This window comes from Paenalkalicoccus suaedae, assembly GCF_006965545.2.
Lineage (GTDB): Bacteria > Bacillota > Bacilli > Bacillales > Salisediminibacteriaceae > Paenalkalicoccus > Paenalkalicoccus suaedae.
This window is the reverse complement of sequence record NZ_CP041372.2, coordinates 2189207-2299000: the sequence shown is the minus strand read 5'-3', so window position 1 is coordinate 2299000 and position 109794 is coordinate 2189207. Positions and strand designations below refer to the sequence as shown.

General features: G+C 42.4%; 156 protein-coding genes, 1 tRNA gene, 1 pseudogene and 1 riboswitch (2 of these 159 only partly in view). Of the genes and pseudogenes, 127 read left to right on the top strand and 31 right to left on the bottom strand.

Annotation, left to right across the window (positions count from 1 at the left end):
- The 21 genes in view from FLK61_RS12340 to FLK61_RS12245 are tightly spaced (at most 60 nt apart) and all read left to right on the top strand, a layout consistent with a single transcriptional unit that may run on beyond the window.
- Positions 1-325 carry the end of a capsid protein gene (locus FLK61_RS12340; protein WP_176009698.1) on the top strand. Its footprint begins 584 nt before the window's first position, so only the last 325 of its 909 coding nucleotides appear in the window; its start codon lies off the left edge, out of view; the stop codon is at positions 323-325.
- 45 nt (positions 326-370) lie between these two features.
- Positions 371-688, top strand: a complete 318-nt coding sequence (locus FLK61_RS12335; protein ID WP_176009697.1) for a hypothetical protein — start codon at positions 371-373, stop codon at positions 686-688.
- Between the two features lie 12 nt (positions 689-700).
- The gene (locus FLK61_RS12330; RefSeq protein ID WP_176009735.1) at positions 701-1126 is read left to right on the top strand and encodes a head-tail connector protein; all 426 of its coding nucleotides are present in this window, start codon (positions 701-703) and stop codon (positions 1124-1126) included.
- Positions 1077-1409, top strand: coding sequence for a putative minor capsid protein (locus tag FLK61_RS12325; protein ID WP_176009695.1), 333 nt, complete (start codon positions 1077-1079; stop codon positions 1407-1409). Before FLK61_RS12330 ends, FLK61_RS12325 begins: the two co-directional genes overlap by 50 nt.
- On the top strand, positions 1409-1756 hold the full coding sequence (locus FLK61_RS12320; RefSeq protein WP_176009694.1) for a minor capsid protein: 348 nt from the start codon (positions 1409-1411) through the stop codon (positions 1754-1756). Before FLK61_RS12325 ends, FLK61_RS12320 begins: the two co-directional genes overlap by 1 nt.
- A gap of 10 nt (positions 1757-1766) precedes the next feature.
- On the top strand, positions 1767-2156 hold the full coding sequence (locus FLK61_RS12315) for a minor capsid protein (protein ID WP_176009693.1): 390 nt from the start codon (positions 1767-1769) through the stop codon (positions 2154-2156).
- Positions 2157-2603 carry a phage tail tube protein gene (locus FLK61_RS12310; protein ID WP_176009692.1) on the top strand — a complete coding sequence of 149 codons (447 nt, stop codon included), beginning with the start codon at positions 2157-2159 and terminating at the stop codon, positions 2601-2603. It abuts the gene before it with no gap.
- Positions 2604-2663: 60 nt separating this feature from the next.
- Entirely contained in the window at positions 2664-3053 is a 390-nt protein-coding gene (locus tag FLK61_RS12305; protein ID WP_176009734.1) for a hypothetical protein, read from the top strand.
- Complete coding sequence (locus tag FLK61_RS12300) at positions 3050-3661, top strand: Gp15 family bacteriophage protein (RefSeq protein ID WP_176009690.1); 612 nt, start codon at positions 3050-3052, stop codon at positions 3659-3661. Before FLK61_RS12305 ends, FLK61_RS12300 begins: the two co-directional genes overlap by 4 nt.
- A gap of 19 nt (positions 3662-3680) precedes the next feature.
- Complete coding sequence (locus FLK61_RS12295; protein WP_176009689.1) at positions 3681-6758, top strand: phage tail tape measure protein; 3078 nt, start codon at positions 3681-3683, stop codon at positions 6756-6758.
- Positions 6759-7613: a phage distal tail protein gene (locus tag FLK61_RS12290; RefSeq protein WP_176009688.1), complete on the top strand. Its 855-nt coding sequence runs from the start codon at positions 6759-6761 to the stop codon at positions 7611-7613. It begins immediately after the preceding gene.
- A gap of 12 nt (positions 7614-7625) precedes the next feature.
- Complete coding sequence (locus tag FLK61_RS12285; protein WP_176009687.1) at positions 7626-8774, top strand: hypothetical protein; 1149 nt, start codon at positions 7626-7628, stop codon at positions 8772-8774.
- Positions 8764-9249 carry a hypothetical protein gene (locus FLK61_RS12280; RefSeq protein ID WP_176008307.1) on the top strand — a complete coding sequence of 162 codons (486 nt, stop codon included), beginning with the start codon at positions 8764-8766 and terminating at the stop codon, positions 9247-9249. The genes FLK61_RS12285 and FLK61_RS12280 overlap by 11 nt, the downstream gene beginning before the upstream one ends.
- A gap of 12 nt (positions 9250-9261) precedes the next feature.
- Positions 9262-9591 (top strand): hypothetical protein, encoded by a 330-nt coding sequence (locus FLK61_RS12275; protein ID WP_176008308.1) that lies wholly within the window; start codon positions 9262-9264, stop codon positions 9589-9591.
- Between the two features lie 10 nt (positions 9592-9601).
- The gene (locus FLK61_RS12270; RefSeq protein ID WP_176008309.1) at positions 9602-9757 is read left to right on the top strand and encodes a hypothetical protein; all 156 of its coding nucleotides are present in this window, start codon (positions 9602-9604) and stop codon (positions 9755-9757) included.
- 41 nt (positions 9758-9798) lie between these two features.
- Complete coding sequence (locus FLK61_RS20230) at positions 9799-9930, top strand: hypothetical protein (protein ID WP_283811847.1); 132 nt, start codon at positions 9799-9801, stop codon at positions 9928-9930.
- Positions 9931-9985: 55 nt separating this feature from the next.
- Complete coding sequence (locus FLK61_RS20225) at positions 9986-10594, top strand: collagen-like protein (protein ID WP_176009733.1); 609 nt, start codon at positions 9986-9988, stop codon at positions 10592-10594.
- A 5-nt stretch (positions 10595-10599) separates the two neighbouring features.
- Positions 10600-11754, top strand: coding sequence for a siphovirus ReqiPepy6 Gp37-like family protein (locus FLK61_RS12260; RefSeq protein ID WP_176009685.1), 1155 nt, complete (start codon positions 10600-10602; stop codon positions 11752-11754).
- Positions 11755-11810: 56 nt separating this feature from the next.
- Entirely contained in the window at positions 11811-12242 is a 432-nt protein-coding gene (locus FLK61_RS12255; protein WP_176009732.1) for a hypothetical protein, read from the top strand.
- Position 12243: 1 nt separating this feature from the next.
- Entirely contained in the window at positions 12244-12477 is a 234-nt protein-coding gene (locus FLK61_RS12250) for a phage holin (protein ID WP_176009683.1), read from the top strand.
- The gene (locus FLK61_RS12245) at positions 12478-13128 is read left to right on the top strand and encodes a peptidoglycan recognition protein family protein (protein ID WP_176009682.1); all 651 of its coding nucleotides are present in this window, start codon (positions 12478-12480) and stop codon (positions 13126-13128) included.
- A 21-nt stretch (positions 13129-13149) separates the two neighbouring features.
- Here the strand turns inward: FLK61_RS12245 and FLK61_RS12240 are convergent, their stop codons facing one another.
- The 5 genes from FLK61_RS12240 to FLK61_RS12220 form a co-directional block, all read right to left on the bottom strand.
- Positions 13150-13410 (bottom strand): hypothetical protein, encoded by a 261-nt coding sequence (locus FLK61_RS12240; protein ID WP_176009681.1) that lies wholly within the window; start codon positions 13408-13410, stop codon positions 13150-13152.
- Positions 13411-13663: 253 nt separating this feature from the next.
- Positions 13664-14878 carry a tyrosine-type recombinase/integrase gene (locus FLK61_RS12235; protein ID WP_176009731.1) on the bottom strand — a complete coding sequence of 405 codons (1215 nt, stop codon included), beginning with the start codon at positions 14876-14878 and terminating at the stop codon, positions 13664-13666.
- Positions 14879-14934: 56 nt separating this feature from the next.
- A complete protein-coding gene (locus FLK61_RS12230) occupies positions 14935-15414 on the bottom strand; it encodes an ImmA/IrrE family metallo-endopeptidase (RefSeq protein WP_176009730.1) in 480 nt (159 codons plus the stop codon).
- A gap of 70 nt (positions 15415-15484) precedes the next feature.
- Entirely contained in the window at positions 15485-16090 is a 606-nt protein-coding gene (locus FLK61_RS12225) for a DUF4352 domain-containing protein (RefSeq protein WP_176009729.1), read from the bottom strand.
- A 96-nt stretch (positions 16091-16186) separates the two neighbouring features.
- Positions 16187-16564, bottom strand: a complete 378-nt coding sequence (locus FLK61_RS12220; RefSeq protein ID WP_176009728.1) for a helix-turn-helix domain-containing protein — start codon at positions 16562-16564, stop codon at positions 16187-16189.
- Positions 16565-16729: 165 nt separating this feature from the next.
- Between FLK61_RS12220 and FLK61_RS12215 the strand changes: the two genes are divergently transcribed.
- The 58 genes from FLK61_RS12215 (at position 16730) to FLK61_RS11950 (ending at position 49895) form a co-directional block, all read left to right on the top strand.
- Positions 16730-16966 carry a helix-turn-helix domain-containing protein gene (locus tag FLK61_RS12215; RefSeq protein WP_249777590.1) on the top strand — a complete coding sequence of 79 codons (237 nt, stop codon included), beginning with the start codon at positions 16730-16732 and terminating at the stop codon, positions 16964-16966.
- Positions 16966-17739: a phage antirepressor gene (locus FLK61_RS12210; protein ID WP_176009727.1), complete on the top strand. Its 774-nt coding sequence runs from the start codon at positions 16966-16968 to the stop codon at positions 17737-17739. Before FLK61_RS12215 ends, FLK61_RS12210 begins: the two co-directional genes overlap by 1 nt.
- Entirely contained in the window at positions 17740-17946 is a 207-nt protein-coding gene (locus FLK61_RS12205) for a hypothetical protein (RefSeq protein WP_176009726.1), read from the top strand.
- Between the two features lie 150 nt (positions 17947-18096).
- Positions 18097-18411, top strand: a complete 315-nt coding sequence (locus FLK61_RS12200) for a hypothetical protein (protein WP_176009725.1) — start codon at positions 18097-18099, stop codon at positions 18409-18411.
- A 100-nt stretch (positions 18412-18511) separates the two neighbouring features.
- Positions 18512-18790, top strand: a complete 279-nt coding sequence (locus FLK61_RS12195) for a helix-turn-helix domain-containing protein (protein WP_176009724.1) — start codon at positions 18512-18514, stop codon at positions 18788-18790.
- The gene (locus FLK61_RS12190; RefSeq protein WP_176009723.1) at positions 18778-18945 is read left to right on the top strand and encodes a hypothetical protein; all 168 of its coding nucleotides are present in this window, start codon (positions 18778-18780) and stop codon (positions 18943-18945) included. The genes FLK61_RS12195 and FLK61_RS12190 overlap by 13 nt, the downstream gene beginning before the upstream one ends.
- Positions 18942-19064 (top strand): hypothetical protein, encoded by a 123-nt coding sequence (locus FLK61_RS20220; RefSeq protein WP_283811849.1) that lies wholly within the window; start codon positions 18942-18944, stop codon positions 19062-19064. Before FLK61_RS12190 ends, FLK61_RS20220 begins: the two co-directional genes overlap by 4 nt.
- 13 nt (positions 19065-19077) lie before the next feature.
- Positions 19078-19245, top strand: coding sequence for a hypothetical protein (locus tag FLK61_RS12185; RefSeq protein ID WP_176009722.1), 168 nt, complete (start codon positions 19078-19080; stop codon positions 19243-19245).
- 99 nt (positions 19246-19344) lie between these two features.
- Positions 19345-21357: an AAA family ATPase gene (locus FLK61_RS12180; RefSeq protein ID WP_176009721.1), complete on the top strand. Its 2013-nt coding sequence runs from the start codon at positions 19345-19347 to the stop codon at positions 21355-21357.
- Between the two features lies 1 nt (position 21358).
- Positions 21359-22522, top strand: coding sequence for a hypothetical protein (locus tag FLK61_RS12175; RefSeq protein WP_176009720.1), 1164 nt, complete (start codon positions 21359-21361; stop codon positions 22520-22522).
- On the top strand, positions 22522-23223 hold the full coding sequence (locus tag FLK61_RS12170) for an MBL fold metallo-hydrolase (protein ID WP_176011232.1): 702 nt from the start codon (positions 22522-22524) through the stop codon (positions 23221-23223). Before FLK61_RS12175 ends, FLK61_RS12170 begins: the two co-directional genes overlap by 1 nt.
- Positions 23224-23391: 168 nt before the next feature.
- Positions 23392-23793, top strand: coding sequence for a YopX family protein (locus FLK61_RS12165; RefSeq protein WP_176009719.1), 402 nt, complete (start codon positions 23392-23394; stop codon positions 23791-23793).
- Between the two features lie 159 nt (positions 23794-23952).
- Positions 23953-24798, top strand: coding sequence for a DnaD domain-containing protein (locus tag FLK61_RS12160; RefSeq protein ID WP_176009718.1), 846 nt, complete (start codon positions 23953-23955; stop codon positions 24796-24798).
- Positions 24767-25537 carry an ATP-binding protein gene (locus FLK61_RS12155; RefSeq protein WP_176009717.1) on the top strand — a complete coding sequence of 257 codons (771 nt, stop codon included), beginning with the start codon at positions 24767-24769 and terminating at the stop codon, positions 25535-25537. The genes FLK61_RS12160 and FLK61_RS12155 overlap by 32 nt, the downstream gene beginning before the upstream one ends.
- A gap of 12 nt (positions 25538-25549) precedes the next feature.
- On the top strand, positions 25550-25837 hold the full coding sequence (locus FLK61_RS12150) for a hypothetical protein (RefSeq protein WP_176009716.1): 288 nt from the start codon (positions 25550-25552) through the stop codon (positions 25835-25837).
- Positions 25838-25853: 16 nt separating this feature from the next.
- Positions 25854-26162, top strand: a complete 309-nt coding sequence (locus tag FLK61_RS12145; RefSeq protein WP_176009715.1) for a hypothetical protein — start codon at positions 25854-25856, stop codon at positions 26160-26162.
- A complete protein-coding gene (locus FLK61_RS12140; RefSeq protein ID WP_176009714.1) occupies positions 26159-26521 on the top strand; it encodes a hypothetical protein in 363 nt (120 codons plus the stop codon). Before FLK61_RS12145 ends, FLK61_RS12140 begins: the two co-directional genes overlap by 4 nt.
- Before the next feature lies 1 nt (position 26522).
- Entirely contained in the window at positions 26523-26765 is a 243-nt protein-coding gene (locus FLK61_RS12135; RefSeq protein ID WP_217706289.1) for a hypothetical protein, read from the top strand.
- Complete coding sequence (locus tag FLK61_RS20345; protein ID WP_217706288.1) at positions 26740-26880, top strand: hypothetical protein; 141 nt, start codon at positions 26740-26742, stop codon at positions 26878-26880. The genes FLK61_RS12135 and FLK61_RS20345 overlap by 26 nt, the downstream gene beginning before the upstream one ends.
- A gap of 164 nt (positions 26881-27044) precedes the next feature.
- The gene (locus tag FLK61_RS12130; RefSeq protein ID WP_176009713.1) at positions 27045-27212 is read left to right on the top strand and encodes a hypothetical protein; all 168 of its coding nucleotides are present in this window, start codon (positions 27045-27047) and stop codon (positions 27210-27212) included.
- Positions 27205-27510: a hypothetical protein gene (locus FLK61_RS12125; protein ID WP_176009712.1), complete on the top strand. Its 306-nt coding sequence runs from the start codon at positions 27205-27207 to the stop codon at positions 27508-27510. The genes FLK61_RS12130 and FLK61_RS12125 overlap by 8 nt, the downstream gene beginning before the upstream one ends.
- Positions 27491-27655: a hypothetical protein gene (locus FLK61_RS12120; RefSeq protein ID WP_176009711.1), complete on the top strand. Its 165-nt coding sequence runs from the start codon at positions 27491-27493 to the stop codon at positions 27653-27655. Before FLK61_RS12125 ends, FLK61_RS12120 begins: the two co-directional genes overlap by 20 nt.
- Positions 27655-28293, top strand: coding sequence for a dUTP diphosphatase (locus tag FLK61_RS12115; protein WP_176009710.1), 639 nt, complete (start codon positions 27655-27657; stop codon positions 28291-28293). Before FLK61_RS12120 ends, FLK61_RS12115 begins: the two co-directional genes overlap by 1 nt.
- On the top strand, positions 28283-28633 hold the full coding sequence (locus FLK61_RS12110) for a DUF1064 domain-containing protein (protein WP_249777589.1): 351 nt from the start codon (positions 28283-28285) through the stop codon (positions 28631-28633). Before FLK61_RS12115 ends, FLK61_RS12110 begins: the two co-directional genes overlap by 11 nt.
- A 112-nt stretch (positions 28634-28745) precedes the next feature.
- The gene (locus FLK61_RS12105; protein WP_176009709.1) at positions 28746-28943 is read left to right on the top strand and encodes a hypothetical protein; all 198 of its coding nucleotides are present in this window, start codon (positions 28746-28748) and stop codon (positions 28941-28943) included.
- A 13-nt stretch (positions 28944-28956) separates the two neighbouring features.
- Positions 28957-29169 carry a hypothetical protein gene (locus FLK61_RS12100; protein WP_176009708.1) on the top strand — a complete coding sequence of 71 codons (213 nt, stop codon included), beginning with the start codon at positions 28957-28959 and terminating at the stop codon, positions 29167-29169.
- A 36-nt stretch (positions 29170-29205) separates the two neighbouring features.
- Positions 29206-29520 (top strand): hypothetical protein, encoded by a 315-nt coding sequence (locus FLK61_RS12095; RefSeq protein WP_176009707.1) that lies wholly within the window; start codon positions 29206-29208, stop codon positions 29518-29520.
- Between the two features lie 40 nt (positions 29521-29560).
- Positions 29561-29884, top strand: coding sequence for a hypothetical protein (locus FLK61_RS12090; protein ID WP_176009706.1), 324 nt, complete (start codon positions 29561-29563; stop codon positions 29882-29884).
- A 42-nt stretch (positions 29885-29926) separates the two neighbouring features.
- Entirely contained in the window at positions 29927-30097 is a 171-nt protein-coding gene (locus tag FLK61_RS12085; protein ID WP_176009705.1) for a hypothetical protein, read from the top strand.
- Between the two features lie 182 nt (positions 30098-30279).
- The gene (locus tag FLK61_RS12080; RefSeq protein WP_176009704.1) at positions 30280-30699 is read left to right on the top strand and encodes a DUF722 domain-containing protein; all 420 of its coding nucleotides are present in this window, start codon (positions 30280-30282) and stop codon (positions 30697-30699) included.
- Between the two features lie 230 nt (positions 30700-30929).
- Entirely contained in the window at positions 30930-31433 is a 504-nt protein-coding gene (locus FLK61_RS12075) for a terminase small subunit (protein ID WP_249777588.1), read from the top strand.
- Entirely contained in the window at positions 31423-32730 is a 1308-nt protein-coding gene (locus FLK61_RS12070; RefSeq protein WP_176009703.1) for a PBSX family phage terminase large subunit, read from the top strand. Before FLK61_RS12075 ends, FLK61_RS12070 begins: the two co-directional genes overlap by 11 nt.
- 57 nt (positions 32731-32787) lie before the next feature.
- Positions 32788-34224, top strand: coding sequence for a phage portal protein (locus tag FLK61_RS12065; protein ID WP_249777587.1), 1437 nt, complete (start codon positions 32788-32790; stop codon positions 34222-34224).
- A 5-nt stretch (positions 34225-34229) separates the two neighbouring features.
- Entirely contained in the window at positions 34230-35351 is a 1122-nt protein-coding gene (locus FLK61_RS12060; protein ID WP_176009701.1) for a phage minor capsid protein, read from the top strand.
- 2 nt (positions 35352-35353) lie between these two features.
- Positions 35354-35545, top strand: a complete 192-nt coding sequence (locus FLK61_RS12055; RefSeq protein ID WP_176009700.1) for a hypothetical protein — start codon at positions 35354-35356, stop codon at positions 35543-35545.
- Positions 35538-36146 carry a hypothetical protein gene (locus FLK61_RS12050; protein WP_176009699.1) on the top strand — a complete coding sequence of 203 codons (609 nt, stop codon included), beginning with the start codon at positions 35538-35540 and terminating at the stop codon, positions 36144-36146. The genes FLK61_RS12055 and FLK61_RS12050 overlap by 8 nt, the downstream gene beginning before the upstream one ends.
- Positions 36147-36187: 41 nt before the next feature.
- The gene (locus FLK61_RS12045) at positions 36188-37096 is read left to right on the top strand and encodes a capsid protein (RefSeq protein ID WP_176009698.1); all 909 of its coding nucleotides are present in this window, start codon (positions 36188-36190) and stop codon (positions 37094-37096) included.
- Positions 37097-37141: 45 nt separating this feature from the next.
- Positions 37142-37459: a hypothetical protein gene (locus FLK61_RS12040; RefSeq protein ID WP_176009697.1), complete on the top strand. Its 318-nt coding sequence runs from the start codon at positions 37142-37144 to the stop codon at positions 37457-37459.
- Between the two features lie 12 nt (positions 37460-37471).
- Positions 37472-37795, top strand: a complete 324-nt coding sequence (locus tag FLK61_RS12035; RefSeq protein WP_176009696.1) for a head-tail connector protein — start codon at positions 37472-37474, stop codon at positions 37793-37795.
- 51 nt (positions 37796-37846) lie between these two features.
- Positions 37847-38179: a putative minor capsid protein gene (locus tag FLK61_RS12030; protein ID WP_176009695.1), complete on the top strand. Its 333-nt coding sequence runs from the start codon at positions 37847-37849 to the stop codon at positions 38177-38179.
- Complete coding sequence (locus FLK61_RS12025; protein ID WP_176009694.1) at positions 38179-38526, top strand: minor capsid protein; 348 nt, start codon at positions 38179-38181, stop codon at positions 38524-38526. The genes FLK61_RS12030 and FLK61_RS12025 overlap by 1 nt, the downstream gene beginning before the upstream one ends.
- 10 nt (positions 38527-38536) lie before the next feature.
- Positions 38537-38926 carry a minor capsid protein gene (locus FLK61_RS12020; RefSeq protein ID WP_176009693.1) on the top strand — a complete coding sequence of 130 codons (390 nt, stop codon included), beginning with the start codon at positions 38537-38539 and terminating at the stop codon, positions 38924-38926.
- The gene (locus tag FLK61_RS12015) at positions 38927-39373 is read left to right on the top strand and encodes a phage tail tube protein (RefSeq protein ID WP_176009692.1); all 447 of its coding nucleotides are present in this window, start codon (positions 38927-38929) and stop codon (positions 39371-39373) included.
- Positions 39374-39433: 60 nt separating this feature from the next.
- The gene (locus tag FLK61_RS12010; RefSeq protein ID WP_176009691.1) at positions 39434-39832 is read left to right on the top strand and encodes a hypothetical protein; all 399 of its coding nucleotides are present in this window, start codon (positions 39434-39436) and stop codon (positions 39830-39832) included.
- Positions 39819-40430, top strand: coding sequence for a Gp15 family bacteriophage protein (locus FLK61_RS12005; protein WP_176009690.1), 612 nt, complete (start codon positions 39819-39821; stop codon positions 40428-40430). The genes FLK61_RS12010 and FLK61_RS12005 overlap by 14 nt, the downstream gene beginning before the upstream one ends.
- 19 nt (positions 40431-40449) lie before the next feature.
- Positions 40450-43527 carry a phage tail tape measure protein gene (locus tag FLK61_RS12000; protein ID WP_176009689.1) on the top strand — a complete coding sequence of 1026 codons (3078 nt, stop codon included), beginning with the start codon at positions 40450-40452 and terminating at the stop codon, positions 43525-43527.
- Complete coding sequence (locus FLK61_RS11995; protein ID WP_176009688.1) at positions 43528-44382, top strand: phage distal tail protein; 855 nt, start codon at positions 43528-43530, stop codon at positions 44380-44382.
- Positions 44383-44394: 12 nt separating this feature from the next.
- The gene (locus FLK61_RS11990) at positions 44395-45543 is read left to right on the top strand and encodes a hypothetical protein (RefSeq protein WP_176009687.1); all 1149 of its coding nucleotides are present in this window, start codon (positions 44395-44397) and stop codon (positions 45541-45543) included.
- Entirely contained in the window at positions 45533-46012 is a 480-nt protein-coding gene (locus tag FLK61_RS11985; RefSeq protein WP_176009686.1) for a hypothetical protein, read from the top strand. Before FLK61_RS11990 ends, FLK61_RS11985 begins: the two co-directional genes overlap by 11 nt.
- 20 nt (positions 46013-46032) lie before the next feature.
- Positions 46033-46362 (top strand): hypothetical protein, encoded by a 330-nt coding sequence (locus FLK61_RS11980; protein WP_176008308.1) that lies wholly within the window; start codon positions 46033-46035, stop codon positions 46360-46362.
- 10 nt (positions 46363-46372) lie between these two features.
- The gene (locus FLK61_RS20215; RefSeq protein WP_283811848.1) at positions 46373-46504 is read left to right on the top strand and encodes a hypothetical protein; all 132 of its coding nucleotides are present in this window, start codon (positions 46373-46375) and stop codon (positions 46502-46504) included.
- Between the two features lie 64 nt (positions 46505-46568).
- Positions 46569-46700, top strand: coding sequence for a hypothetical protein (locus FLK61_RS20210; protein WP_283811847.1), 132 nt, complete (start codon positions 46569-46571; stop codon positions 46698-46700).
- A gap of 55 nt (positions 46701-46755) precedes the next feature.
- A complete protein-coding gene (locus tag FLK61_RS20070) occupies positions 46756-47079 on the top strand; it encodes a hypothetical protein (protein ID WP_176007610.1) in 324 nt (107 codons plus the stop codon).
- Positions 47080-47093: 14 nt separating this feature from the next.
- Positions 47094-47363 carry a hypothetical protein gene (locus FLK61_RS11970; protein WP_176007609.1) on the top strand — a complete coding sequence of 90 codons (270 nt, stop codon included), beginning with the start codon at positions 47094-47096 and terminating at the stop codon, positions 47361-47363.
- Between the two features lie 5 nt (positions 47364-47368).
- On the top strand, positions 47369-48523 hold the full coding sequence (locus FLK61_RS11965) for a siphovirus ReqiPepy6 Gp37-like family protein (protein WP_176009685.1): 1155 nt from the start codon (positions 47369-47371) through the stop codon (positions 48521-48523).
- A gap of 56 nt (positions 48524-48579) precedes the next feature.
- Positions 48580-48837 carry a hypothetical protein gene (locus tag FLK61_RS11960; RefSeq protein WP_176009684.1) on the top strand — a complete coding sequence of 86 codons (258 nt, stop codon included), beginning with the start codon at positions 48580-48582 and terminating at the stop codon, positions 48835-48837.
- Positions 48838-49010: 173 nt separating this feature from the next.
- Entirely contained in the window at positions 49011-49244 is a 234-nt protein-coding gene (locus FLK61_RS11955) for a phage holin (protein ID WP_176009683.1), read from the top strand.
- Entirely contained in the window at positions 49245-49895 is a 651-nt protein-coding gene (locus FLK61_RS11950) for a peptidoglycan recognition protein family protein (RefSeq protein ID WP_176009682.1), read from the top strand. It begins immediately after the preceding gene.
- Positions 49896-49916: 21 nt separating this feature from the next.
- On the opposite strand, the gene FLK61_RS11945 is transcribed toward FLK61_RS11950, so the two are convergent.
- Positions 49917-50177, bottom strand: a complete 261-nt coding sequence (locus FLK61_RS11945) for a hypothetical protein (RefSeq protein WP_176009681.1) — start codon at positions 50175-50177, stop codon at positions 49917-49919.
- A 274-nt stretch (positions 50178-50451) separates the two neighbouring features.
- Here FLK61_RS11945 and FLK61_RS11940 point away from each other — a divergent pair, with 274 nt between their 5' ends.
- Together FLK61_RS11940 and FLK61_RS11935 are read left to right on the top strand one after the other, a co-directional pair.
- A complete protein-coding gene (locus tag FLK61_RS11940) occupies positions 50452-50532 on the top strand; it encodes a YjcZ family sporulation protein (protein ID WP_176011230.1) in 81 nt (26 codons plus the stop codon).
- 99 nt (positions 50533-50631) lie between these two features.
- Positions 50632-50940 (top strand): hypothetical protein, encoded by a 309-nt coding sequence (locus FLK61_RS11935; protein WP_176009680.1) that lies wholly within the window; start codon positions 50632-50634, stop codon positions 50938-50940.
- Between the two features lie 72 nt (positions 50941-51012).
- On the opposite strand, the gene FLK61_RS11930 is transcribed toward FLK61_RS11935, so the two are convergent.
- Positions 51013-52371 carry an MFS transporter gene (locus FLK61_RS11930; RefSeq protein WP_176009679.1) on the bottom strand — a complete coding sequence of 453 codons (1359 nt, stop codon included), beginning with the start codon at positions 52369-52371 and terminating at the stop codon, positions 51013-51015.
- A 211-nt stretch (positions 52372-52582) separates the two neighbouring features.
- Between FLK61_RS11930 and FLK61_RS11925 the strand changes: the two genes are divergently transcribed.
- Together FLK61_RS11925 and FLK61_RS11920 are read left to right on the top strand one after the other, a co-directional pair.
- The gene (locus FLK61_RS11925; RefSeq protein WP_176009678.1) at positions 52583-53134 is read left to right on the top strand and encodes an NADPH-dependent FMN reductase; all 552 of its coding nucleotides are present in this window, start codon (positions 52583-52585) and stop codon (positions 53132-53134) included.
- A 116-nt stretch (positions 53135-53250) separates the two neighbouring features.
- Positions 53251-53502: a hypothetical protein gene (locus tag FLK61_RS11920; protein WP_176009677.1), complete on the top strand. Its 252-nt coding sequence runs from the start codon at positions 53251-53253 to the stop codon at positions 53500-53502.
- Here the strand turns inward: FLK61_RS11920 and FLK61_RS11915 are convergent.
- A complete protein-coding gene (locus FLK61_RS11915; protein ID WP_176009676.1) occupies positions 53497-53637 on the bottom strand; it encodes a hypothetical protein in 141 nt (46 codons plus the stop codon). The genes FLK61_RS11920 and FLK61_RS11915 overlap by 6 nt on opposite strands.
- Positions 53638-53704: 67 nt before the next feature.
- Here FLK61_RS11915 and FLK61_RS11910 point away from each other — a divergent pair, with 67 nt between their 5' ends.
- The 7 genes from FLK61_RS11910 to FLK61_RS11885 all read left to right on the top strand — a co-directional run bounded on the left by FLK61_RS11910 (position 53705) and on the right by FLK61_RS11885 (position 58656).
- Positions 53705-53962: a hypothetical protein gene (locus FLK61_RS11910; protein WP_176009675.1), complete on the top strand. Its 258-nt coding sequence runs from the start codon at positions 53705-53707 to the stop codon at positions 53960-53962.
- Between the two features lie 11 nt (positions 53963-53973).
- Positions 53974-54096: a hypothetical protein gene (locus tag FLK61_RS20205; RefSeq protein WP_283811845.1), complete on the top strand. Its 123-nt coding sequence runs from the start codon at positions 53974-53976 to the stop codon at positions 54094-54096.
- 102 nt (positions 54097-54198) lie between these two features.
- Positions 54199-54498, top strand: a complete 300-nt coding sequence (locus tag FLK61_RS11905) for a hypothetical protein (RefSeq protein ID WP_176009674.1) — start codon at positions 54199-54201, stop codon at positions 54496-54498.
- 5 nt (positions 54499-54503) lie between these two features.
- Positions 54504-55541, top strand: coding sequence for a phosphate/phosphite/phosphonate ABC transporter substrate-binding protein (gene phnD, locus FLK61_RS11900; RefSeq protein WP_176009673.1), 1038 nt, complete (start codon positions 54504-54506; stop codon positions 55539-55541).
- 9 nt (positions 55542-55550) lie between these two features.
- The gene (phnE, locus tag FLK61_RS11895; RefSeq protein WP_176009672.1) at positions 55551-56312 is read left to right on the top strand and encodes a phosphonate ABC transporter, permease protein PhnE; all 762 of its coding nucleotides are present in this window, start codon (positions 55551-55553) and stop codon (positions 56310-56312) included.
- Positions 56312-57055: a phosphonate ABC transporter ATP-binding protein gene (phnC, locus tag FLK61_RS11890; protein WP_176009671.1), complete on the top strand. Its 744-nt coding sequence runs from the start codon at positions 56312-56314 to the stop codon at positions 57053-57055. The genes phnE and phnC overlap by 1 nt, the downstream gene beginning before the upstream one ends.
- 95 nt (positions 57056-57150) lie before the next feature.
- Complete coding sequence (locus FLK61_RS11885) at positions 57151-58656, top strand: HD-GYP domain-containing protein (RefSeq protein ID WP_176009670.1); 1506 nt, start codon at positions 57151-57153, stop codon at positions 58654-58656.
- Between the two features lie 21 nt (positions 58657-58677).
- Here FLK61_RS11885 and FLK61_RS11880 read toward each other — a convergent pair whose 3' ends face one another.
- A complete protein-coding gene (locus tag FLK61_RS11880; protein ID WP_176009669.1) occupies positions 58678-59550 on the bottom strand; it encodes a M14 family metallopeptidase in 873 nt (290 codons plus the stop codon).
- A 128-nt stretch (positions 59551-59678) separates the two neighbouring features.
- Between FLK61_RS11880 and FLK61_RS11875 the strand changes: the two genes are divergently transcribed.
- The 5 genes from FLK61_RS11875 to FLK61_RS11855 all read left to right on the top strand — a co-directional run bounded on the left by FLK61_RS11875 (position 59679) and on the right by FLK61_RS11855 (position 64884).
- Entirely contained in the window at positions 59679-60053 is a 375-nt protein-coding gene (locus FLK61_RS11875; protein ID WP_430708751.1) for a GntR family transcriptional regulator, read from the top strand.
- Positions 60050-60949 carry an ATP-binding cassette domain-containing protein gene (locus FLK61_RS11870; protein WP_176009667.1) on the top strand — a complete coding sequence of 300 codons (900 nt, stop codon included), beginning with the start codon at positions 60050-60052 and terminating at the stop codon, positions 60947-60949. Before FLK61_RS11875 ends, FLK61_RS11870 begins: the two co-directional genes overlap by 4 nt.
- Positions 60921-61649, top strand: coding sequence for a hypothetical protein (locus tag FLK61_RS11865; protein ID WP_176009666.1), 729 nt, complete (start codon positions 60921-60923; stop codon positions 61647-61649). The genes FLK61_RS11870 and FLK61_RS11865 overlap by 29 nt, the downstream gene beginning before the upstream one ends.
- A gap of 1 nt (position 61650) precedes the next feature.
- Positions 61651-62373 carry a hypothetical protein gene (locus FLK61_RS11860; RefSeq protein WP_176009665.1) on the top strand — a complete coding sequence of 241 codons (723 nt, stop codon included), beginning with the start codon at positions 61651-61653 and terminating at the stop codon, positions 62371-62373.
- Positions 62374-62586: 213 nt separating this feature from the next.
- On the top strand, positions 62587-64884 hold the full coding sequence (locus FLK61_RS11855; protein WP_176009664.1) for an EAL domain-containing protein: 2298 nt from the start codon (positions 62587-62589) through the stop codon (positions 64882-64884).
- A 37-nt stretch (positions 64885-64921) separates the two neighbouring features.
- Here FLK61_RS11855 and FLK61_RS11850 read toward each other — a convergent pair whose 3' ends face one another.
- Entirely contained in the window at positions 64922-65263 is a 342-nt protein-coding gene (locus FLK61_RS11850) for a DUF4870 domain-containing protein (RefSeq protein ID WP_176009663.1), read from the bottom strand.
- 23 nt (positions 65264-65286) lie between these two features.
- Positions 65287-66213, bottom strand: coding sequence for an EamA family transporter RarD (gene rarD, locus FLK61_RS11845; RefSeq protein ID WP_176009662.1), 927 nt, complete (start codon positions 66211-66213; stop codon positions 65287-65289).
- A 206-nt stretch (positions 66214-66419) separates the two neighbouring features.
- On the opposite strand from rarD, the gene FLK61_RS11840 reads away from it, so the two are divergent.
- The 19 genes and pseudogenes from FLK61_RS11840 to FLK61_RS11750 all read left to right on the top strand — a co-directional run bounded on the left by FLK61_RS11840 (position 66420) and on the right by FLK61_RS11750 (position 83023).
- A complete protein-coding gene (locus tag FLK61_RS11840; protein ID WP_176009661.1) occupies positions 66420-67397 on the top strand; it encodes a zinc-binding dehydrogenase in 978 nt (325 codons plus the stop codon).
- Between the two features lie 107 nt (positions 67398-67504).
- The gene (locus tag FLK61_RS11835) at positions 67505-68761 is read left to right on the top strand and encodes a SulP family inorganic anion transporter (RefSeq protein ID WP_176009660.1); all 1257 of its coding nucleotides are present in this window, start codon (positions 67505-67507) and stop codon (positions 68759-68761) included.
- 57 nt (positions 68762-68818) lie between these two features.
- Entirely contained in the window at positions 68819-69211 is a 393-nt protein-coding gene (locus FLK61_RS11830) for a DUF302 domain-containing protein (RefSeq protein WP_176011229.1), read from the top strand.
- Positions 69212-69216: 5 nt separating this feature from the next.
- The gene (locus FLK61_RS11825) at positions 69217-69477 is read left to right on the top strand and encodes a metal-sensitive transcriptional regulator (protein ID WP_176009659.1); all 261 of its coding nucleotides are present in this window, start codon (positions 69217-69219) and stop codon (positions 69475-69477) included.
- A gap of 81 nt (positions 69478-69558) precedes the next feature.
- Positions 69559-70038, top strand: a complete 480-nt coding sequence (locus FLK61_RS11820) for a DsrE/DsrF/DrsH-like family protein (protein WP_176009658.1) — start codon at positions 69559-69561, stop codon at positions 70036-70038.
- 25 nt (positions 70039-70063) lie between these two features.
- Complete coding sequence (locus tag FLK61_RS11815) at positions 70064-70618, top strand: sulfurtransferase TusA family protein (protein ID WP_176009657.1); 555 nt, start codon at positions 70064-70066, stop codon at positions 70616-70618.
- A 71-nt stretch (positions 70619-70689) separates the two neighbouring features.
- Positions 70690-70917: a sulfurtransferase TusA family protein gene (locus tag FLK61_RS11810; RefSeq protein ID WP_176009656.1), complete on the top strand. Its 228-nt coding sequence runs from the start codon at positions 70690-70692 to the stop codon at positions 70915-70917.
- Between the two features lie 164 nt (positions 70918-71081).
- On the top strand, positions 71082-71663 hold the full coding sequence (locus FLK61_RS11805) for a histidine phosphatase family protein (protein WP_176009655.1): 582 nt from the start codon (positions 71082-71084) through the stop codon (positions 71661-71663).
- 61 nt (positions 71664-71724) lie between these two features.
- Positions 71725-71940: a hypothetical protein gene (locus FLK61_RS11800; RefSeq protein WP_176009654.1), complete on the top strand. Its 216-nt coding sequence runs from the start codon at positions 71725-71727 to the stop codon at positions 71938-71940.
- A gap of 91 nt (positions 71941-72031) precedes the next feature.
- A riboswitch (PreQ1 riboswitch) is annotated at positions 72032-72076 on the top strand.
- Between the two features lie 120 nt (positions 72077-72196).
- Positions 72197-72859, top strand: a complete 663-nt coding sequence (gene queC, locus FLK61_RS11795) for a 7-cyano-7-deazaguanine synthase QueC (protein WP_176009653.1) — start codon at positions 72197-72199, stop codon at positions 72857-72859.
- A 22-nt stretch (positions 72860-72881) separates the two neighbouring features.
- Entirely contained in the window at positions 72882-73355 is a 474-nt protein-coding gene (queD, locus tag FLK61_RS11790; RefSeq protein WP_176009652.1) for a 6-carboxytetrahydropterin synthase QueD, read from the top strand.
- Complete coding sequence (queE, locus tag FLK61_RS11785) at positions 73355-74089, top strand: 7-carboxy-7-deazaguanine synthase QueE (protein ID WP_176009651.1); 735 nt, start codon at positions 73355-73357, stop codon at positions 74087-74089. The genes queD and queE overlap by 1 nt, the downstream gene beginning before the upstream one ends.
- Before the next feature lie 107 nt (positions 74090-74196).
- Positions 74197-75174, top strand: coding sequence for an oxygen-dependent tRNA uridine(34) hydroxylase TrhO (gene trhO, locus FLK61_RS11780; protein ID WP_176009650.1), 978 nt, complete (start codon positions 74197-74199; stop codon positions 75172-75174).
- Between the two features lie 285 nt (positions 75175-75459).
- The gene (locus FLK61_RS11775) at positions 75460-76020 is read left to right on the top strand and encodes a DUF2179 domain-containing protein (protein WP_176009649.1); all 561 of its coding nucleotides are present in this window, start codon (positions 75460-75462) and stop codon (positions 76018-76020) included.
- A 117-nt stretch (positions 76021-76137) separates the two neighbouring features.
- A protein-coding gene (locus FLK61_RS11770; RefSeq protein ID WP_176009648.1) for an IS3 family transposase occupies positions 76138-77297 on the top strand; the annotation gives its coding sequence in 2 pieces (ribosomal slippage) (positions 76138-76411 and positions 76411-77297; 1161 coding nt in all).
- Between the two features lie 325 nt (positions 77298-77622).
- Entirely contained in the window at positions 77623-77817 is a 195-nt protein-coding gene (locus tag FLK61_RS11765; protein ID WP_176009647.1) for a hypothetical protein, read from the top strand.
- Between the two features lie 485 nt (positions 77818-78302).
- Positions 78303-79937: a glutathione ABC transporter substrate-binding protein gene (locus FLK61_RS11760; RefSeq protein ID WP_176009646.1), complete on the top strand. Its 1635-nt coding sequence runs from the start codon at positions 78303-78305 to the stop codon at positions 79935-79937.
- 181 nt (positions 79938-80118) lie between these two features.
- A pseudogene (locus tag FLK61_RS11755) lies at positions 80119-80691 on the top strand (peptide-methionine (S)-S-oxide reductase MsrA); the annotation flags it as partial.
- A gap of 103 nt (positions 80692-80794) precedes the next feature.
- Positions 80795-83023 carry a DMT family transporter gene (locus FLK61_RS11750; RefSeq protein ID WP_176009644.1) on the top strand — a complete coding sequence of 743 codons (2229 nt, stop codon included), beginning with the start codon at positions 80795-80797 and terminating at the stop codon, positions 83021-83023.
- Positions 83024-83081: 58 nt separating this feature from the next.
- On the opposite strand, the gene FLK61_RS11745 is transcribed toward FLK61_RS11750, so the two are convergent.
- Positions 83082-83777, bottom strand: a complete 696-nt coding sequence (locus FLK61_RS11745) for a hypothetical protein (protein WP_176009643.1) — start codon at positions 83775-83777, stop codon at positions 83082-83084.
- Positions 83778-83796: 19 nt separating this feature from the next.
- Positions 83797-84285: a DUF456 domain-containing protein gene (locus FLK61_RS11740; protein ID WP_176009642.1), complete on the bottom strand. Its 489-nt coding sequence runs from the start codon at positions 84283-84285 to the stop codon at positions 83797-83799.
- Positions 84286-84419: 134 nt separating this feature from the next.
- Between FLK61_RS11740 and FLK61_RS11735 the strand changes: the two genes are divergently transcribed.
- Positions 84420-85424 (top strand): zinc-binding dehydrogenase, encoded by a 1005-nt coding sequence (locus FLK61_RS11735; protein WP_176011228.1) that lies wholly within the window; start codon positions 84420-84422, stop codon positions 85422-85424.
- A 57-nt stretch (positions 85425-85481) separates the two neighbouring features.
- Here the strand turns inward: FLK61_RS11735 and FLK61_RS11730 are convergent, their stop codons facing one another.
- The 5 genes from FLK61_RS11730 to FLK61_RS11710 form a co-directional block, all read right to left on the bottom strand.
- Positions 85482-85934 (bottom strand): hypothetical protein, encoded by a 453-nt coding sequence (locus tag FLK61_RS11730; protein ID WP_176009641.1) that lies wholly within the window; start codon positions 85932-85934, stop codon positions 85482-85484.
- A 133-nt stretch (positions 85935-86067) separates the two neighbouring features.
- Complete coding sequence (locus FLK61_RS11725) at positions 86068-86250, bottom strand: hypothetical protein (protein WP_347338960.1); 183 nt, start codon at positions 86248-86250, stop codon at positions 86068-86070.
- Positions 86251-86520: 270 nt separating this feature from the next.
- Positions 86521-87462: an acetamidase/formamidase family protein gene (locus FLK61_RS11720; protein WP_176009640.1), complete on the bottom strand. Its 942-nt coding sequence runs from the start codon at positions 87460-87462 to the stop codon at positions 86521-86523.
- A gap of 27 nt (positions 87463-87489) precedes the next feature.
- Positions 87490-87816 carry a YolD-like family protein gene (locus tag FLK61_RS11715; protein ID WP_176009639.1) on the bottom strand — a complete coding sequence of 109 codons (327 nt, stop codon included), beginning with the start codon at positions 87814-87816 and terminating at the stop codon, positions 87490-87492.
- Positions 87813-89048 carry a DNA polymerase IV gene (locus FLK61_RS11710; protein ID WP_249777737.1) on the bottom strand — a complete coding sequence of 412 codons (1236 nt, stop codon included), beginning with the start codon at positions 89046-89048 and terminating at the stop codon, positions 87813-87815. Before FLK61_RS11710 ends, FLK61_RS11715 begins: the two co-directional genes overlap by 4 nt.
- Positions 89049-89220: 172 nt before the next feature.
- On the opposite strand from FLK61_RS11710, the gene FLK61_RS11705 reads away from it, so the two are divergent.
- The 3 genes from FLK61_RS11705 (at position 89221) to FLK61_RS11695 (ending at position 92675) form a co-directional block, all read left to right on the top strand.
- Positions 89221-91242: a putative bifunctional diguanylate cyclase/phosphodiesterase gene (locus tag FLK61_RS11705; protein WP_176009637.1), complete on the top strand. Its 2022-nt coding sequence runs from the start codon at positions 89221-89223 to the stop codon at positions 91240-91242.
- A gap of 129 nt (positions 91243-91371) precedes the next feature.
- Positions 91372-92289: an aldo/keto reductase gene (locus tag FLK61_RS11700; RefSeq protein WP_176009636.1), complete on the top strand. Its 918-nt coding sequence runs from the start codon at positions 91372-91374 to the stop codon at positions 92287-92289.
- Positions 92290-92474: 185 nt separating this feature from the next.
- Entirely contained in the window at positions 92475-92675 is a 201-nt protein-coding gene (locus FLK61_RS11695) for a cold-shock protein (RefSeq protein ID WP_176009635.1), read from the top strand.
- A 67-nt stretch (positions 92676-92742) separates the two neighbouring features.
- Here the strand turns inward: FLK61_RS11695 and FLK61_RS11690 are convergent, their stop codons facing one another.
- Complete coding sequence (locus tag FLK61_RS11690) at positions 92743-93780, bottom strand: C45 family autoproteolytic acyltransferase/hydrolase (RefSeq protein WP_347338959.1); 1038 nt, start codon at positions 93778-93780, stop codon at positions 92743-92745.
- A gap of 140 nt (positions 93781-93920) precedes the next feature.
- Between FLK61_RS11690 and FLK61_RS11685 the strand changes: the two genes are divergently transcribed.
- On the top strand, positions 93921-95483 hold the full coding sequence (locus tag FLK61_RS11685) for a sensor domain-containing diguanylate cyclase (protein ID WP_176009634.1): 1563 nt from the start codon (positions 93921-93923) through the stop codon (positions 95481-95483).
- A 455-nt stretch (positions 95484-95938) separates the two neighbouring features.
- Here FLK61_RS11685 and FLK61_RS11680 read toward each other — a convergent pair whose 3' ends face one another.
- The 4 genes from FLK61_RS11680 to FLK61_RS11665 form a co-directional block, all read right to left on the bottom strand.
- Entirely contained in the window at positions 95939-96082 is a 144-nt protein-coding gene (locus tag FLK61_RS11680; protein WP_176009633.1) for a hypothetical protein, read from the bottom strand.
- Positions 96083-96197: 115 nt separating this feature from the next.
- A tRNA-Val gene (locus tag FLK61_RS11675) sits at positions 96198-96272 on the bottom strand.
- A gap of 140 nt (positions 96273-96412) precedes the next feature.
- Positions 96413-96589, bottom strand: a complete 177-nt coding sequence (locus FLK61_RS11670; RefSeq protein ID WP_176009632.1) for a hypothetical protein — start codon at positions 96587-96589, stop codon at positions 96413-96415.
- Positions 96590-96703: 114 nt separating this feature from the next.
- Positions 96704-97264: a phosphatidylglycerophosphatase A family protein gene (locus tag FLK61_RS11665; protein WP_176009631.1), complete on the bottom strand. Its 561-nt coding sequence runs from the start codon at positions 97262-97264 to the stop codon at positions 96704-96706.
- A gap of 182 nt (positions 97265-97446) precedes the next feature.
- On the opposite strand from FLK61_RS11665, the gene FLK61_RS11660 reads away from it, so the two are divergent.
- The gene (locus FLK61_RS11660; protein WP_176009630.1) at positions 97447-97965 is read left to right on the top strand and encodes a YjcG family protein; all 519 of its coding nucleotides are present in this window, start codon (positions 97447-97449) and stop codon (positions 97963-97965) included.
- On the top strand, positions 97962-98393 hold the full coding sequence (locus FLK61_RS11655) for a GNAT family N-acetyltransferase (RefSeq protein ID WP_176009629.1): 432 nt from the start codon (positions 97962-97964) through the stop codon (positions 98391-98393). The genes FLK61_RS11660 and FLK61_RS11655 overlap by 4 nt, the downstream gene beginning before the upstream one ends.
- Positions 98394-98505: 112 nt before the next feature.
- Here the strand turns inward: FLK61_RS11655 and nfsA are convergent, their stop codons facing one another.
- The 4 genes from nfsA to FLK61_RS11635 form a co-directional block, all read right to left on the bottom strand.
- A complete protein-coding gene (nfsA, locus tag FLK61_RS11650; RefSeq protein WP_176009628.1) occupies positions 98506-99252 on the bottom strand; it encodes an oxygen-insensitive NADPH nitroreductase in 747 nt (248 codons plus the stop codon).
- A gap of 38 nt (positions 99253-99290) precedes the next feature.
- Positions 99291-99557: a YppG family protein gene (locus FLK61_RS11645; protein WP_176009627.1), complete on the bottom strand. Its 267-nt coding sequence runs from the start codon at positions 99555-99557 to the stop codon at positions 99291-99293.
- A gap of 1 nt (position 99558) precedes the next feature.
- On the bottom strand, positions 99559-99939 hold the full coding sequence (locus FLK61_RS11640) for an Hsp20/alpha crystallin family protein (protein WP_176009626.1): 381 nt from the start codon (positions 99937-99939) through the stop codon (positions 99559-99561).
- 280 nt (positions 99940-100219) lie between these two features.
- Positions 100220-100867: an ATP-binding cassette domain-containing protein gene (locus FLK61_RS11635; protein WP_176009625.1), complete on the bottom strand. Its 648-nt coding sequence runs from the start codon at positions 100865-100867 to the stop codon at positions 100220-100222.
- 188 nt (positions 100868-101055) lie between these two features.
- Here FLK61_RS11635 and FLK61_RS11630 point away from each other — a divergent pair, with 188 nt between their 5' ends.
- From FLK61_RS11630 to FLK61_RS11610, 5 genes are all read left to right on the top strand, one after another.
- Entirely contained in the window at positions 101056-102168 is a 1113-nt protein-coding gene (locus tag FLK61_RS11630; protein ID WP_176009624.1) for a mechanosensitive ion channel family protein, read from the top strand.
- 14 nt (positions 102169-102182) lie between these two features.
- Positions 102183-103232, top strand: coding sequence for an HD-GYP domain-containing protein (locus tag FLK61_RS11625; RefSeq protein WP_176009623.1), 1050 nt, complete (start codon positions 102183-102185; stop codon positions 103230-103232).
- Between the two features lie 69 nt (positions 103233-103301).
- Positions 103302-104021: a 2,3,4,5-tetrahydropyridine-2,6-dicarboxylate N-acetyltransferase gene (gene dapD / locus FLK61_RS11620; protein ID WP_176009622.1), complete on the top strand. Its 720-nt coding sequence runs from the start codon at positions 103302-103304 to the stop codon at positions 104019-104021.
- Entirely contained in the window at positions 104014-105153 is a 1140-nt protein-coding gene (locus tag FLK61_RS11615) for an N-acetyldiaminopimelate deacetylase (RefSeq protein ID WP_176009621.1), read from the top strand. The genes dapD and FLK61_RS11615 overlap by 8 nt, the downstream gene beginning before the upstream one ends.
- A gap of 26 nt (positions 105154-105179) precedes the next feature.
- Positions 105180-105392: a hypothetical protein gene (locus FLK61_RS11610; RefSeq protein WP_176009620.1), complete on the top strand. Its 213-nt coding sequence runs from the start codon at positions 105180-105182 to the stop codon at positions 105390-105392.
- A gap of 224 nt (positions 105393-105616) precedes the next feature.
- Here the strand turns inward: FLK61_RS11610 and FLK61_RS11605 are convergent, their stop codons facing one another.
- Complete coding sequence (locus FLK61_RS11605; RefSeq protein ID WP_176009619.1) at positions 105617-106453, bottom strand: mechanosensitive ion channel family protein; 837 nt, start codon at positions 106451-106453, stop codon at positions 105617-105619.
- 127 nt (positions 106454-106580) lie between these two features.
- Between FLK61_RS11605 and FLK61_RS11600 the strand changes: the two genes are divergently transcribed.
- Entirely contained in the window at positions 106581-107246 is a 666-nt protein-coding gene (locus tag FLK61_RS11600; RefSeq protein ID WP_176009618.1) for a potassium channel family protein, read from the top strand.
- Positions 107247-107291: 45 nt separating this feature from the next.
- Here the strand turns inward: FLK61_RS11600 and rnjA are convergent, their stop codons facing one another.
- The 3 genes from rnjA to def form a co-directional block, all read right to left on the bottom strand.
- A complete protein-coding gene (gene rnjA, locus FLK61_RS11595; RefSeq protein WP_176009617.1) occupies positions 107292-108956 on the bottom strand; it encodes a ribonuclease J1 in 1665 nt (554 codons plus the stop codon).
- Positions 108956-109171, bottom strand: coding sequence for a DNA-dependent RNA polymerase subunit epsilon (locus tag FLK61_RS11590; protein WP_176009616.1), 216 nt, complete (start codon positions 109169-109171; stop codon positions 108956-108958). The genes rnjA and FLK61_RS11590 overlap by 1 nt, the downstream gene beginning before the upstream one ends.
- 417 nt (positions 109172-109588) lie before the next feature.
- Positions 109589-109794: the end of a peptide deformylase gene (def, locus tag FLK61_RS11585; protein ID WP_176009615.1), read on the bottom strand. The gene runs 373 nt beyond the window's last position; the window shows 206 of its 579 coding nt (coding positions 374-579); its start codon lies beyond the right edge, outside the window; its stop codon occupies positions 109589-109591.

The window sequence follows — 109794 nt, the reverse complement described above, 5'->3', positions numbered from 1 at the left end:
TAACGGAGCTATTAACCGTTCTGTTCGTTCCCTTGATGATGTACAACTTAAGCGCGTACCGTCCAGCCGCATGAAGACGGTCTATGACTTTACAGTTGGCGCTGTTGCGGACGATGAAGCAGATCAGATCAACATGATCCTAGTGCATCCACGAGCTGTACTGTCTCCTATGAAATATGAGCAGGTGTTGCTAGGTGAACCTTCCGCGCTTTCTAAAGGGAAGCGAACGTACTACGAGCGCTCTTACTGGGATGTATTTGTGTTTGAGCGCAAGGCACCAGCTGTAGCTTTTCACACAACACCATCTGCAGAAGAAGAGGAATAAGAGGGCGCATATCGCGCTCTCTATTAATTTGAGGAGGTATCACACATGGCTAAAGTAAAAAAGGGCAATAAAGTCTTGCACGTAGACGATAAAGCAGTAGGTAGCTACTTAAAACAAGGTTTTGATCTGATTGGCGATAAAGGTGAAGTCGTTAAGCGTGCTACTGGCGGTAAATCCATTTCGGCTGCGGAGTATAACAAGGTCGTTGAGGAAAATGAGCGACTAAAGAAGCAGAATAGCCCGAATGCAGACCTCGAAAAAGAGAATGATGCTCTTAAGAAGCAAATCACAAAGCTACAAAAGGAAAAAACTGACGCTGAGGCTAAAGCAAAGGCAGCAGAGGAAGCTAAGACAGACAAATAGGAGGTGTAGGCAATGCCTTACATCGACGCAGATTACTACAACGATGAGTTTATGGGTACGCCGGTAGATGAGGCTGACCTACCGCGATTTATCCGACGTGCCAGTGACACGATCGACATGGTGACAAGGTATAAGATCAAAGACTTTGACACCCTAACAGACTTGCAAAAATCGCTTGTTAAAAAGGCGGTTGCGTCACAGGTAGAGTATATCGAGATAGCAGGGGGCGTAGAGGAGTTACTTGGTGACAATCTGCAATCCGTTACGGTAGGTAAGTTCTCGGCAGGTAAAGGGCAAGCATCACAAAATAATGGGGTGCAACTTGCACCGGAGGTGATCCGATATCTCGGGCCGACAGGTCTGTTGTACGCAGGAGGAGTGAGGGCATATGGCGCGACCGATTCCGAAGCGATTACTCCCCCATACTATTGGGTATAAAAAGTATCTTGGTAAAGGCAGAGAGGGCATTGAGTATGCGGAGGAGCAAGAGATCAAGCACGTCCGCATGGAGCCCTCATCCTCTTTAACTCGTGATAATAACGGTCAAGAGGTGCTTAAGCGCTCAACACTCTTTATCGATGCTCGTAACTCCGATCCAGTAATCAAGATGAGTGAGCAAGACATCGTGGTCTTTGACGAAGACGAGTACATCGTAAACAAGGTTGATTCGTTATACGCTAGGTCGTCCAATGTCCATCACTATGAAAATGAGATGATCTGATGAAAGCGCGAGTGGATTTTAACGCAGCAAAAATAAAGGCTAAGGCGTCAGGTGCAAAGAAACAAGCCCAAATGGTACTAGATAACGAGGTTGTTAAAGGCGGTAATAAGTTTATCCCATTCGATCGAGGTGATCTAGCGCAATCAGGGATACGAATGACGAACCCCGGATCTGGCAAGGTGACGTGGCAAATGCCTTATGCTAGGAAACTTTACTACAATCCGCAGTTTAACTTTAGCAAGGATAAAAATTCTCAAGCTGGTGGATTGTGGTTTGAACGCGCAAAGTCGCAAGAGTTACCTGCTTGGTTACGTATCACAGAGGCGGCATTCAAAAAATTCTTTTAGGAGGTGACGCATGGATTTCTTAGACCGAGTCATTGATGCGATGGAGGCTGATTTAACGCTGTTTGACATCGTAAGGATTGGCAACTTAGATCCTGACAACAGCATTGCAATCAGGCAATTTCCGACGTCACCCGGCACAAGGTTTTTTGATAACAGCCGTGATGATACGTTTGGGATTCAGGTACTCGTAAAGCACGCTAACGGTACCACAGCACGAAACACTATACAGTCGATAACAGATTACTTAGAGTCGTTAACCGGTGTCACATCGGATGACGGCTCTTTTCTATTGGTCAATATCGAGTGTAGCACCCTCCCCAACTGGGTGGAGGAGACAGACCGCAATCAACAAATATACACGGCGCTCTTTGAAGCGACCATCTATAGGGAGGCGACATAAATGGCATTTGAATTAAACTACAAAAATCAATTTAAGCTCGATGTAACACCAGATGCTGAAGAACCATCTTTCGAGACTCTAGCTGCCGGTATCTCATCTGTAGAGCCTGCAAACAACGAGGAGCTTGATCAGACAGCTTACTTCGACGGAGAAGGCTTTTCCGAGACGGATGTAATTGGCGCTCAGCTCGTATTATCCGTATCTGGACATCGTAAAGTTGGCGATGCTGCTCAAGACTACATTTTTTCCAAGTATCTTGAGGTTGGTGACGCACGACGAACGCGATTCGAGTGGGAAACACCATCGGGCGAGTTGTTCGAGGGCAATGTAACTATCGCTAACATCGAAGGTCCAGGCGGCGAGGCTCGTGCCAAAGGTGAGTTTAGCTTCGAGATCCATTTCAACGGTAAACCAGAATACACACCAGCACCAGAACCAACACCTTAAGACGAGAGAGGGCATCGCTCTCTCTTTTTTATTTATAACCTACTTTAGGAGTGATCGGACATGGCTTTCAAAATTGACATAAAACGCGACGTGGAGAAATTTGAGATCGGTTCAAAAACATTTGAGTTAGAGCTACAGAACGAAAAGCTAGTTAAGTACAACGCAAAGATCAATGAAGTGGTATCCAAATCCGAGGAAGCACGAGGAAAAGAGGACGATCTAGAACTGGTTGACGCCCTCAGAGAAGTTGAAGAAGCTACAAAAGATTTGATCGGCATTTTCTTCGGTAATGGCGCCTATGACGAGATTTTCGAGGAAGTCAATCGATCATCTTATGTTATGTCTAAGGTCATCGAGCAGATTGTAGAGGCTGTGCAAATCATTGTGACTCGTGAGCAAGAGAAGAACCGCGAAAACAAGAAACAAGCCTACTACAAGAAGAAAAAATGAAGCCGTTTAGCTTAACACAACGTTTCGATGATGAGCTTGAGCTTGATGGTGTGACGTACAAGTTAGATCTCGCGTTTGATAACGTCCTACGTATTTTCGAGCTATTTGGCGACGAGGAATTTCACCCGATCGAGCGAATTGCCCTTGCTTGCGAACTTTTCATAGGTGAGAACCAACTGGACTTGGAGACGAAAGACAAAGTCGTCTACCACGTCTTTTTGGACTTTCTTGATATCGACATCAGGGAAAAGAGCGATCCAAACGTCAATACAGAGAAGTTTTACGACCTATACGAGGACGCAGAGCGCATCTATGCCTCATTTATCAAGGAGTACGACATCGATCTCTTTGAGCAACATGGCAAGCTCCACTTTATTAAGTTTCGCGCGTTATTGTCTATGGCCATTGATCGCGACTTTAAAGAGGTTGTCGGGATAAGGGCGCAAAAAGTACCTGCTCCAACCAAGTACAACAAAGAGGATCGAGAACACACGCTTAAGCTCAAGCGCATCTACAAGCTAAAAGGTATCGAGGATCCCGACTTGATCGAGCAGCGTGTCGAAAACGGTTGGAACAAGCTGGCTAACTTCTTCCGTCCTAGCAAATAGGTAAGGGGGTGACGACAACATGGCTGATGGGAAAATCGTCATTGACACCGAGATAGACCAGTCGGGGATAGATCAAGGTATTAACCAGGCTCAATCTAAGCTAGAAGGTTTAGGTGGCAAACTGATGGGCGCCGGCACAAAGCTTACGAAGGGGCTAACGCTACCAATCGTCGGAGCAGGTATTGCCACTGCTAAATTCGCAATCGATCAAGAGACAGCGTTTGCAAAGGTACAAACATTATTAAGTGGATCTAGCGCAGATTACGAAAAGTACAAAAATGATATACGTACCGCGTCTAGTGACATGGGCGTATCGTTTGGTGAGTATAGTGAGGCTGTTTATCAATCGATCTCGGCAGGTGTCGATCAAGGTAAAGCGATTGAGTTTACAACCACAGCTGCCAAACTTGCTAAGGGTGGATTCACACAAACGGCAACGGCGGTAGATTTACTCACAACAGCAATCAACGCTTATGGGTTAGAAAGTAAAGACGCAGATAGATTAAGCGACATGCTTATCAATACTCAAAACATGGGTAAGACAACGGTTGATGAACTATCTGCATCGATGGGTAAAGTTATCCCTATCGCAAACGCCAACAACGTATCATTCGAGCAATTAGCAACTGGTTACGCTGTATTAACAAAGAACGGTCTTGCGACAGCCGAAGCAGGAACGTATATGAGCTCCATGCTCGGAGAATTAGGGTCTGCCGGATCAAAGACAGATAAAATCTTACGTGAAAAGACGGGTAAATCCTTTGCTCAGTTACAAGAAGAGGGTATGACGGTAGCTGACGTGCTCCAGATCATCGCAGGTGAAGCAGAAGCCAATGACCTAGCATTATCAGATATGTTTGGATCAAAAGAGGCAGGTATCGCGGCTATGTCCTTGCTATCTGGTGAGGGAAAAGACTTTGCGGACATCCTAGACTCTATGGGAGAATCGGCAGGTGCAACAGACGCCGCATTTGAAACAATGAACGAAACAACCGGAGCTAAAATGGCTCGGGCTTTTGTGCGTTTGCAGAATGCGGCCGCGCAGTTCGGAGATATCTTTTTACCGATTATTGCGGCAGTTGCCGACAAAGTAGCAGAATTTGCGCTAAGAGTGGCGGAATTGTTGCCTGAGTTTCAAAACATCGTCGTTATAGCAGGTCTTGTATTAGGGGCACTTGGACCTCTACTCATACTCTTTGGATTGATGATCACAGCAGTAGGCAAGATTATCGGCGTATTCGGTAGCTTAATACCAATCTTCGCCAAGATCGGAAAAGGTTTTGCACTCATAAAAACGTTTATATTGGCTTTATTAAGTCCGATCGGGTTGATTGTTGCTGCTATCGTAGGTTTTATTGCCGTGTTTGTGTATCTGTATAAAACAAACGAAGAATTTAGAGATAAGGTTAATGCTATCTGGGAGGCTATTGTCTCCGTCATAAAAACAGCCGTCCAGGGCATTGTAGATTTTGCTATGCAGGTGTGGGGCATGTTAGTCGAGTTTTGGATCACGCACCAAGATCAGATCATGGAAGCGACTCGCAACGTTTGGGAATTTATCAAAACGTTTGTTGCTGGTGCTGTCGATGTCATAGCAGCAGTATTTAGTGCGATTTGGCCTGTTATCCAATTTATTGTGATCTCGGTATGGAATAACATTAAAGGGGCGATCGAGGGCGCCTTAACGTTTATCCAAGGTCTGATCCAAGTGTTTACCGGACTGTTTACTGGTGACTTCAGTTTGATGTGGGAAGGAATTAAGAATGTCTTTACAGGGGCGATACAGTTCTTGTGGAACGCGTTCAACTTACTCCTATATGGTCGCTTAATCAAAGCTGGTATGGCGCTATTCACTGGACTACGAAGCATTGTATCTGCCGGTTGGTCAAGTATTCAAGGTCTATTTACTGGAGCACTAAATGCAATACGAGGCGTTGTGACGAATGTCATGAACGCTATTCGTGGTGTCATTCAAAACATTATGAATGGTGTGCGTACGATCTTCACAAACATTCTTAACGTCATTCGTAACCTTGTAACTTCGGTATTCAATGGTATACGAACGACAATAACAACCGTGATGAACGCCATACGTACCGTTATATCCACAATATGGAACGGTATCATGAGCTTTTTAAACGGCATCTTTACATCAATGCGAACAAGCGTGACAAACACGTTTAGTGCTGTGCGTACTACAATCACCACGATCATGAACGCGATTAGAAGTCTTATGCAAACGGTATGGACAGCGATACAGACAGTTATCACTACCGTTTTAAATGCAATTAGAACCGTAGTTACTACAGTATTTAATACGATTCGAACGACGATCACAACCGTACTAAACACCATTCGTACCACGGTGCAAACGATCTTTAACGCGATATCAAGCACCTTTAGTAGCGTGCTCAATACGGTGTCTAACACAGTACGAACAAACTTTAATACGATGCAAAATATCGTTACTACCATCTTAAATGCGATACGTACAGTCGTGAACACGGTGCTTAATACTATCAGTAGTTTATTTACATCAGTAACAGGAGCTATCCGTAATACGGTCTCAAGCGTGTTTAATGCCTTGAGTGGTATTGTCTCGAGCGCGATGAATGGCGTGCGTAATGCGGTTAGTTCTGGATTGACAGGAGCATTGAATGTGGTTAAGAACATGGGAGAGTCATTTAGAGCCGCAGGTAGAGGACTAATTGAAATGATGGCAGCAGGTATTAAGGCTGCTGTAGGGGTAGTTACTAGCGCCATTGGTGATGTCGTCGGCAAGGTTCGAGACTTCCTTCCATTCTCTCCGGCTAAAGTTGGTCCTTTGAGCGACTTAGACAAGCTAGACTTCGCAGGACCTATCATGGACAGTATCAAAAAAGGTGAGGTATCTGTCGAGGCAGCTATGAGTAATTTGCTTACAACTGACATGATGCGCAGTCTAAATGGCACGCAAGGTATGGGTGGTAACAACGATTACTCTCGTAGCATTACGAATCAAACGACAATCAACAACAATAGCATGTCCGAGCGTGAGCTACAGCGCATCTTAAACAGACGCGATCGAGAGCTATCATTACGACTAGGAGGGTTGTAGGTGGAGACAATCACATATCGTAACAGCCAGGGCGCGGTAATTGACTTTACTGGGCCTATTTATCGTCTTATCGCCATTGACGGCTTAGGTGGTGTCGATGCAGATGTCCAAACCGAGTCAGCACCCTTTTTAGATGGATCGGTACTACTCGATGTGCTGTTGCAAGAGCGAGATATCGCATTGACGCTACGAGTTAAAGGCTCTAGCTATCGCGATATTGTTGCTAATCGCAATAGGCTAGGGGCGATCATGAACCCTAAGCTTGGGCTAGGTACATTACGAGTACAAAAAGATGATTACGTGCGCGAAATTGCGTGCGTATCATCTGCTGTGCCTATGTTTGCATCCGGTCTATCTAATCAGAATCAAAGCTTTCAATCGGCTATCGTCAATCTATTGGCACCTGATCCGTACTTTAATAGCGAAAACATCGAAGAACAGCCTGCTATCTTGCCTCTATTCGAATTTCCGTTTGAAGGTGAGGTTGAGATGGGAGAGCAACAAGAACGGCGCATCATCAACAACGATAGCGACGCACCAGCACCTGTCATGATCGAGTTTTTCGGTCCTGCCGTCAATCCGACGATCACAAACCTCACAACAGGAGAGTTTATCAGAGTCAGGCGGACGCTAGAGGAGGGTGACGAGCTTTACATCGATACGAACCCTAACACTCGTGAGGTCAGTTTAATCCTCTCAGACGGTACAAGAGAGGACGTCACAGCGTGGATTGATCTTGCAAGCACCTTTTTTAGTTTGGGGATCGGTGAAAACGACATTGAATATAGCGCAGATGATGGCATTGATATGGCTGTCGTCAACATCTTCTACAAAAAGCGCTACACCACAGCATAAAGGAGGTACAGCATGGCAGAGATATTCAAGTTTTTTAACAGTAACCCAGCAATTGATGATCGTCGCTTTGTGCAGGCGGCTGATTTTGCTAATTATTTTTCGCAAGTGCTCTCAACCGGTATTATTTCGATCGATAACGAGGCAGGCTTACGAGTAACGGCAGATGGTACAAACATGCAAACGACGGTCGATGTTGGTGGTGCTCTCATGGAGGGTTACCAATACACCAACACGACACCACTACAACTCACACACGACTTACCAGAGGCTGATACCGACCGTATTGATCGTGTTGTCCTACGTCTCGATAAATCGGCTCAGAATCGTTTTATACGAGCTTTTATTGTTAAAGGAGAGCCGTCGGCAACTCCCGAACCACCTGAATTAACACGCACTAGCTTGGTTTATGAGCTATCACTTGCGCAGGTGTACCTAACAGCTAACACATCCACTATTCCTGCTACAGACGTGACGGACGAGAGATTAGATGAGGAGCTTTGCGGTATCGTATCGTCACTTATAACTATCCCGACAAGTCAGTTTTTACAGGAATGGGAAACGTATTTTACTGGTTTGCAAGCGAGCTTAGATGGTGCTACTGATGAATACGAACAAGAAATAGAAGATGCTAGAGCTCAATTACAACAAGATCTACTAGATTTTGAACAGGAGTTTAGAGATTGGTTTGACCAACAGCAGACTGAGGGATTTGTGCTGGCTTCCGAAAAGGGACAACCAGGCGGCGTTGAAACGTACGATGATGCTATTGCGCATAAGGAAGAATTTACGCAACACGAAGGTAAGACTGTCACCGAAGCGCATGAACCTCTATTTGGCGCATACCGAGAAGAAATATCCACCGTATCAGGCACTGGAACAGTTACACTAAACGCTGATAACTCCCCTGCATATCGTTTAACGATGGCAGGCACAACAACACTCAATCTATCTACTACAAGTAGCGAGGTTGTCTCCCTATCCGTGTTTTTAGAGCAAGGGGGCACAGCCCATCCTATTACGTTTAGTTCTGCAATCAAATGGCGTGGTGGTGAGATCCCTGATGTGTCCGAGCCTAACTTTACGTATGCGCTAACGTTTATCACATACAACGGAGGCACAACGTGGCTAGGCTTCTTAGCAGGTGATTTCGATGTTAGCTGATAAATTGCGCTATGCAGGTGGAGGGATACCAAGAGAGTTGTATCTTTATGAATTATTTAATAATAACGCTCCATTCATACAAGGATTCGCAGAAGGTGCAGGAAGTCTAAGTTTTCCACTGAACGGAAGAATGCTTATTAATGCGAGAAGATTAGATATTAGCGCAACTAGAACAGCAGTTACAGAAGTAGCATTTGACTTGTCTCCATATTCTAAAGCGTATATAGATTGGGAAAATCAAACTTCTGGTGGATTAAGAACGACTGGTTTTGTCATTATGAACCAGAGAGATGTTAACCCAAGAACAACTAATTTAGCAGAAGTTTTACAAACAGGAAACTTTGCTAGAAGAACGGATGAAATTGATATATCAAGTTTTAACGGTGAGTTTTTTATAGCTGTATATGCCAGAAACACATCAGGGACAGATATTTCTTACACTACTTCGGTATTTAATCTATGGCTAGAGAAATAGGAGGTGAGCGCCTTGTACGCACATATTAAGAACGGTGAGATTGATCGATTCGCCAGTTTACCTAAAGTTTTACGGTTAGAGGACGGTCAGACGATCAGTGGATTTAACTTACTGCCACATGAAGTGCATAAATCCCACGGTTGGCTTCCTGTCGAGGAAGTCGTTGAGGAGTATGATACGGATACTCACTACGCAACGAATCCTCAAACGGAGGTACAAGAGAATAAGGTGGTACGTACGTGGGAAGTCGCGCAAATCCCTCAAGATGATCAAGAAGGAAACTATTCAGATTACCTAGTAGACATTGATTTTAGACTTTCAATGGTCGAGCTAGGACTATAAGGAGGTCACTATGTCATTAACATATAGAGGCTGTAAATCAATGATAGATAGACGCTCATACGCATCAGTGGAGGACATGCAGCAGAAGCTAGACATCTTTTTGCTTAATAGTCGTATTAGCCAAGATGAGTACAACGAGCTGACAGAGTCGCTCAACAACGCATAAGACGCCTTATGCGCAACAACTAAAACGAGGAGGACGACAAAATGAAATGGTATCTCATGCAATTACTACCACTTAAGTATCACACAATCTATGAGGAAAAGGGACAGAAACACTATGTTCAGTGGCGCATGTGGTTCGGTCGCCAGTTTGCAATTAATGATCGCGTTATCTAAATGTCGAGAGCCCTCATTTGAGGGCTCTTTTTTATTACAAAAAGGTGGGTGAGGCATGCGTAAAATCTACTTTGATCAAATGACCGGGTCAGTCATCATGACGATAAACAACAATGATAGCGTGGAGACAGACCGAGAGCGACATCCTATTTTAACCAATGCCGGTGTCGTGTTTGCTCACGGTAATGTAAATTTAATGCATATTACTCCGATGCTCAAACGAGAGCACATGCAAGAGCAAAGACGTGGTCCTAAAGGTGATAAAGGGGATAAGGGTTCACAAGGTCCGCAAGGTCCACAGGGAGAACGTGGCGATAAAGGTGAGCAGGGTCCTAGAGGAGATAGAGGTAATAAAGGAGACGCCGCCAATATTGGGCTAGATGAAGGGTATAAATTGCACTTATATGAGGCTGTAACGGACTCTAACGGGATCGTTAATGTGCCATTTGGTCAAACGTTTACCTCCATTATTAATATCCAAGCAACGCCAGTTAAAAGGTCGCCCAATTCACCTGAGATGGTGTTTGTCTCTGTCATCGAGCAATACGCCACTCGTTGTGTGCTACGAGCCTCGACAGGCATAACAGGTAGTTTATTAGGTATAACCACGACATTACGTTCGGCGGCGTCCGTTAATATCTATGTATTAGTGATAGCGAGGTGAGCACGATGCGCAAGCCAATACGAGTTATCGACCAGTCATTTTTATTTTTAGGTGACGTGGATCTATATGAGTCATTAAAGCTCACAAGGCGCTTTTATACAGCTGGTGAGTTAGAGGTAAAAATTAATCGTCACAAAAAAGGTGCGGATCTACTCAAGATGGATCGCATCGTCTTTATCCAAAACCAACTCCATAAAGCGTATCTAATCCGTAGTGTCGAGAGCGAGCTAGATCAAGCAGGTAAAATCACCGAAAACATCATTGTCCGAGCGCAGCATGTGCTTGGTTTTTTGTCGCGTGTGCTTACGTTGCCACCTACCGGGCGCTCTTACGATTATGTTAACAGTAACGCCGAGACGATTATCAAGACGTACATCGACAACAACGTGATTAACTCGCCTATTGAGGCTAATAACAATCCCATCTTACAACTAGCTCCTGACGAGGGGAGAGGTACACAGACGATCTACCAAACACGTTTTAAAAACTTGTTAGACGAGTGCGCGGACATTGCTGATTTTGGTGGAATTGGAATGAGAGCATCGGTTAATTTTGACGCTGAAAAGGTTATTTTAGACGTCGCTGAGGGTGTCGACCGCACCGCAGACCAAGATGAGGTAAAGCCTGTTATCTTTTCTCCTGATCCTACCTATCGCAGTTTAAAGGCGGCCAACTACTTTGAAAGCAACTGGAACTTTCGTAACGTTGCAATCGTTGCAGGGCAGGGTGAGGGCATTGATCGTACGATCGTCGAGGTGGACCAATCGGAAGGTGGCGAACGTTACGAGGTCTTTGTCGATGCGCGAGACGTGGAAGAAGAGGACGAGGACGGTGAGCCAATACCTGAGCAAGATATCATTGATACACTAGTCGCGCGAGGTGAGCAAGCTCTTAATGACTTACGGCAAGAGGTTTATTTTGAGGGCGAAGCATTGCGCAAAAGCTCTTTTGTCTATGAGGTCGATTACGACTTAGGTGATATTGTGACAATACAGGTTAAGGAATGGGGCATCTCGTTTAATGACCGCATTGTGGAGTGTGTCGAAACCTACTCGCAAAGTGGGTTTGATCTTGATTTAAAGTTTGGCAAGACAATCCAAACAACAGCAGAAACGATAAAAAAGCTAATCAATCGCAGTACAGTTGAGGCGAGGACGTAACTCTCCATTCGAGGGCTCTTTTACTGTTACAAATAGAGAGAATTTAGGGGGAAATCATGAGTAGCGAGGAGCAAAAGCAAATGAGAGGAGATACCGAATTAACATATAAGATGATTGATGAGATGTCGGGCATTCGGGCCGATATCAGAGAGCTCATGACTACTATGAGTCATTTTGACAAAAAAATAGACCGTGTATATGACGATATACGAGATACAAAAACACTAGCCTCCGAGGCATCCAGTCAAGCAGAGTCGGCAGAAAACCAAGCACGAAAGGCTTTGGAAAAGATAGAGGAGCAATCTGTTCATATTGAGCGATTGTACACAAGAGACCGAGAAAACAAAACTGAAATCAACGACAGGATAGACGAACAGAAAAAAGAACAAGTGATACACCGCAGATGGTTAATTGGCTTAATTGCAACAGGTGTGACAGCATTCGCAGGTTTTATCCTAACGATCATTCTAGCATTAGCAGGAGGCTAACATGAAGATAAATTGGAAAGTACGATTTAAGAACCCTTATTTTTTGGCAGCGATAGCAGGTTTAATTGCAATGATATTAGGAGACTTCGGACTATCAACAGAGGCGTACTGGCGCTATGTGGAGTACCTCAGTTATATTGCCGTGACACTTGGGGTCATAAACGATCCAGTCGTGAGGGGTATTGGCGACAGCAAACGAGCCCTTAACTACAAAGAGCCAAGGGAGGATAAATAGATGAATATCGTTGATAGAGGGTTTAAGATCGGCAACGTAGCTGCCATGACACCATCAGCCGTAAGAGGCGTCATTATACACCACTTTGGCGCTCCCTTTAGCTATACCATTGAGAACGCTCAACGTGACCATAGTGATGTGCGCCGCAACAGCGCTGGCATAAGCTCTGGTATTGGTTATAATGGTTTAGTTGATACAGATGGGACAAAGGTGCAAGGGAGAATGTTTAGGCAAGGGGCGCACGCTAGAGGATATAACGGCAATCACTTTGGTATCGCAACACCCGGCAACTTTAATAGCGCGAAGCCAAGCGATGTTGTGCTCGAGAGTATGGCAGAGTTTACAGCGTGGGTATTAAAGCAAGCTAACCTACCAGTAAACGCTACAACGGTACGAGGTCACAGGGATGTCGGTTCAACCGACTGCCCAGGTCGCAACTTTGACATGGTAGATTTTCGCAGACGAGTACAAAAATATATGGGGGTGACTAATGTGAGTGCAAAACCAAATAACGAACCATCAGCGTGGGCTAAAGCGACATGGGAAAAAGCAACGAAGGCAGGCATTGTAGACGGAAACAGACCGCAAGAGCCTGTAACTCGTCAAGAAATGGCTGCTATGTTTGATCGAGCAGGGTTATTGGACAAATAAAAAAGAGGGGCGTTATGCCCCTTACATATTCTTATTAAGCTCATTAAATTCACTATCCCATCGAGCTCGTTTCTCGTGACGATACTCTACAGGAAGACTCGCCACCTGAGCCTCATAGTCCACTTCTATCTCACCGATAGTCTCCAATGACTTAAGCACCTTAATAAGGTCGCTCTTATCCTTACCTGTAAACAGCCCAAGCTCTTTATAATTAGCCTTTCTATCCTTTTGCTGATGTAAGTGCTTGATGATTTGTAATACTTTACGCTCTGCATCCGTCATATCCATCACCTCATGACAATAAGATTATCACATAATTATCACAGAAAAAAATAAGCAGATAGATGCGAGTGTATATTATATAGAAGAAACACGTCATAAACACCTTAAAATAGGCGTAGGTGATATTGTGGATAAGTCTGTGTATATCGGCAAAGAATCGGATTAATGATGTAAGAGCAAGCAAAAACCCCTTGATACATAAGGGGTTTGGAGCTATTAGGTCGCTATCCAATCAGTAAATATCACGGAAATATCACATAATATCTGATTTCAACTGGGAAAGGGCGTCTAGATGGAGTGATCTCACTTTATCCGAGGCGTCCTTTTTCATCTTCTTCGTGACATGTGTGTATATCTTCATCGTGGTCTCCATTTTCTCGTGGCCGACCCTCTCCATGATCGTTGCGATATCCACACCTGCCTCCGTTAGCATGCTGATATGGGTGTGACGCAGGATGTGAGGAGTAGCGTGTTTTGTGATGCTGGACTTCTTGATTAGTCGTTTCATACGCAACACAAGGTTTCCTTGCAAATATGGATAGCCGTCTTCTCGGCAAAAGACAAAGTTAGCGTCGTGATAGTCGTCTGTAAAGTGCATATACTTCATCTTTTGCTTTTGCTGGTCACGCTTAAGAGTAGAGAGCAATGACATGATCTCGGACTCTACTTGTATCGTCCTTACGGATCCACTTGTTTTAGGGGTCTCTAATACATAGATCTTCATATTGTTTCGCTCGCTAAAAATGGACTTCGTCACACGGATCGTATTCGCAGTAAAGTCCACGTCACTCCACTTTAACGCACATAACTCTCCAGTTCTCAGTCCCGTAAAGGCTAGGAGGTAAAACCTCTCTAAATCAAGGTTCAAGCCATCATGTCTTACAACCTCCAAAAACTCGCTAAGCTCATCTGTTTCTAGGTAGGCCTCATCGATATCATCGTTTTCTAAATCCTCTACAGTCTTACGGATCTTGGGCATCTTTATATCATCCGTAGGCTTTTTCTTGATTAGACCATCATTCTTGGCGAACTTAAATACCATGTTTGCTGTGATGTGTACGCCTTGGATTGTATTAAGTGCATAGTCCTTTGCTAATTTGTTAATCAGCGACTGATAACTAGCATGTGAGATCGAGCCAATAGCTTGAGAGCCTATCCGTTTAAATAGGATGTTCAATTCGTCCTCTCTTATTCGTATGGTCCCACGCTTCACGCCTGTCATGGCATAATTCTTTATCCACTCATCGGCTACCTCTTTAAAAGAGATCTTGCGTCCGATCTCCGTCCGATCCTCACCAGATAGTTTTAAGGCAGCTAGTGCATCAAGTACCTTTTGTTTCGCTTTAGTTTTCCCTTTGTCACGCCTCACAACCTGGCGCCTCTTGCCTGTAACCGGATCAGGAGGACCCTCGCCAGTACACTGCCAACGTTCTTCGCCGGACTTCGTCGTTATCTTGCGAATATACATAAATATCACCTCTTTATCACATACTACCGAAATATCACATATAAATATTTTCGAAATTAGAAAGTTACCCGTGCATATTGTTGTTGCTTTTGCTTGATGAACGTGAGCTTGTCCTCGACGTAGTGATGAGGGACCACGAAATCATCCGATAACGTATTAATGATGTCACAGTCATTTAGATCATATTGGCGCATCATCGGATAGGGCATAGCTGCGTAAAATTCAAAGTGACGTGCATCCCACTCCAAGTAGTTGCGTAGTTCGGGTGCTAAGTAATTAAATCCATCTGCCGATCGTAAGAGGTGTCCTAACTCGTGCATAAACTCCATCCTGCGCTGTTTACGGTCTACCCGACTATCTAATAGGATCGCCTTAAATCTCCCGTCACGGGCAAAGTGAGACGGTCTGTCTATATGTTTAATGTAGATGCGCAACTGCTTAGCGATCCACTCTTCGTTTATATCCTGCGCTCGGTATATACCCAAACGCTTATACATTTTAAATACATAGTCCTCTCTGTGCGTATGCGTGTACATTTTACCACCCTTTCAAGAACGTATGTTCGATTAAATGGTTAAAAGAAAAGCCCTTACGTGGGCTCCTCTATTATTCTACGCCTTCGATCGTCCAGATCGCTTGGCCTGATGTAAATGGGTTCTCGAAAATAAATTCGTATGTTTCTGATGCGTTCACGTCGAATGCTACTTCTCCGCGATTATCGCGTCCTGGTCCGATCTCTCCATCGAGTGATCCAGCCGCCTCAAGCATGATCGTTGGATCGTGTGTAAAGCTCTCGTCGTCTTGTACGCTCATTTGAAGGAACGTAGAAACGTTTGCTGCTTCGTCAGTCGTGTTAGCAATCGTCATATCTAAAACAAGGAAATGATCGTTAGATGGCTCTTCGAAATCTCCGCCTTGTGATGTATATGCATCGTTTAGTGTGATTTCTAAGCCGTCAAAGTTCATTGTATCTCCGACTGTAACTGTTTCTTCAACTACTTCTTCCTCTTCTGGCTCATTTGCCGGCTCGTTAGCTGGTTCCTCTTCATTAGAAGGCTCCTCGTTCACTTCGCCGTTTGTTGCTGTTTCGTTTACGTTTTCTGCAGCATTAACTTCATTTTCTGTTTCCACCTGTGAAACGTTTGACTCTCCACAAGCTACGAGTACAGTCGCCAGTGTAATAGCGCCTAACCCAAGTGACAATTTCTTCATAGTAAAACAACCCCTTTTTATAAATTACAAGCTAATGATAGCACAAATACCCAGTTATGGGTAAACAAAATAGGAAAATGTTTGCACAAATTCCTATCAATCGTCGCCGTTCTGCATTTGTCGACGCTTGGCTACGAGAAACTCAATGTGCTTTCTCATATCTTCTACGTCTTCCTCAGTCAAAAGTTCCCAATCTTTTATGTTATAGAAGCCAATGTCTATGCCTTGGTCAGATGCTTCTCTTACTAGTAGTTCGACGTTGGACAGTTTGGGTGGGTATTCCTCGTTTAATAAATAATCCATTGTTACGTCAAATAATGAAGAGATAGCTTGCAATTTATCAAAGTCAGGCTCGCGTTGACCTGTTTCGTATTTAGCTACAGTAGAGTAACTAATCCCAAGCTTATTGCCTAAATCTTCTCTAGACATTTTCTCTCGCTTTCTTAATTGAGTAAGTCGTTTACCGAAGCTCATAAGCATTACCTCTACTTTTTATATTGTTGTTTACAAGAATTATTTTACACTATATGTCCAACTATAAAAATATTTTGGACGAAATGTATAAAAACACTTGCAATTGGACGAAACGTCTAGTAAAGTAATAATCAAATAGGACGAAACGTCCAACGGAGGTGAGAGATGATGAGAGTCAAGTTACGACGTAAGCGCATCGAAAGTGGTCATAAGAACGTGAGAAACTTTGTTAAGGGCATCGGTATCTCCGAATCTTATTACTATAAGATCGAGCAAGGTATCCGCACTCCAGATATTGAGCTAGGTAAAAAAATTGCGGACAAGCTAGACAGCACCGTTGATGATATTTTTTTTGATGACGACTTGGACGAAACGTCCAGATTAAAACAGGAGGCGATCTAATGTCTGATCTAATTACATTTCAGTTTTCAGGTATTGATTTTAAAGCTTACACAGAAAATGGTGATATTTTCTTCTTATTATCTGAGGTTTGCGAAATCTTAGAAGTAAATCACAGAGTCGTAAAGCAAAGGATTTCCGATGACGTATGTTCAACATACCCCATCATCGATCGACTAGGAAGAGAGCAGTACGTTACTACTATTAATGAAGATGGTTTGTATGATGTCATTTTGGATTCTCGCAAGCCAATAGCAAAACAATTTCGAAAGTGGATCACATCGGAAGTCATTCCTTCTATTAGAAAGCACGGAGGTTATCTAACTCCACAAACAATAGAAGATGCCTTGTTGAATCCAGATACCTTGATCAATCTTGCTACTCAGCTAAAGACAGAACGAGCAGAAAAAGAGCAGTTATTAAAGAAACAGAAGAAAGACGAACCATTTACTAACTTTGGTAAAGCAGTATCCAACACAGACGCAGCTATCAATCTAGGAGCCTACGCAAAGCTCATTTATGACAAACACGGTGTCAATATCGGTCGCAATAAGTTGATAGCGTGGATGCGAGATAAAGGATACCTCATCAAATCGGGTCGAGAGAAGAACAACGCAAAGCAACAATATATCGAACAAGGCTTATTCAAACTTTCTCCCTCACTGATTCAACGCACTCAAGGTGATTACGAAAGAATGACCACACTGATCACCGGTAAGGGACAAGTTAAGTTTCTTCCTATCTTGTTGAAAGAGTTTAAGCAGGAGGTGCGTTAAGTGAACCTCAAAGAACGCAACAAATTACTAAATCTTCTTGAAACAATCGATCATGCGCACCAGTCAGAGGAGACAGTTTACGAGTTTGAGATAGTCGATCACAAAGGCACTCGAACTGAATACGGAGATAGAGAGTATTACCTTGAGTTCATTCTCGATATCACATACGAAGCACTGCATGAATTAGTAGATGAGGAAGAGTTTTGAGTTGCCCAAGATGCAACTGGAAACCGCAAGAGTGGCACGAGAATTGCCGCATTTGTAATTATCCTTTACGGGATTTTGGGAGATACAAACACGGCTTGCTCATGATAAAAGGAGGCGCGTCAGAGCGCAAGAGAGAGGAGGTAAAGCGAGATGCAGATCGGATTAAGCGAGGATGAGATCAAGCTAATTGCTGGTGAGGTTTCCAAACAACTAGCCCCACTCATTGTAGAGGAGATTAAGCGATCAAACGGTGTGAAGCATCTTATGAGCATTCCGGAGTTTATCGAGTACGTCGATATCTCACGGGCAAAGTGTTCACAGCTTATCAATCAAGCAGGATTTTACCCAGTAACGAGGGAGTTGGGTCGCCCTAAGATTGTGATGCCACTATTTTTTCAATGGTTGGAAGAAAACGCTGATCGTCGTAAAGAGTTTTCTACGAAACATGTCTTTAAAGCAATGTAATCAACCTGGGAGGAGGTCTTAAGTAAATCTTACTACGAAAGTGGTGGCATTTCTTTTCTCTTCTCGAAAAATTTCGTTTATCGAAAGGGAGTGCATGTAGATGGAACTAGATTTTGGCAAGGTGATGAGACAAGCGAGGGAGCGTGCCGGATTTTCGCAGGAACGAATGGCACACGATATGTATACCTCAATATCCGCAGTCAGCAAGATGGAGACAGGCAAGCAACGAATCGAATTGAGCATGTTTACAAACTGGATGCGTCACACAAACGCACAGGACTTAATGATAGCCGCGATGGTAGGCATGGATGTAACAACGATCCAACCGGTACTTGAGGCACTAACACGAATTGTAGGAGGGTTTATATGCGTCTTGTAAGAGTTTACGTAGAGATTAACGGAAAGTGTGAGGAACTAGATTTGGAGATTAATAGCTCGGCAGAAATCAGACCGGCTGTTAACCAGGCAGTGTTGGACAAGATCGGCAACATCGATCATCAGGTCATTGGCTTTGAGAGGGCGGTGTATCAATGACGGATGAGCAGGAAGAAATCATCTTACACTTGCTCGATGTGGTCACAGCAAAAGGTATTGTGTGGGTAGCGATCATCATTCCCCTATATATGATGTTCAGTTTTCTTAAGACATTTTAAGGAGGTGAGACACATGACAGGTACAGAGCTGGTTGGGCTTATAGACGATGCGATAAGAGAGGCAAAGATTGCTGCTAGCAAGACGGAAAACGTTATCCAAGAATTAGAAAGACTTAAGGAGTATGCAGGTGAAGTCGAGTATCGCGAAAGCGAACTATACCAAAAAAGATCCGCCCAGTAATTACACTACTGAACGGATCAAGGGATTGTTGCCTCTAAAGATATAGTCCTCTTTAGTATAGCACAACCCGAAAAATTAAACAAGTGGAGGGTTTATCCAATGAAGAAAATCAAATTAATCACAATGAAACTACGCAACTTTAAGGGCATTAAGCTCTTTGAACTACACGCCGACGGCGACAATGCTCGTATCTTTGGTGACAATGCGACAGGGAAGACAACACTCTTTGATGCAGCTATGTGGCTCCTGCTTGATAAGGACGCCAACAACCGCGCAGACTTCCAAATCAAGACGGTCGATGCCGACGGTAATGTGATCCACGGCTTGGAGCATGAGGTACTCGCATCATTTACCGTCGACAACAAGCCTCTTACACTCCAAAAAATCTATAAGGAAAAGTGGACGAAGAAGCGCGGCGCCGCAACATCCGAATTTACTGGACACACGACAGACTATCTCGTTAATGAAGTACCAGTCAAAAAAGGAGACTATCAATCCAAAGTGGCTGAGCTTATCGATGAGGAAACATTTAAGCTCCTGACCAATCCAGCCTACTTTAACGAACACCTTAAGCGTGAGCAACGCCGTGACATCCTCCTAGAGGTGTGTGGTGACGTATCGAATGAAGACGTACTAAACAGCAATGACAAGCTAAAAAAGCTGTCAGGACGCCTAGCAGAGCACACAATCGACGAGATCAAAGCGATCGTCAAGAGCAAGAAAAAGAAGATCAACGACGAGCTTGAGGCGATCCCGGTACGTATTGACGAAATCGATCGCACCTTGCCTGACATCGCAGGTCTTAAGCGAGAAAAGATCAAGGATGATATTGACGTTGTAGATGCCAAGATCGAGGCGCTAGATGATGAGGTCACACAGGTTCGAAACGGTAACGCAATTGCAAGCTATCAAAACGAGATCACGGAGTTGAAAGGCCAACTAACAAATTTAAAGTATGAGCACGGAGACAAAGAGCGTGCTGCTACATCGGATTTAAAGAAAGAGCTTAACGACAAAAAGGACAGGCTGTCTGATCTCCAAGCGCAACATAGTCGTTTAGTTCGCGAAATGGAATCGCTCGGAAATGATCGTAATTGGTCAAATCAAGAGCTCCAAAAGCTTCGTAACAAGTTTAGTGAGATCAACTCACAAGAGTATAAAGAAGAGTTTCATCATACTGGCGAGGATACATGTCCAACATGTGCGCAAGCATTGCCGGCCGACCAAGTCAAAGAAGCTCACGAGAAGGCAAAAGAAGACTACAACAAGCGAAAGCAAGCCTTTAACGCTAGTAAGTCTCAGCAACTTGAGGACATCAATGCACGAGGCAAAAGACTAAAAGTAGATTACCAAACACTTGAGCAACGTTACAAGGATGCGGACGATGCCGCCAAAGAAGTCGAGCAAAAGATCGGCGAGGTAGCAAACGATGTTGACGAGCTAAAGGCGCAACTTAAAGACAAGGAATCAAACCTCACGCCGTTTGAAGAAACGGAAGCATACAAGGAAAAGATGACCGAAATCAACGAGACGGAATTTACGTTAAACATGAACAAAGAGAAAGCAAATGAACAGATCGTAAAGCTTAAAGAGAATCGCCAGGAGCTTATCACAAAGCGTGACGCATTACGTGAGCAACTAGATATGTTAGATCAGCATGAGCGCGCACAGGAACGCCGTGACGAGCTTGCAGACCGTGAACGAACACTAGCATCCGAATACGAAAAACTAGAGCAAGAGGTGTATCTAGCGGACGAGTTTATCAAGGCAAAGGTTGCGCTCCTAGAGGATAAGATCAACAGCAAGTTTAAGATGGCGAACTTTAAGCTCTTCGAAACGCAGATTAATGAGGGAGTCAAAGAAACGTGTGAGACAACGTACAATGGCGTCCCTTACAGCAAGGGCTTAAACAATGCAGCACGAATCAACGTGGGCCTAGACATCATCGACACACTAGCCGAGCACTACCAAGTGTCTGCACCAATCTTTGTTGATAACGCGGAGGCAGTTACAAAGCTAATCGACATCGATGCACAACTCATTAGCCTAGTCGTGTCCGAGCAAGACAAAGAGCTACGAGTAGAAACACCAATCAAACAGGAGGCGGTATAGAATGGGAGACTTTTCAACTGGATTAGCAAAGGTAAGTAGCACGTACGCACCGATGATTGAGCGTCAATTAACAAGCAATGGTGTAAATATGGACGACTACTCAAAATCATGTGTCGTCAATGCTATTGCAGCTATTAACAACGTACTTGATACCAAAGGAATCAAATGGAACGACGCTGACCTAGATCAAAACAACCTAACGGACATTCTCTTGAAAGTGTCTGCTTTAAAGCTTAATGCATCATCTGATCCACGCGAGGTGTACTTTCAAACACGTAACGTCAAAGTGAAGGTTCCAGGGCAAAAGGACGCATGGAAGAAGCAAATCGAAATGGGGATTGAGGGCGATGGCAATGATGCCATCCTCTCTCGATTCGGTCGAGATGTGAAGCAAGTAGCACAAGTATGGCTGGTTCGTGAAGGTGATGCCTTTACCTATCCAACTTATACAGGGCTTGAGTTATCTCCACCATCTTGGTCGCCTACAGGCAAGGGCAAGGTGCTACGTGTTGTTTATCCGATCATCAAGACAAACGACGTCGTGGAATACCATATCGGAGAACGCGAGGACGTCGTTCGTAACCTAATCGCTCACATTAAAAACAACCTTATGAATGAAACGTTTGGGATTGCGAAAAGTCGATTCGATGCCAGCCCTAAGCAAAAGCAGGAAATTGACGCAAAGAAAAACGAGATCATGAACAAGGTAAAGGAAATGAGCTTAGATGACGCGCTAGATAGTGAAGATATTCAGCAATATATCAGCCCGGCATGGAAGGATCCACAAAGCCGTGAGTCTATGATCATCCGTAAAATGCGAAACAACGTTGTAAAGAAAATCCCCAAAGACTTTGCTACGTCATTTGCATCTATCCAGTACGAACGAGCTACGACAGACGAGTACACGAAACAAGTACAAGAAGACATCAGCCGCAATGCTAATCAAGCGTTTATTGACATTCCTCATAGTGAAGTAGATGACGATCCTACTCCAGATCCAGAACCAGAAGTGAAACCGCAAGCAGATCCACCTAAGCAAACGGAAACGATCGACGTGGACACTGGAGAAATATTCGATGCTCCGCAAAAAGATAGCAAGCATCAAGATATATACGATGACTTCGACAAAGCGCAGAACTCCGATCAACCTGGTCTAGGATTTTAATCATGATCATCAAGACATTAGCGACAGGATCAACAGGTAACTGCTATTACATCAGTGATGGCATTACCTCCATCCTGATCGAGGCAGGCATTCCGTTTAAGAAGATACAGCGCAAGCTAGATTTTGAGACTAGCAGTCTTGCAGGCTGCTTAATCTCACACGAGCATTTAGATCACTGTAAGGCGATTGAAGACGTCGCCAAGGCAGGCATCGACATTTACCTATCCCTTGGCACCAAAGAAGCGTTAGGAGCTACTGGACACCGCCTGAAAACGATCGAAGCAAAGCAACCCTTTACCCTTGGCACACTTACGATCATGCCATTCGAGGTCGAACACGACGTATCGGAGCCACTAGGCTTCTTGATCGCATCGAAGAATGGTGACAAGCTGCTGTTTGCATCTGACACGTACTTTGTTCGATACAGATTTAAAGGCTTAACACACATCATGGTGGAGTGTAATTACTCGGAGGACATCTTAGATCGAAACATCTCAACTGGACGTACGCACAAGGCACAGAAAAAGCGCTTGCTACGCTCACACTTTAGCTTAGACAACGTGAAGGAGTTTTTACTCGCCAACGATTTATCGAAGGTACAGGAGATATGGCTCCTACACCTAAGTGACAGCAACAGCGACGAGGAACGCTTTAAACGTGAGGTGCAAGAGGTCACTGGCAAGGTGGTGTACGTACCTTGATGTACAAGATCCCCATCCCACAACCCATCATCAACATTGCATCGACAAGCGAAAACAAAAAGGCAGTCTACGAGGCGTTTGTAAAAGCGTACTTGAGACGTAATCACAGCGACATGGTACTGGTCGAGATTAAGCAAAGAAACGCTATTTGTGAGAGGAGAGAGGGCAATGAGAGAGCATAAATATCGCTTTTGGAAAGATAACACAAAAGAAATGCTAGATCTAAAACAAGTATTAAGATATTTGGTCGATATCGTGACAGTTTTTGAAGGTAAGTATGACAACTTTAAACCATTACAATACACAGGATTAAAAGACAAGAACGGCGTGGAGATTTACGAGGCAGATGTTGTAACATTCAACGACTTTGATTCATTGCGAACAGGAGGTCTAACAAGCGACTGCATTATTACAGGAAAAGTCGTATTTGCATACGGTATGTGGATCGTAAAAAGCAATGATAATGAACACGATTTGTACCAAGCTCTAATTAATGACGAGGAGTTTGAAGTCATCGGAAACATCTACGAGAATCCAGAACTACTATTACTGGAACAGTCCAATGGCTAACAACCGCAAACGAGGCAGAAAAGGCGTGCTGCTGTACAGACGTGAGGGAGATCACAAAGTTTGGCTGTATGAGCAACTTCGTAAGGACGAGCTAAACGCAAGGCGTCGGCAAGGCTGGCGAGAGGTTAAGTAAGTAACAGCAACGAGGGGATGAGCAATATGGCGAAATTTAGAAAGGTACACACCGACTTTTGGAACGATGTCCGAGTCGTAGAGGAGATGACACCCGAGGATAAATACTTCTTTCTTTATCTGCTGACGAATCCGAAAACAACGCAGATTGGTATTTATCAGATCACAAAGAAGCAAATAGCCTTTGACACTGGATATTCAATGGAGAGTGTCAATGCCCTTTTAGATCGTTTTACTCGCCACCATAATTTAGTGATTTATAACGAGGAAACGAGAGAGCTTGCTATCAAAAATTGGGGCAAATACAACCTTGATCGTGGAGGTAAGCCAGTAATCGACTGTGTGAACTCGGAATTGAAAGAGGTCAAGGACAAATCTCTCATTCCGATCATCGCAGAAAACGTAGAACGCAGAGATATCAAGGCTTTGTACGATACGTACCACGAGTCGTCCACGAGTCGTACCACGATAAGGGGACAAGAAGAAGAAAAAGAAGAAGAAAAAGAAGAAGAAAAAGAAGAAGAAAAAGAAGAAGAAAAAGAGGCAGTGTCGAGCATCGTAAATTTTTGGGATGATAACGACTTTGGATACAACAACGTACATGGAAAAAACCAGTTGTTGTCGTGGTTGGATGACTCTAGATTTAAGAATCCATCTGAAATGATTCTTGAAGCCATGAAAATAGCATGCTCGAATAACAAACGTTACTTGAAATACGTCGAGGGCATCCTCAAGAACTGGAACAACGAATCCTTGCTAACTCTCGAAGAGGTCAAGGCGAATGACAGGAAGGGGGCACATCATGGACAGCCTAAGCCAAGTTACGCAGGATATGACTTTGATGCAGCGCAAACAGATGACCTCCCTTTCTGACGAGAGGTGTCCTAACTGTAAGAAATACATGCACTACCGCGATGACAGCGTCTTTTGCTTCTACTGCGAAGAGATAGCGCTAGAGGACAAACGACTAGAGGAAGAGGCTAAGAACATGATCCACCGTCGCAAGCTACTAGAGTCCTCACGCATGTTTGACGATGCGAGCTTGATAAACGATCGGCTTAAGGTGGCGACATTCGATAACTACCATCCCGAAGAAGACGACTTGAAGAAAGCCAAACGCCACTGTGAACGTTACGCCGAAAACTTTAGCTTTGATAACCCTGTGAATCTGCTGCTAATGGGTAGCTACGGTACTGGCAAGAGTCATCTAGCCGTATCGATCGTGAAAGAGCTCGTGGATAAACGAATTAACTCGATCTTTATATCGGTGCCAATGCTGATGACCAAGATCAAGAGTACGTTCAATCGCAACAGCGACGTCACCGAGCTTAGTATCTTACGCACGATCCAAGAGGTGGATTGTCTTGTTTTAGATGACATTGGCGCTGAGCAGACTAAGAAAGCAAAAGATGACGAGGTAACGTGGGCTGTGTCGAAGCTTTGGGAGATCATTGATGGTCGCGCAGGTAAGCATACAATTTACACGACGAACTATGATCCCGAAGGACTGGGCAAAATTTTAGGCGCTCGAAACTTTAGCAGAATGATGGAGGGCATCTATCCAATCAAGATGTACGGCAAGGACTACAGGCTTAAGGCGTTTGAAAAATAAGGAGGATTGACCTTGAAAACAGGAGTGGCAATAACCAATACAGCTATTTTTGATGAAACACAGATCAGAGAAGGAAACATCATCGAGGTTGCTGTTGTCCATAACATGTCAGGAAGCACGATGGTTACGAGCAAGTATCTCATTCTAAATGTGAATGAAAAAGAATTGCTTGTCATGGGGATTAAATCAAAACGTGGTGATACAGAGTTCGAACACAGCAAAATCAAGATTAATCAGCTTTATAACCATCAAGCTGTTTATAGGTTAAAGATTACGAGCATCCAAACAGGATTGATCTAAACGAGGAGGAATGACAATGAACTTTGCACACGACTTACGCACGGCTAGGGATACATTTCTTCAAGAACAAGCGAGAGAAGTAGTTGAACAAAAACAGATGGAACTGATATTTACAGCTAAAAAAGGTTTTACGCAACAAAAATTTACTATTTCAGAAGACCTAGAATACATGAGGTCACAAGATTTTGCCAACATCGTAGAAACGTTTTTAGATGGCGTCAAGGTGCGGTATGAAGTGAGAGAGGAAGAGATAGGCGCTTTCTTTAGGATCACTAAACCACAGCATTACCTCGTATTCGACTGGTCGGAGGAGGACAAATCATGACACTACAAGTTGGGGATTGGGCGCTAGTAGAAGGTTTAGGAATGGTACGAGTTTTAAATATATATCCATCAATAGCAGAGAAATCATTGCATGTGACTGGAGAGAAGGAAGTGTTTAAATCAACACACATTGCTAATGTGCATGCACCTAACATCGGCTGTGATGTGAATGTGGATTATGGAGACCTAAAACCAATTAAAAAAAATTCAGAATTAATACAGGTTGGAAATTTTTATCATCATCCCACAAAAGGAAAAGTAAAAGTGGTAAGGGTTGTTGCTGATGTAGATGTGCTTTCTGATGGCACTTTTTGGAGCGTAGACGCAGACAGTTTGAAGCCAATTGAGGAGGGCGAGTAACATGAATCAAAACATCGAGCTAATTGCAAAGGTATGTCACAGCGTCAACAAGGCATATTGCGAGAGTATCAACGACTTTTCACAGGTGGATTGGGAGGATGCTCCAGAATGGCAAGTTGATTCTGCTATCAACGGTGTGAAGTATCACCTAGAAAACGACGTAACGCCCGAGCAGTCACATGAGAGTTGGTTAAAGCAGAAAACTAGAAGAGGGTTGGGTGTATGGCAAAGAGAAGGACGCTGAGCTTAAAACACATCCATGCATTATGCGATATGACGAGCTGCCGAAGCGACAGCAAGCAAAAGACAAGCTATTTAAGTCAGTCGTAGATAGCTTTAAAGGTCAGCAACATGTGTAACTGCAACGGAGAAGGCAGACGCTACGAGGTTGACGGGTCGGTCATGATCGTCGCCCCTTGCCCTGACTGTCCGCCAGACGTGAGAGAGGCACGGAAACAACGGTCAAAGGCACGCATTGAGAGGTTGCTCCAGGAGGCACGAGCAAAAATGAGGAGGGAGTCACATGTATCTTAGCAAGATGGTCGAGCATAAACAGATCGTCGATGAGTTGCATTCAAAGGGATTCTACTACAGCGAAAATGGGAGATCGCTAGAGTCGCTTAAACTGTCAGAGCTTAAGAGAGAGCAGGTACGACTACCAGAGTTACGTGAGGTGGCTGAGAATGCTTGAAGAGGCGAACATCGCAAGTATCGAGCGTAAGCACATGATTAGAGAGTTTGGCACAACGGAATTACTCTTCGATGGGATGGATTTAGCGTTCAGTGTGTCAGAATTAGCCGAGATTCGTCAATTATGGGTTGAGGGTTATACTACCATTCAAATCGCAAAACGTTTGAACAGGGACAAAAATGAGGTGTTTCTCGCGGTATTTCACTTGTCGTTTAAAAACAGGAAAGATCGCAAGGACAACATCGTGATGAGAGTGCCGCAACTGAGAGGTGATGACGATGCCGGTGCTACGGGATAAAGGAGATCGTTACAGACCAGTCGTAACCGTCGCTAAAGCTAAAAAGGGAGTACCTACGGTCGTGGAGATCAGTGGGCAGCGCTATACATTAACGCATCCAGATCACAAGAGGGGTGCGCAGGAGATTAAGAGGAGGGCGAAGTAGTGAATCTAACACCATTGTTTGAGGTACAACGGAAGCTAGATGACAAGATCGTGCAGGAGAAAGGCTTAGAGGGGCAAGATCTTTTGCCTGAGAAGGTACTGGCATTACTTGTGGAGCTTGGTGAATTAGCTAATGAGTGGAGAGGTTTTAAGTTTTGGTCGGAGGGTCGGGAAGCTAGAACAGAATACGTTTGTAAGTTCTGTGAAGGTAGTGAGTTAGTATCGACAACAGCAGAATTTGGAAACGAAGAACAGGGTTTTGATCTTTATGAAGTAGATGTCAGTTGTCCAGTTTGTGATGATGTTAATACAGATAAAAACCCACTCCTTGAGGAGTACGTTGACTGCTTGCATTTCATCTTGTCAATCGGTAATGACTTACAGATAACAGATTATGAAGTTTGGACGCATGCTGATACACACTACGTTAGACACCAATTCACAGAGGTTTTCGACTCGGTCACCACATTGAATCTGTTAATCAATCTAAACGATAAGAACATTCAAGTTGTTTACGAGGTTTTAGTAGCTAGATTCCTAGCTCTTGGAGAAATGCTCGGCTTCACATGGAAGCAGATCACCCAAGCCTACATGGAAAAGAATCGCGTGAACCACGAAAGGCAAGCTAATGGCTACTAAAGGCTACCGCAAATACAACGCTAAGAAGATCACCATCGGCGACATTGAGTTCGACAGCCAGACAGAGGCGCTCTACTATCAGGAGCTACGCAGAAACAAGCTAGTAAGCAAAATAGACCTACAGCCTGTCTATCAGATTATCAACCCGTACAAGGTCACCTGTAAGCGCTGTGGGGGTAATGGATCGACACTTAACACGAAGACAAGCAATTACAACAAATGTCGACTGTGTCAAGGTGCAGGAACACGGAGCAAACCAGGATCTATCTACACCGCAGATTTTAAAGTGACGTATGTGGATGGTCATGAGGAAGTGATCGACGTCAAAGGGGGCCAGTAAGTAAGGACTTCCCTCTACGCAAAAAGTTGTTCGAGCTGAATACTGGCATGGAGCTAATCATTGTCCGCATGGATAAGCACAAGGGATGGATACGAAAATAGGAGGGCTTGCTATGAAACAAGTTAGAGTCATCAAATGCATGTCGCCACACGCCTCAGATTGTATCGTTTATCAGGCTGATCCAGAGGAGCTACAGAAGCGATATCCTCGCCGAGTGCGACCGCCTGACGAGCAGGAGGAGATTGACGCAAAGATGATGCAGCTAAAGATCAGTTATGAGTTGAGTGATAAGAGTCGGTATCGGTATTAGAGGGAGGTAGGTCATGGATAGAGGCGAAACGCTCGAACGACTTCGCGAGGAATATAAATCTATTTACGACGTCGCCTTAAATTTAGCTAAAGGTGGATACTTTGGACAAGTCACAATAGCGTCGTTAGAGGTAGAGGAAAAGAACGAACGGCATCCCATGAGAAAGAAGCAATTACAAAAACAGATTCAGAAAATGAAGTTAGAAAAGCGTAAAAACAAACGTTAGTGCGCATAATCGACATTTAGCGAAGGAGAGATAGTCATGAAAAGTTTTAACTGTGAGGTAGAACGCATCGATGAATTTATTGTAAGCGTAGACGAGTCTTTATTCACCGAAGAGTATATGGAGGCTTTTAGATCAGTGTATTTCGATTATTACACTATTGAGGAACATGTAGAGCACATTGCCAATATGCGTGCTAGATTCGGAAGACGACATATTGAAGGCTATGGCATCCCTCTAGAAAACGGAAAAGTACCGTATTGGGCTAAGAACCCAGAGGAAGTAAATCATCACATCAACATCGTTGTTGTTGCTGAAGATCATCATTGTGAAGTGGACATTACAGAAAAGTAATATTAAGACATATTATACGAAATTAAAAGGAGAGATAAATATGGAGGATGCTACAGAATATATCAAGATAAATTATCAGACTACAGAAAATAGATGTGGCTGCTGTAATCAGTTTTTAGAAAAACCTATAGTGGAGGATAAAACTTTCGAATTTAATAAGAAAGTATTGCTTGATTGGGAGGACTGGAAAAACCTTGAGTATCAGCATGATTTTGAGTACCAAATTGAATATCACATTCTTGAAGTTCTTAATGACTACACTAACTTGGACAATAAAAAGTTTTACATTCCTGAAGAAGAAACTAGTAAGCTCAGAAACTATATCTTAGAAGCGCTTAATATAAACTACCCCGATAAAATTTAACACACATTAACCCCATTATGTGCAGTAAAGGGAGGTGAGGCAGTGGATCAAATCGCAGAATACATTGACCGAGTGTTAGAAGCGAAAGCTATCGATCTATTAATTGAGCACTCTGATTTAGATGGTGATGTACTATCTTGGCTAAAGTCTTGCGGTGATAGACAGCAAAAAGTATCAATGTTAATAAAGCCAGAGATCAGGGCTATGTATTGAAAACAACTATGGAAACGGAGTTAGACTTAAACGGCACTGACATTAAAGTGATTAACACTCACAAAGTCATGCTCAAAAAAGACGGCAAACTCTTGGGCACTCTTTAAACACAAAAAACCGCCCCTCTCAGGACGGTCCACCTACCGTTATTCTAGCACAAAACACTCTGGGAGGGGTTAAGTATGACAAAGATTAAAGCAAAGAGATCCACATTTAGGCACGTTGAGGGCGAGTGGAGCGATTACTATAAGACAATCCAAGAGATCAGAGACCTACGAGAAGAAATCGAGACCCCTTACCAAGAGATTGACACAAATACAGGTGGCGGACGATCAGGCTTTATCTCTGCGCCAACAGAGAGGACAGCTATTAACCTGATCGCCAGCCGTAAGCTACAGCACCGAGAAAAGATTGTTGCAGCTATAGAGGAAGTGTACAACGCCTTGCCAAAGGACCACAAGAAGCTTGTGCAAGTCAAATATTGGGGGCGTGAGAACCTTAATTGGGATGGTGTCGCTAACAGGTGTCACGTAAGTAGGAGACAGGCGATCGTATGGCGTAATCAGATCATCCAGGCGACGATTGAGGTGTTAGGTTGGTAAAGACTGCACTTTTTGCTCGTTAATCTGTTGTAATATAGTACCATGGAAGGCTGGTCGGCTAGGTATGTACCTATCTCGTTAGACCAACCGAATAAGGCAAGACCGAAAGCCATCTACGACATCGTGGGTGGCTTTTTACGTTGCTATCAGGGCACATTGATTGAGACACATAGAGCTCAGCCCTGATAGGAGGGTAAAACAAATAGATAAGGAGTTGAAGGTGAGATGTAATGATAAAACTGAGGGAAAAACAGAAACGTTTTGCTGAAAAGTACATCGAGCTTGGTAATGCTACGCAGGCTGCTATTGAGGCTGGTTACAGCAAGAAGACAGCGAAAGAGACTGGATATGAGAACCTCACCAAACCTCACATTAAGGCTTACATCGACACTCGACTCGCAGAACTGGACGAAAAAAGAGTCATGAAAGCAGATGAAGCGCTTGAGTTACTCACAAAAATAGCAAGAGGCGAGCTGAGTGATTCGGTCGTAGTGAGTGGAGGTTGGGGGTACGAGGTAATTAACAAACCGCCAGATATAAACCAACGTAAGGACGCTGCTAAAGAGCTTCTCAAACGCTACCCGATGAATAAGATGGACGAGCTAAAAGAACGCCTGTTAGAAGCTCAAATAACGAAGACTGAGGCAGAAACCAAGAACGAAGAAGCAGGGACACGAACGATCATCATTAACGATAAGGATGCGATGAGGAGGGCGATGGAAGATGATAGCTGAGCGAACAATTAATATTATGGAGCTCATGAATCGCAACTTCTACTCGTTCTGGCTAAATGATCGACCGAACAGCATTTTGTCTGGTGGGCGTTCAAGCATGAAATCATCTGTCATCTCGTTAAAGCTCGTGACGGACTTCTTGGGCGATGACCAAGGCAATGTTGTTTGCTTGCGTAAGGTTGCGAAGTACTTGAGTGGATCCGTGTACGAACAAATAAAGTGGGCGATTTATATGTTGGGCGTCGAACATGAGTTTTTCTTCGGGCGCTCGCCTTTGGTCATTAAACACAAGCCCACAGGCACAGGGTTTTACTTTCACGGGGTTGATGATCCACTAAAGCTAAAGTCTATGAATATCGCAAAAGGCTACTATATGGCGTTGTGGTACGAAGAGTTAGCAGAGTTTTCGGGCGTTGAGGATATTGACGTAGTCGAAGATACGTTCATCCGTCAGGATCTAGGCGATGGTAAGCAAGTTAAGATTTATTACAGCTACAATCCACCAAGAAACCCTTATTCGTGGGTGAATCAGTGGAAGGATAGCAAAGTAAACGATCCTAGTTACTTTTTGCACCATTCAACCTACATGGATGATGAGAAAGGCTTTTTATCAAGTCAGTTGCTCCGTAAGATCGAAACCTACAAGGGTAATGATTATGATTACTGGCGATGGATGTACTCGGGAGAAGTCATAGGCCTTGGTGATACGGTCTACAACATGGCTCACTTTCATGAAATTGATGAGTTACCTAAAAACGATGATATTATCATGGTCGACTTAGCGATTGATACAGGACACCAAGTGTCTGCGACAACGTATCTGGCGCTAGGTTTAACGAAGAGGCGTAATGTCGTCTTGTTGGACACTTACTACTACTCGCCAGCTAACAAGGTCGAGAAAAAGGCTCCTAGTGAGTTTAGTAATGACCTAGCTGAGTTCACGAAGAAAATACGAGAAACGTACCGTAAACCGATTGACCAGCAAACGATCGATTCGGCTGAGGGTGCGCTTAGAAACCAGTATTTTAAGGATTATGGCGTTCGGTTACATCCAGTAGCGAAGAAAAAGAAAGTAACAATGATCGAAAACGTACAAGACCTACTTGCGCAAGGTCGTTTTTTTATGCTAAATACGAGCAACAATCAAATAGTTAAAACGGAGCACGAACGATACCAGTGGGATGCAGATACCTTGCAGAGTGACGATCCCAAAGTTATCAAAGAGGACGATCACACTTGTGACGCTTTGCAATATTACGTGATGGATAACTTACGTAAGTTAGGACTTAAATTTTAAGGCGGTGAGACTATGTTTGCAAACGTCGTATCAAAGATAAGGGGGTGGCTGCACAAGATGAAGCTCATTAAAAGCGTACAAAAGATCACGAAGCGTGAGGACGTTGTCGCAACAGAAAAGTTTTACGATCACATAGACGTATGGCGTCAGCTCTACCAAGGGCATTACAGCGAATGGCACGATGTTCGATACCATACGCTCAACGGGGAGCAAAAACGTAAAATGAAGACGCTCAACCTGCCTAAAGTGCTCTCACAGGAGATGGCGACGCTCGTATTTAACGAAAAGTGCGATATTAGCATTGATACTGGTGAGGGTGCGTTTGCGGACAGTGTGAAAGACGTCTTAGAGGCAAACGGTTTCGACAAACACTATCAAAACTACCTCGAATACATGTTTGCGATGGGTGGCATGGTCACAAAAGTGTATGTCGAGGACAAGGAGATCAAGATTAGCTATGTATCTGCTGAGTGCTTTGTGCCGATCACTTACAACGGTCGTACCGTCACAGAGGGCGCCTTTTTAACCGTTACCACTCATAAAGACTACAAATTTACGCTTGTGGAGTCTCACTTATGGATTGATGGTAACTATACGATCCGTAATGAGCTGTATAGAGACGCTAAAGGCAGTAAGGACTTAGGAACACTCGTACCATTATCAACGCTCTACGAGGATTTAGAGGACGAGGTCGTTATAAAGGACATGAGCCGTCCGATGTTTGTCTACACGAAGCCCAACATCGCCAATAACATCGAGATCGACAGCAACATGGGTATCTCGCTATTTGCCAATGCGTTAGACACGATCCATACGATCGACGACCTAGTCGACTCGTTTTACCGCGAGTTCAAGCTTGGTAAAAAGAAGATTATCGTAGGAGCTCAAGCGATCAAACACCATATAGATGCAGACGGTGATAGCAGACAGTACTTTGACACCGACAATGAGGTGTACGAGGCGTTTAACTTTGGTGATGCATCCGAAGACATGATAAAAGAGATCAATTTTGATTTGCGAGTAAACGAGCACATCGAGGCGATCAACGCGCAACTAGAGATCTTATGCTTGCAGACTGGTTTTAGTCCTGGGACGTTTACGTTTGAAGCTACTGGACTTAAGACGGCTACGGAGGTCATCAGCGAAAACAGCAAGACCTATAAGACACGTTCTAGCCACATCACACTGATTGAGGAGGGCATAAAGGAGCTCATCGCAACGATCAAAGATGTGGCTGCTTTGTATAACATCTTTACTGGACCAGACAAATACGAGGTTAAGGTAAACTTCGACGACTCTATCGCAGAGGACCGATCAACAAATGCCAGCTACTGGACGTCACTCGTAGGATCTGGACTAGCATCGAAGCTCCAAGCGATCCAAAAGGTGCAAAAGGTCACCGAAGAAGAAGCGATAGTGATCTTGGAGCAAATTGCGAAAGAGCAGAACGCAATGCAAGATGCTGAGGTTTTTAATAACGAGGACTTGGAGTGATCTAAATGGCACTCACACCGCAACAGCTACAAAACAGCGCGAAGCCAGTAACAGACATCTACAGTGGCATTGAGCTTGCAATCATGATTAACATTGCAGAGCGTTTAGGTTCTACGATCGAGGAACTACAGGACAATCCTGCGTTGTGGCAGTCTAACCGATTCGGTGAGCTTGCGGAGTTTTACCAACGACAGCGACGGTTTATCATCGCCCAAGCGCCAAAAGCTGAGAGAGAGCTTCGGCAGACGTTAAGCAAGACGGCGCTAGATCATATTGAGATAGGCGAAAAGGCGTTGCAGGAGGCATTTGACAAAGGGATTGTGCCAGTGTCGCCAGAGAGGCTCCGAGACGATCCGCAAATGCTCTCTATCTTGTCTAGTTACCAGCAACGAGCACGAAGTGACCTCAACATGATTAACACGTCCGTTTTAAACGGCTCACAGCAGGTATACCGCAACATAATCAGCGAGACGACCTCTAGGGTGCTGACAGGACAAATGACAGCAGATAGAGCGATACGATCGACGCTGTCCAAGTGGTCGGACAAAGGTATACCAACCCTGACTAGATCAGATGGTGCCACGCTATCAGCCGAGGGCTATGTAAGCATGATCGTCCGGTCCGTTACAAACGACGTTACAAACGATATGCAAATGACGCGTATCCAACAGTACGGCAACGACCTCATCGAGGTGTCGAGTCACATAGGAGCAAGACCACGGTGCGCACCTTTCCAAGGGCGCATTTTTTCGTTGTCTGGAAATAGCAATCGTTACCCTGCATGGTCCTCTACCAGCTACGGAGAGGCGGCAGGGTTGTTAGGCGTTAATTGTGGCCATCAAATCTATCCGTTTTTTGAGGGATTGAGCGTTGCGCCAGAGCCACCAAAACAAACAGCCGAGCAAAACGCAGAGGCCTACAAAGAGAGTCAACGTCAACGCCAGCTAGAGCGTGACATACGCAAAGCTAAGAACCGTCAAGACATCTTGGCCGCATCTGGTGACGTGGTAGGCGCAGAGCAAGCAAGAAAGCTTATCAGACAGAGACAGGGACGTATGCGTGGCTTTATTGATGAGTCGGGGCGCACGAGACGCTACGGCAGAGAACAAATCCAAAGGAGTGTTTAACCATGCTTCAAATTCAAGTGAAAGTCGCTGACATGGAGCCTGTTAAAGAGATTATGCATCAACTTAGCGACCTGATAGAGCAAATAGAAATTTCGGAGTTTAAGGATGAAAACGGAAACCAGTTAAAAACGAACTTTCATTATCAAAAAATCATTGAAGGTATCAAAGAGTTGGAGGGACTAGCAGATGAATAAAACACTATTTTTACCACTCAACCTACAGTATTTCGCTGAGGAACCAGCAGCCGAACCACAAGCTCCGGGCGCGGGCGAACCAACCCCGGAGCAACCAACGCAAGAGGATCAGAGCCAGTCGCAAGAGCCAACGGAGAAAGGGGGTGAACTAAGCGCTGACGAGGCTAAGAAGATGGCAGAGGCGGAGTTTTTGAAGAGTTTAGGGGTTGATAACTTCGACACGCTCAAAAACACGCTAGCCAAGCACAAAGAGTGGGAGGAAAGCCAGAAAACGGAGTCTGAGAAGCTCAACGACAAGCTAAAAACGTTTGAGTCACAGCTAACAGAGAAGGACCAGACGTTGACAGACTTGCAGGCGGAGAATGCAGCTATTCGTAGTGGAATCACAGACGACAAGAACTTAAAAGCCGTTATGACACTCGCTAAATCGATGGTATCGGACGAGTTAGATATCGCCGGTGCAATCAAGCAAGTCGTAGAGGACTACCCACACTTTGCCGGATCGTCAGCAGAGGAAGAGAAGAAGCCGACGTTTGTTCAAGGTAAGCATAGTAAGCAACAGCTGACCGATGAAGAGAAATTCATGCAGGCATTTAAGTAATTCGCACTTATACCACATTTAATTATTAGGAGGAATAACACATGGCAGAATTAAATTATGCTGAACTGTATCAAAAAACGCTCGAACAGAAATTTAGTAAGGAACTTATGTTTGTGGAGCTTTACAACTCTCCAAACAACTCTCGTATCCGTTTTACTAACGCAAAGACAATTCAAATTCCACGCATTGATGTAACAGGTATGACCGATACGAACCGTGACGCGATTACAGGATTCACACGTAAGGTTGACAACGATTGGGAGACAAAGACACTAGATCACGACCGTGAGTTTAGCACATTTATTGACCCAATGGACGTTGATGAGACAAACGATGCTGTAACAATCGCAAACACAACTCGTGTATTTAACGAGGAGCAAAAGATCCCTGAGATGGACAAGTACATGGCATCCAAGTTATATGCGGAGGCTACTGGCTTCGGTGTGACGCCAGTAACTACTGCTTTATCGGAGGCTAATGCTCTACAAATCTTTGATCAGATGATGGAGGATATGGATGAGGCAGAGGTACCTGCTGAGGGTCGTATCTTGTATGTTACTCCTGTCACGTACACAATCCTTAAAAACGCTGAAAAGCTTGAGCGCACTATCCAAGTGCAAGCCAATAACGGAGCTATTAACCGTTCTGTTCGTTCCCTTGATGATGTACAACTTAAGCGCGTACCGTCCAGCCGCATGAAGACGGTCTATGACTTTACAGTTGGCGCTGTTGCGGACGATGAAGCAGATCAGATCAACATGATCCTAGTGCATCCACGAGCTGTACTGTCTCCTATGAAATATGAGCAGGTGTTGCTAGGTGAACCTTCCGCGCTTTCTAAAGGGAAGCGAACGTACTACGAGCGCTCTTACTGGGATGTATTTGTGTTTGAGCGCAAGGCACCAGCTGTAGCTTTTCACACAACACCATCTGCAGAAGAAGAGGAATAAGAGGGCGCATATCGCGCTCTCTATTAATTTGAGGAGGTATCACACATGGCTAAAGTAAAAAAGGGCAATAAAGTCTTGCACGTAGACGATAAAGCAGTAGGTAGCTACTTAAAACAAGGTTTTGATCTGATTGGCGATAAAGGTGAAGTCGTTAAGCGTGCTACTGGCGGTAAATCCATTTCGGCTGCGGAGTATAACAAGGTCGTTGAGGAAAATGAGCGACTAAAGAAGCAGAATAGCCCGAATGCAGACCTCGAAAAAGAGAATGATGCTCTTAAGAAGCAAATCACAAAGCTACAAAAGGAAAAAACTGACGCTGAGGCTAAAGCAAAGGCAGCAGAGGAAGCTAAGACAGACAAATAGGAGGTGTAGGCAATGCCTTACATCGACGCAGATTACTACAACGATGAGTTTATGGGTACGCCGGTAGATGAGGCTGACCTACCGCGATTTATCCGACGTGCCAGTGACACGATCGACATGGTGACAAGGTATAAGATCAAAGACTTTGACACCCTAACAGACTTGCAAAAATCGCTTGTTAAAAAGGCGGTTGCGTCACAGGTAGAGTATATCGAGATAGCAGGGGGCGTAGAGGAGTTACTTGGTGACAATCTGCAATCCGTTACGGTAGGTAAGTTCTCGGCAGGTAAAGGGCAAGCATCACAAAATATGGGGTGCAACTTGCACCGGAGGTGATCCGATATCTCGGGCCGACAGGTCTGTTGTACGCAGGAGGAGTGAGGGCATATGGCGCGACCGATTCCGAAGCGATTACTCCCCCATACTATTGGGTATAAAAAGTATCTTGGTAAAGGCAGAGAGGGCATTGAGTATGCGGAGGAGCAAGAGATCAAGCACGTCCGCATGGAGCCCTCATCCTCTTTAACTCGTGATAATAACGGTCAAGAGGTGCTTAAGCGCTCAACACTCTTTATCGATGCTCGTAACTCCGATCCAGTAATCAAGATGAGTGAGCAAGACATCGTGGTCTTTGACGAAGACGAGTACATCGTAAACAAGGTTGATTCGTTATACGCTAGGTCGTCCAATGTCCATCACTATGAAAATGAGATGATCTGATGAAAGCGCGAGTGGATTTTAACGCAGCAAAAATAAAGGCTAAGGCGTCAGGTGCAAAGAAACAAGCCCAAATGGTACTAGATAACGAGGTTGTTAAAGGCGGTAATAAGTTTATCCCATTCGATCGAGGTGATCTAGCGCAATCAGGGATACGAATGACGAACCCCGGATCTGGCAAGGTGACGTGGCAAATGCCTTATGCTAGGAAACTTTACTACAATCCGCAGTTTAACTTTAGCAAGGATAAAAATTCTCAAGCTGGTGGATTGTGGTTTGAACGCGCAAAGTCGCAAGAGTTACCTGCTTGGTTACGTATCACAGAGGCGGCATTCAAAAAATTCTTTTAGGAGGTGACGCATGGATTTCTTAGACCGAGTCATTGATGCGATGGAGGCTGATTTAACGCTGTTTGACATCGTAAGGATTGGCAACTTAGATCCTGACAACAGCATTGCAATCAGGCAATTTCCGACGTCACCCGGCACAAGGTTTTTTGATAACAGCCGTGATGATACGTTTGGGATTCAGGTACTCGTAAAGCACGCTAACGGTACCACAGCACGAAACACTATACAGTCGATAACAGATTACTTAGAGTCGTTAACCGGTGTCACATCGGATGACGGCTCTTTTCTATTGGTCAATATCGAGTGTAGCACCCTCCCCAACTGGGTGGAGGAGACAGACCGCAATCAACAAATATACACGGCGCTCTTTGAAGCGACCATCTATAGGGAGGCGACATAAATGGCATTTGAATTAAACTACAAAAATCAATTTAAGCTCGATGTAACACCAGATGCTGAAGAACCATCTTTCGAGACTCTAGCTGCCGGTATCTCATCTGTAGAGCCTGCAAACAACGAGGAGCTTGATCAGACAGCTTACTTCGACGGAGAAGGCTTTTCCGAGACGGATGTAATTGGCGCTCAGCTCGTATTATCCGTATCTGGACATCGTAAAGTTGGCGATGCTGCTCAAGACTACATTTTTTCCAAGTATCTTGAGGTTGGTGACGCACGACGAACGCGATTCGAGTGGGAAACACCATCGGGCGAGTTGTTCGAGGGCAATGTAACTATCGCTAACATCGAAGGTCCAGGCGGCGAGGCTCGTGCCAAAGGTGAGTTTAGCTTCGAGATCCATTTCAACGGTAAACCAGAATACACACCAGCACCAGAACCAACACCTTAAGACGAGAGAGGGCATCGCTCTCTCTTTTTTATTTATAACCTACTTTAGGAGTGATCGGACATGGCTTTCAAAATTGACATAAAACGCGACGTGGAGAAATTTGAGATCGGTTCAAAAACATTTGAGTTAGAGCTACAGAACGAAAAGCTAGTTAAGTACAACGCAAAGATCAATGAAGTGGTATCCAAATCCGAGGAAGCACGAGGAAAAGAGGACGATCTAGAACTGGTTGACGCCCTCAGAGAAGTTGAAGAAGCTACAAAAGATTTGATCGGCATTTTCTTCGGTAATGGCGCCTATGACGAGATTTTCGAGGAAGTCAATCGATCATCTTATGTTATGTCTAAGGTCATCGAGCAGATTGTAGAGGCTGTGCAAATCATTGTGACTCGTGAGCAAGAGAAGAACCGCGAAAACAAGAAACAAGCCTACTACAAGAAGAAAAATGAAGCCGTTTAGCTTAACACAACGTTTCGATGATGAGCTTGAGCTTGATGGTGTGACGTACAAGTTAGATCTCGCGTTTGATAACGTCCTACGTATTTTCGAGCTATTTGGCGACGAGGAATTTCACCCGATCGAGCGAATTGCCCTTGCTTGCGAACTTTTCATAGGTGAGAACCAACTGGACTTGGAGACGAAAGACAAAGTCGTCTACCACGTCTTTTTGGACTTTCTTGATATCGACATCAGGGAAAAGAGCGATCCAAACGTCAATACAGAGAAGTTTTACGACCTATACGAGGACGCAGAGCGCATCTATGCCTCATTTATCAAGGAGTACGACATCGATCTCTTTGAGCAACATGGCAAGCTCCACTTTATTAAGTTTCGCGCGTTATTGTCTATGGCCATTGATCGCGACTTTAAAGAGGTTGTCGGGATAAGGGCGCAAAAAGTACCTGCTCCAACCAAGTACAACAAAGAGGATCGAGAACACACGCTTAAGCTCAAGCGCATCTACAAGCTAAAAGGTATCGAGGATCCCGACTTGATCGAGCAGCGTGTCGAAAACGGTTGGAACAAGCTGGCTAACTTCTTCCGTCCTAGCAAATAGGTAAGGGGGTGACGACAACATGGCTGATGGGAAAATCGTCATTGACACCGAGATAGACCAGTCGGGGATAGATCAAGGTATTAACCAGGCTCAATCTAAGCTAGAAGGTTTAGGTGGCAAACTGATGGGCGCCGGCACAAAGCTTACGAAGGGGCTAACGCTACCAATCGTCGGAGCAGGTATTGCCACTGCTAAATTCGCAATCGATCAAGAGACAGCGTTTGCAAAGGTACAAACATTATTAAGTGGATCTAGCGCAGATTACGAAAAGTACAAAAATGATATACGTACCGCGTCTAGTGACATGGGCGTATCGTTTGGTGAGTATAGTGAGGCTGTTTATCAATCGATCTCGGCAGGTGTCGATCAAGGTAAAGCGATTGAGTTTACAACCACAGCTGCCAAACTTGCTAAGGGTGGATTCACACAAACGGCAACGGCGGTAGATTTACTCACAACAGCAATCAACGCTTATGGGTTAGAAAGTAAAGACGCAGATAGATTAAGCGACATGCTTATCAATACTCAAAACATGGGTAAGACAACGGTTGATGAACTATCTGCATCGATGGGTAAAGTTATCCCTATCGCAAACGCCAACAACGTATCATTCGAGCAATTAGCAACTGGTTACGCTGTATTAACAAAGAACGGTCTTGCGACAGCCGAAGCAGGAACGTATATGAGCTCCATGCTCGGAGAATTAGGGTCTGCCGGATCAAAGACAGATAAAATCTTACGTGAAAAGACGGGTAAATCCTTTGCTCAGTTACAAGAAGAGGGTATGACGGTAGCTGACGTGCTCCAGATCATCGCAGGTGAAGCAGAAGCCAATGACCTAGCATTATCAGATATGTTTGGATCAAAAGAGGCAGGTATCGCGGCTATGTCCTTGCTATCTGGTGAGGGAAAAGACTTTGCGGACATCCTAGACTCTATGGGAGAATCGGCAGGTGCAACAGACGCCGCATTTGAAACAATGAACGAAACAACCGGAGCTAAAATGGCTCGGGCTTTTGTGCGTTTGCAGAATGCGGCCGCGCAGTTCGGAGATATCTTTTTACCGATTATTGCGGCAGTTGCCGACAAAGTAGCAGAATTTGCGCTAAGAGTGGCGGAATTGTTGCCTGAGTTTCAAAACATCGTCGTTATAGCAGGTCTTGTATTAGGGGCACTTGGACCTCTACTCATACTCTTTGGATTGATGATCACAGCAGTAGGCAAGATTATCGGCGTATTCGGTAGCTTAATACCAATCTTCGCCAAGATCGGAAAAGGTTTTGCACTCATAAAAACGTTTATATTGGCTTTATTAAGTCCGATCGGGTTGATTGTTGCTGCTATCGTAGGTTTTATTGCCGTGTTTGTGTATCTGTATAAAACAAACGAAGAATTTAGAGATAAGGTTAATGCTATCTGGGAGGCTATTGTCTCCGTCATAAAAACAGCCGTCCAGGGCATTGTAGATTTTGCTATGCAGGTGTGGGGCATGTTAGTCGAGTTTTGGATCACGCACCAAGATCAGATCATGGAAGCGACTCGCAACGTTTGGGAATTTATCAAAACGTTTGTTGCTGGTGCTGTCGATGTCATAGCAGCAGTATTTAGTGCGATTTGGCCTGTTATCCAATTTATTGTGATCTCGGTATGGAATAACATTAAAGGGGCGATCGAGGGCGCCTTAACGTTTATCCAAGGTCTGATCCAAGTGTTTACCGGACTGTTTACTGGTGACTTCAGTTTGATGTGGGAAGGAATTAAGAATGTCTTTACAGGGGCGATACAGTTCTTGTGGAACGCGTTCAACTTACTCCTATATGGTCGCTTAATCAAAGCTGGTATGGCGCTATTCACTGGACTACGAAGCATTGTATCTGCCGGTTGGTCAAGTATTCAAGGTCTATTTACTGGAGCACTAAATGCAATACGAGGCGTTGTGACGAATGTCATGAACGCTATTCGTGGTGTCATTCAAAACATTATGAATGGTGTGCGTACGATCTTCACAAACATTCTTAACGTCATTCGTAACCTTGTAACTTCGGTATTCAATGGTATACGAACGACAATAACAACCGTGATGAACGCCATACGTACCGTTATATCCACAATATGGAACGGTATCATGAGCTTTTTAAACGGCATCTTTACATCAATGCGAACAAGCGTGACAAACACGTTTAGTGCTGTGCGTACTACAATCACCACGATCATGAACGCGATTAGAAGTCTTATGCAAACGGTATGGACAGCGATACAGACAGTTATCACTACCGTTTTAAATGCAATTAGAACCGTAGTTACTACAGTATTTAATACGATTCGAACGACGATCACAACCGTACTAAACACCATTCGTACCACGGTGCAAACGATCTTTAACGCGATATCAAGCACCTTTAGTAGCGTGCTCAATACGGTGTCTAACACAGTACGAACAAACTTTAATACGATGCAAAATATCGTTACTACCATCTTAAATGCGATACGTACAGTCGTGAACACGGTGCTTAATACTATCAGTAGTTTATTTACATCAGTAACAGGAGCTATCCGTAATACGGTCTCAAGCGTGTTTAATGCCTTGAGTGGTATTGTCTCGAGCGCGATGAATGGCGTGCGTAATGCGGTTAGTTCTGGATTGACAGGAGCATTGAATGTGGTTAAGAACATGGGAGAGTCATTTAGAGCCGCAGGTAGAGGACTAATTGAAATGATGGCAGCAGGTATTAAGGCTGCTGTAGGGGTAGTTACTAGCGCCATTGGTGATGTCGTCGGCAAGGTTCGAGACTTCCTTCCATTCTCTCCGGCTAAAGTTGGTCCTTTGAGCGACTTAGACAAGCTAGACTTCGCAGGACCTATCATGGACAGTATCAAAAAAGGTGAGGTATCTGTCGAGGCAGCTATGAGTAATTTGCTTACAACTGACATGATGCGCAGTCTAAATGGCACGCAAGGTATGGGTGGTAACAACGATTACTCTCGTAGCATTACGAATCAAACGACAATCAACAACAATAGCATGTCCGAGCGTGAGCTACAGCGCATCTTAAACAGACGCGATCGAGAGCTATCATTACGACTAGGAGGGTTGTAGGTGGAGACAATCACATATCGTAACAGCCAGGGCGCGGTAATTGACTTTACTGGGCCTATTTATCGTCTTATCGCCATTGACGGCTTAGGTGGTGTCGATGCAGATGTCCAAACCGAGTCAGCACCCTTTTTAGATGGATCGGTACTACTCGATGTGCTGTTGCAAGAGCGAGATATCGCATTGACGCTACGAGTTAAAGGCTCTAGCTATCGCGATATTGTTGCTAATCGCAATAGGCTAGGGGCGATCATGAACCCTAAGCTTGGGCTAGGTACATTACGAGTACAAAAAGATGATTACGTGCGCGAAATTGCGTGCGTATCATCTGCTGTGCCTATGTTTGCATCCGGTCTATCTAATCAGAATCAAAGCTTTCAATCGGCTATCGTCAATCTATTGGCACCTGATCCGTACTTTAATAGCGAAAACATCGAAGAACAGCCTGCTATCTTGCCTCTATTCGAATTTCCGTTTGAAGGTGAGGTTGAGATGGGAGAGCAACAAGAACGGCGCATCATCAACAACGATAGCGACGCACCAGCACCTGTCATGATCGAGTTTTTCGGTCCTGCCGTCAATCCGACGATCACAAACCTCACAACAGGAGAGTTTATCAGAGTCAGGCGGACGCTAGAGGAGGGTGACGAGCTTTACATCGATACGAACCCTAACACTCGTGAGGTCAGTTTAATCCTCTCAGACGGTACAAGAGAGGACGTCACAGCGTGGATTGATCTTGCAAGCACCTTTTTTAGTTTGGGGATCGGTGAAAACGACATTGAATATAGCGCAGATGATGGCATTGATATGGCTGTCGTCAACATCTTCTACAAAAAGCGCTACACCACAGCATAAAGGAGGTACAGCATGGCAGAGATATTCAAGTTTTTTAACAGTAACCCAGCAATTGATGATCGTCGCTTTGTGCAGGCGGCTGATTTTGCTAATTATTTTTCGCAAGTGCTCTCAACCGGTATTATTTCGATCGATAACGAGGCAGGCTTACGAGTAACGGCAGATGGTACAAACATGCAAACGACGGTCGATGTTGGTGGTGCTCTCATGGAGGGTTACCAATACACCAACACGACACCACTACAACTCACACACGACTTACCAGAGGCTGATACCGACCGTATTGATCGTGTTGTCCTACGTCTCGATAAATCGGCTCAGAATCGTTTTATACGAGCTTTTATTGTTAAAGGAGAGCCGTCGGCAACTCCCGAACCACCTGAATTAACACGCACTAGCTTGGTTTATGAGCTATCACTTGCGCAGGTGTACCTAACAGCTAACACATCCACTATTCCTGCTACAGACGTGACGGACGAGAGATTAGATGAGGAGCTTTGCGGTATCGTATCGTCACTTATAACTATCCCGACAAGTCAGTTTTTACAGGAATGGGAAACGTATTTTACTGGTTTGCAAGCGAGCTTAGATGGTGCTACTGATGAATACGAACAAGAAATAGAAGATGCTAGAGCTCAATTACAACAAGATCTACTAGATTTTGAACAGGAGTTTAGAGATTGGTTTGACCAACAGCAGACTGAGGGATTTGTGCTGGCTTCCGAAAAGGGACAACCAGGCGGCGTTGAAACGTACGATGATGCTATTGCGCATAAGGAAGAATTTACGCAACACGAAGGTAAGACTGTCACCGAAGCGCATGAACCTCTATTTGGCGCATACCGAGAAGAAATATCCACCGTATCAGGCACTGGAACAGTTACACTAAACGCTGATAACTCCCCTGCATATCGTTTAACGATGGCAGGCACAACAACACTCAATCTATCTACTACAAGTAGCGAGGTTGTCTCCCTATCCGTGTTTTTAGAGCAAGGGGGCACAGCCCATCCTATTACGTTTAGTTCTGCAATCAAATGGCGTGGTGGTGAGATCCCTGATGTGTCCGAGCCTAACTTTACGTATGCGCTAACGTTTATCACATACAACGGAGGCACAACGTGGCTAGGCTTCTTAGCAGGTGATTTCGATGTTAGCTGATAAATTGCGCTATGCAGGTGGAGGGATACCAAGAGAGTTGTATCTTTATGAATTATTTAATAATAACGCTCCATTCATACAAGGATTCGCAGAAGGTGCAGGAAGTCTAAGTTTTCCACTGAACGGAAGAATGCTTATTAATGCGAGAAGATTAGATATTAGCGCAACTAGAACAGCAGTTACAGAAGTAGCATTTGACTTGTCTCCATATTCTAAAGCGTATATAGATTGGGAAAATCAAACTTCTGGTGGATTAAGAACGACTGGTTTTGTCATTATGAACCAGAGAGATGTTAACCCAAGAACAACTAATTTAGCAGAAGTTTTACAAACAGGAAACTTTGCTAGAAGAACGGATGAAATTGATATATCAAGTTTTAACGGTGAGTTTTTTTATAGCTGTATATGCCAGAAAACACATCAGGGACAGATATTTCTTACACTACTTCGGTATTTAATCTATGGCTAGAGAAATAGGAGGTGAGCGCCTTGTACGCACATATTAAGAACGGTGAGATTGATCGATTCGCCAGTTTACCTAAAGTTTTACGGTTAGAGGACGGTCAGACGATCAGTGGATTTAACTTACTGCCACATGAAGTGCATAAATCCCACGGTTGGCTTCCTGTCGAGGAAGTCGTTGAGGAGTATGATACGGATACTCACTACGCAACGAATCCTCAAACGGAGGTACAAGAGAATAAGGTGGTACGTACGTGGGAAGTCGCGCAAATCCCTCAAGATGATCAAGAAGGAAACTATTCAGATTACCTAGTAGACATTGATTTTAGACTTTCAATGGTCGAGCTAGGACTATAAGGAGGTCACTATGTCATTAACATATAGAGGCTGTAAATCAATGATAGATAGACGCTCATACGCATCAGTGGAGGACATGCAGCAGAAGCTAGACATCTTTTGCTTAATAGTCGTATTAGCCAAGATGAGTACAACGAGCTGACAGAGTCGCTCAACAACGCATAAGACGCCTTATGCGCAACAACTAAAACGAGGAGGACGACAAAATGAAATGGTATCTCATGCAATTACTACCACTTAAGTATCACACAATCTATGAGGAAAAGGGACAGAAACACTATGTTCAGTGGCGCATGTGGTTCGGTCGCCAGTTTGCAATTAATGATCGCGTTATCTAAATGTCGAGAGCCCTCATTTGAGGGCTCTTTTTTATTACAAAAAGGTGGGTGAGGCATGCGTAAAATCTACTTTGATCAAATGACCGGGTCAGTCATCATGACGATAAACAACAATGATAGCGTGGAGACAGACCGAGAGCGACATCCTATTTTAACCAATGCCGGTGTCGTGTTTGCTCACGGTAATGTAAATTTAATGCATATTACTCCGATGCTCAAACGAGAGCACATGCAAGAGCAAAGACGTGGTCCTAAAGGTGATAAAGGGATAAGGGTTCACAAGGTCCGCAAGGTCCACAGGGAGAACGTGGCGATAAAGGTGAGCAGGGTCCTAGAGGAGATAGAGGTAATAAAGGAGACGCCGCCAATATTGGGCTAGATGAAGGGTATAAATTGCACTTATATGAGGCTGTAACGGACTCTAACGGGATCGTTAATGTGCCATTTGGTCAAACGTTTACCTCCATTATTAATATCCAAGCAACGCCAGTTAAAAGGTCGCCCAATTCACCTGAGATGGTGTTTGTCTCTGTCATCGAGCAATACGCCACTCGTTGTGTGCTACGAGCCTCGACAGGCATAACAGGTAGTTTATTAGGTATAACCACGACATTACGTTCGGCGGCGTCCGTTAATATCTATGTATTAGTGATAGCGAGGTGAGCACGATGCGCAAGCCAATACGAGTTATCGACCAGTCATTTTTATTTTTAGGTGACGTGGATCTATATGAGTCATTAAAGCTCACAAGGCGCTTTTATACAGCTGGTGAGTTAGAGGTAAAAATTAATCGTCACAAAAAAGGTGCGGATCTACTCAAGATGGATCGCATCGTCTTTATCCAAAACCAACTCCATAAAGCGTATCTAATCCGTAGTGTCGAGAGCGAGCTAGATCAAGCAGGTAAAATCACCGAAAACATCATTGTCCGAGCGCAGCATGTGCTTGGTTTTTTGTCGCGTGTGCTTACGTTGCCACCTACCGGGCGCTCTTACGATTATGTTAACAGTAACGCCGAGACGATTATCAAGACGTACATCGACAACAACGTGATTAACTCGCCTATTGAGGCTAATAACAATCCCATCTTACAACTAGCTCCTGACGAGGGGAGAGGTACACAGACGATCTACCAAACACGTTTTAAAAACTTGTTAGACGAGTGCGCGGACATTGCTGATTTTGGTGGAATTGGAATGAGAGCATCGGTTAATTTTGACGCTGAAAAGGTTATTTTAGACGTCGCTGAGGGTGTCGACCGCACCGCAGACCAAGATGAGGTAAAGCCTGTTATCTTTTCTCCTGATCCTACCTATCGCAGTTTAAAGGCGGCCAACTACTTTGAAAGCAACTGGAACTTTCGTAACGTTGCAATCGTTGCAGGGCAGGGTGAGGGCATTGATCGTACGATCGTCGAGGTGGACCAATCGGAAGGTGGCGAACGTTACGAGGTCTTTGTCGATGCGCGAGACGTGGAAGAAGAGGACGAGGACGGTGAGCCAATACCTGAGCAAGATATCATTGATACACTAGTCGCGCGAGGTGAGCAAGCTCTTAATGACTTACGGCAAGAGGTTTATTTTGAGGGCGAAGCATTGCGCAAAAGCTCTTTTGTCTATGAGGTCGATTACGACTTAGGTGATATTGTGACAATACAGGTTAAGGAATGGGGCATCTCGTTTAATGACCGCATTGTGGAGTGTGTCGAAACCTACTCGCAAAGTGGGTTTGATCTTGATTTAAAGTTTGGCAAGACAATCCAAACAACAGCAGAAACGATAAAAAAGCTAATCAATCGCAGTACAGTTGAGGCGAGGACGTAACTCTCCATTCGAGGGCTCTTTTACTGTTACAAATAGAGAGAATTTAGGGGGAAATCATGAGTAGCGAGGAGCAAAAGCAAATGAGAGGAGATACCGAATTAACATATAAGATGATTGATGAGATGTCGGGCATTCGGGCCGATATCAGAGAGCTCATGACTACTATGAGTCATTTTGACAAAAAAATAGACCGTGTATATGACGATATACGAGATACAAAAACACTAGCCTCCGAGGCATCCAGTCAAGCAGAGTCGGCAGAAAACCAAGCACGAAAGGCTTTGGAAAAGATAGGAGCAATCTGTTCATATTGAGCGATTGTACACAAGAGACCGAGAAAACAAAACTGAAATCAACGACAGGATAGACGAACAGAAAAAAGAACAAGTGATACACCGCAGATGGTTAATTGGCTTAATTGCAACAGGTGTGACAGCATTCGCAGGTTTTATCCTAACGATCATTCTAGCATTAGCAGGAGGCTAACATGAAGATAAATTGGAAAGTACGATTTAAGAACCCTTATTTTTTGGCAGCGATAGCAGGTTTAATTGCAATGATATTAGGAGACTTCGGACTATCAACAGAGGCGTACTGGCGCTATGTGGAGTACCTCAGTTATATTGCCGTGACACTTGGGGTCATAAACGATCCAGTCGTGAGGGGTATTGGCGACAGCAAACGAGCCCTTAACTACAAAGAGCCAAGGGAGGATAAATAGATGAATATCGTTGATAGAGGGTTTAAGATCGGCAACGTAGCTGCCATGACACCATCAGCCGTAAGAGGCGTCATTATACACCACTTTGGCGCTCCCTTTAGCTATACCATTGAGAACGCTCAACGTGACCATAGTGATGTGCGCCGCAACAGCGCTGGCATAAGCTCTGGTATTGGTTATAATGGTTTAGTTGATACAGATGGGACAAAGGTGCAAGGGAGAATGTTTAGGCAAGGGGCGCACGCTAGAGGATATAACGGCAATCACTTTGGTATCGCAACACCCGGCAACTTTAATAGCGCGAAGCCAAGCGATGTTGTGCTCGAGAGTATGGCAGAGTTTACAGCGTGGGTATTAAAGCAAGCTAACCTACCAGTAAACGCTACAACGGTACGAGGTCACAGGGATGTCGGTTCAACCGACTGCCCAGGTCGCAACTTTGACATGGTAGATTTTCGCAGACGAGTACAAAAATATATGGGGGTGACTAATGTGAGTGCAAAACCAAATAACGAACCATCAGCGTGGGCTAAAGCGACATGGGAAAAAGCAACGAAGGCAGGCATTGTAGACGGAAACAGACCGCAAGAGCCTGTAACTCGTCAAGAAATGGCTGCTATGTTTGATCGAGCAGGGTTATTGGACAAATAAAAAAGAGGGGCGTTATGCCCCTTACATATTCTTATTAAGCTCATTAAATTCACTATCCCATCGAGCTCGTTTCTCGTGACGATACTCTACAGGAAGACTCGCCACCTGAGCCTCATAGTCCACTTCTATCTCACCGATAGTCTCCAATGACTTAAGCACCTTAATAAGGTCGCTCTTATCCTTACCTGTAAACAGCCCAAGCTCTTTATAATTAGCCTTTCTATCCTTTTGCTGATGTAAGTGCTTGATGATTTGTAATACTTTACGCTCTGCATCCGTCATATCCATCACCTCATGACAATAAGATTATCACATAATTATCACAGAAAAAAATAAGCAGATAGATGCGAGTGTATATTATATAGAAGAAACACGTCATAAACACCTTAAAATAGGCGTAGGTGATATTGTGGATAAGTCTGTGTATATCGGCAAAGAATCGGATTAATGATGTAATAGCTAGCGAGTATTCTTTTATAGAGTACTCGCTTTCTTAGGTTTTTACCCTTCCCAATTCCTTATACTCACATATATATGGAATGGAGGGGGTGACATCATGAGCTACTATAACAGCTTTACACTTATTGTTGTCTTGTTTATTTTATTAGTTATCGTCGGAGCAGCGTACGTTTGCTAATTAAGAATGGACTTTAAGACCCCTTCAGTGCTTAGTGAACTTTAGGATTGCATTTCTTTATATATGGGTAATAGATATATAAAGGAAGGGGTGTTTCATATGGGGTACGTATCATCCATTAAAGATGAGCAATCAACCATCTATGCAAACCGTCAAACTGCTGATAGCCCTCTAATTCCTAGGTTACACGGTGCTGAAAGGGTCACATTTACCGATGTGCTCACGAATAAGTACGACCAGCAAAACTACTTTGCTAGAAATGCCGCTATCCAGCAGCGTAAAAAGAATGTACCATCACGAGGGACAGCGATTCAAAAAGAGCAAGTACGAATGCAAAAAAGCTTAAAAGCGAAGCAAGTAGAAAATGAATTGATGAATAAAGGATCTTATATGGATCTCACTATTTAAAAAACGGCTTACTTATTGCAGATATCTGAGTAAAAACTCATGATAATTTGCAAATGAGTAAGCCGTTTTTTTTTATGATGTGCGGTGACTTTTAAACACAAGCGTAAACATTGTTATAGCAATCAAGGTAATGACAACGATCATCATAAATAAATTAGAATACAGAGCGACTTCAGATCCTGCGAAGGGATTAAAGCGTAACGTTACATTTTCTAAATCAAGCAGGGCTCCAAATAATGCGCTCGAGATCGCCCCAGATAAAAAGTTCATTAAGTTGAACATGCCGATGCCTACACCAGTGCGTTCTTTTGGAATTAAATCCGTAAGTAAATTTGCAGTGGAGCTCTGAATTAATGGGAAGGCAACGTATTGAACGGCGATGCAAAGAGCTAAAATATATGGTGGAAAGCCTACAAAGGTGGATATGAGGAAACTACCTGCTATAGCTAATAAAAAAGCTACTTGTAGCACTCGGAAGCTACCTTTCTCTTCCACAACCCGTCCGCCACGCTGACCGATTAAAGCTGCCCCTAGTGCGCCAGGAAGAAGCAAAAGGCCAATTTGAATAGTGGATAAATCATAGACAGATCGTGCCATTATAGGGACGATAAAGATCATTCCAAACATCGCACTCGTACCTAAAAAGCTTGTCATGACAGCAGTTGTGTAGTATCGACTTTTTAGAAGCGATGGATCAATGAAAGGAGCATCTACCGTTTTTGTCCGGTAAATGAATAGCCCTAGCATGAGTAAAAAGACAGCGAGACCAATAAAGCTTAGCATCGTAATGAAGAATAATAGTCCAGAAATTGCGATTGCTATAAGAAGGGCACTTGGAATATCGACTTTCCCTTGTCGTGTTTCTTCATCCGGAATCCATTTTCGTAAAAATGGAATAGCAAAGACGGAGAGGATGGACAAGATAAATAAATAGCGCCAATCAAAGGCTCCGCCGACGAGGCCACCAGCTATTGGGCCAAGTCCAGAGGCAAAAGCTACAGTGGCAGAGATCGTACCAAAAACTCTACCGCGTTCATCTGGCATAAAGCGTGCTGGAATAATAAATGATAAGGCGGGAATCGTAGCACCACCCATAGCTTGGATAATACGTGCTGCAATTAACATGGGGTAGTTTTGTGCAAATAGTCCAATCGTTGCTCCTGTTGCAAATAAAATGATCCCTATTGTTAATAGACGTTTAATTGGGTAAATATCGGCAAGCTTACCGTACATAAGCGCACCTATAGCAAATACTAAAATATAGCTAGTCATGACCCAAGTAACTTGGGATGGAAGTAGGTTAAATGTATCTGCAATATCTGGAATGGCAACATTAAACATCGTGCCGTTCATGACCGTAAACGTTAATATGATAACAATTGTTAGCGTTAAACGTCGTTTAGCCTGTTTTGTTAATGGATTAGTAGACATAAAAAGGACTCCTTTTAAATTTGGCACAAAAAAACATGAGAAGGGAAATAGGCTCTCATGAGAGATGGCACGTCTAAATGTGTAAAAATACGTTTAAAAAACTGCTTATTAGGCTATTTTCGAACCAGATAGCTTTATTAATCTTACGGCTAGATAAAGCTTGAAGTCAATGAATCAGTGTTGGAACAAAAAGATATAGGAGGAGAAAAGGATGAAAAAAATAGTAGGAATTGCAGGTAGTTTGCGAAAAAAGTCGTTTAATAAAGCCATTTTACAAGAAGTAGCGGAGAAAAGCTATGAGGGATTAGAAATAGAAATTGTGTCTATTGACGCGATACCTCTCTTTAATGGTGATTTAGAAGAGGGCGGAGATCCTGGTCCAGTCGCAGAATTAAAATCTAAAATTATGCAAGCGGACGGACTATTAATTGCTACACCTGAGTATTCACACGGAACTCCAGGAGTTTTAAAAAACGTGTTAGACTGGGCTGGTAGTGTCGCAAATGAGAATGTCTTAGATAAAAAGCCAGTCTGTATCGTTGGTGCATCACCGATGGCGCAGGGCACCATTTCGTCTCAAGCTCAGCTCGTTCAAACCTTGCACGCGTGTGGAGCATATCCGATGCCACAACCAGAGGTTTATATTGGTGGAATACAAGATAAATTAAAGGATGAAAAGCTTGTCGATGAGGATACGATAGAGCATCTAGATCGAGCGATGAAAGCATTCAGTATGTGGGTTGATAAAGTTAAGCGAGCATAACTAGCGCTAAACACCTATGAAATGAGTAGTGATTATTACAAGTGGAACGTATATTCCCATAATTTACTTGCCTTTTTATGGACTGCATATTAGTCTAAAATAAAGGTGGTGACGTCATGCAACTCGTAGACTGGGAATATAGAAGACGTTATTCAATCGCAGCAGTATTTTCTAAGTTTCCAAACTCAACAGTAATCTTTCGTTCGTTCCCTAATTATTATTTTATTTACACGGTTAAATGGTCACAAAACGATCCTGTCGTAACGAGAGAGGATCTTTGTGAAATGGAGACCATCATAAATGATAATATGGGGTTACTTGAGCAATATAATAATCGCAGAGCAGCAAAAAGGGAATCCATTTTATAAAATGTGATTCCCTAAAAGTTGTCCTATCCCGTATCCAATTAAAGCGCCAATTCCTGCAAGCGCCACTATGAGTAAAAGTCTTCCTGTAGTTGGCAGAGACTTTACATATTCGACTATCTGCGTTCGTTTTGTCATTGTTTGTCGCCCCTCACTCATTTTACTTCTCTACATATCATATCATGAAGAGAAAGGGTGTGGGCGTGTGTTTAGCGGTGACGTTAACTCTCTTACAGACTTTACAAAGGGGCCGGGTTTAGATATCTTAGTTGCTTTTTTACTTTTAACGGGCAAATTGCGAGTAGATGGTATCCTACTTTATCGTGGATCCGCCTCCATTACAATAACCTTAGTTGGCAAGTTTGACACAAAGAAAGAAGACGTCATGCAACAAGTCATTTTAGGTGACCAAGAAATGTCTATGCAACTTATCTTAGATACGTTAAGTGGTCAGCAGTTGTAAGGAGGAATAAAATGAGTGGTGCAGTGGATGGCAATTCCTTTGCTGGAGTAGTTATAGCAGTGGTATTGCTCGCTTTACTTTTATACGGATCGGATCATTTAAAAGGAGTTACGGACGCTCCTACACGTGAATAAGCATTCTCGTATGAATACGAGAATGCTTATTTCTCGTTATTTCCTCACTTTTTTACTATAATAGGGGAGTTAACAGATTAGCTTTAGGGGGAATTGCGGATTATGGATAAAGATTCTGTTGAAAAACAGATTATTGAAGGCTATCAAAAAGAAGAAAAAATGATGGTTTTAGTCTTTGCCCAGTGGTGTATTAACCATGATTTAGACCCGGTAGAGATTTATAAAGAAGCCTATCCAACCCAAAAGAACAATGATGTTTTATCAGAAGCTATGGAGCTTACGGTCTCTAAAGAGGAAGCAGGACCAATTGATGATAGTCAATTACTTGGCGTTTTATCACTGTTTGGCAATGAAGACCTCGCTTTTACCGTCACATCTTATATTTCAAAACGGAAGGATTGATCCAAATGAAAAAAAGCTTATTACTTACTACTCTAGCATCAGGAGCACTACTACTCGCCGCATGTGGTGATAACGAGGGCAACACGACGAACTTAGCTAATACGACAAATGAAGAGACGACAACGAATGCTGACGCAAACGAGGCTACAAACGACAGCACAGGGGATACGCAACTAGCTGGTGATCCTGATGTGTATGAGGTAGCTGTCATTCCTTCTCAATCTATAGGAGAAATGCAAACAGGCTTAGATCTTTTAGAAGAACATCTAGCAGAGTCATTAGATATGGAAGTAGAAGTGACGCATTATCCTAGCTACAACGCAGTTGTAGAAGCATTGAATTACAGCCAAATTGATTTGGCATACTTCGGTCCAGTTACGTACTTAATTGCGTACGAGCAGTCTGGTGCGGAAGCTATTATTACGCAGGAGATCGACGGGAGCCCTTACTATTATTCTTATATGATCACGCAACCGGATGCCCCTTACGACAGTCTTGATGATCTTTTAGAAAATGTAGGAGAGGTGGACTTTGCTTTCGGTAGCCAATCCTCTACATCAGGGTTTGCAGTACCTGGTTATGAACTTTTACAGCGTGGCGTTTACGAGAACGAAGGGTCTTATGATTTTAATAGTGTAAGATTTACTGGCTCTCATGATATTACAGCTAATGCGGTTGCCAACGGTGACGTAGATGCTGGTGCCATTGATAGCGCTATTTTTAATGCTTTAATTGCGGACGGTATGATTAATGAGGACGACTACAAGATTATTTGGGAGTCTGATCAAATTTATCAGTATCCATGGGCAGTTCCAAACGGAACAGATGAAGCACTAATCGAACAAGTTCAGGCAGCATTTATGGAAATTGAAGAGCCTGAAATTCTCTCTATTTTCGGTGGAGCAAGTGCATTTGTAGAAGCATCATCAGATGAATATGAAAGCATCCTTGAAGCAGCGCGAGCGTTCGGATTACTTGATCCTGAGCCTGAGGAAGAAGATGAGGCTGAAGAGGAATCAAACGCTAACGACAGCAATGAGTAGGTCGTATTCATGATGTGGTTTCGTAAACGAATCATCGTTTATGCACTTTTATTAGGAGTTTTCCTATGGTTAAGTGCTAGAGGCTCAGAATTTTCTTTTTCTGAGCTTTTTGAATTAGAGAACACCATCGACTTTATTGGGCGTAGCTTTGTACCGCTTCAAACAGACCTTATCCCATATTTACTGCAACAATCTTTGATAACGCTCGCGGTGGCATTCTTTGGGACATTTACTGCGCTTCTTATTGCTATCCCGCTTAGTTTTATCGCAGCCGAGAATACGTCTGGTTCTTCCATTACGTTTTATGGCTCTCGCTTTTTCTTAAGCCTTGTACGATCCATTCCAGAAATTGTGTTTGGATTAATATTTGTGGTATCGGTAGGATTAGGTCCTTTTGCAGCACTCCTAGCTATCTTTCTTCATAATGTGGCAGTTCTTGCAAAATTAATAGCGGAGCTTGTAGAGTCCTCCGACAGTGGACCGCAGGAAGCGATGCGTTCTGTAGGTGCTTCTAGAAGAATCGGACAAGTCTTTGCCATCATTCCACAAATTTGGCCAAACATTTTGTCTCAGTACTTCTACCGTTTTGAGGTAGCAATCAGGACATCCTTAGTGTTAGGGATGATTGGAGGCGGAGGCCTAGGTCAAAGCTTAATGAACTATTACAATAGCCTTGCGTATAACTCCATGGCAACAGCGATCGTTATTATTATGGTTCTCGTTATTATAGTTGATGTAACTGGCGGAATTGTAAGAAAGAGGGTGATCTAATGACCGTTATATTAGATTGGCAAAGAGCTTCCGTCAAATACCCCGGTAGTAAAGATCATGCTCTTAAAAATATGAGCTTGCAGATTCATAAAGGAGAATTTGTCTGTGTACTCGGTCGAAGTGGAGCAGGCAAGTCGACATTTATTCGAACCATTAACGGCCTTCAATTATTGACAGCAGGCTCGGTAAAGGTCAATGGTCAATTAATCCGAGGGAATCAGGATTCAAAACTAAAAAAAGTACGTTCTGAAATCGGAATGATTTTTCAACATTTCCATCTCATACCAAGAATGACGGTGAAGCAAAATGTAATGACTGGTAGATTTGGCAAAAATAAAAACTGGCGAAATATATTAGGTATCTTTAGTGATAACGATAAAGCGCTAGCTAAATATTATATGTCTGAGGTTGGTCTAAAAGAGTTTGAGGATCGCAGGGTAGAACGTTTAAGCGGTGGTCAAAAACAGCGTGTTGGAATCGCGCGTGCAATGGTGCAAGAACCATCGATTTTATTAGGTGACGAACCAGTTGCAAGTTTAGATCCAACAACATCAGATTATATTTTTCAGATTTTAAAACGTATGCATGACGAAAAAGAATTAACAACAATAATTAATGTACATGATGTGGAGCTTGCAAAAAAATATGCATCACGAATCATTGGGCTGCGAGAAGGAAAAGTCGTTTTTGATGGTTCGGTTGAAAGCTTAACAGAAGAGGTACTTACTTCCATTTACAGGTAACTTCATCACGAGACTTTTGCAGGAGTTTTTTTGCAAAAGCCTCGTGATTTCTTTTGCTTTTCGGAGTATACTAATGCAAGGGGAGTGGTGGCCGAATGGAACAGACTATTATACAGAGATTTCAACGACAAATTATTATAAGCTACGTACTCGGCTCTGTTCTAGCGGTATTCGGAGTTGGAAGTGTTTTTATTTTTCGAACGCTCATACTTAGCGCCTCTGAGGTCTTATACTTGTTAATAATTATGGTTCTATCAGCAACTATTATGATTTCAGCAGAGTTAGTCTTATATAAAAAACATACGAAGTCTATTTACAATGTTTTTATTAAAAGTAATCCGTCTTATAAGGAGTTAGAAGAAGCATTTATAACTGCTTATCGCTTTCCAAAGCTGACGTTTATTCGAATTATTGGACCGCACTTATTCGGTTTAGGTATTCCAGCGACGATCTTAACGATTGTTTTTATCGAGATGAATATCCTTTCCTTTCCGTATTACTACATAGGTTATGCGTGGGTGGGAGCTATTTTGATTGCGATTATGCATGGATTTATTGAATTCTTCTTATGCGCTAGACCAAGTCGTGAGCTCGGACAGCAAATAAATCTATACGCAAAAAGAATGTACAATCGACCAATCTTTTTAAATGGTAGATATTTTCTGAGTATTCGTACAAAATTATTTTTAAGTATTATTTTTACAGCTACGTTTCCTGTTGTCTTAATGCTACTCGCTTTACAGATACGAACGATAGCTGCATCAAATAATATGTTAGATAGCTATTGGAGCTGGTCATCTGTTATTTTAGTCGTCATCTTAGCAGTATCATTAGCATGTTCTGTACTACTATACATGAGTATAAAAGAGCCTATCGAACGTTTGTCCTCACAATTCACTCGTGCTTCCGAAGGCACTTTTGAAAAAATGGAGCAAACATATGCAGATGAATTTGATGATCTTGTCAGTGGATTTAATACGATGGTAACAGGAATTAATTTACGTGATGAACGCAATGAAGAGCTCTTAGACGGACTTTTCGCTGTTTTTGCAACAACTTTAGATGCTAGAGATGAATATACGGCTGGACACTCGTTCCGAGTAGCAGACTATTCGGTTAAAATTGCAGAGACGCTTAATATGGAAGAAGATCAAATTGATGTCGTTCGACGTTCAGCACTCCTGCATGACATTGGCAAAATAGGTATTTCAGATAGCATATTACTTAAAACAGGTAAGCTTACGAAGGAAGAATTTGATGTTATTAAAGAGCATCCAGGATTAGGAGCAAGAATGCTTGAGGATATCGGCTTACCAGATGAATTATTACCAATCTTACCTGGTGTTAAATACCATCATGAGCGCTACGATGGCAGAGGGTATCCCGAGGGGCTGAGAGGAGATGACATTCCACTTCTTGGCAGACTACTTGGAGTAGCCGACGCATTTGATGCTATGACTTCTGACCGGCCCTATGTAAAGGGGAAGTCCTTTGACGAGGCACTTGCCATTATTGATGCAGAAAAAGGGTCGCAGTTTGACCCTTATTTTGCAGACGTATTCATTCAGCTCATGAATGAGGAGAAAAAGCTTCGTGCCTGATCATAAAAAAAAACGAGCCGCCTAACTATTGTCGGCTCGTTTTTCTTTTCGCTGAGAAATAAAGGAGATCGTACCTCGTATAAATGCCTTCGTATCGTTCACTAAATCCTCGAAGTCGTCTACAGGTAAAGGGTTCTTTCCCAATCCCAACTCTACAGTAAAACCTGGTTTTTTATACGTATGAATAAACCAATCTTTAAATCCAGCAAAGCTATCTATATAGGGCACCGATTTATATCCCGTTAACGCTTCTAAATGGAGCGCTAATTTAACAGATTCTAATGGCTCCTCTTTCTCATATCCCCAATAAAATTCTCGGCCTTGCGTATGAAAAGCGAATACATAATCAAATAGTCGTTGCTTGGCGAGATCCACCATAGCAAGTGCCTCTGGCTCTGTTAAAGGTTCATATCCAGGGAAGTCGCGAGGACATGGTAAAGGCGGTTTCCGTTTCTTTTCAACGTGCCATTTCGCTGGGAATTGGTTGTTTAAATCAACCCCTCTTGCATTTGCCTTCCACGTATCGAATGTTGGATGAGGATAATTTAGCATAGCAACCATCGTGTGAAGAGGCTCTTGCTCAGGCGGCCCATGCAGAAATATCTCAATACCATCTGGATTAACCATCGGTACGATAGAAAAACGCATCGGTGCAATCTGCATTTCAGGAAGTAATTGTAGAACGGCTTCTACTAAGACTGGTGTCGTGATGGCTTCATGTGCGTGAAAACCAGCGTTTAAATGAACGAGTGGCCCTTTATCGCCTAATTCTAGCTCAACTAACTCTCGACCTAATAAGGATCGTCCGAATATGTGACGATGAAATCCCGCTTGTATTAGGTCATCTACATGACTCATAAGTACTTGATGATCAAAATTTACCGGTGAAATCACAACCATCTCTCCCTTCCGCTATTCATTGTATGTCGGAGGTAGAAAAAAATGGTTGCAAAATGATAAAAAGCAGAATAAACTAATAGTACATTAGTGTAGTAATGCACTATGCTTGAGAGGTGATGAAATTGCTGGAAGAACATGCGTCAAAGCCAATTTACATTCAAATTGCCGAGTGGTTAGAGGGACAGATCATGTCTGAAGAGTTAGTTGAAGAAGGTAAAATGTACTCTCAATATCAGCTGGCGGATATGTTCACAGTAAATCCCGCTACTGCAGGTAAGGGGTTGTCCTTATTATTGGATCAAGGAATTTTATTTAAAAAGAGAGGGCTCGGAATGTTTATTTCGATTGGAGCAAAGGAGTTAATCATACAGAAGCGACGTACAGAAGTGTTACCACAAAAAATGAAGGAAGTCATTCGCGACGCGAAATCCTTACACGTTACAGAGGAAGAGCTGATTGACATGCTACGAAAAGAATTTAGGGGGGCGGAGTCATGATTACATGTACAAATGTAACGAAGCGAATTGGGGACAATGTCGTTTTAGGGAATATTTCAGTGACGATCGAGCGAAATTCGATTACAGGAGTAATTGGTAAAAACGGGGCTGGGAAATCGACCTTTTTACAGCTGCTGGCTGGTTTAAAAAAGCCTTCCTCAGGCACGATTAAAATAAATGACGAAGCGCCATTTAATAACCTACACGCATCTGCTAATACCATATTTATATATGACGGATTAGAATTGCCTGAATCACTACCCATTACTATGATCTTTGACCTCTATGCTAAAAGCTATGAGAATTGGAATCAAGAGCTTGCTCATAAGTTAGCGAGTCATTTTACCCTTGATGTAACGAAAAAACCAAGAGAGCTATCTCGCGGTCAGCATGGTGCTTTGATAGCTGTTATCGGTATTGCAACTAGAGCTCCGCTCACCATTTACGATGAACCGACGAACGGAATGGACGAAGCAGTGAGAGACGATTTTTATAAAGCGATACTTAAAGACTATATCGCCTTCCCAAGAACGATTCTTTTTGCTACTCACTACGTGGAGGAAGTAGAGAATGTATTAGAATCAATCATGATCGTCCACCATGGAAAAGTTGTTACGTATGATAATATTGCAAGTTTGCAGGAATCGGTTTGGAGAGTCAGTGGCAATAAAGAAGAGTTGCATAGATGGGCGAATCAAAAAAAGGTACTTGTAAAAGATTCAGGCTCAAAAACATTCCATCACGCCTCAAGTGTCATTATTGAGCATAAAGGAAAACCCGACGTTCCAGAAAGCTTTACAACAAAAAGCCTATCGACAAAAGAAATTTATTTAGCGATGGTCAACGAGAAAAGGGGGGACATTGACGATGTATTCACATCTAACAGAAACGAGTAAACGAATCCTATTTCTATTACAGCTACGATTATTTACTATGTCCGGTACCGTTTGGATCTTACTATTTCTGCAAGTACTATTTATGATTTTTTCACTAAATGGCGTCTCCTCAGGCTCTATGTCCTTATCAGGAGTTAATATCTTAACGGCAACATACACAGCGGATAGCGTTATTGCAGTTACAATTATTTGGACATTCAGTATAGCAGTCATGTTAAACCAGCGGCATATAGCTAAGATAGATGCGGCATTTGTGCAAAATCATCGTGTGAGACAAGGTGCCAACATGTCGCTTTTAGTTCTATTTGCATTAATCGGTGCGGTAACATCAAATTTATCCGTTTTTATATTAGGCTTATATACGGTGATCTTCCATAGTGCAGAAATTGAAACGTTCATGAGCGTGCCAATTTTACTTACGAGTATACTTACGACATTTTTATTAGCGCTATTTGCAGGGGCATTAGCGTACACCATTATGGGTCTACTACGATCAAAATTTGCACCTTTCATCTTAATTGGTGGCGTTATTGTGGCTGCTCTATTTTCGCTTCTTTTCTTTCCTAATATAGGATCGGTTTTATTTACTTTCTTTTTTGGAGAAACAAGTGTTATTCTCTTCACGCTAAAAATTGGGGTTGTCACAGTTGGATTATTTATATGTGCGTACTTTTCTACAAAACATACGGAGGTGATGTAGGATGATAAGAAGTTTTATCGCAGTTATTATTGCCTTTGTAGGTAGTATTATTGTCATTACACTTTTAAGAAAAATAGCAGTTTGGCCAACAAAGCGGCTAAGTCCTAAGACAACGTATAAAATCTTTGCGGGGTATTTGATTTTATTACTACTTAGTATTCCAACGTATTACGTCTTAAAACAAGAGAGAGTGTACGATGGGAACGAAGAGTTGCGTCAGGACTTTGTTCGTGTAGATAAATCCTTTTTAAATAATCGCTTAGAGGAGCTTGATCCTCTAAGGAAAGAATCAGGAAGCTTTGACTACGACCAAGAAGATTTAATGATTGTGAAGACGAATCAAAGTGAGTATACACCGGTCTATGTAAGGCGCGTTCCTGAGGCAACACAAGTAGAGTGGATGTATATCTACCCTAGAGTGCAAGTCTCATTTGGTGAACGAAGTAGAGTCATTGATCCCGATCAAATACCTAAAACAGATGTTACGTTTTATGATGACCAGCTCGTATTATCAACAATGTATGATACAACCATTCGTTACGAAAGTTTATCGGGACCGATTATCGGCAGCAATGTCAGAGAGGGCTTAGATGAAGAGAGAGACGAACCTATATTTGTTCGAGGAAATGGCGCAAGTGTGGCTCATGCTAGTCTTCTACTTACAGTTCCTGAGGACCTACTTATAAGCGGCGTAATGATTGAGAATGAAGTGACCGTTCGATAACATAACGTTCCAGAGAGCGTCGCTACCTAGCGTCGCTCTTTATTCTTGTGGAAATTGATAATAAAGCCTTGTTTATGATAAATATTTACTAGGAATTCGCAAAATAGAAAGGTATAATATAGACATATTATAGGTCTTACGTAGGCTTGGAGCAGGGGGGCGTTCACTATTTTTCAAAAAGGGCAAGGTCACTTTCAAAAATCATTGACGGCTATGAAATACAAAATATTAGACGTCATGTCGATTTCACTATTAACATTCGGAGCACTCCTATTTCTTGCGAATTTCCTTAATGAACAGGCTCTTGGAGATAATTCATTATCATTGCTCGTGAGTCCTATCTTTATCGTCGTCCTTGGAGCATTTTTCTTCAAAAAAAAATTATCTTACTCTATTCGTGTATATATCAATTTAATTGCTGTTTTTTTAGTCGGGCTTTTAAGTGTACATTTTTACGGAATGATCGGTCCTGGGATGATGTTCTTTTTAGCATCTAGCTTTATTGGGACAGTACTACTTGAACGCAAAGCGGCATTGACGTTTATAGCCGTTAGCTTTCTAACATTTACTGTGTACAACCTCTTATGGGTACTTGAGGTAAGACAATTTAACTTTGATGTGATTCCTTACTCCACCTCATTCGAAACGTACGTATCACGAATGATGACGTTACTCTTTTTTGGGGGGTTAATTTTACTTAATCAATATCGAATCATCGACTTTTTGGTCGATTCCTTGCAAAAATTAGGTGATACCAACCAAACTCTTTCTGAAAAAGAAGAGCAGGTTAGGGAACAATACAATGAGCTTTTATATAATCGTGAGCATGCAAAGTTTGCTGACCATAAGTACGAGGTGCTCGTTGAGAATACGGATGATGCCATTTTTAGTTTAGATGCCACTGGGGAACTCACGTCGGTAAATAGTTCACTATTAAAGCTTGTAAATAAAAAAGAGTATCAATTAGTAGGACAAAAAGTCTCTACTGTGCTACCAGATAGTAAAAACGTTCAATTATTTAATGAGCATTTAGCAAAGCTCCTGAATTCAAGAGGGTCAGTAGAATACATAACAGAAGTAAGGATTCAAGACGTTAGCAATGGTACCTATCATGTGAAGCTAACACCAGTCATTAATGCAAAAAACGAGATTCTCCTGATTACTGGCAGAGCGCACGATGTCTCAACCTTAGTTGAGAAGGAAGAGAAGATTAAACAGTTAGCTTATTTTGATCAACTGACTCAATTACCTAATCGAGTATTGTTTGAGCAACAAGTAACAAGTAGGCTCTCGTCACATGCTGACGATTACCATATTGGGATTTTATATTTAGACTTAGATAATTTCAAAAAGGTCAACGACACAATGGGGCACGATGCTGGAGATGATTTATTGCGCACCATTACAGAGCGCTTAAAACCGGCTCTAACAAGTGGAGAAATGCTGTCTAGAATGGGTGGCGATGAGTTTGCTCTACTCATCATGTATAAAAAGACGGAGGTTGAAGACTTTCCTTTAGCACTGAGGAGCTTGACGAGACGAATTTTAGAGCTAGTTGGCGAACCTGTTAAAATTCACGATATGTTGTTTTATTTAAGTGCAAGTGTTGGTATAGTCATGTATCCACAGCACGGGCAAAGCTTTGAAGAGCTCATGCAAAATGGGGACGCAGCTATGTACCGTGCGAAAAATGGTGGGAAAAACCAATATCGCTTTTATTCGAATCACATGAAAATAGAAATAAACGAAAGTATCCTCGTTGAGGCAGAGCTTCGTGAAGCGCTCAACCATCAGGAGCTCTCGATACACTATCAGCCACTCTATGACGCAGGGACTTCCACTTTAAGAGGCTTCGAAGCTCTGATGAGATGGAACTCAACGAAGCTTGGCCACGTATTCCCTGACAAATTTATTCCTGTTTTAGAACAGACCGGACTCATTATTCCTTATGGAGAGTGGGTGTTTCGAGAAGCTTGTTTAGAGAACAAGCGCTACCAAGTGAAAACTGGAGCTAGAACAATTATGTCCATTAATATTTCACCAATACAATTTAAAGATATTCATTTTATCAAAAACATTACCTCTATTTTACAAGAAGTAGATCTAGCTCCAGAGTTTGTGGAAATAGAGATTACTGAATCAATATTAATAGATCAATTTGATAGTATCGTGGAGAAGCTAAAGGAGCTTCGGGCACTTGGGGTTCGCATAGCGTTAGATGATTTCGGAACAGGCTTTTCGTCACTCAGCTATTTACGAAAGCTTCCGATTGATACATTAAAAATAGATAAATCCTTTATTGATGACATTTTAATTGAACATCACCCACGAATGATTATTGCTTCGATTGTCTCTATGGCTCATGAGATGAAGCTAGAAGTAGTCGCAGAAGGGGTAGAAACGAAGGAGCAAGTGCAATATTTAACAAAGCATAATTGTGATACGTTACAAGGATACTACTTTGCAAAGCCTCAGCTATTTGAGTTGTTAGAAGAAAAGTTAGGTGTATAGGCAAAAAAAACAGACCCTAAGAGGTCTGTTTTTTGTATTAAAGGAGTCGGAAGATAAATGGGATGCGAAATCTGTCTCCTTGAATCGCCTTCACGATTCCAACAACTGTGATAACAAAAGCTGCGATCCCAAGAACACCTAGAATTAAAAACCCAATTAATATAAGTGCTAATAAAGATGCAATAAGTCCATAAATTGTATAGCTAATAAAGAAATTTAAATATTCACGTCCGTGATGATCGACAAAATCAGAACTGTCTTTCTTAAGGATCCATATGACAAGTGGTCCGATAAATGCCGTAAAGAAACTAATTCCATAAATTAACGCGGCTACTAGTTTATCTTCTTGTGAAACGGATACATCTTGTGCTGTATGCAACGTTATCCCTCCCTTTATTGGTACTAGTTACTTGTACCCTCTTTCAGAGGCTTATTAACATGTTTTAAAGATGTTGATTTCCGAGAGAGCGAATACATACCTAGTGCTATCCATATGCATAGGAAGGCTATTGTGTGATAGATCGTGAAGGGCTCTCCATATAATAGAACTCCTAATCCTAACATAATCGTTGGTGCGACGTATTGTAAGAGCCCAAGTAAGGAGAACGGAATACGCTGTGCGCTAAAGCCAAATAAAATAAGTGGAATAGCTGTAGCTACCCCTGTACCGGCTAATAAAATGGCATAGCTTAAGCCGTTTTGTAAATAGAGTGCCGATGATAGGCTTGGATGCACAATCATGATAAATGCTAATGCAATAGGCATCAAAAGCAAGGTCTCAATAATGAGTCCTGTCATAGAAGACAATTTCGTTTGTTTTTTTACAAGTCCATATAGTCCAAACGTCAATGCTAGTGTTAACGCTAAGTAAGGAATTTGACCAAAAGATAGAGTAAGGACTAGGACACCTAGTGTCGCGAGTCCAATCGCGAGCCACTGTTTTTTTAACAACGTTTCTTTAAAAAAGAGAACCCCTAAAACAACATTTAGAAGTGGATTTATGTAGTATCCGAGACTTACCTCAACCATTCGTTCATTCGCAACTGACCAAATGAAAATGATCCAATTAGCACTAATAAGAAGCGCTGATAGAGATATTCCCACGATTATTTTTGGATGAGTCACGATGTAGCGAATGTCGTCATGTAGCTGAGGGAGCTTTCTCATGAAAATGAATAATACAACTAAAAAGATAAAGGACCATATAATGCGAAAGGCGAGTACTTCCGTAGCTGGTACACTCTCAACAAGCTTCCAGTAGATGGGCAATAGTCCCCAAAGTAAGTAGGCACCTACACCAGCTAGTAATCCTTGTTTATAATCAGACATGTTTATCCCTCATTTCTTTTACAGTTTACCTCAAAAAATGTATTTCTGTCAGACTTTCTGACTCTCTAATGAGATAAAAAATGTCTTCGCTTGGGAAAGAAAATATAGTACTTTCCCTGTTTTGCATTTTTCATAAGCCGTATAAGTTGCCTGAAGGATGAGAGAATACGTATACTTTTTACATAGAACGAAAGGAGGCAATACACGTGAGAGCGTTATTATTAGAGGAAAAAGGTAAGTGGACCGACATGACTGTGCAAGAAATTGAAAAGCCAAAGCCACAGGCTGGGCAGCTATTAGTGCGAGTAAAAGCCGCTGGATTAAATCCGGTTGATTATAAAACAGGTACAAATGGTTATCCTGGTTGGGAGTACCCTCATGTGTTAGGCCTAGATGTAGCTGGTGTTGTTGAGGAAATCGGAGAAGGCGTGACCGAATTTAAAGAGCAAGATCATGTTGTTTTCTTGAATGATATGTCTAAAAAAGGCGGTTTTGCGGAATACGCGATTGCTGAAGCACATACGGCGACAAAGCTACCATACAACGTCTTATTTACGGATGCAGCGGCACTTCCGGTAGCTGCGTACACGGCGTATCAAGCGCTGTTTGATAAGATTCGAGTTCGTGCGGGTGAATCTATTTTAATTCACGCTGGTGCAGGAGGAGTTGGCGGCTTTGCCATACAACTTGCAAAGCAAGCTGGGCTCTACGTGTTTACAACGGCTCAAGAGCATAATCATGAGCATGTACTAGAGCTTGGAGCCGATGTTGCCATTGATTATAAAAAAGAATCCTTTGTAGATCGTATTATGGAAGAAACAAATGGAGTGGGTGTCGACGCTATACTTGATACAGTAAGTCGAGATAATGCCAACGAATCAGTGAAAGCACTCGCATTCAACGGACACCTCGCATTTATTGCTGGGCAGCCAAAAATGGATGATTCTATCGAGTTTGGTCATCCGAAGTCCTTCCATCATGTAGCACTTGGAAGTGTGTATCAATCAACCAATCTTAGAGAGCAAAAGCGTCTTCAGGAAATTGGAAATGATTTAGTGAAACGAATAAGTAACGGGATGCTAAACACAATAGTTACCGAAAAAATTGTACTTAGCGATGTACCACGAGCACTTGAAAAACTGCAATCTCGATCTGTACGAGGGAAAATAGTCGTAGAATTATAAGGGAAAGGTGCCTTAACGGGCGCCTTTTTTTGTTGAAGAAAATGCCTTGACTTATACCTGTACAGGTATATATAATACCAATAGGGGTATTAGGAGGAGTGGTATTAATGAACAGTCAACAAACCAACCATTATTTAAAACACGAATTTAGGTCAGATCTACAAGCTGGTTTGATAGTAGCGGTGATGCTAGTTCCGCAAGGGATGGCCTACGCACTTTTAGCCGGAATGCCTCCGATAACTGGATTATATGCTTCAATTATTCCCATACTGATTTATGCGATGATTGGAACGTCCAGGCAGTTAGCGGTTGGACCCGTGGCTGTTGTGTCTCTTTTAGTTTTTGCAGGAGTTTCACAACTAGCAGAACCGGGCTCATCGGAGTTTGTCAGCTATGCAATCCTTCTAATGATGATGGTAGGTGTTATCCAGGTCGTGATGGGTGTCATTCGTCTCGGCGGTTTAGCTTCTTTTATTCCACATGCAGTCATTAGTGGCTTTACGTCTGCGGCTGCTATCGTCATTGCTTTTAGCCAATTAAAACACGTTTTTGGTGTATCCGTTCCTTCTGAAGCTAGTCCATTACAAACCATTACTCACATCTTCATGCAGCTACCTAATAGTCAGGTTATCACTTTTTCAATTGCCTTAGGGAGTGTGGCACTCCTTCTTATCTTAAAAAAAATTGCACCAGCTTTCCCTGCACCACTTTTAGTAGTTATAGTCACAGTGTTACTCGTTTCAGGATTTAATCTAGCAGAACGCGGTGTCTCTATTATTGGAGATGTTCCTGCAGGATTACCTAGTTTGCTCATACCAACTATCACTATTGATGCGATGCTACTTCTATTGCCGACCGCGCTCACAATTTCGTTTATTGGGTTTATGGAATCGTATGCGATGGCAAAAGTAATTGCGCAAAAAGAATCCTATTCTATTAAACCGAATAGAGAATTAATCGGGCTTGGCGCTGCCAATGTTGGCGGATCCTTCTTTGGAGCATTTCCCGTTACCGGTGGATTCTCGAGATCAGCAGTTAACTACGAGGCAGGCGCTAAGACGAAGTTTGCTGGTGTAATTACTGCCATGTTAATTGCATTAACATTAGTATTTTTTACCTCATACTTTTATTATTTACCTAATGCCGTGCTAGCAGCTATCGTTTTAGTTGCAGTGTATAAGCTTATCGATTATAGTGAGGCAGCCCATCTTTTTTCATATAATCGTATCGACTTCGCTCTATGGATGATTACGTTTTTAGCTACATTGGTTATTAGTGTGGAAATAGGCCTAGTCACCGGAATAATTGCAGGAATGCTTGTCATTCCTTTAAGGAGAAAACGCGTTTTGATGGACGCGGCTTGACACGGATCAACTAACGCCGTATGATATACCCATACCAGTATAGGAGTGATTGCATTGATGCATATAACCTTTACATCCCCGTTTTCTGTACAAGAAACGGTTGAACGTTTAGCAGAGTCTTTGAAAAAACAAGAGTTTGGCGTGTTATGGGATTTTGATGTGAAAGCGAAGTTAGATGAGAAGGGCGTTGGGCTAAATCACGAGTTTAGAGTGCTTGAAGTGTGTAATCCAAAGATAGCAAAACAAGTATTATCAGAGACTTTACTTGCAGGATATTTTTTACCGTGTAAAATGGTAGTATATCAAGAAGATACTAAAGTTAAAGTAGGGATGCCAAAACCTACTGTTTTAATGAATTTGATAGATGATCAAGTTGCTAAATCTGTAGCAGAAGATGTGGAAAGTCGCATGCAAGCTGCCATGGAGGAAGCGATAAATAGAGAGGAGTGACTAGAATGGAATACACCGACCAAATGAAAAATCGAGTGAAGCGTGTGGAAGGTCAAGTACGTGCCATCGTTCGAATGATGGAAGAAGAAAAGGATTGTCGCGATCTTGTCGGCCAAATGTCAGCGGCTCGCAATGCGTTAGATAAAGCTATTGCAGTCGTCGTTAGCGCAAACTTAGAGCAATGCGTGCGTACACAAATTGATAATGGGGAAGAGACAGAAACCCTCATTCAAGAAGCAGTAGGTTTATTAGTAAAAAGTCGCTAACTAGTTGCGCGTCACGCGCAACTTTCTTTTTACATGCGCATATACCCCTACCTGTACTACTATATAGAAGGAGTTTTTATCATGTCTGAGAGAAAAAAAACGAATATTATTTTATTTAGCGGTGATTATGACAAAGCAATGGCAGCATTCATTATTGCTAATGGCGCTGCTGCATATGATCACGACGTTACGATTTTTGCAACGTTCTGGGGACTCAATACGTTCCGCCGAGATGAACAAGTAACAGTAAAAAAGGGCTTCATTGAAAAAATGTTTGGCAAGATGATGCCTAGAGGTGCCAATAAACTACCATTATCTAAAATGCAGTTTGCTGGAATGGGTCCTAAAATGATTAAAGATGTTATTAAAAAGCATAATGCCATGCCTTTGCCGGATCTCATTGAAATGGCAAAAGAGCAAGAGATTAATCTTGTTGCTTGTACAATGACCATGGATCTTTTAGGTCTTCAAGAAGCCGAATTAATAGAGGGGTTAGAGTACGCTGGAGTTGCCGCTTATTTGGCTGAAGCAGAAGACGGAGCCGTGAATCTATTTATTTAATTTAAGACTAATTGGAGGTTTAATAATGACAGTACATGCAGATGTTCGATTAGATGCAAAAGGATTAGCATGTCCAATGCCGATTGTAAAAACAAAGAAAGCAATGGCTGATTTAGCAGCTGGTAAAGTTATTGAAATTCAAGCAACGGATAAAGGTTCTTTAGCAGACCTAAAAGCGTGGTCTACTAAAAATGGTCATCACTATTTAGGAACAGATGAAGATGGGGATGTGTTGATTCATTATGTTCGTAAGGGTTCTGATGAAGATCAACAAGAAAAAAAGCATGAAGCTGTTGCGACAAATGATGAATTAGCATCGAAGCTAGATGAGGTAACCGTGTTAGATGTCCGTGAAGAGGCGGAGTATCATTTTGGTCATATTCCCGGTGCAGTATCGGTCCCACTCGGCGAGCTTGAAGCAAAAATGTCTGAGATTCCTACAGATAAAGCCATTTATGTCGTATGCCGCACTGGAAGTCGAAGCGATCTTGCCGCGCAAATGCTTACCGAAAAAGGCTTTAATGAAGTGGTGAATGTTCTACCTGGCATGACTGAATGGGAAGGTCCTGTAACGAAGTGATAGATAGAGCGGGAGAGGGGATCTCGCTAGAACCGCTACTAAAGACAAAACTTATTTTAGGAGATGATGATATGGAAGCGAAGGGAATTTTAGATGCAAAAGGATTAGCGTGTCCGATGCCAATCGTTAAAACAAAGAAAGCAATGAACAACTTAGAGTCTGGCGATGTTTTAGAAATTCATGCGACAGATAAAGGTGCAAAGGCTGACTTAGCTGCTTGGTCAAAGTCTGGTGGACACGAGCTTTTATCTCAAGAAGAAGATAATGGTACGTTTAAGTTTTGGATTAAAAAAGGATAAGGCATGTAAGAGCTTGGCATAGTGCTAAGCTCTTTTTTTAGCAAAAAGGTTGTGATAAATAGGTCTAGATACATCCCTGAAATGTAATTTATCCCGGGTTTATGTTTTTATAAAGCTTTTTTAGGGGATAGTAAAGTACTTAAGCACTAGGGGGAAGACAAACCATGTCCAAGCTAATATTTGTTAAACACTCCATACCAGAAATGAACTCAGACCTTCCTCACCATGAATGGCAACTATCCGTAGAAGGTAAGGATCAAGCATTAAAGCTAGCTAATCAACTAAGAAGCTTTAAAGTTAATAAATTTTATTCTAGCGAAGAGAGAAGCTCAATCGAAACAACTTATTTAATCGCAAGCGAGCTTTTAAAGCGTTGGGAGCCAGTGCAAGGGATTTCACATGATTGCCAAGTAGTAACTGCAATGAAATACCCTAAGCCAATCTGGAAAGAGAAAATCAAACAATTTTTAACTATGAAGGATCACGTTATACTCGGGAATGAAACTGCAAGCGATGTCAAAACGCGTATTAAATTAGAGTTAGAGAAATTAATAAGTAATGTAGGTTCGAACGAAGATATCTGTGTCATTACCTCGAGTATTACGATGGCATTATTTATAGAGGACTATTCTTCGAATCAAGCATCAGAGCTATGGGATGGTTTTTTAGAGCCGATAATAGCTGTTATTGATTTGGATAGTAGGCGGATGACAAAGCTAAGTACCGTGAACGCGTTAACAAGATAGATTTTTCAGATAATATACGGTATACTAATCCTATCTCATTACTCGGTAGGAGGTTATTACGATGCAAAGGACATTTTTAGAATCCATTACGTATGAATGTTTATTTTTCGTTATTGGTATTGTCATGGCTGTCCTTGCATGGTCTAACGTGTTAGAAATGGATAGGTCAGGTCTTGTTATTGGAGCTGGCTGCCTTTTAGCGAGTGTTTCTCTTGGCCGTATTTGTTACGAAACAATAATGTACATGAATCATCAAAAAGAAGCTCGATTAAAATAACACACAAGATTTCCTATAGTAGACGTATCTGAAGCAGTATGATATGATGTCATTTGGACAATTACCCATACTACTGTACCGTTCGAATGGAACGGGAGAGGTTCTAGCTAAACCCTCTATAAAAAACTAAGGACATACTGCCCTAAATGGGCATTTTTTGTGTGAACTTATTTTTTTTCCTATGTAACCGTTTAGCTACTTTGGCTAAACGGTTTTTTGTTATATTTTTTCTGAATGTAAAAGGAGAGTGCTTATCGTGAAGCAAGAGAAAGCATTAGTCGTGTTTAGCGGCGGTCAGGACAGTACGACGTGTCTGTTTTGGGCAAAAAAACAATTTGCCGAAGTAGAAGTTGTCACCTTTAACTATAACCAGCGACATAAGCTTGAAATCGAAGTGGCACAGCAGATTGCGAAAGAGCAAAACGTGAATCATCATCTGTTAGATATGAGCTTACTCAGTCAGCTAGCCCCAAGTGCTCTCACTAGAGATGATATTGAGATTGAAGAGCAAGAGGGGGAGTTACCTTCTACATTTGTGGAAGGACGTAATCTATTGTTTCTCTCATTTGCAGGTGTACTTGCGAAGCAGATTGGTGCAAAGCATATAGTAACAGGTGTGTGTGAGACAGACTTTAGCGGCTACCCAGACTGCCGTGATATATTTATTAAATCCATGAATGTGACGCTAAATTTATCGATGGACCACGGGTTTGTTATTCATACTCCTCTTATGTGGCTGGATAAAAAAGAGACGTGGGAGTTAGCGGATACGCTTGATGCTCTTGATTACGTTCGTCATAACACGCTTACTTGCTATAACGGAATCATTGCGGATGGTTGTGGAGAATGTCCAGCGTGTAAGCTACGTAAAAATGGACTTGATTTATATTTACAAGAAAAAAAGGAACGTGCTATCTAATATATTGTAAGGAGGTGTCGCCATGTTTGGTTTTCGCGTAGTAGAAAAGCTTCAGAAACTTGGCGAAGATATAAAGAAGAGTGAGCTGAAGTATCACCACAAGCGTGTCCTTGTTAGTAAGGAGTTTACGTTTGATGCGGCTCACCATTTACACGAGTACGAAGGAAAATGCAAAAATCTACATGGTCATACGTATAAAGTTATCTTCGGAATAAGTGGCTATGTGGACGATGTTGGGATCATGCTTGATTTCGGTGACATTAAAAAGAGCTGGAAGAAAGATATTGAGCCATATTTAGATCATCGTTACTTAAATGAGATGCTACCACCAATGAACACTACTGCCGAAAACATGGTCGTGTGGATTTATGAAGAGATGGAAAAATCTCTTCAAAAACGAAGTGCACATGCAAAGCAGTCCTTCCAAGTCGAGTTTGTACGACTGTTTGAAACACCGACTAGCTATGCAGAAGCTCGCCGGGAGTGGATGCAATAATGGCTAACAAAGTACCAGTTTTAGAAGTCTTTGGTCCAACCTTTCAAGGTGAAGGAATGGTTATTGGGAAGAAGACGATGTTTGTCCGTACAGCAGGCTGTGATTATTCGTGTGCGTGGTGTGATTCTGCTTTTACATGGGACGGATCTGCGAAAGAAGATATTCGTATGCTTTCCGCAAAAGAAGTTTTTGCAGAGCTGCAGGAGCTGGCCCCGAATAATTTTGCTCACGTTACGATATCGGGAGGGAATCCAGCTCTTTTGAAAAATATGGGGGAGCTTGTTACCCTATTGCATGATAAAGGTATGGAAGTGGCCATTGAAACGCAAGGAAGTAGATGGCAAGACTGGCTTGTAGAGATTGATGACCTGACTATTTCTCCAAAGCCACCGAGCTCTTCGATGGTAACTGATTTTACGGTTTTAGATGATCTTATTAATCGCCTTAGAGATGCGGACAGAGTCTCGCACACTAGCTTAAAAGTGGTGTGCTTTAACGAAGAGGACTATCAGTATGCAAAGGAAATTCATGCAAGATACCCAGATATTGCGTTCTTTTTACAAGTAGGGAATGAGGACGTTGATCATAATGTATCAGAAGATAATTTAGTGCCTAAGCTGTTGATGAAATATGAAGAGCTTGTTGATCGTACGATGTCGGATTCAGATATGACTCGTGTGAGAGTCCTTCCTCAGTTGCATACATTAGTGTGGGGTAATAAACGTGGCGTGTAGTATAGGTACCCATAGGCGTAATTTGAGCTTGTCATAATAAAGAAAAATTTGATATAATGTCTTTCGTACTTTTAGTTCGTGTGAAAGAAGGAAAGGGGAAAAGAAAGATGGAACAAGCACCATACCGTGTACTACTTTTCTATAAATACGTGGATATTGATAGCCCAGAAGAATTTGCTCAAGAGCACGTTGAATTTTGTAAATCTAACCACTTAAAAGGGCGTATTCTTGTTGCGACTGAAGGAATCAATGGAACGGTCTCTGGAACGTACGAAGATACACAAACATATATAGATGCGATGAGAGCGGATGAGCGCTTCGCCGATATGGCGTTTAAAATTGATGAGTCAGAAGGTCATGCGTTTAAAAAAATGCATGTGCGCCCAAGACCTGAGCTTGTCACGCTACGTTTAAACGAAGAGGACGTTGATCCTAGACAAACGACAGGGAATTATTTAACACCTGAGGAGTGGCATGAACAGCTTCAAAATCCAGATGCGATCGTCCTCGATGCGAGAAACAAATATGAGTATGATCTAGGACATTTTAGAGGCGCTATTCGTCCGGATATTGATAGCTTTAAAGAGCTACCTCAGTGGCTTAAAGAGAATAAAGAGAAGTTTGAAGGCAAAAAAATCCTTACTTATTGTACAGGAGGAGTTCGCTGTGAAAAATTCTCTGGTTGGCTAGTTGACCAGGGGTTTGATGATGTGAATCAGCTTCATGGCGGAATCGTTACTTATGGGAAAGACCCTAATGTGAAGGGCAAAATGTGGGATGGTCAGTGCTATGTATTTGACGAGCGTATTAGTGTTCCGGTAAATCAGGAGGAGCATGTCGTTGTAGGACGTGATTATTATACTGGTGAGCCGTGTGAGCGCTACGTTAATTGTGCGAATCCCGAATGTAATAAGCAAATTATTGTCTCTGAAGAGACGGAGCGTTTTTATGTTGGAGGATGTTCGGATGAATGTCGCAAGCACCCTCGTAATCGTTATGTTACACGTAACAACATCTCCGTTGAGGAATGGGATAAGCAACTGCAAATTATTGATGAGCACTTAGCTGCTACATCTAATAGATAGTATTTTAAAATAATTTATAGAGGGAAGAGGAATGTCTGGATTAATTCGACATTTCTCTTCTTTTTTTGTGAAAAGTAGTTGGCTTTTTACCTATGTATTTTATAGACTTTTAACTAATTGATGCGACTTATTTAAGGTTGGATACGCCTTCATAAAAGTGCAATGATATTTTGTCGAAATTTGTCGATAATAATTTTTCTCGGATACTGACATTCTACTATCTTTTTTTAAAAAGCCTGTTAGAATTAATTTGAAATTCGTTATTAAAAGAAGGGGGTTCTCCCATTGATCGAACCTATTATCATTTTTCTTGCACAAATACTATACGTACCAATTTTAACGTTGCGTACGATTATGATGGTTAAATCGCAGAAAACAAAAGCAGCTGGTCTTGGTGTGTTAGAAGGTGTTATTTATGTGGTGGCTATAGGGATCGTGTTAAGTGATTTGTCTAATTACGCTAATATGGCTGCTTACGCGCTAGGCTTTGGTGCTGGACTTTATATTGGTGCTCTAATTGAAGAGAAGCTCGCAATCGGGTATGTTACCATTGAAGCTAATATTCCTCGTGTAAACGAAGCGTTAGTAAGCCGTCTTCGTGAAGTTGGATTTAGTGTATCCACTTCCACTGTACAAGGAATTGAAGCAGAACGGTATTTACTTTACTGCACAGCACGTCGTGATCGCGAAAAAGAATTTTATCAGATTGTTGATGCCTATGAGGAGAAAGCATTTGTGGCATCTTTTGAACCAAGAAGCTTTAAAGGCGGATACATTACAAAGGCCATGAAGAAACGCCGCGAAATGTTTTTACGTAGAAAAAACTTAAAGAATAGCCCTCAATAATTAAAGGAGCTGGGACAAAAGCGATTACATTGTAGACTAACCTAAATTAATGGGACACAATAAAACACCTTCGAAATGGTACACTTGAACAAAGTACTAATTCGGAGGTGTTTTTGCATGGGCAAAAACGTGTATTCAAATGAGGTAAAGTGGGCGGTAGTTAAAGAAAAAATGAGTGGTCAACTAACAAACAGAGAGATCATGGATAAGTATGAAGTTAAAAATGTGTCTCAAATCAAGACGTGGATGAAATGGTATCGTGAAAATCAGATTCATCGATTCGACCAGCCAATTGGAAAACAATATACGTATGGTCTTGGTCCTGAGGATTCGAGTGTAGAGAAAAACGACCGGAAAATGAAGCATCTCACACAGGAGAATGAAATCCTAAAAAAGTATTTGGAGATCGAAAAGGAGCTGAAAAAGAAATCGTCCTCCAACTAGTCCAGAAATTAAGAAGGAAATATACTGTGTCAGCTATTCTATCTGTCTTAAACGTGCCTAGGTCTACCTATTACCGCTGGGCATCTGCCGAACCAGTTACATTATCTAAGGAAGAAAAGACAATGATCTACCTATGTAAGAAAACAAAGTACCGATATGGACACCGTAAAATTAAAGAGTTATTAAAACGCGACTATCATATCAAGCTACATCGTAATACGGTTCAACGGATGATGCAGAAGCATCACCTTCAATGTAGAGTGAAAAAGAAAAGAAAGTGGAAATCTCAAGGTGAGTCTGTCATTGTCGCACCACACTTATTACAGCGAGCGTTTCACGCAAGCAGACCGAATCAAAAGTGGGTAACGGATATTACGTACATTCAATATGGGGCAGACACGTTATATTTATCAACGATTATGGACTTGTTTAATAATCAAATCGTCGCTTATAAGCTGTATACACACCAGCAGATCCCTTTGGTTATGGATACTTTAACAGATGCGCTAGAAAAGAGAGGTCATCCAACAGGGGTCATGATTCATTCAGATCAAGGAAGTGTTTATTCTTCTTATGCATACCAAAACCTAATGAAAGAGAAACATTTGATCAGTAGTATGTCCCGAAGGGGAAACTGTTGGGATAACGCAGTCATTGAGTCTTTTCATTCAAACCTAAAATCAGAAGAATTCCAGTATGTAAAGTTTAATTCGTTGTCTATGGAAGCCGTAAAAGAACGGATAGATCAGTTTATGAAGTATTATAATGAAGAGCGTATCCAGGAAAAATTAGGCTACCATACACCAATAGAGTTTGGTGAAATGGCAGCCTAAGAGGGTGTTTTATTACTGTCTCATATGACTAGGTCAGTCTATTGTCCTGGCTTTTTTTATGTCATGCGATTTATTGCGCAAGTAGAAGGTGTAACTGCGCAGGTTGGAGGGAGAACTGCGTGAAAATCTACGTGAACCGCGTGAAAAAATCCTCCAACTGCGTAACATAGAAAAAATCGCGCAAGTAGAAGGTGTTAATGCGCAGATTGAAAGGAGAACTGCGTGAAATTCAACGTGAATCGCGTGAAAAAAGCCCCTGACTGCGTAACGTAGAAAAAATCGCGCAAGTAGAAGGTGTTAATGCGCAGATTGAAAGGAGAACTGCGTGAAATTCAACGTGAACCGCGTGAAAAAGGCCTCCAACTGCGTAACGCAGAAAAAATCGCGCAAGTTGAAGGCGTTAATGCGCAGATTGAAAGAAGAACTGCGTGAAAATCTACGTGAACCGCGTGAAAAAAGCCTCCAACTGCGTAACGTAGAAAAAATCGCGCAAGTTGAATGCCAAACTGCGCAGGTTTAAAGGAGGACCACATGAAAATCCACATGAACTACGTAAAAAGTGCACCCTAATGCGTAACACCTCATTACCGATGAGCGTCCTCTACCTTTCCCAATTTAAAAGTCGGGATTCAGCCTTTTTTAAACATCTACTTCCCATTTTTTCTCGTTAATCTACTATACAAACTAGAAAATAAAAACTTAATTTCACTCTATACTATTCTCTTTTTTACCCCCTCATATTTGGTTATTTGTCATTTATTACACGATCATCATTGTTAAGTATAATAATGTAAATATAGCTTTTGTATAAAAAATAATTTTTTTGTCGTGCTTATACGATGTTTCTCAATAAGAACAAGCCCTTGAAGCACGTAGCTTTTGTATAATAAATCGAACTTTTTGATTGGTCTAAAAAAATATAATATTCTAAAAACATTCTTTACACATTTTTAGTTTTATAGTACATTAGTCCACATGTTACAAAAACACATAGGAGTGATGACAATGAAGGTAAGCAGGAAATGGAAATTTGGAATGATGGCTCTTGCATCGGCTAGTTTGCTTGCGGCATGTGCTAGTGAACCAGATAATGATGGAGCAGCAACAAATACAACAGGTAATACCTCTAACAATGAGGGGGAAGCGGAAGCGTCTGAAGAAGTAGCAGATGGGAATGATCTTATCATCGCTGTCCTGTCAGATGCGTCACGATTAGACCCTCATACCTCAAACGATGTACCCTCCGGTAACATTCAAGTAAACATTTACGAGACCTTACTACGATTCAACGATGATATGGAGCTCGAATCCAACCTTGCTACTGAGTGGGTAGATGTCGATGAACGTACGTGGGAATTCACCCTTCAAGAAGGTATTACTTTTACAGATGGCGAGGCGTTTAATGCAGATGCGGTAAAGGCAAATATTGATCGTATTTTAGACGACGAAGTTGGCGCTGCTCGTAAGATTCTTTTTGAAATTATTGATGAAGTGGAAGTGATTGATGACACGACGGTGCGATTCCATACGTCTGAACCGTTTGCGCCACTTCCAGCTCACTTTGCTCACTATGCTTCTAGTATGATTAGTCCCGCTGTTATCGAAGCAGATTATGACAACTTCCAAAATGGAGATGGCAATCCTGGTGATTATATTAACGAAAATCCAATCGGTACTGGCTTCTTTACATACGATGAATGGAATCCAGGAGATTCTCTTCGCTTAGTGAAAAATGAGGACTACTGGGGAGATCTTCCTCATGTAGATTCAGTCACTTTCCGAGTCGTTCCAGAGGATTTAACCCGAGTTTCTGAACTCGAGACGGGATCTGCTCATATCATTGATCCGGTAACACCAAGTGATATGGCGCGTGTAAACGATGGAGATACGATGGAAGTTTATCAGCGTAACGCAGCGAGTATCACGTACTTAGGCTTTAACACAGAAAGAGAGCCATACGATGATGACCGTGTGCGACGTGCAATTTCGATGGCACTAAGTAAGGATGCGATGATGGAGGGTGTGTTAGAAGGCACTGGAGAGCTTGCTTACGGTCCGATTAACGATACGCAGTTTGGTTTTAGCACAGATGTGACGCAGCTTGAGCGTGATCCTGAAGCGGCTCGTGAACTATTAGCTGAGGCTGGATATGCGGATGGGTTCGAAACAACGATTTGGACGAACGACAGCCGTGAGCGTATGGATATAGCAGAGCTTGCGCAAGCGGACCTCGCTGAGATTGGAATTCAAGCAGAGATTGAAGTTGTGGAGTGGGGTGCTTACTTAGAGCAAACAGGACAAGGGGAGCATGATATGTTCATCCTAGGTCTATCACTCGGAACAATGGATGCGGATTATCCAATGCACATGCTCTTCCATTCGGAGAACTCTGGTGCGAGTGGTAACAGATCGTTCTATCAGGACGCAGAGTTTGACGCATTACTTCAGGAAGCGCGTGTCGAGCAGGATGAAGACGTTAGATTTGGTTTATATGAAGATGCTGTGGACTATTTAATAGAAGAAAGTCCGGCTGCTTTCCTCTATCACCCAGACCACATTATGGGATATCGCTCTGATGTATCTGGATTCTGGGCAGATGCTTCTGGGTTGTATCAGCTTCAAGATGTGACGATCGACTAAATGGTTAAAATGAGAGCAGGGAACGGTGATGTCACCGATTTCCTGCTTTTTTTTGTTTAGACTATGCCACCCTTTTTTCTCGACAAAACGGTGGGATCTTGGTAGCCTTAGATCAAAGAAAGGGGTCGTTGTGATGTCAGTTGAAACGTGGACACTTGGCTTAGGTTGATTTTGGGGTCCAGATGGCCAGTTTGGTCATATAAAAGGCGTTGTGCGAACGAGAGTTGGTTATGCGGGTGGCAATGCGGAAAATCCTACCTATAAAGAGATGGGAGATCATTCGGAGACACTGCAAATTGACATCGATCCTTCTATTATAACGGGGGAAGAGGTGCTGGATCTTTTTTGGGATCTCCATAGTGGCAAACAGCACGGCTACCGAGACCGTCAATACAGATCGGTCCTCCTTTATGAGAATAACAGACAAAAAGAGATAGCGATTGAACGAATGAAAAAGTGGGAAAAGAAGAAGGGTCATTTGATAGAAACGGAAATAGCTCCCCTAACTAGCTTTACGTTAGCGGAAGACTATCATCAAAAGTATCGTTTAAAGCGCTACAAAAAAGTAACACTTTCCTTGTTGGAGTGCTTTAAAACACACGAGGCGTTTAATCATGCGATGCTCACAGCAAGGCTAAATGGACTTGCTTCTGGTGTCGGAACAAAAGCAGGGATTATAAAAGAACTAAAGCAGTCTGTGCATATGCCTGATCAACAGGAACAGCTTAAGCTTATAGCTTCATTAAAGTGGTAGGCGTGTTAGAGAAACTCTCTCACGCCTTCTTCGCTGTTTATACGTATTTTTGGGAGTTTTTTGCTATAATGGACTCAAGTGTTGACAGAATGGAGAAACGATTATGCCGATTTATGAACAAGAATATTTAGCACCACGTAAAAAACGAACACGTATGCTTCACTGGTTTAAGCGCCGCTCCACGCTTACGTTTGCGAGAGACGGCAAGACTTTAGGTATTCTGCTTGCGATGGTTGTAGGCAGCTTTTTTCTTGCAAGTATTGCCGCGCTCTCTATGCCTACAGGGCTCGGAACGTTTATTGATCTTCTTCTCTTTATAGTAGCAAATGCACTAGCTCTCTTTCTTTTAGGGGTCACCGTCTCATGGCTATTATCCCTTTTGTATCTTCCGGTCCCAAGAGCGCTTCTCAGTGCGACCATCTATAACGGTGCGCTTTGCTATTACATGTTAGATGAAGCAAGTATGGGTCTTACATTCTCTCTTATTATGACGGGAGTTTTCCTCGTTACCTTACTTATGATTGGGCTTGCGTTAAATAGTATGCTTTATCGCTCCAAATTTGGATACATAGCTGTTCCGATGAGCGTGGCGTGGGTACTCTTTTTACTCTTTTTTCACCCGACAATTGAGCAGTTTGAATCAACGTCATCGTTTCAAGCAAATGATTATATTACACCTTTAGCTGTTGGGAATCCGGCAGAAGAAGGGGAATATCGCGTGCAGTCTTTTACATACGGCAGTGGTCGTGACAACCATCGGGATGAATTTGCCGATGAGGTCCAGCTTTTGTCGAGATCGATTGATGCGAGTGACTATATAACAACGTGGAAGGATTGGCGTACGACATTTTGGGGCTTTGATCAAACGGAGCTTCCCTTAAACGGGAGAGTGTGGATGCCTGAGGGGGAGGGACCATTTCCACTAGCAATGATCGTGCATGGGAATCATCGTATGGAAAACTTTTCGGATGCTGGCTACGCCTACTTAGGGGAGCTTTTAGCCTCACGTGGCATTGCGATGGTCTCGATTGACGAAAACTTTTTAAACTTTACAAACTGGACAGGCATTCCAGGTGACAATTATCGTCTTCGTGCGTGGGTAATGATGCATCATCTCTTACAAATTAAGGATTTCACCGCTTCAGAAAATAATCCATTCTATAATCGGATTGATCTAAGTCGTGTTGCTGTTATGGGACATTCAAGAGGCGGTCAAGCGGCAGCAATTGTCGCTGACTACGAGCGTTTCTTTGAAGACGATGAGAGTTTAGACGGGTTTGAAACCATTAACGTGGAGTCTGTTGTCGCCATTGCGCCAACGGATGTAAGCATTGATGATGAGCGTCCAAGGTTAAACGACGTGAATTACTTAACGATTCACGGAGCGCGAGATGGCGATGTCAATAATTTTAGAGGCGACAGGCAGTATGGTCGCACGAGCTTTACTGGTTCGTTAGATCGTTTGAAGTCTGCCGTGTATATTGCGGATGCTAATCATAGTCAGTTCAATACGGACTGGGGAAGAGCGGATATGCGCCTGCCTGGTGGGATGTTTTTATCGCGCAAACAAATGATGGACCCAGAAGAGCAGCGTGAGGTCGCAAAAGTATTTATTTCTGCTTTCTTAGAAGTTACCTTGCATAATAACGATCAATACCAGCCTCTATTTATGGATATCAGGCACGGAGAAGAGTGGCTGCCTCGCACGCAATATGTAACAAGATATGTAGATTCGACGTATGAGCGACTTGTCTCTTTTAATCGTAACAATGATGTGGAAGAGTTCCCACAAGGAATTACTGCATCGGCTGAAGGATTTACGGAATGGGATAAAACGTCTACAGTTGACCGCGGTGGTAATAATAAAGCAGCGGATGGGGTTGTGATGGAGTGGGAGGATGACATGTCTTATACACTATCACTACCAGAGAGTTATGTAACTGATGCTGACTCTGTGGAATACTTCTCTTTCTCCATGGCCCAGATGGACAAAGAGCTTGAGGCTCCCTACACAGGTGAGACAGATCCTTCTCTCGAGCTCGTTTTTTCTCTTAATGATGGTGGAGAAGTATCGATAAGCGTGGACGCGCTTCAACCGATTCCACCGTCTATATGGACGCAGTATACGAGATATCCTTTCCTAGAAGATATCACTCGTGATGGCAAGTATGAGGAAGCGATTGAACCAGCTTTCCAAACGTACTTTATTCCAATTATGATGCTTGAAGAAGCCGAAGCAAGTGTGGAGGACTTGGAGAGCATCACATGGCAATTCTCCGACGGACCTGGTCGACTTGTTATTGATGATATTGGATTTTTTAGAGAAGAATAGTGGTTTTGTTTGCAAAAAAGGCGAGCACGCTCTATCAGAGCAGGTGCTTCGCCTTTTTTTAGTCTTGTTTACGGAGTGCGTCCGTTAATTGGTCATAAAAGTGTTTATTATAAGAAGTGACTCGATGCGTACGAGCTTTTGTTAAATCAATAGGATTGCTACACGATTTCTTTTGACAGGGCACGCTTTCTTGGTTGTGATAAATAAAATAGTTGTGCCGCTGTTTGCAGGATGGGCAGGTTGCTCTAACTAAATGAGCTACGGGGTCCTTAGCAAAATAATCTTCGGTAGGGTCTTTTATTTGTAGAGATTCCTGTTGGAATACAAAAGCGTTTGTAGCGGCTCTACCTGCTCGCTTAATGAGTGTCTCTAAACGAAGCTTCGGAGCGACGTTTTTTATTGGTTTTTTAACTACGGAAATACGATCGTAATCATCTATCTCTAATAGACCGTAACCTGTTGGGATCTCTTCTTTTTTTAAGAGCCCGACAGGCGTTAATAAATAACTGTACGTAGATAGGTGGTGGTAGCCGTAGTCCGCTGTTAATACTTCGTCGCGAAGAAAATCAGAGCGCGATGCTTTAACTTCAATAATGCGCGATTGCTTTTGCTTTACATCAATCCCCATGACGTCTGCTTTTAGTTTTTTACGACGATATACGAGTTTAACCTCGGTTGCGCAAAGGTCCTTCGTTTTTTGCCTGAGCCAAAGTAGACCTTGGTGCTTTAAATGTTTGTGTAGTGCACTTTCCATTCTATGCTGTCACCTCAATTTAAAAAATCAATACATCGACCAAGAAGATTCCAATTAAGATGGCTTGAATAACTCCTTTGGCAAACGTACTTGCTAAAAAGCCTAATAGCGTGCCAACTGCCACTTTTGCCGATTCTGTCATGGACTTACGCTGAGCCACTTCTGTTAATAAAACAAGGACAAACGGTACGATAAAAATTCCAAATGGTGGAATGATAAAGCTACCTACAATAAGTCCGATTGTTGCAGCTGTCATGCCGTGCTTAGAGGAACCGTATTTTTTAACGAAATACATACTGGCTATATAGTCAGCCACAAAAATTGCGATGGTTAATACCGCGAAGGAGGACCATGTCCACCAGCTGATCTGTGACCCATCAATTAAAAAGGCGTACAAAATAACTGCGCCCCAAATAACTAATACAGATGGTATAACCGGATATAATAGACCAATAAAGCTTAATACAAATAATGCGATAATAACAACCCAAACAATAATATCGACCAAGGTAGCACCTCCAGATGCAAATTAAGTATGTGCAGACTTTCTTTCTGGGACAGAATGAAAGCCTCTTCTTTTTACCTATTCCCTATCTATAGTATAATGGAACGTATAGCTAAAATAAATGGTGAGGTGGAATGATGAAAGCTCTTGTACATGAGGCGCACGCTGGATTTGATGGCGTAGCAGTTAGAGATATAGAAGAAGCACAGGTAAAGCCTGGGTTTGTAAAAATTCGTTTAAAAGCGGCTGGACTTAACCACCGTGATATTTTTATTCTAAGTCGTCATTCGACAGAGGATGAAGGTCTTATTGTCGGTTCTGATGGAGCGGGAGTCGTGGAAGAAGTAGGAGATGGTGTTAGCCGCTTTACTGTAGGGCAGGAGGTCATTATTAATCCTGGTATCGGCTGGGAGGAAGAATCTGATGCCCCACCTGAAGGCTTTGAAATTTTAGGTTTGCCTGATCATGGGACAATTGCAGAATCTATTGTCGTGCCCGAATCTACGCTTGAACTAAAGCCACCGCATTTAAGTTTTCTTGAGGCTGGGACGTTATCACTCGCTGCTTTAACAGCTTATAGAGCGCTTGTGACGCGTGCGAAGCTTCAATCCTCTCAAACGATTTTACTTCCTGGCGTAGGTAGTGGTGCGGTCACATTTTTACTCCTTTTTGCTAAAAAGATTGGTGCACGTGTGATTGTGACGTCACGTTCAAAAGAAAAGCGCGAGCAGGCCCTCTCGCTTGGAGCGGACGCTGCTATTGATAGCGAAGGGGATTGGGATCATCAATTAGAAGGCGAAAAAGTAGATGTCGTCATCGAATCGGTTGGAGCGGCTACGTTTCATAAATCGCTCGGGCAGCTTCGTAAAGGTGGGACACTCGTTATGTTTGGGGCCTCAGCTGGAGACGAAGTGACGTTTAATCTTCGCGATTTCTTTTACGGACAGTTTAATTTATTAGGTAGCACGATGGGAAGTCATGAAGAATATCGTGCCATGCTATCGTTTATTAGTAAGCATAATATTAAGCCTGTCGTTGACCGTGTTTTTCCTTTATCTAAAGCAAAAGAAGCTCTCCAGTATTTAGAGCGTGGAGAGCAGCTTGGCAAAGTTGCTATTAATATTGATACGGACGAAAGCTAACGATTAGACAAACGCCCTTTGCTGGTTAATTAGCCAGCAAAGGGCGTTTGTCGTCTTTTAATAAAAATATGGGAAGAGCAGAGAGCCAATCAAATAATACGGAAGTGTTCGTCGATAGAATCGTCTGAATCTTCGTGGTACCCCGTAACCATAACCATAGCCGTAGCCGGGACCGCCACCATACCATGGCTGCCGCATATCGCCTTGATGAGCTTGCTCTCTTTGATCCTCCTCTGGCATGAGTAACGTGATGGTATCATCATCTTGATTAATGATAATTCCTTCTTGTGTCGTGCCATCTGTCATTTGCAACTGAACAAAGTGCATGGAGTACTGCTTGCAGAGGTCTTTGATGTGCGGACCTCCTTGAGCTTGTTGCATCATTTGCCCTTGCACCATCGGGCTATTTCCTTGCATGTTCATCCCGTATCCTTGCCCTTGTCCTTGCACTGCCATCGAATGAGGCTCCGTGTACCCATATCCATTCCTATACTGTCCATTCTCATACATTCTTATCTCCTCCTTACATGCCCATACTATGCGTAAAGAGGATAGGTGTGCGCCTCTTCACCAAAAGATATTTTGACCTAGCATCTTTTGATGAGCCATGCTATACTTAAAGAAAGAACGTATGTTCCTTTTTCTAGTAATTTTCGCTTTCTTTCTCCATTTTTCGTTTAATATCTTCTCTTGGCACCCAGCAATCAAACTGATAGTCCGTTTTTGTTTCGAAGCCAAGTCGTTTGCACATAGATATCATTCCATTTGGAGATTTTTTTATTTGGAAGTGTGTGCAGGTTGCACAGCAGTGGTATCGACTCATCATAGATGACCGTCCTTCCCCTGTTTTAGATTGTTTTGGGACTGCTTGTGATTGTTTTCGCAAGCTCGTTCACTATTATTCTCAAAGGGTGACGTTCATGATTTTTCTTATCATCATATTAGTAGTTCTTGTGTCTATTATCTTTGCTTTTTCCGTGAAGCTCCGCCGAGAGTGGGCGCGTAGCCGAGCAAAGCTTCATGACCGAGCTACTCAAACAATAAAAACGTATTCAACCCGTGAAAAGTAGCCACTTTGGCGAGACGTTCCTATCTATTATTCTAGGAACGTCTTTTTAATGGCGTCGTGTTGAATGGCTGCGTGCACGCCTTTTACCCCATTTACAATTTGTGTGATGCGTAAATCGACAACGGTGCTCGACAGCGCCATTGCTTCTGTTCGAGTAATTTGATACTCCTCTTCTAAATAAGTAACGGCTGATCCTAGTGCTTGTTGGGTCGCGAGATTTAGGTCTTCGTCGAACCCAAAAAAGAGCATCTCTGTCGGTGTTTTTGCCATCGGTGCTTGAAGCGTCCCGGTATGTAAGGTTACCTCAAGTGTCGTGTTTGTTGGACATTCAATGGCTGTCCCACTTGTTTCCCCGTCTGCCTGTAAGGCGTGTCCATCTCCAACGTACACGTGCGCCCCATCAACCTCTACTGGTAAAAATAAGCTACTTGATTCAATCAGCTCTCTACAGTCAATATTTCCGCCGGTCCTCCGTGGTGGTGACGTAATATGCGTTCCATCGACTCCTGGCGCAAGACCAATTAGACCTAAAAAGGGACGTGCGTGAAGCGCAAACGGCTTATTACTAAGCGTCGTTTTTACGAAACCATCTTCTATAAGCCAGTCGACTGTAAGCTTTGGCTCCTGACTAATCCCAACCGCCTCGTTTTGATAGTTTGATCCGCCTCCGGCCCAATTTCTCCCGTACCAGCCAGGACTTATACGCTTTATTTTTATTTCTACAACCATGCCTGTTTTTGCGCCACTGATGGCGATTGGTCCAATCATGGGATGAATTGGATTTGCCTCTTTTTGCGCAGGCTCATAAATCTTACGGGGCTCTCCTTTATTCGGAGAATAGCCCCATTCAATGTCTGGAGTTGTGACAGAAAACGTGTCGCCAGACTCAATCGTTACAATTGGCTGTCTGTCTTTATTAAAAGATCCGCGTAAATGTTCCTTTTTTAATGCTATCGTGTGATGTGTCATACATATCCCTCCTTTTTTTAGTGTACCTCACAATCTTTCTACGCGCATAAGATTCCTAATCTCGATCCGTGTATCGGAGAGAAGAAAGGATTTTGTATAAGGGTTTAAAGAGGTGACTACACCTGAAATATGATAGGCTATCCCGTCCTCCCAATACGTCACATGAAGCTCTATGTGATGGGTGTAGGAGGCGAGTAGGGACGTGCCGAATTCCGTCAAATCCTCTTCGCTAAGCGCAGGTCTAGGTAAACGTTGTTGATCAGCGCGGTGTGATCGCAGCGCAGAGACGTGCTCGTGTAACATCATACGGCTACCCTCCCACATAAGGTTGCCACGTTTTAAATAATCGCTCATTTGTAATGACCTCCTATTTTAGCAGCGCGTTCTTTCACTTGACTGGCCTCTTGCAAAGAAGATGCTCGAATTAAAGATGTCTTTCCGTATTTTTTATTCACTGTATCCATTACATAGCCAAGCTTATGATGTTTTTCGCGATTCCCATCATCGAACAAGCTGAGCTGTATCTGCTTATCAGATGATAGCTTGGAGAGAGAAATGTGCAAACGCCTTACGGGAAGTCCATTCCAATGCTGGTCAAATAGCTTACATACGTACGCAAATACTTCCATTGTGATGGCTGTTGGACGTTCCATCGTCATTTGCCTGTGAAAACCAGTGCGAAGTTCATAGCTGGTTGTGACACCAACGGAAATTGTCTGACCGAGCAGAGAGCCTTCTCTTGCGCGTCGACACACTTCCTCGCAAAGCTCTAATAGTACAAGTTTAATATCGCGCTTCGTTGTGTAATCACGGGGTAAGGTCATCCCGTTTCCGATCGCTTTTTGTCCACTCATTGTGTGTGGGGACACGGGGGAGTAGTCAACTCCACGTGCGTTCATCCAGAGGACTTGCCCGTGTATCCCAAAGCGTTTTCGTATATCCTCAGGCGACATGGCAGCGAAGTCTCCGATCGTTTGGACGCCTCTTACACGTAAATGTCGCGTCATCTTGGCACCAGCGCGAAACAAATCATTAATAGGGCGTGGCCATAATACTTCTTCTATATTTTCTTGTGTAAGTGTAAAGATGCCTTCTTCATTCTTTTTAGCAAACGTGTCACACGCCATTTTGGCTAATACTTTATTTTCGCCTATTCCGATGCGGGCGCGCACGCCCAAGTGACGAAAAATTTTGCCTTGCACATACTTTGCGATTTCTAAAGGAGTGCCAAATAGCTTTTGAGAATGGGTGACATCCATAAATTGTTCATCGATACTGTACGGTTCGACGAGGTCTGTTACGGCCTCTAAGATTTCAGTAATAGCTAGGGAGTGATCAATATAGTCCTGCATGTGTGGAGCCACGACCATGAGATCAGGGCACTTTTGCTGGGCGTCAAAGAGACGTTCGCCATTTTCGACGCCTAAACGTTTGGCCAATGGGCAAGCTGCTAAAATGACACCGGAGCGTCTCGATGGATCTCCAGAAACAACGAGAGGCTTATCGATGGCATGAGGAATCTTCGCTTTTTCAACAGAGGCAAAAAAGGACTGCATATCAATTAAAAAGATGGATTTTTTCATTATGGACTCCTCCAAGCTCATTTTTTTTCATCATACAATAAAAAAATACCTATATCAAGAACGTGTGTTCGTGTAATTTGTGGAATTTATATTTACTGCTGAAATAAGAGCGAGTATAATGTAGCAAAAAGAATTATTTCGTGCGTCTAGAGATGTAGCAGGAGGTGGGGGAATAATGCGCCAAGAGAAGGTAAAAAGCGATCTGATCAATTTATCTATTCTGCATGCACTTGAAGAGGAAGCAGCAATAATTGATCGATTTGGCAAAGTGATCATGGTCAATACAACAAATGAAGAGGAACGATCATCTGAGAAGAATGCTCCTGTTAAAGCAAGGCTCGGGAGCGACTATGTAAAAAACTTAGAATTGGCGAATGAGTGTTACCTCCAAGAACGAGTGCAACTCCTTTTAAAGGGCAAGCTAACAGACATTAAGCAAATTAATCCGTACCAGCAAAAGGAAGATATCGTATGGTATGAGATTCGAATCACGGCTTTTATCCATGAGGGAGAGCGGTGTGGACTTATTCGGTACAAAGATGTAACCGCACTTGTAAGCTATGAAAGTCAGGTTATTGATGTGCTAGAAAGCATGAACGACGGGTTCTTTGCAGTGGACAAAATGTGGAGAATGACCTACGTGAATGCCCATGCCGCAAGCATGCTTCGTAAGTCTGTTGAGGAGCTTCGTGGAAATGATATGTGGCTCATGTATCCGAATCTCCATGGGACACCGTTTGAATTAACTTATAGACGAGCGATGGAAACAAGAGAGCGACAGGAGATTGAAGCTTATTATCCGGCACATCATACGTGGTACAGTGTGCGGGTGTATCCACATGATGAAGGTGGATTAGCCTTTTATTTCCAAGACATACACGAGCGTAAAGAGGTGGAGGACAGGCTGTATCACGCTGCTTATTATGATGAAATGACGAAGCTACCTAACAGAAAGAAATTTTATCAGGTGGCGGAAGAGAAGTTTGAAGTAGCAAAACCTACTCAAGAGTTTTCGTTACTTTTTATTGATATTGATCAGTTTAAAACTCTGAATAATCTTTACGGCTATGCAAAAGGCGATGAGCTAGTCAAAGAGATCGCAAAGCGCATTCGCTATACGTGTCAGGGGGGAGGGTACGTCGCAAGGTTTGGTGGAGATGAATTTGTTATTCTTTATGAAGGTTCTCCCAAGGATGATGGCTGTCGAAGCTTTACGAGTCACCTTCTATACGAAGTGCAAAAGCCAATTCGATTAGACAACGATAAATCCTATACTCCTTCTGTCCACGTAGGAATCAGTCACTATCCATTCCATGCGACGAAGGTAGAAGCATTATTAAGTATGGCCGATACAGCACTTAATGAAGCGAAGCGGAAGAAAGTATTAATTTGCATGTACAATGAAGAGATCAAAAAGAACCTTGCTTATAAAAATCAGCTCCTACATGCTTTTTTTGATGCGGTAAAGACGTCCGATATTTTCTTCGTGTATCAGCCGCAGGTGAATCTTCATACAGGGGAGATTGTTACGCTTGAAGCACTGACAAGGTGGAGCGATGAGAGGCTCGGAGCCATATCGCCAGCAGAATTTATACCGCTCCTTGAGGAAAGTGGTCATATTGATTTACTTACAAAGAAACTCGTTCATGATACGTTTAGAGAACTGCATATATTGAGAGAAAAGCATGATTACAAAGGAAGCCTCTCTATTAACATGCCGACGCAACTCCTGCACGACCATGCATTTATTACGTTTTTTGAAAAGACAGTAAAGGCTGCGCAGTTCCCCTCGCAGACAGTTGAAATTGAGCTAACAGAGAGTGCAGAGCTCGTGACATCAGACGACATTCTTTATCAGCTGGATCGCCTTAGACAAGCAGGCGTGAAAATTGCGATTGATGACTTCGGAAAAGGCTACTCTAATTTCATTTACTTAACAGAGATTAATGCGGAAAAAATCAAGTTAGATGCTTCCTTTATTCGTCAAATTGGTATTGATAAAAAATCGGAGGACGTGCTAGAGGGGTTAATTATACTATCGGACAAAATAGGTAGCACGGTTGTAGCGGAGGGTGTAGAAACAGAATCACAGCTCCAATTCTTACAGCGAACAACGTGTGATGTTATACAAGGCTTTTACTATTATAAACCGATGCCAATCGAAGATATTCATGCCTTATTTTCGGCAAAACAATAAGAGAAACACGTAGCGATGTCTACGTGTTTCTTTTTAGTCAACAAAAGAGGGGGGGGGAGGAAATCGACAGATTGAAAAAAAGCCAGTAAACTAGAAAGGTACGTTACTTATTTGAAGGGGTGAGAAGAGATGAAACAGATTCAACTAGGCACGAGCCAAGTACAAACAGGGGAAGTAGGATTAGGATGTATGAGAATGGATTCCTTATCCGCGAAGGACGCTCGTCATGTAATAGATACAGCTCTTGACGTAGGCATCACATTGTTTGATCATGCAGACATATATGGAAAAGGAAATTCAGAAAGAGTTTTTGCAAGCGCCATCAAAGATACACCGTCTTTGCGAGAAAAAATGATTGTCCAGTCCAAGTGTGGTATTCGAAAAGGATTCTTTGATTTTTCGAAAGAACATATCATCACATCTGTAGAAGAGAGTTTAAAAAGGTTAGAGATGGATTATTTAGATGTGTTACTTTTACATAGACCAGATGCACTCATGGAGCCAGAAGAGGTTGCAGAGGCATTTACGAGACTGAAGGAAGATGGGAAAGTAGCGTACTTTGGTGTTAGCAATCAGCATCCAGGTCAAATGGAGCTCTTGAAAGCGTATGTGAGAGAACCGCTATTAATCAACCAAGTGCAGCTTAGCGTTATGCATACACCAATGATTGATGCTTCCTTTAACGTCAACATGTATAACCGAGAAGCTATTAATCGTGATCTTGGGATTATGGAATATAGTCGTTTGCATAACATGACGATTCAAGCTTGGTCACCGTTCCAATATGGAATGATCGAAGGCACGTTTATGGGGAATGAAGATTTTCCTAATTTAAACAAAACGCTTCAAGAGTTAGCTGATAAAAAAGGAGTAACAGATTCTGCAATCGCAATCGCTTGGTTACTTCGATTACCGCTAAGTGTGCAACCAATTGTAGGGACGATGAATACGTCACGTTTAAAGGATATTTCCAAAGCATCTGAGGTCGAGCTTACACGGGAAGAATGGTATGAGCTATACCGATCAGCAGGGAACGAATTACCGTAAAAAATTTTTTTTTGGAAAAGGGGTATCTTTTTTAGGGGATGTGTACTATACTAAAGAAAGCTTATTGAGGTTCGGATATGACTGAAAGAGAGTAAAGCTTTAAATAGTTATTTCCTCTTGCACGAATAAATGAAGAGCTCAACTAGTAATAAATCGTGAGGGAACTCACACAGGAGGAATTTGTAATGACTCAAGGTACAGTAAAATGGTTTAACGCAGAAAAAGGTTTTGGATTTATCGAAGTAGAAGGACAAGACGATGTATTCGTACACTTCTCCGCTATCCAAGGCGACGGCTTCAAGACTCTTGAAGAAGGTCAAGCTGTAACATTCGACATCGAGCAAGGTCAGCGTGGCCCACAAGCTGCTAACGTTAACAAGCAATAGTCGAATATAAAAAGGTCTCCCTTTAGGGAGGCCTTTTCTTTTTGGGTACATATGAGTTGCTCGTGGTCTAAAGAGTGAGCATGCTTACGAATGGATTAGTAGAGTCAATCGCACCTTTCACTTTTGTCGCGTGCATTTTTTTACCGCGCAACCAAGCACCAAAGTCAATCATAAGCGGAAGCCTGTTACCACCTAGCGCAAATCCTACCTTTTGCTCCTTCGTAAAATAAACGGCCGTGTGCAAGGTTCCTGCAGAAGCATCGTATTTTTTAGAAAATACACCGTCGTGCTCATTATTTAATAGCTTAAAGGCATCAAAACCTTCAAGGTTAGGGTGTTGCTGTAAAACGGCATGGCGATTCTCTGAATCATCTGTACGGTACCGATTTTCTTTAAGTAACAAGTCGTAATGATTTGTACACGAGAAACCGGTGCGAGTAGCAAATCCTTCCGGTGATGCTTCTACAATCATTGGCTCGTTAACGCCATCTGATACCACATAATTAAATGAGTTACGATGAGGTAGCTCTTTAAGGAGTTGAACAGCCTCGTCAACGGTAGCTGCGTTTTCTAATACAATCCGAGCAATCATATTACATAAGAAGCCATTGTTGCGATTACGGCGATTAACGAAGTTATAGCCGATCGAGAGACCCTTTTCATTCATCCCGTCGGTGCGACCAGTTACCTGCATGGTAGGACCAATGGAGGCATAGCCTTTGTCAGTCGGATTAAATAAGGAAAAGCGACCTTCGTAGCCGAGAGGGTGACTATCATAATTTCGGACGAGGAAGCTTGTATCTGCGTAAATAGAGCACCCGCTTCGCTCTATCTCCATATAATATCCCCCGAAGTTCTTTATTGCTTCATCCATCGAAATGTGAAGTCCATCTGAAAGGCCAGTAAGCTCTTCCCAAATTCCAGGTGCAATCGTCCTTAGTGCCTCTTCCACATCAGATCGAATAAAGCGAAAGTGTCTAGATCGCTTATCCCACTGTTTTTTACGATTTTGTAGGAGTGGCGTTTGACGTAAATGCTTACTTTGTTCTATGCCAAAATCATAATGAGTTCCTTTAAACGAGTATATGTGACTGTAGACGTTCATAATATCCCTTCTTTCCTCCTATATTCTACCCAGAAATGAAGAAAAACGAAAAACAAATGCTCATAAAAAGAAGGATTATGAGGAAGTATGTCGAACAAATTAATGTAATAGTATAAGCACACAATAAGGAGGATCTACGAATGACCCCGGTTATCATCTATACCTTCGCTTATTTATTTCCTTCCTTCTTATTGTTTTACTTAGCGGTAACAATTTTAGTTAGAAATATTAAACGAACAGAGCATGTGTTATTAGCAGTCTATATGTTTTTGTACCTTGGACTTTTTATGGGGGAGTTTGTGCGACATCTTTCTCCAATGGAGAATAGCCCGGCGATTGTCGCCTATTGGTTCGGAAATTTTGGCATCTTAATACCTGGTGTATTTATTCATTTCTTTGCAAAGTTCTCAGGATTTTATAAAAAAATGCCGCGATTTTTATATCCATGGATTTTTTATATAGGTGTTATACCAATTATTTTAACGTTCACCACACAAAGTAATGTGATAAATAGTCAAGAATTTAATCAGGTTGGGTACTGGATTTATCCAGTTTTTAATGCGAATTACCTCATTACCATGAGTGTCGCCAGCTTTTTTGGGGCGCTTGTCGCTATCGCTCTTTACTTTAGTTGGCGCAAACAAAAGCAACCGGAGAAAAAAAGAATTTATTTTACTCTCTTTATTTTTTCCGTTATTTGTATCATTTGGGTAGTTGTTTTCGGGTTTATCCAGCTTCGTGGCATATTGCCCCCGTATTCCTATATTTACTCAGGGATTATATGGGTCGTTGCGATGGTATATGCAATTAGTAAAATGGAATTTTTAGAAACGTATGGCACGAGATTTAAAACGCTTTATGAAATGAATCCATTAGCAATTTTAGTAGTCGATGAAAGAGGGAAAATAAGCAGTGCGAACCCGGCAGCTACAAATCTTTTGCAGCTCGAAAATAACCGTGTTCTTCATGAATATATAGCGGAGAAAAGAAGAATGGAGTGGGATGAGGTATTTGCAACTATGTACACGACGTTAACAAACTTAAAGAACTATGAAACAAAGCTTGTTAACCGACAAGGGGAAGAAAGATATGTCCTAGTAGATAGTGACTTCGTACGTATCGATCTCCTACCGCACGCGCTTATAATTATTCAGGATGTAGACGAACGATATGAAGCAGAAAAGACAATACGGTTTTTAGCTTATCATGACCCGTTAACACAGCTACCGAATAGACGAGCATTTTATGAACGAATGGAGAAGCAATTACAGACAGCAGAACATGTCGCTATATTTATTATCGACTTAGATGGGTTCAAATCGGTAAACGATACATACGGTCATCATATCGGGGATGAATTTTTGAAGCATGTCGCATGGATCTTAACGAGTGTGTTTAATGGCGATAGTGAGGCTGCAAGAGTTGGGGGAGATGAATTTTATGCATGGCAAACCTTTCAAACGTTTGATGAGGTAGAGGAGAGGGGTTTAGGAGTGCTGCGAGCTATGAAGGAACACCCTTTTAACGAAGATGCAATGTTAATCGATGTAAAAGCAAGTGTTGGTATAAGCTCGACTTTAATGGGGAACAGGAAGACAGAACAGCTTATTTATGAGGCGGATGTTGCGATGTATGATATTAAAAAGAAGGACAAAAATAGCTACAAAGTATATACGCCTAAAAGACCTGTTAATAGTAAATAGGAAGAGACGCTGAGACAAAGTCGTTTGAATTTGTCTCGGCCTTTTCTTATTTAGGAACCTATACCACCATTATATCTATGAATAGCTTTTCGTTGTAAGTAGAGTTTTATATAGTTAGCTAATGGGTGATGGGTTCAACTAGTTATGAATAGAATCGAGCTAATGGATGAAAATGAGAGGTAATGTGGACTTGACTGCAAAGAAAGTTGTCGGACGCATGTGAGGCGCTGACTAATGTAAAACGAGGACCTAAGTGACGCATACGGACCTTGATTTGATGTAAAGGAAGGCGCTTAACGCATACGAAGGTCGAAGAGAGGCAGTGACCACCTAAATGGATTTCCAACGAGCAAACAAAAAAAGTACTGTAGAAGAAGCTTTCTCCATTTCACGCTGTAAGCCTCGCTAAGATATGGTGAAACATAAAAAGAGGTTAAGAGGGGACAGGGAAGTAATTACTTAAAGAGCTTTCGCATCGATTTACCAGTTGCTTTACCGGCGACTCTTCGACCGACTCGTTTACCAACGCGCCCTTTCCGAACCGCGTCGATATCGTTCCAAATACGGAGTGCTTTGTAGATCGATGATTTCAGAGACATACAGGAATTCTCCTTTCGTGACTAAAGATATATATGCCTAGTTTAACAAAAAACGGAGTGAAAAAATATAAAAACAAAAACCTCTTGCTAAGCAAGAGGTTTGAACGTTTAACTATGGTGCACCTAGTTGGGATTGAACCAACGACCCCTTGGTTGTCGACCAAGTGCTCTCCCGCTGAGCTATAGGTGCATATTATAGAAACATGTATATGAGGCAACACCGTACGACCCTGTAAAATTGGTATTCTTCAAACAGGGTTAAAGAACTGATTATGTAAGGTGACGACATTTATAATGATATCGCACCATAATAAAAAAAGCAACAATAATTTATTCATCATACGTGTAACGAACAACATAGCGATCATCCTTTAATTTTCGCACTTCTACTAAAGGACCGACCTCATATCCGTTCACCCAATTATCCTCAATCTTTGCTTTTAAGCATGTCGCTTGAAACTTCGAGTGGAAAATCTGCTTCCAGTAAATCCATTTAGGTCGAGCCATATCCCTTCACCTCAATGCATCATCATTCTTTAAAAATATAGCATCGCGTAAGACAAAAAATCAAGAAAAAGGTGGTACCACCCTTACTAAGTAAGAAGGCGGTACCACAGTGTATTAGGCCATGCGCTCTTCTTCATCTCGATGCTTAATTTCTTCAGCAGCTAGCTTCTCTTCTTTATCACGAAGCCTATGAGCGAGACGACTTGAGGCATTTGCAGCGATACTACAAACAAGGTCATCTAAAAATGTGTGTACTTTTTCACCAGGATTCGTATCTAGCTCTTTAATGATGCCGATTTTTTCTTTATCTAAAAAGCCAAAGGTTGTAACAGCGATGCTTCCATAGCCAAAAACAGAGCCTATAGCAATTGTCTCATCAACGCCAAACAATCCTTCGTCCATCTCAACGATAGATTGAAGCGGTTCAGATAATTTCTTTTGTTCTGCTAGTTTATCCAGCTCGACGCCTACTAATACAGCATGTTGTATTTCTCGCTTTTCAAGGACAGCATCAACGCTTTCTATACATTCTTCCATTGAAAGTGTTTGACTATATTGAGATTGCATTTTATAGACAATATCTGCAATTGCTTCAACGGATACGCCTCGTTCTTTAAGTAGGTTTCTTGTCGCTTCTTCTACAACGTGTGATTTGATTGGTTCTAAGTTTTTCACGTAATCGTCTCCTCTAAAAAATGAAAGTATACCTTATCTTATCATACTATTCACACTAATTACGATTATGACAACGAAATGAGGATTTAGGGAATTAGCAGGATTTTTTGTAAACGTGTTAGAATTATACTATGATTAGAATACAGTACGAATAAAATCGTACAAAAAAGGAGGAATGGTTCATGAAATACGGAATTGCCGTATTCCCATCAAAGAAGCTACAAGACATTGCTAATTCATATCGCAAACGTTATGATACGAAATATTCATTAGTCCCGCCACATTTAACCGTAAAAGAGCCTTTTGAGGCCGACGAACAAGATATCCAGACGCTCGTAGCTGAGCTTCGTACCATTTCAAAAAAACAAAAACCTTTTAAGCTTGAAGTACTAAAATATAGTAGCTTTTATCCAGCTACCAATACCTTATACATGAAAGTAGCAGAAAATGATCAACTATTATCACTTCATGAGGCACTAAATACAGGTTCTCTTTATAGAGAGCGAGCGCATCCGTTTGTTCCTCACATCACAATTGGTCAAGAAATGAATTATGATGAGCTATCAGACGTCTTTGGCAGATTAAAGCTTGAATCTGTTGACCATGAAGAGACAGTAGATCGCTTTCAGCTCCTCTATCAACTAGAGAACGGTACATGGACTGTATATGAGACGTTCTTATTAGGAGAAGGGGATTCATGATTGCAACGCACGTAGCAAGAACGGACGACGAACTGAACGATGTATATAGTGTTCGCAGAAAAGTATTTATTGAGGAACAGGGAGTCCCTGAGGCACTGGAAATCGATGATAAAGAAAAGGAATCGATTCACTTCATCTTATATGAAGATACTACTCCAACAGGAGCAGGTAGAATCAGAATAATGCAAGACATTGCCAAAGCAGAAAGAGTATGCATTTTAAAAAGCGGTCGAGGAAAAGGACTTGGGAAAGTACTAATGGAGCAAATGGAGGCAACAGCAAAAGAACGAGGCGCTTCCATCGTAAAGCTCAATGCCCAAACACATGCAGAAGCCTTTTATCAAACAATTGGTTATCAAACTGTTTCCGAGACGCCTTTTTTAGATGCGGATATTTGGCATGTCACAATGGAAAAAAAGCTACAGTAAAAAAGAGGGTGCCAACAAATGTGGCATCCTCTTTTGCTTTGTTATATTAATCAATTTTTTTGTTTAAACAATCTTTATAACGATACTCTAAAAAACGGGAAGCTTTTGGAGTTCACGATTTCATCATACCCTTACCTTGAACAAATTCCTTCATGTGCAGTCTTGAAGGAGTTGCTAACATGTTCGTCATTTGGCTCGTCCATGAATCGTTCCGTTTACCACCTGTGCGCTCCTTATAATAGTCGCTGATGGTTTCGTTATAGGCAGTCAATCTAACTTTTGCATCTTTATCGTTTGCATATGTTTCTTCCATGTAAACAGCAGGTACAGGAAGTCTAGGTTTAATGGCTGTCTCACCGGCAGGGTGTCCGACAGCAAGTCCGTAAAGAGGGATGACATGGTCTGGGAGCTGTAAGAGCTCTGAGACTGCCTCGATATTATTACGCAGCCCTCCTATGTAACATATGCCGAGACCAAGGGATTCTGCTGCAATAGATGCATTTTGAGCAGCTAAACTAGCATCTACTGTTGCGACAATAAACTTTTCTGTTGTGGAGATAGTGTCAGAGATTGAGACGTCTTCCATTTCAGCTGCCACGGTATGGCGGTGTAAATCCGCGCAAAAGATAAAGAAATGGCCATTCTCTAGTACATAGTCTTGTCCACCTGCTAAACGAGCTAATTCCTTTTTTGTATCACGGTTTTTTACTCCAATGATGGAGTATGCTTGAATAAAGCTAGATGTAGAGGCCGATTGAGCAGCCTCTACAAGTGTCAAAATTTCTTCTTCCGTTAGTGGGGTATCTGTAAACTGTCTAACGGAACGGTGATTACGTAAGATAGATAGTGTCTCGTTCACTTGTATCGCCTCCTGTCACTAGTTTACCATAGGAGGGTTTATTTTTTTATGAAGTAGCCACCGACAGATTTAATAATCGGGCTTACTTGATGAGCTGTCTTGACCACTGTGTCCACTGTCGTCATCATTTTTTGGAGGTCTAAATTCCCCTCTGGAGTTTGGAACGTTTGCATAATTCTAGCTCCTGGTCGACGTTTAGGCATGTGCTGTGGTGGCATAGGTCCTTGTGGATAACCACCTTGCTGAAAATGATTCATAGGCGGGTGCATATAAGGTGGACGAGGTCTAAATGGATCATGGAACATATTAAGTCACCTCCTCTCCGTTAATCTGCACGCGACTTTTTTTCATCGAGATAGTGATGGTCAAGATCCCGTCAGTAAGGGCGGCACTCATGTCGTCTGCATGAACGATAAAAGGAAGTCGCACCGTTCTCTCCGATTGATTAAACCTAGTACCACCAGTTACTCGAATCGTGATATACTCATTCCAACAGTCCAGTTCAATGTGCGATAATTTCACTCCCGGGAGCTCCGCTTCGATTAAATACGCGTCTTTGGCCTCGAATTGTTCTAAGACGATATGTCGGGATGTTTGCATGTGATCAAACGTGTTTTGAAAGAACCGATCCATCGAATGAAGCACATCTCCAATAGCTAATCGATCTAAGGGCTTTTTTTTCATCATGTTTCACCTCATCCTAGTTTTCTACTTTATCTTATGCATTCGTAGTCAATGGGTGATAGGCATGTCCCTTAGGTAGGTCTGCGTAACATTTGATAAATAGAAAGAAGGGTTACTGAATGAAAAAGTGGCAAAAAGGAATTATTTTATTATTTCTCATCGCCTCATCAGGAATTGCAATAACATTTGCAATTCTCTCTTTATTAGCCATAATTAATGCTTAATAAGTATGTAAAAATAACAAGCAAACGCAAGGGTAGAGCCCCTGCGTTTGCTTGTTACGTTATTCTACATGTATGAGCCCATCGCTTAGTGTGATGTATTGTTGAGCTTCACTTTCGGCGTAAGGTGCGTCAGCATATAGCACCGTTAGACGATGCTTTTTTGCATAATCCAATAAAAGTGTCATAATTGTTTGCTCTTTAATATGAGTTGCAAGTAGAATGGGTGGCTTTGAAATCAAAATGAACGTCAGATTAGCAAGGAGTTGATAGTGAGAGTCAAGCCCCTCTATACTTTCATCTAGCTCCTCTGCTGATAAACCAAGCTCCTCGGCAAGCTGTTCAATTTGGGCGTTTCGGACGTCATACTCATTTGTACCTGGATCAAAACCAAGTAGCAGATTTTGACGAATGGAACGATCAGGGACTAATAAACCGTCGTCGTTTAGGTACCCGATTGTACGTTTTCTCCAAGCGAAACGATCCTGAACAGCTGTAATATCTGTCCCATCAATGATAATATCTCCACTATTTGGTGGAGTCGTTGCAGCCATCATAGCAAAAAATAGCGATATTGCGTCCTCGCTCTCACTTTTTACATATGAAATGGTCCCTTCCTCAATAGACATATTGGCCTCGTGAAAGAATGTGTGTAGACCTTCCTCTAAACGAATACGCTTTGTTACATGATTCCATTCAATGAAAGACATAAGCTCCTCCTAAGTGTACGTTAGTTACGAATAATCATATCAAAAAACGATGTGGAAAGAGAAGCTCGCGGTATAATCATTTACTAAAGACCGGAATGGCGGTAATATAGGAGCATGTTCAAAAACAGCTAGTGTGCATGTTGCATCAAGAGTAACAGCTGATTTACGTAAATAAGGACGTGTTATGAATGGAAGAAGTAGCGCAACAGTTTTCGTGGCAGGAGCTCCTAATTGCAGTTGGGATCTTTTTTCTATTTTTAGTATTCCGCAAACTGTTTACAACGTATGTGTTTAAAATGATCGTTTCATTATCTAGGAAGATTCCAACAGACTTAATTACTAATATCCTGTTGGCGTTTGAAAGACCAATGAGATCATTTATGGTATTTATTGGACTCTTTATAGCATTTGTGTATTTCCCTTTACCTGATACGTATCAGGCGATATTTACTCAAATTTTTAGATCTATCATAATCGTGCATGTTGCATGGGGGCTTTTTAACCTTGCATCATCCTCTTCCTCCATTTTAACAAGCGTTGGAAAACGATTTGATGTAGCGGAAGACGACATATTAATGCCTTTTGTCTCCAAATTGATTCGATTTGCTATTGTAGCGATGGGACTTAGCATTGTCTTGTCTGAATGGGGATTTGAAGTAGGTGGGTTTGTTGCCGGATTAGGGCTAGGTGGACTGGCATTTGCACTGGCAGCTCAAGAGTCTCTTGGTAACTTCTTTGGAGGAGTTGTCATTATTACGGAGAAACCATTTGCAGTAGGGGACTGGATATCGACGCCATCTGTAGAGGGAATCGTGGAGGATATTAATTTCCGAAGTACATTAGTAAGGACGTTTAGTGACTCCTTAATTACTGTTCCAAACTCAACGCTTTCAAATGAACCAATTGAGAACTGGTCACAGATGGGGAAGAGACGTGTTTCTTTTAACCTTGGAGTGGAATACGGCACACCAGTTGCTCGTCTTCGTTCTCTTATGACAAAGCTTGATACGTATTTACGTAATCATGAAGACGTGGATCAAGAATTAATTATGGTGAAATTTTCTGAGTTCCAAGATAGCTCATTAGAGATCTTAGTCTATTACTTTACAAAGCCAACTGGCTGGGTGGACCACTTAAATATAAAAGAGTCGATCAATATTGCGATCATTCACATGCTTGAAGAAGAAGATGTGAAAATTGCTTTCCCTACTTCCACTTTACATGTAGAAAATGATGACGAAATAGCTTTTCTAAATGATTTAGAAAAAAATACACAGCAGTCGAAAGAAAATGATGAGTAAAGAGGGGCGAGTCTATGAGATATGTATCATTAGAGCGCGTGCAACAAGGAGAAAAGTTAGGTAAACATATTCTCTCAAATGATGGTCGAATTTTACTCCACTCCGGAGTATCCTTAACAATTGGCTTATTATCAAAGCTTAGACAAATGGGTGTGCGATCATTATTTTTACAGGACGAGCACTTTGATGATATCGAGATGGAAGAAGTGGTGTCGGAAACGACAAAACGTGAAGCCATAAAAACACTCGCTAATGCGATTCAGTATATTCAAGACGACAAACCCATAAAGGGTGAAGATATTAGTAAATCGGTAGATAAAATGATTGAAGAGATCATGTTAAATGGAGATATCCTCATTCAACTTACGGATGTACGTACGAAAGATAATGATATGTTTGTGCACTTAGTGAACACGTGCATTATCTCTGTCATGGTTGGCGTACAGATGGGTCTTGCGAAGCAACGAATTCAGGAGCTCGCAGTTGGGGCGATTTTACACGACGTTGGAAAGCTTGTAAGTGATGTTAAGGTAAAGGATATCCCAGTAGGATATGATCCAAATGATGAATTGATGCAGCATCATGCGTGGAAAGGGTTTAATTTGCTCAGGAAAATTCCCGATATTAGTACTCTTTCGGCCCATATTGCTTTAACACATCATGAGCATATAGATGGTACTGGTAAGCCGAGAGGAATGAAGGGCGAGGACATTCATTTTTTATCAAAAATAGTGGCAGTAGCGAATGAGTACGATCGACTGATATCCAGTGAGACAAATGCCATGTTTCCTCATGAAGCATGTGAAGAGATAATGGGGAAGGCAGAGACCGTGTTTGATTATAATGTCGTGTGGAGATTCTTACGGTGTATTGCCTTTTATCCAAATGGCACGCAGGTGAAACTAAGCAATAACCGAATTGGGATAGTCGTTGATCAGCATAAAGGATTACCCCAACGACCAATCATTCGCACCTATGACGATGATGGGGATACAAACTTTAGCTTTGAAGAAGTCGATTTAGCAAAAGAGACCACGATTTTTATTACAAAAGTATTTGCGTAACAATTGCAATTTACGCAAAGAATGTCTATCATAGTATGGGATTGTAACTACGAATAGGAGGCTTTACTTATGAAACAAATGGATGCAAACGAAATTATCAGCTTTATCTCAAACGCGGAGAAATCAACTCCGGTTAAAGTACATATTAAAGGGTCGCTTGAAGGAATTGACTTCGGATCAAAAACAAAGTCATTCTTAACAGGTAATACAGGCGTTCTATTTGGAGAGTGGAAAGAGATTCAAGCAGCAATTAAGGAAAACCAAGCTGCTATTGAAGACTTTGTTGTTGAAAATGACCGTCGTAACTCAGCTATTCCACTACTAGATATGAAAAATATTCACGCTCGTATTGAGCCAGGCGCGTTTATTCGCGAACAGGTAGAGATCGGTGATTCTGCTGTCATTATGATGGGTGCAACAATCAACATCGGTTCTGTTGTTGGTGAAGGTACGATGATCGACATGAACGCTGTATTAGGCGGAAGAGCTACAGTTGGTAAGAACTGTCATATTGGGGCGGGTGCAGTATTAGCTGGAGTTATTGAGCCACCATCTGCAAAGCCTGTTATTGTAGAAGACGGCGTAGTAGTAGGAGCGAACGCAGTAGTACTTGAGGGCGTTACAGTAGGTGCTGGTGCGGTTGTAGCAGCAGGCGCTATCGTAACAGAAGACGTACCTCCAAACACGGTAGTAGCAGGAACTCCTGCTCGCGTAATTAAGGAGATTGACGAGAAGACTAAAGGGAAGACAGAAATCAAGCAGGAGCTACGTAAGTTAAACGATGAGTAAGTATATCAGCTATGAGCGCCTGACGAGCTATCGTCAGGCGCTTCATCAAATTCCGGAGCTAGGGTTTGAAGAAGTTAAAACGCAGGCGTATTTACTTGAAGTAATTAAAAAACAGCAGTCTGACTTCCTTACGTATACGACGTGGAAGACAGGGATTCTCGTACGTATAGAAGGCTATGACCCTGTTAAGACAGTCGGATACCGTGCTGATATTGATGGCCTGCCTATGAATGAGGATACCGGTCTCTCATTTTCTTCTACTCATCAAGGCGCGATGCACGCATGTGGGCACGACCTCCATATGACGATTGCTTTAGGGTTAATCGAGCATTTTAGTAGGAATAGACCGAAGGATACACTCGTATTTATTTTTCAGCCAGCTGAAGAAGGTCCAGGGGGCGCGAAGCCGATGCTTGAGGCTGCTGAGTTTAAGGCGGTTAAGCCAGACGAGATTTACGCACTCCATATAGCGCCAGAGCTTCCGGTCGGGACGATTTCGACAAAGCCCGGGATCCTGTTCGCTAATACGAGTGAGCTATTTATCGACCTTCACGGTAAAGGTGGCCACGCTGCTTTTCCGCATACCGCGGAGGATATGGTACTCGCAGCAAGCCATTTTGTCACACAGCTTCAGTCGATTGTAGCACGGAATGTATCACCATTAGATTCTGGCGTCGTGACAATTGGTAAAATGGAAGCGGGCACGAAGCAGAATATTATCGCAGAACATGCAAGAATAGAAGGGACCATTCGTACCCTTTCCCTTACTTCTATGCAAGAAATTAAAGGGCGCATAGAAGGGCTTTTAAGAGGGGTAGAGGAAGGATTCCGATGTCAGGCTTCGATAGACTATGGATCAAACTATTGTCAAGTCTACAATGATCCTGTGCTTACTGAGAGCTTTATGGAGTATGCACGTGGGTCTGAATCCGTCACCTTTGTAGAAGCAGATAAGGCAATGACAGGAGAGGACTTCGGGTACTTTTTAGAGGAGATACCTGGACTCATGTTTTGGCTAGGGGTTGATAGTGAGTATGGTCTTCACCATAACAAGCTGAATCCAAAAGAGGGAGCTCTTTCTACTGCAGTTGATTTTATGATTGAGTATTTATCAGAGCGAGTCGGTTCGTAAGTAACTGATAATATGATAGACGTTTTATGGGAGTAGCCGATGAGAGTGTAGTTGGCTACTCTTTTTTGTGCTTAAATTTAGATGTATTTGGTGGTGGAGTGGTAGAGGTAAGTAGATGGATAGCGCGGAGGGGGGAATGCAGGCAGCGCGAGTTGGCATTGCGCATCGAAATGGTGGAAATGCACGCTGCGGAGGACAAAATGCAGACGGTCAAAATTAATGCAGACGAACGAGGATAAAATGCAGACAGCGCGACATGAAATGCACACCACCAAGGCGGAAATGCGCGCCGCGGAGGACGAAATGCACGCAACCAAAATGAATGCACATAAACAAGTATGAGAACAAGAGAGTCCACGCCATACGGTTCGCCTTACTCCATACCAAACTCCCTTCCTACACAACAAAAAAAGCCCAAGACAGCGTTACATTTCACTGTCTCGGGCTCATGATCATCTTCAATCTAGTCTTCTTTTTGGATATACACTTGATGTGGGAATGGGATTTCAATATTATGCTGATCGAGTGCCTCTTTAATTGCTTTACGCAATTCGCGCTCTACACCCCATTGCTCCATATTAACAGTTTTTGCTAAGACGCGAATAACAACGTCGCTGTCGCCAAGGCTTTGAACACCTAATACGTTTGGTCCTTCGATGATATTTGCTTCATTTGCAGCGACTTTATCACAGGCCTCTTGCATGACCTTCATTGCTTCATCAATATTCTCATCGTATCCAATACTAATATCAACTAAAGCTCGCATATTCGAGCGAGAGTGGTTACTCAAGCTACTGATCTCACGGTTAGGAATGTAGTGAACGGTACCATCAAAGCCACGCAGCTTTGTCGTACGTAAGCCAACCTCTTCAACTACACCGTCCATACCAGCGAGCGTCACATATTCGTCGACATCAATTTGCTTTTCTAGAAGCATAAAGAAGCCAGTCACGATGTCACTCACGAGGCCTTGTGCACCAAAGCCGATCGCAAGACCAATAATACCGGCTCCGGCGATAAGTGGCGCGATATCGTACTCAAATACTCCTACAATAAGGGTAATGACGATAAAGATAAGTACGTAAGAAAAAATGTTGATAGAAAGTTTTTCGAGTGTTTTTGTACGTCCAGGTGAAATGTTGCGTTGCTCGGACATTTTTGCGAATGCCTTGGTAATAAATGCTCTCCCTACTGCGCGTACAATAAAAAAGATAATTAGAATCCCTAATAGCTGTAACGAAATGGTCAATGCTTTTGTCCCAATCGATACCCAGTCAATTGCTTCAATCCATGCTGTCATGAGAAAGCTCCTTTCAGAAATAATCTACCTAACGAGTTTAACATAAAGAGAAGAAGGATCAACCTATATTGCATTCTTTGGACGATATTTGTATGATTGAGAGGAAGCTTGGAATGGAGGAAAAAGGATGAAGAAGCAGTTTGCAGTCATTGGATTGGGGCGATTCGGAGGTTCGATTTGTCGTGAGCTAGCCGAACAGGGTATGGAAGTGTTAGCTATGGACTTAAACGAAGATAAAGTAAATGAGTTTGCACAGGTTGCTACACATGCAGTGATGGCTGATTCTACGGACGAGAATACGTTGAAAAGTCTCGGAATTCGTAATTTTGATCATGTTATCGTTGCGATCGGAGATGATATTCAATCGAGTATCTTAACGACGCTTATGCTAGTTGAACTAGGAGTACCTCACATTACCGTCAAAGCACAAAATGATTATCACGAAAAAGTATTAAATAAAATTGGTGCGCATAAAGTCGTCCATCCAGAAAGAGATATGGGAATCCGTATTGCGCATAACGTTGTATCGAAAAATGTATTAGATTACTTAGAGCTCTCTGACGAATATAGTATTGTCGAGCTAATTGTTGGGCGAAATATTCATAAAAAAACGTTAATTGAATTAGACATTCGTGCAAGGTATGGTTGTAATATCATGGCTGTAAAGCGTGAAGAGAAGATAGATGTTTCCCCTATGGCAGATGCAGAACTAGTAGAAGGGGATATCTTAATCGTTATTGGCGCAGATAAAGATATAAATCGAATGGAGCAGGATCTGTTCGACGAAGATTAAAAAAAGACCACGAGCTGCAAACGCCGCTCGTGGTCTTTTAGGTATTTACACTTCCATAATGATTGGTAAAATCATTGGTTTACGTTTTGTGCGCTCATAAAGGAACGGTCCAAGTGTATCTGTAATTGCATTCTTGATTTCAGACCATTGCGTCGTTTGCGTGCCCATCATCTCATTTAAGTGAGCAGATAGCTTACGTTGCGCTTCGTTAATAAGGTCACTAGACTCTCTCATATAAACAAACCCTCGAGAGATAATATCTGGACCGGAGGCAACTTTAAAGTCCTTCATATTAAGACTAACAACGACTACTACAAGACCTTCTTCAGAAAGAATGCGTCGGTCGCGAAGAACAATATTTCCGATATCCCCAATGCCGTTACCGTCCACATAAACCGATCCAGCAGGGACCTTCCCAACGATGCTTGCCTCTTTTTGATCAAGAGCTAACACATCACCGATATCCATGATAAAGCAATTTTCCGCTGGAACGCCACAATCTTGTGCCATCTCAGCGTGCATTTTAAGCATGCGATATTCACCGTGGATCGGCATGAAGTATTTTGGCTTCATGAGTCGGAGCATAAGCTTTTGCTCTTCCTGACTACCGTGCCCAGACGTATGAATATCATTTAATGATCCATGAATAACTTCAGCTCCTGCGCGGAACAGCTGATTAATAATTTTACTTACGCTAAGCGTATTCCCCGGAATTGGAGAAGACGAGAAGATGACTGTGTCACCAGGAATAACTTGAATTTGTCTATGCGTTCCATGAGCAATACGAGAGAGAGCGGCCATCGGCTCACCTTGACTACCCGTACATAAAATGAGAACTTGATCAGCTGGAATTTTATTTAATTGATGGCTATCAATAAACGTGCTATCAGGAGCTTTGATATAGCCAAGCTCGCGACCGATTGTGATAGCGGATTCCATGCTACGACCAAATACAGCAACCTTACGACGGTATTTAACCGCAGACTCTACAGCCTGTTGCAAGCGATAAATGTTCGATGCAAACGTAGCAAAAATGATTCGACCTTCTACTTTACGGAAAATAGAGTCGATGCTTTCTCCAACTTTACGCTCAGACATGGTAAATCCAGGAACTTCAGCGTTTGTGCTATCTGATAATAAACAAAGAACGCCGTCATCGCCAATTTGAGCCATTTTGGATAAATTAGCTGGCTCTCCAACTGGTGTGAAATCGAATTTGAAGTCTCCAGTTTGAACGATGCTACCTGCAGGTGTTTTTACAACAATTCCATAAGAGTCTGGAATACTATGCGTTGTGCGGAAGAAAGAAACGGATGTTTTAGCAAATTTAATGATACTATCCTCATTTATTTCGTGAAGCTGCGCCGTACGTAAAAGACCATGTTCCTCGAGCTTATTACGAATCAAGGCTAACGCCAGCTTACCACCATAAATTGGTACATTTAATTCTTTTAATAAATACGGAACACCACCAATATGGTCTTCGTGTCCGTGCGTGATAATAACACCTTTGATCTTATCCACATTACGCACTAAGTACGTATAGTCAGGAATAACGTAATCGATGCCTAAAAGCTCGTCCTCCGGGAATTTAATTCCTGAATCGATTACAACGATCTCATCCTGAAATTGAACGGCATACATATTTTTACCAATCTCACCTAGACCCCCTAGGCCGAAAATGGCTGCTTGATGATTTTTAGCTTTCATTACGATACAGACTCCACTTTAAAGTCTTCATTTGCATCCTGTTCGTAAGCTAAAGCTGATTCCGATAATGGGGTCACGAATTCAATGTTATAACCGCGGTCTTTAATACTTTTACGAACCTCTTCGATCGTGTTCGCTTCTACATAAATACTATTTGTACGCTCGCGCACTGGTACCTCTGTTAATGTGTCTTGAAAAAATACTTTAAAAATCATTCATACCTCTCCTTTAACTAAATAATTATCTCTTTTTAAATGTTGTTCGTTATTAAATGGGCCTGTTTTATCCTTTTATCTTAAAAAGAATGTAGACAGGATGGCGCAACGTTATATGCCTCATTTTAACGCATTCATCCTCTCCGCTAAGGATCAATAATGAGGTTAAGCATACAGCTGTTTAGGTAATAATTCTCGACAGCGCTTTAATATCCGTTCTCTCCACCTTCTCAACATTTTATACTCTCCTTCCAATCAATTCAAGGTTGACCTTTCATAAACTTTTTGTTTTAAACGAACATGAGTGTGTAAGTTTCATTTATCTTTCCTCAAAACGAGAGACTTTTTGCATGCTAAAAGCTGGCAAAATAAAACGAGTAGCCCTAATTATGTATCAGGGCTACTCGTGTTACATCTTTAAATTGGTTCTTCGTGTTCGCTTCGATTAATCACTTCTTTAGGTGCTAAAGGTTCTTTATAAGGATCATCGATATCCATGCGATCATAAAACATAATACCGTTTAAATGATCCATTTCGTGTTGAAAAACAATGGCTTCATATCCTCTAAATCGTTTTGAAAACTTTTTTCCGTCACGGTCATAGCCTTCTACCTTAATACGAG

Bases quoted from the DNA above. Each gene is read 5' to 3' on its own strand.
- FLK61_RS12335 (WP_176009697.1), top strand. From the start codon at position 371: ATGGCTAAAGTAAAAAAGGGCAATAAAGTCTTGCACGTAGACGATAAA.
- FLK61_RS12330 (WP_176009735.1), top strand. From the start codon at position 701: ATGCCTTACATCGACGCAGATTACTACAACGATGAGTTTATGGGTACG.
- FLK61_RS12325 (WP_176009695.1), top strand. From the start codon at position 1,077: ATGGCGCGACCGATTCCGAAGCGATTACTCCCCCATACTATTGGGTAT.
- FLK61_RS12320 (WP_176009694.1), top strand. From the start codon at position 1,409: ATGAAAGCGCGAGTGGATTTTAACGCAGCAAAAATAAAGGCTAAGGCG.
- FLK61_RS12315 (WP_176009693.1), top strand. From the start codon at position 1,767: ATGGATTTCTTAGACCGAGTCATTGATGCGATGGAGGCTGATTTAACG.
- FLK61_RS12310 (WP_176009692.1), top strand. From the start codon at position 2,157: ATGGCATTTGAATTAAACTACAAAAATCAATTTAAGCTCGATGTAACA.
- FLK61_RS12305 (WP_176009734.1), top strand. From the start codon at position 2,664: ATGGCTTTCAAAATTGACATAAAACGCGACGTGGAGAAATTTGAGATC.
- FLK61_RS12300 (WP_176009690.1), top strand. From the start codon at position 3,050: ATGAAGCCGTTTAGCTTAACACAACGTTTCGATGATGAGCTTGAGCTT.
- FLK61_RS12295 (WP_176009689.1), top strand. From the start codon at position 3,681: ATGGCTGATGGGAAAATCGTCATTGACACCGAGATAGACCAGTCGGGG.
- FLK61_RS12285 (WP_176009687.1), top strand. From the start codon at position 7,626: ATGGCAGAGATATTCAAGTTTTTTAACAGTAACCCAGCAATTGATGAT.
- FLK61_RS12280 (WP_176008307.1), top strand. From the start codon at position 8,764: ATGTTAGCTGATAAATTGCGCTATGCAGGTGGAGGGATACCAAGAGAG.
- FLK61_RS12270 (WP_176008309.1), top strand. From the start codon at position 9,602: ATGTCATTAACATATAGAGGCTGTAAATCAATGATAGATAGACGCTCA.
- FLK61_RS20230 (WP_283811847.1), top strand. From the start codon at position 9,799: ATGAAATGGTATCTCATGCAATTACTACCACTTAAGTATCACACAATC.
- FLK61_RS20225 (WP_176009733.1), top strand. From the start codon at position 9,986: ATGCGTAAAATCTACTTTGATCAAATGACCGGGTCAGTCATCATGACG.
- FLK61_RS12260 (WP_176009685.1), top strand. From the start codon at position 10,600: ATGCGCAAGCCAATACGAGTTATCGACCAGTCATTTTTATTTTTAGGT.
- FLK61_RS12255 (WP_176009732.1), top strand. From the start codon at position 11,811: ATGAGTAGCGAGGAGCAAAAGCAAATGAGAGGAGATACCGAATTAACA.
- FLK61_RS12250 (WP_176009683.1), top strand. From the start codon at position 12,244: ATGAAGATAAATTGGAAAGTACGATTTAAGAACCCTTATTTTTTGGCA.
- FLK61_RS12245 (WP_176009682.1), top strand. From the start codon at position 12,478: ATGAATATCGTTGATAGAGGGTTTAAGATCGGCAACGTAGCTGCCATG.
- FLK61_RS12240 (WP_176009681.1), bottom strand. From the start codon at position 13,410: ATGACGGATGCAGAGCGTAAAGTATTACAAATCATCAAGCACTTACAT.
- FLK61_RS12235 (WP_176009731.1), bottom strand. From the start codon at position 14,878: ATGTATATTCGCAAGATAACGACGAAGTCCGGCGAAGAACGTTGGCAG.
- FLK61_RS12230 (WP_176009730.1), bottom strand. From the start codon at position 15,414: ATGTACACGCATACGCACAGAGAGGACTATGTATTTAAAATGTATAAG.
- FLK61_RS12225 (WP_176009729.1), bottom strand. From the start codon at position 16,090: ATGAAGAAATTGTCACTTGGGTTAGGCGCTATTACACTGGCGACTGTA.
- FLK61_RS12220 (WP_176009728.1), bottom strand. From the start codon at position 16,564: ATGAGCTTCGGTAAACGACTTACTCAATTAAGAAAGCGAGAGAAAATG.
- FLK61_RS12215 (WP_249777590.1), top strand. From the start codon at position 16,730: ATGATGAGAGTCAAGTTACGACGTAAGCGCATCGAAAGTGGTCATAAG.
- FLK61_RS12210 (WP_176009727.1), top strand. From the start codon at position 16,966: ATGTCTGATCTAATTACATTTCAGTTTTCAGGTATTGATTTTAAAGCT.
- FLK61_RS12200 (WP_176009725.1), top strand. From the start codon at position 18,097: ATGCAGATCGGATTAAGCGAGGATGAGATCAAGCTAATTGCTGGTGAG.
- FLK61_RS12195 (WP_176009724.1), top strand. From the start codon at position 18,512: ATGGAACTAGATTTTGGCAAGGTGATGAGACAAGCGAGGGAGCGTGCC.
- FLK61_RS12190 (WP_176009723.1), top strand. From the start codon at position 18,778: ATGCGTCTTGTAAGAGTTTACGTAGAGATTAACGGAAAGTGTGAGGAA.
- FLK61_RS20220 (WP_283811849.1), top strand. From the start codon at position 18,942: ATGACGGATGAGCAGGAAGAAATCATCTTACACTTGCTCGATGTGGTC.
- FLK61_RS12185 (WP_176009722.1), top strand. From the start codon at position 19,078: ATGACAGGTACAGAGCTGGTTGGGCTTATAGACGATGCGATAAGAGAG.
- FLK61_RS12180 (WP_176009721.1), top strand. From the start codon at position 19,345: ATGAAGAAAATCAAATTAATCACAATGAAACTACGCAACTTTAAGGGC.
- FLK61_RS12175 (WP_176009720.1), top strand. From the start codon at position 21,359: ATGGGAGACTTTTCAACTGGATTAGCAAAGGTAAGTAGCACGTACGCA.
- FLK61_RS12165 (WP_176009719.1), top strand. From the start codon at position 23,392: ATGAGAGAGCATAAATATCGCTTTTGGAAAGATAACACAAAAGAAATG.
- FLK61_RS12160 (WP_176009718.1), top strand. From the start codon at position 23,953: ATGGCGAAATTTAGAAAGGTACACACCGACTTTTGGAACGATGTCCGA.
- FLK61_RS12155 (WP_176009717.1), top strand. From the start codon at position 24,767: ATGCAGCGCAAACAGATGACCTCCCTTTCTGACGAGAGGTGTCCTAAC.
- FLK61_RS12145 (WP_176009715.1), top strand. From the start codon at position 25,854: ATGAACTTTGCACACGACTTACGCACGGCTAGGGATACATTTCTTCAA.
- FLK61_RS12140 (WP_176009714.1), top strand. From the start codon at position 26,159: ATGACACTACAAGTTGGGGATTGGGCGCTAGTAGAAGGTTTAGGAATG.
- FLK61_RS12135 (WP_217706289.1), top strand. From the start codon at position 26,523: ATGAATCAAAACATCGAGCTAATTGCAAAGGTATGTCACAGCGTCAAC.
- FLK61_RS12130 (WP_176009713.1), top strand. From the start codon at position 27,045: ATGTATCTTAGCAAGATGGTCGAGCATAAACAGATCGTCGATGAGTTG.
- FLK61_RS12125 (WP_176009712.1), top strand. From the start codon at position 27,205: ATGCTTGAAGAGGCGAACATCGCAAGTATCGAGCGTAAGCACATGATT.
- FLK61_RS12120 (WP_176009711.1), top strand. From the start codon at position 27,491: ATGCCGGTGCTACGGGATAAAGGAGATCGTTACAGACCAGTCGTAACC.
- FLK61_RS12110 (WP_249777589.1), top strand. From the start codon at position 28,283: ATGGCTACTAAAGGCTACCGCAAATACAACGCTAAGAAGATCACCATC.
- FLK61_RS12105 (WP_176009709.1), top strand. From the start codon at position 28,746: ATGAAACAAGTTAGAGTCATCAAATGCATGTCGCCACACGCCTCAGAT.
- FLK61_RS12100 (WP_176009708.1), top strand. From the start codon at position 28,957: ATGGATAGAGGCGAAACGCTCGAACGACTTCGCGAGGAATATAAATCT.
- FLK61_RS12095 (WP_176009707.1), top strand. From the start codon at position 29,206: ATGAAAAGTTTTAACTGTGAGGTAGAACGCATCGATGAATTTATTGTA.
- FLK61_RS12090 (WP_176009706.1), top strand. From the start codon at position 29,561: ATGGAGGATGCTACAGAATATATCAAGATAAATTATCAGACTACAGAA.
- FLK61_RS12080 (WP_176009704.1), top strand. From the start codon at position 30,280: ATGACAAAGATTAAAGCAAAGAGATCCACATTTAGGCACGTTGAGGGC.
- FLK61_RS12075 (WP_249777588.1), top strand. From the start codon at position 30,930: ATGATAAAACTGAGGGAAAAACAGAAACGTTTTGCTGAAAAGTACATC.
- FLK61_RS12070 (WP_176009703.1), top strand. From the start codon at position 31,423: ATGATAGCTGAGCGAACAATTAATATTATGGAGCTCATGAATCGCAAC.
- FLK61_RS12065 (WP_249777587.1), top strand. From the start codon at position 32,788: ATGAAGCTCATTAAAAGCGTACAAAAGATCACGAAGCGTGAGGACGTT.
- FLK61_RS12060 (WP_176009701.1), top strand. From the start codon at position 34,230: ATGGCACTCACACCGCAACAGCTACAAAACAGCGCGAAGCCAGTAACA.
- FLK61_RS12055 (WP_176009700.1), top strand. From the start codon at position 35,354: ATGCTTCAAATTCAAGTGAAAGTCGCTGACATGGAGCCTGTTAAAGAG.
- FLK61_RS12050 (WP_176009699.1), top strand. From the start codon at position 35,538: ATGAATAAAACACTATTTTTACCACTCAACCTACAGTATTTCGCTGAG.
- FLK61_RS12045 (WP_176009698.1), top strand. From the start codon at position 36,188: ATGGCAGAATTAAATTATGCTGAACTGTATCAAAAAACGCTCGAACAG.
- FLK61_RS12040 (WP_176009697.1), top strand. From the start codon at position 37,142: ATGGCTAAAGTAAAAAAGGGCAATAAAGTCTTGCACGTAGACGATAAA.
- FLK61_RS12035 (WP_176009696.1), top strand. From the start codon at position 37,472: ATGCCTTACATCGACGCAGATTACTACAACGATGAGTTTATGGGTACG.
- FLK61_RS12030 (WP_176009695.1), top strand. From the start codon at position 37,847: ATGGCGCGACCGATTCCGAAGCGATTACTCCCCCATACTATTGGGTAT.
- FLK61_RS12025 (WP_176009694.1), top strand. From the start codon at position 38,179: ATGAAAGCGCGAGTGGATTTTAACGCAGCAAAAATAAAGGCTAAGGCG.
- FLK61_RS12020 (WP_176009693.1), top strand. From the start codon at position 38,537: ATGGATTTCTTAGACCGAGTCATTGATGCGATGGAGGCTGATTTAACG.
- FLK61_RS12015 (WP_176009692.1), top strand. From the start codon at position 38,927: ATGGCATTTGAATTAAACTACAAAAATCAATTTAAGCTCGATGTAACA.
- FLK61_RS12010 (WP_176009691.1), top strand. From the start codon at position 39,434: ATGGCTTTCAAAATTGACATAAAACGCGACGTGGAGAAATTTGAGATC.
- FLK61_RS12005 (WP_176009690.1), top strand. From the start codon at position 39,819: ATGAAGCCGTTTAGCTTAACACAACGTTTCGATGATGAGCTTGAGCTT.
- FLK61_RS12000 (WP_176009689.1), top strand. From the start codon at position 40,450: ATGGCTGATGGGAAAATCGTCATTGACACCGAGATAGACCAGTCGGGG.
- FLK61_RS11990 (WP_176009687.1), top strand. From the start codon at position 44,395: ATGGCAGAGATATTCAAGTTTTTTAACAGTAACCCAGCAATTGATGAT.
- FLK61_RS11985 (WP_176009686.1), top strand. From the start codon at position 45,533: ATGTTAGCTGATAAATTGCGCTATGCAGGTGGAGGGATACCAAGAGAG.
- FLK61_RS20215 (WP_283811848.1), top strand. From the start codon at position 46,373: ATGTCATTAACATATAGAGGCTGTAAATCAATGATAGATAGACGCTCA.
- FLK61_RS20210 (WP_283811847.1), top strand. From the start codon at position 46,569: ATGAAATGGTATCTCATGCAATTACTACCACTTAAGTATCACACAATC.
- FLK61_RS20070 (WP_176007610.1), top strand. From the start codon at position 46,756: ATGCGTAAAATCTACTTTGATCAAATGACCGGGTCAGTCATCATGACG.
- FLK61_RS11965 (WP_176009685.1), top strand. From the start codon at position 47,369: ATGCGCAAGCCAATACGAGTTATCGACCAGTCATTTTTATTTTTAGGT.
- FLK61_RS11960 (WP_176009684.1), top strand. From the start codon at position 48,580: ATGAGTAGCGAGGAGCAAAAGCAAATGAGAGGAGATACCGAATTAACA.
- FLK61_RS11955 (WP_176009683.1), top strand. From the start codon at position 49,011: ATGAAGATAAATTGGAAAGTACGATTTAAGAACCCTTATTTTTTGGCA.
- FLK61_RS11950 (WP_176009682.1), top strand. From the start codon at position 49,245: ATGAATATCGTTGATAGAGGGTTTAAGATCGGCAACGTAGCTGCCATG.
- FLK61_RS11945 (WP_176009681.1), bottom strand. From the start codon at position 50,177: ATGACGGATGCAGAGCGTAAAGTATTACAAATCATCAAGCACTTACAT.
- FLK61_RS11940 (WP_176011230.1), top strand. From the start codon at position 50,452: ATGAGCTACTATAACAGCTTTACACTTATTGTTGTCTTGTTTATTTTA.
- FLK61_RS11935 (WP_176009680.1), top strand. From the start codon at position 50,632: ATGGGGTACGTATCATCCATTAAAGATGAGCAATCAACCATCTATGCA.
- FLK61_RS11930 (WP_176009679.1), bottom strand. From the start codon at position 52,371: ATGTCTACTAATCCATTAACAAAACAGGCTAAACGACGTTTAACGCTA.
- FLK61_RS11925 (WP_176009678.1), top strand. From the start codon at position 52,583: ATGAAAAAAATAGTAGGAATTGCAGGTAGTTTGCGAAAAAAGTCGTTT.
- FLK61_RS11920 (WP_176009677.1), top strand. From the start codon at position 53,251: ATGCAACTCGTAGACTGGGAATATAGAAGACGTTATTCAATCGCAGCA.
- FLK61_RS11915 (WP_176009676.1), bottom strand. From the start codon at position 53,637: ATGACAAAACGAACGCAGATAGTCGAATATGTAAAGTCTCTGCCAACT.
- FLK61_RS20205 (WP_283811845.1), top strand. From the start codon at position 53,974: ATGAGTGGTGCAGTGGATGGCAATTCCTTTGCTGGAGTAGTTATAGCA.
- FLK61_RS11905 (WP_176009674.1), top strand. From the start codon at position 54,199: ATGGATAAAGATTCTGTTGAAAAACAGATTATTGAAGGCTATCAAAAA.
- phnD (WP_176009673.1), top strand. From the start codon at position 54,504: ATGAAAAAAAGCTTATTACTTACTACTCTAGCATCAGGAGCACTACTA.
- phnE (WP_176009672.1), top strand. From the start codon at position 55,551: ATGATGTGGTTTCGTAAACGAATCATCGTTTATGCACTTTTATTAGGA.
- phnC (WP_176009671.1), top strand. From the start codon at position 56,312: ATGACCGTTATATTAGATTGGCAAAGAGCTTCCGTCAAATACCCCGGT.
- FLK61_RS11885 (WP_176009670.1), top strand. From the start codon at position 57,151: ATGGAACAGACTATTATACAGAGATTTCAACGACAAATTATTATAAGC.
- FLK61_RS11870 (WP_176009667.1), top strand. From the start codon at position 60,050: ATGATTACATGTACAAATGTAACGAAGCGAATTGGGGACAATGTCGTT.
- FLK61_RS11865 (WP_176009666.1), top strand. From the start codon at position 60,921: ATGTATTCACATCTAACAGAAACGAGTAAACGAATCCTATTTCTATTA.
- FLK61_RS11860 (WP_176009665.1), top strand. From the start codon at position 61,651: ATGATAAGAAGTTTTATCGCAGTTATTATTGCCTTTGTAGGTAGTATT.
- FLK61_RS11855 (WP_176009664.1), top strand. From the start codon at position 62,587: ATGAAATACAAAATATTAGACGTCATGTCGATTTCACTATTAACATTC.
- rarD (WP_176009662.1), bottom strand. From the start codon at position 66,213: ATGTCTGATTATAAACAAGGATTACTAGCTGGTGTAGGTGCCTACTTA.
- FLK61_RS11835 (WP_176009660.1), top strand. From the start codon at position 67,505: ATGAACAGTCAACAAACCAACCATTATTTAAAACACGAATTTAGGTCA.
- FLK61_RS11830 (WP_176011229.1), top strand. From the start codon at position 68,819: ATGCATATAACCTTTACATCCCCGTTTTCTGTACAAGAAACGGTTGAA.
- FLK61_RS11825 (WP_176009659.1), top strand. From the start codon at position 69,217: ATGGAATACACCGACCAAATGAAAAATCGAGTGAAGCGTGTGGAAGGT.
- FLK61_RS11820 (WP_176009658.1), top strand. From the start codon at position 69,559: ATGTCTGAGAGAAAAAAAACGAATATTATTTTATTTAGCGGTGATTAT.
- FLK61_RS11815 (WP_176009657.1), top strand. From the start codon at position 70,064: ATGACAGTACATGCAGATGTTCGATTAGATGCAAAAGGATTAGCATGT.
- FLK61_RS11810 (WP_176009656.1), top strand. From the start codon at position 70,690: ATGGAAGCGAAGGGAATTTTAGATGCAAAAGGATTAGCGTGTCCGATG.
- FLK61_RS11805 (WP_176009655.1), top strand. From the start codon at position 71,082: ATGTCCAAGCTAATATTTGTTAAACACTCCATACCAGAAATGAACTCA.
- FLK61_RS11800 (WP_176009654.1), top strand. From the start codon at position 71,725: ATGCAAAGGACATTTTTAGAATCCATTACGTATGAATGTTTATTTTTC.
- queD (WP_176009652.1), top strand. From the start codon at position 72,882: ATGTTTGGTTTTCGCGTAGTAGAAAAGCTTCAGAAACTTGGCGAAGAT.
- queE (WP_176009651.1), top strand. From the start codon at position 73,355: ATGGCTAACAAAGTACCAGTTTTAGAAGTCTTTGGTCCAACCTTTCAA.
- trhO (WP_176009650.1), top strand. From the start codon at position 74,197: ATGGAACAAGCACCATACCGTGTACTACTTTTCTATAAATACGTGGAT.
- FLK61_RS11760 (WP_176009646.1), top strand. From the start codon at position 78,303: ATGAAGGTAAGCAGGAAATGGAAATTTGGAATGATGGCTCTTGCATCG.
- FLK61_RS11750 (WP_176009644.1), top strand. From the start codon at position 80,795: ATGCCGATTTATGAACAAGAATATTTAGCACCACGTAAAAAACGAACA.
- FLK61_RS11745 (WP_176009643.1), bottom strand. From the start codon at position 83,777: ATGGAAAGTGCACTACACAAACATTTAAAGCACCAAGGTCTACTTTGG.
- FLK61_RS11735 (WP_176011228.1), top strand. From the start codon at position 84,420: ATGAAAGCTCTTGTACATGAGGCGCACGCTGGATTTGATGGCGTAGCA.
- FLK61_RS11730 (WP_176009641.1), bottom strand. From the start codon at position 85,934: ATGTATGAGAATGGACAGTATAGGAATGGATATGGGTACACGGAGCCT.
- FLK61_RS11725 (WP_347338960.1), bottom strand. From the start codon at position 86,250: ATGATGAGTCGATACCACTGCTGTGCAACCTGCACACACTTCCAAATA.
- FLK61_RS11720 (WP_176009640.1), bottom strand. From the start codon at position 87,462: ATGACACATCACACGATAGCATTAAAAAAGGAACATTTACGCGGATCT.
- FLK61_RS11715 (WP_176009639.1), bottom strand. From the start codon at position 87,816: ATGAGCGATTATTTAAAACGTGGCAACCTTATGTGGGAGGGTAGCCGT.
- FLK61_RS11705 (WP_176009637.1), top strand. From the start codon at position 89,221: ATGCGCCAAGAGAAGGTAAAAAGCGATCTGATCAATTTATCTATTCTG.
- FLK61_RS11700 (WP_176009636.1), top strand. From the start codon at position 91,372: ATGAAACAGATTCAACTAGGCACGAGCCAAGTACAAACAGGGGAAGTA.
- FLK61_RS11695 (WP_176009635.1), top strand. From the start codon at position 92,475: ATGACTCAAGGTACAGTAAAATGGTTTAACGCAGAAAAAGGTTTTGGA.
- FLK61_RS11690 (WP_347338959.1), bottom strand. From the start codon at position 93,780: ATGAACGTCTACAGTCACATATACTCGTTTAAAGGAACTCATTATGAT.
- FLK61_RS11685 (WP_176009634.1), top strand. From the start codon at position 93,921: ATGACCCCGGTTATCATCTATACCTTCGCTTATTTATTTCCTTCCTTC.
- FLK61_RS11680 (WP_176009633.1), bottom strand. From the start codon at position 96,082: ATGTCTCTGAAATCATCGATCTACAAAGCACTCCGTATTTGGAACGAT.
- FLK61_RS11670 (WP_176009632.1), bottom strand. From the start codon at position 96,589: ATGGCTCGACCTAAATGGATTTACTGGAAGCAGATTTTCCACTCGAAG.
- FLK61_RS11660 (WP_176009630.1), top strand. From the start codon at position 97,447: ATGAAATACGGAATTGCCGTATTCCCATCAAAGAAGCTACAAGACATT.
- FLK61_RS11655 (WP_176009629.1), top strand. From the start codon at position 97,962: ATGATTGCAACGCACGTAGCAAGAACGGACGACGAACTGAACGATGTA.
- FLK61_RS11645 (WP_176009627.1), bottom strand. From the start codon at position 99,557: ATGTTCCATGATCCATTTAGACCTCGTCCACCTTATATGCACCCGCCT.
- FLK61_RS11640 (WP_176009626.1), bottom strand. From the start codon at position 99,939: ATGATGAAAAAAAAGCCCTTAGATCGATTAGCTATTGGAGATGTGCTT.
- FLK61_RS11635 (WP_176009625.1), bottom strand. From the start codon at position 100,867: ATGTCTTTCATTGAATGGAATCATGTAACAAAGCGTATTCGTTTAGAG.
- FLK61_RS11630 (WP_176009624.1), top strand. From the start codon at position 101,056: ATGGAAGAAGTAGCGCAACAGTTTTCGTGGCAGGAGCTCCTAATTGCA.
- FLK61_RS11625 (WP_176009623.1), top strand. From the start codon at position 102,183: ATGAGATATGTATCATTAGAGCGCGTGCAACAAGGAGAAAAGTTAGGT.
- dapD (WP_176009622.1), top strand. From the start codon at position 103,302: ATGAAACAAATGGATGCAAACGAAATTATCAGCTTTATCTCAAACGCG.
- FLK61_RS11615 (WP_176009621.1), top strand. From the start codon at position 104,014: ATGAGTAAGTATATCAGCTATGAGCGCCTGACGAGCTATCGTCAGGCG.
- FLK61_RS11610 (WP_176009620.1), top strand. From the start codon at position 105,180: ATGGGAGTAGCCGATGAGAGTGTAGTTGGCTACTCTTTTTTGTGCTTA.
- FLK61_RS11605 (WP_176009619.1), bottom strand. From the start codon at position 106,453: ATGACAGCATGGATTGAAGCAATTGACTGGGTATCGATTGGGACAAAA.
- FLK61_RS11600 (WP_176009618.1), top strand. From the start codon at position 106,581: ATGAAGAAGCAGTTTGCAGTCATTGGATTGGGGCGATTCGGAGGTTCG.
- rnjA (WP_176009617.1), bottom strand. From the start codon at position 108,956: ATGAAAGCTAAAAATCATCAAGCAGCCATTTTCGGCCTAGGGGGTCTA.
- FLK61_RS11590 (WP_176009616.1), bottom strand. From the start codon at position 109,171: ATGATTTTTAAAGTATTTTTTCAAGACACATTAACAGAGGTACCAGTG.